The organism is Thalassovita mediterranea (genome assembly GCF_001458435.1).
Taxonomy (GTDB): Bacteria; Pseudomonadota; Alphaproteobacteria; order Rhodobacterales; family Rhodobacteraceae; genus Thalassobius; species Thalassobius mediterraneus.
The window spans coordinates 1-113,695 of record NZ_CYSF01000009.1; the positions used below are offsets into that span (position 1 = coordinate 1).

106 protein-coding genes, 1 tRNA gene and 2 pseudogenes (1 of these 109 cut by a window edge) are annotated in these 113,695 nt (G+C 59.2%); 42 read left to right on the plus strand and 67 right to left on the minus strand.

What is annotated here, in order from left to right; translation table 11 throughout:
- Positions 1-468: 468 nt before the first annotated feature.
- The 6 genes from rpiB to TM5383_RS09940 all read right to left on the minus strand — a co-directional run bounded on the left by rpiB (position 469) and on the right by TM5383_RS09940 (position 5,031).
- A complete protein-coding gene (gene rpiB, locus TM5383_RS09915; RefSeq protein ID WP_058318893.1) occupies positions 469-909 on the minus strand; it encodes a ribose 5-phosphate isomerase B in 441 nt (146 codons plus the stop codon).
- Between the two features lie 90 nt (positions 910-999).
- Positions 1,000-1,584 (minus strand): HNH endonuclease, encoded by a 585-nt coding sequence (locus TM5383_RS09920; RefSeq protein ID WP_058318894.1) that lies wholly within the window; start codon positions 1,582-1,584, stop codon positions 1,000-1,002.
- Positions 1,585-1,879: 295 nt separating this feature from the next.
- A complete protein-coding gene (locus TM5383_RS09925) occupies positions 1,880-2,545 on the minus strand; it encodes an alpha/beta hydrolase (protein WP_058318895.1) in 666 nt (221 codons plus the stop codon).
- Positions 2,542-3,174, minus strand: a complete 633-nt coding sequence (locus TM5383_RS09930; RefSeq protein ID WP_058318896.1) for a DNA-3-methyladenine glycosylase family protein — start codon at positions 3,172-3,174, stop codon at positions 2,542-2,544. The genes TM5383_RS09925 and TM5383_RS09930 overlap by 4 nt, the downstream gene beginning before the upstream one ends.
- Before the next feature lie 49 nt (positions 3,175-3,223).
- Positions 3,224-3,964, minus strand: coding sequence for a cobalt-precorrin-6A reductase (locus tag TM5383_RS09935; protein ID WP_058318897.1), 741 nt, complete (start codon positions 3,962-3,964; stop codon positions 3,224-3,226).
- Positions 3,961-5,031 (minus strand): cobalt-precorrin-5B (C(1))-methyltransferase, encoded by a 1,071-nt coding sequence (locus TM5383_RS09940; protein WP_058318898.1) that lies wholly within the window; start codon positions 5,029-5,031, stop codon positions 3,961-3,963. The genes TM5383_RS09935 and TM5383_RS09940 overlap by 4 nt, the downstream gene beginning before the upstream one ends.
- Positions 5,032-5,131: 100 nt before the next feature.
- On the opposite strand from TM5383_RS09940, the gene cobA reads away from it, so the two are divergent.
- The 3 genes from cobA (at position 5,132) to TM5383_RS09955 (ending at position 8,645) form a co-directional block, all read left to right on the plus strand.
- Positions 5,132-5,983, plus strand: coding sequence for a uroporphyrinogen-III C-methyltransferase (gene cobA / locus TM5383_RS09945; protein WP_058318899.1), 852 nt, complete (start codon positions 5,132-5,134; stop codon positions 5,981-5,983).
- Complete coding sequence (locus TM5383_RS09950) at positions 5,980-7,284, plus strand: cobyrinic acid a,c-diamide synthase CobB (RefSeq protein ID WP_231725122.1); 1,305 nt, start codon at positions 5,980-5,982, stop codon at positions 7,282-7,284. The genes cobA and TM5383_RS09950 overlap by 4 nt, the downstream gene beginning before the upstream one ends.
- A 119-nt stretch (positions 7,285-7,403) precedes the next feature.
- Entirely contained in the window at positions 7,404-8,645 is a 1,242-nt protein-coding gene (locus tag TM5383_RS09955) for an MFS transporter (RefSeq protein WP_058318900.1), read from the plus strand.
- A gap of 269 nt (positions 8,646-8,914) precedes the next feature.
- On the opposite strand, the gene TM5383_RS09960 is transcribed toward TM5383_RS09955, so the two are convergent.
- The 6 genes from TM5383_RS09960 to TM5383_RS09985 form a co-directional block, all read right to left on the minus strand.
- Positions 8,915-9,688, minus strand: coding sequence for a squalene/phytoene synthase family protein (locus TM5383_RS09960; RefSeq protein WP_058318901.1), 774 nt, complete (start codon positions 9,686-9,688; stop codon positions 8,915-8,917).
- A gap of 3 nt (positions 9,689-9,691) precedes the next feature.
- Positions 9,692-11,308 (minus strand): citramalate synthase, encoded by a 1,617-nt coding sequence (gene cimA / locus TM5383_RS09965; protein WP_058318902.1) that lies wholly within the window; start codon positions 11,306-11,308, stop codon positions 9,692-9,694.
- Between the two features lie 84 nt (positions 11,309-11,392).
- Positions 11,393-12,847: a cysteine--tRNA ligase gene (gene cysS / locus TM5383_RS09970; RefSeq protein ID WP_197407394.1), complete on the minus strand. Its 1,455-nt coding sequence runs from the start codon at positions 12,845-12,847 to the stop codon at positions 11,393-11,395.
- A 239-nt stretch (positions 12,848-13,086) separates the two neighbouring features.
- On the minus strand, positions 13,087-14,052 hold the full coding sequence (locus tag TM5383_RS09975) for a DUF3179 domain-containing protein (protein ID WP_058318903.1): 966 nt from the start codon (positions 14,050-14,052) through the stop codon (positions 13,087-13,089).
- Between the two features lie 236 nt (positions 14,053-14,288).
- Positions 14,289-14,837, minus strand: a complete 549-nt coding sequence (locus TM5383_RS09980; protein WP_058318904.1) for a peptidylprolyl isomerase — start codon at positions 14,835-14,837, stop codon at positions 14,289-14,291.
- A complete protein-coding gene (locus TM5383_RS09985; RefSeq protein WP_058318905.1) occupies positions 14,830-15,336 on the minus strand; it encodes a peptidylprolyl isomerase in 507 nt (168 codons plus the stop codon). Before TM5383_RS09985 ends, TM5383_RS09980 begins: the two co-directional genes overlap by 8 nt.
- Before the next feature lie 142 nt (positions 15,337-15,478).
- Between TM5383_RS09985 and TM5383_RS09990 the strand changes: the two genes are divergently transcribed.
- Together TM5383_RS09990 and TM5383_RS09995 are read left to right on the plus strand one after the other, a co-directional pair.
- Positions 15,479-16,663: a phosphoglycerate kinase gene (locus tag TM5383_RS09990; RefSeq protein ID WP_058318906.1), complete on the plus strand. Its 1,185-nt coding sequence runs from the start codon at positions 15,479-15,481 to the stop codon at positions 16,661-16,663.
- Positions 16,664-16,909: 246 nt separating this feature from the next.
- The gene (locus TM5383_RS09995) at positions 16,910-17,803 is read left to right on the plus strand and encodes a fructose bisphosphate aldolase (RefSeq protein ID WP_058318907.1); all 894 of its coding nucleotides are present in this window, start codon (positions 16,910-16,912) and stop codon (positions 17,801-17,803) included.
- Between the two features lie 119 nt (positions 17,804-17,922).
- Here the strand turns inward: TM5383_RS09995 and TM5383_RS10000 are convergent, their stop codons facing one another.
- Complete coding sequence (locus TM5383_RS10000) at positions 17,923-18,459, minus strand: hypothetical protein (RefSeq protein WP_058318908.1); 537 nt, start codon at positions 18,457-18,459, stop codon at positions 17,923-17,925.
- Positions 18,460-18,789: 330 nt separating this feature from the next.
- On the opposite strand from TM5383_RS10000, the gene TM5383_RS10005 reads away from it, so the two are divergent.
- The 6 genes from TM5383_RS10005 to TM5383_RS10030 all read left to right on the plus strand — a co-directional run bounded on the left by TM5383_RS10005 (position 18,790) and on the right by TM5383_RS10030 (position 23,961).
- Positions 18,790-19,296: a GNAT family N-acetyltransferase gene (locus TM5383_RS10005; protein WP_058318909.1), complete on the plus strand. Its 507-nt coding sequence runs from the start codon at positions 18,790-18,792 to the stop codon at positions 19,294-19,296.
- A gap of 196 nt (positions 19,297-19,492) precedes the next feature.
- Positions 19,493-19,792, plus strand: a complete 300-nt coding sequence (locus tag TM5383_RS10010; RefSeq protein ID WP_058318910.1) for an FtsB family cell division protein — start codon at positions 19,493-19,495, stop codon at positions 19,790-19,792.
- A gap of 162 nt (positions 19,793-19,954) precedes the next feature.
- A complete protein-coding gene (pdhA, locus tag TM5383_RS10015; RefSeq protein WP_058318911.1) occupies positions 19,955-20,944 on the plus strand; it encodes a pyruvate dehydrogenase (acetyl-transferring) E1 component subunit alpha in 990 nt (329 codons plus the stop codon).
- Positions 20,945-20,965: 21 nt separating this feature from the next.
- The gene (locus tag TM5383_RS10020) at positions 20,966-22,336 is read left to right on the plus strand and encodes a pyruvate dehydrogenase complex E1 component subunit beta (protein ID WP_058318912.1); all 1,371 of its coding nucleotides are present in this window, start codon (positions 20,966-20,968) and stop codon (positions 22,334-22,336) included.
- A gap of 10 nt (positions 22,337-22,346) precedes the next feature.
- Positions 22,347-22,637 carry a DUF5076 domain-containing protein gene (locus TM5383_RS10025; RefSeq protein WP_058318913.1) on the plus strand — a complete coding sequence of 97 codons (291 nt, stop codon included), beginning with the start codon at positions 22,347-22,349 and terminating at the stop codon, positions 22,635-22,637.
- Positions 22,638-22,650: 13 nt separating this feature from the next.
- Positions 22,651-23,961: a pyruvate dehydrogenase complex dihydrolipoamide acetyltransferase gene (locus TM5383_RS10030; protein WP_058318914.1), complete on the plus strand. Its 1,311-nt coding sequence runs from the start codon at positions 22,651-22,653 to the stop codon at positions 23,959-23,961.
- A gap of 273 nt (positions 23,962-24,234) precedes the next feature.
- Here the strand turns inward: TM5383_RS10030 and cysE are convergent, their stop codons facing one another.
- The 4 genes and pseudogenes from cysE to TM5383_RS16965 form a co-directional block, all read right to left on the minus strand.
- Positions 24,235-25,038: a serine O-acetyltransferase gene (cysE, locus tag TM5383_RS10035; protein WP_058319062.1), complete on the minus strand. Its 804-nt coding sequence runs from the start codon at positions 25,036-25,038 to the stop codon at positions 24,235-24,237.
- A 121-nt stretch (positions 25,039-25,159) separates the two neighbouring features.
- A complete protein-coding gene (locus tag TM5383_RS10040) occupies positions 25,160-25,876 on the minus strand; it encodes a GTA baseplate fiber-binding domain-containing protein (RefSeq protein ID WP_442478180.1) in 717 nt (238 codons plus the stop codon).
- Positions 25,877-25,936: 60 nt separating this feature from the next.
- Positions 25,937-26,701, minus strand: a pseudogene (locus TM5383_RS10045) (terminase large subunit domain-containing protein); the annotation flags it as partial.
- Positions 26,640-26,990 (minus strand): hypothetical protein, encoded by a 351-nt coding sequence (locus TM5383_RS16965; RefSeq protein WP_058318916.1) that lies wholly within the window; start codon positions 26,988-26,990, stop codon positions 26,640-26,642. The gene TM5383_RS16965 and the pseudogene TM5383_RS10045, both read right to left, overlap by 62 nt.
- A 259-nt stretch (positions 26,991-27,249) precedes the next feature.
- On the opposite strand from TM5383_RS16965, the gene TM5383_RS10055 reads away from it, so the two are divergent.
- Positions 27,250-27,636 (plus strand): nuclear transport factor 2 family protein, encoded by a 387-nt coding sequence (locus TM5383_RS10055; protein ID WP_058318917.1) that lies wholly within the window; start codon positions 27,250-27,252, stop codon positions 27,634-27,636.
- 72 nt (positions 27,637-27,708) lie between these two features.
- On the opposite strand, the gene mltG is transcribed toward TM5383_RS10055, so the two are convergent.
- The 6 genes from mltG to fabD all read right to left on the minus strand — a co-directional run bounded on the left by mltG (position 27,709) and on the right by fabD (position 33,357).
- Positions 27,709-28,863, minus strand: coding sequence for an endolytic transglycosylase MltG (mltG, locus tag TM5383_RS10060; RefSeq protein ID WP_058318918.1), 1,155 nt, complete (start codon positions 28,861-28,863; stop codon positions 27,709-27,711).
- A 1-nt stretch (position 28,864) separates the two neighbouring features.
- Entirely contained in the window at positions 28,865-30,124 is a 1,260-nt protein-coding gene (gene fabF, locus TM5383_RS10065; RefSeq protein WP_058318919.1) for a beta-ketoacyl-ACP synthase II, read from the minus strand.
- Positions 30,125-30,493: 369 nt separating this feature from the next.
- Entirely contained in the window at positions 30,494-30,727 is a 234-nt protein-coding gene (locus tag TM5383_RS10075; RefSeq protein ID WP_058318921.1) for an acyl carrier protein, read from the minus strand.
- 335 nt (positions 30,728-31,062) lie between these two features.
- A complete protein-coding gene (fabG, locus tag TM5383_RS10080) occupies positions 31,063-31,800 on the minus strand; it encodes a 3-oxoacyl-[acyl-carrier-protein] reductase (protein WP_058318922.1) in 738 nt (245 codons plus the stop codon).
- A 13-nt stretch (positions 31,801-31,813) separates the two neighbouring features.
- Positions 31,814-32,419 (minus strand): COG3904 family protein, encoded by a 606-nt coding sequence (locus tag TM5383_RS10085; protein ID WP_058318923.1) that lies wholly within the window; start codon positions 32,417-32,419, stop codon positions 31,814-31,816.
- The gene (gene fabD / locus TM5383_RS10090; protein WP_058318924.1) at positions 32,419-33,357 is read right to left on the minus strand and encodes an ACP S-malonyltransferase; all 939 of its coding nucleotides are present in this window, start codon (positions 33,355-33,357) and stop codon (positions 32,419-32,421) included. Before fabD ends, TM5383_RS10085 begins: the two co-directional genes overlap by 1 nt.
- Before the next feature lie 262 nt (positions 33,358-33,619).
- Here fabD and TM5383_RS10095 point away from each other — a divergent pair, with 262 nt between their 5' ends.
- Positions 33,620-34,894, plus strand: a complete 1,275-nt coding sequence (locus TM5383_RS10095) for a cytochrome b/b6 domain-containing protein (protein ID WP_058318925.1) — start codon at positions 33,620-33,622, stop codon at positions 34,892-34,894.
- Positions 34,895-35,211: 317 nt separating this feature from the next.
- Here the strand turns inward: TM5383_RS10095 and TM5383_RS10100 are convergent, their stop codons facing one another.
- Positions 35,212-35,739 (minus strand): YceI family protein, encoded by a 528-nt coding sequence (locus TM5383_RS10100; protein ID WP_370695970.1) that lies wholly within the window; start codon positions 35,737-35,739, stop codon positions 35,212-35,214.
- Between the two features lie 297 nt (positions 35,740-36,036).
- On the minus strand, positions 36,037-36,576 hold the full coding sequence (locus TM5383_RS10105) for a hypothetical protein (protein WP_058318927.1): 540 nt from the start codon (positions 36,574-36,576) through the stop codon (positions 36,037-36,039).
- Positions 36,577-36,958: 382 nt separating this feature from the next.
- Between TM5383_RS10105 and rpsF the strand changes: the two genes are divergently transcribed.
- Genes rpsF through rplI form a run of 3 tightly spaced genes read left to right on the plus strand, consistent with a single transcriptional unit; the run spans position 36,959 to position 38,192 of the window.
- The gene (gene rpsF / locus TM5383_RS10115; RefSeq protein ID WP_058318929.1) at positions 36,959-37,315 is read left to right on the plus strand and encodes a 30S ribosomal protein S6; all 357 of its coding nucleotides are present in this window, start codon (positions 36,959-36,961) and stop codon (positions 37,313-37,315) included.
- 26 nt (positions 37,316-37,341) lie between these two features.
- Complete coding sequence (rpsR, locus tag TM5383_RS10120) at positions 37,342-37,569, plus strand: 30S ribosomal protein S18 (RefSeq protein WP_009805008.1); 228 nt, start codon at positions 37,342-37,344, stop codon at positions 37,567-37,569.
- Between the two features lie 11 nt (positions 37,570-37,580).
- The gene (gene rplI, locus TM5383_RS10125; protein ID WP_058318930.1) at positions 37,581-38,192 is read left to right on the plus strand and encodes a 50S ribosomal protein L9; all 612 of its coding nucleotides are present in this window, start codon (positions 37,581-37,583) and stop codon (positions 38,190-38,192) included.
- A 59-nt stretch (positions 38,193-38,251) separates the two neighbouring features.
- On the opposite strand, the gene TM5383_RS10130 is transcribed toward rplI, so the two are convergent.
- The 3 genes from TM5383_RS10130 to TM5383_RS10140 all read right to left on the minus strand — a co-directional run bounded on the left by TM5383_RS10130 (position 38,252) and on the right by TM5383_RS10140 (position 41,123).
- On the minus strand, positions 38,252-38,665 hold the full coding sequence (locus tag TM5383_RS10130) for a DUF1330 domain-containing protein (protein WP_058318931.1): 414 nt from the start codon (positions 38,663-38,665) through the stop codon (positions 38,252-38,254).
- A 319-nt stretch (positions 38,666-38,984) separates the two neighbouring features.
- Positions 38,985-40,319 (minus strand): trigger factor, encoded by a 1,335-nt coding sequence (gene tig / locus TM5383_RS10135; protein WP_058318932.1) that lies wholly within the window; start codon positions 40,317-40,319, stop codon positions 38,985-38,987.
- Between the two features lie 165 nt (positions 40,320-40,484).
- Entirely contained in the window at positions 40,485-41,123 is a 639-nt protein-coding gene (locus TM5383_RS10140) for a TetR/AcrR family transcriptional regulator (RefSeq protein WP_058318933.1), read from the minus strand.
- A gap of 151 nt (positions 41,124-41,274) precedes the next feature.
- Between TM5383_RS10140 and TM5383_RS10145 the strand changes: the two genes are divergently transcribed.
- Entirely contained in the window at positions 41,275-42,822 is a 1,548-nt protein-coding gene (locus TM5383_RS10145) for a trimethylamine methyltransferase family protein (protein WP_058318934.1), read from the plus strand.
- An 86-nt stretch (positions 42,823-42,908) separates the two neighbouring features.
- A complete protein-coding gene (locus TM5383_RS10150) occupies positions 42,909-44,954 on the plus strand; it encodes an NADH:flavin oxidoreductase (RefSeq protein WP_058318935.1) in 2,046 nt (681 codons plus the stop codon).
- Positions 44,955-45,595: 641 nt separating this feature from the next.
- Here TM5383_RS10150 and TM5383_RS10155 read toward each other — a convergent pair.
- From TM5383_RS10155 to TM5383_RS10165, 3 genes are read right to left on the minus strand one after another with little or no spacing between them, the layout of a single operon-like run.
- Complete coding sequence (locus TM5383_RS10155) at positions 45,596-46,867, minus strand: aspartate aminotransferase family protein (protein ID WP_058318936.1); 1,272 nt, start codon at positions 46,865-46,867, stop codon at positions 45,596-45,598.
- 3 nt (positions 46,868-46,870) lie between these two features.
- Entirely contained in the window at positions 46,871-47,974 is a 1,104-nt protein-coding gene (locus TM5383_RS10160; RefSeq protein ID WP_058318937.1) for a mandelate racemase/muconate lactonizing enzyme family protein, read from the minus strand.
- Positions 47,971-50,418, minus strand: a complete 2,448-nt coding sequence (locus tag TM5383_RS10165; RefSeq protein ID WP_268807756.1) for an FAD-dependent oxidoreductase — start codon at positions 50,416-50,418, stop codon at positions 47,971-47,973. Before TM5383_RS10165 ends, TM5383_RS10160 begins: the two co-directional genes overlap by 4 nt.
- A 65-nt stretch (positions 50,419-50,483) precedes the next feature.
- On the opposite strand from TM5383_RS10165, the gene TM5383_RS10170 reads away from it, so the two are divergent.
- The 4 genes from TM5383_RS10170 to TM5383_RS10185 are packed head-to-tail and all read left to right on the plus strand — an operon-like array spanning position 50,484 to position 54,290.
- The gene (locus TM5383_RS10170) at positions 50,484-51,368 is read left to right on the plus strand and encodes a MurR/RpiR family transcriptional regulator (RefSeq protein WP_058318938.1); all 885 of its coding nucleotides are present in this window, start codon (positions 50,484-50,486) and stop codon (positions 51,366-51,368) included.
- Positions 51,368-52,453: an aromatic ring-hydroxylating oxygenase subunit alpha gene (locus tag TM5383_RS10175; protein WP_058318939.1), complete on the plus strand. Its 1,086-nt coding sequence runs from the start codon at positions 51,368-51,370 to the stop codon at positions 52,451-52,453. The genes TM5383_RS10170 and TM5383_RS10175 overlap by 1 nt, the downstream gene beginning before the upstream one ends.
- Positions 52,440-53,894, plus strand: a complete 1,455-nt coding sequence (locus TM5383_RS10180; protein ID WP_058318940.1) for an aldehyde dehydrogenase family protein — start codon at positions 52,440-52,442, stop codon at positions 53,892-53,894. Before TM5383_RS10175 ends, TM5383_RS10180 begins: the two co-directional genes overlap by 14 nt.
- Before the next feature lie 3 nt (positions 53,895-53,897).
- On the plus strand, positions 53,898-54,290 hold the full coding sequence (locus TM5383_RS10185; RefSeq protein WP_058318941.1) for a carboxymuconolactone decarboxylase family protein: 393 nt from the start codon (positions 53,898-53,900) through the stop codon (positions 54,288-54,290).
- 371 nt (positions 54,291-54,661) lie between these two features.
- Here TM5383_RS10185 and TM5383_RS10190 read toward each other — a convergent pair.
- Positions 54,662-54,746, minus strand: a tRNA-Leu gene (locus TM5383_RS10190).
- Positions 54,747-54,915: 169 nt separating this feature from the next.
- Between TM5383_RS10190 and TM5383_RS10195 the strand changes: the two genes are divergently transcribed.
- On the plus strand, positions 54,916-55,410 hold the full coding sequence (locus TM5383_RS10195) for a Hint domain-containing protein (RefSeq protein ID WP_076399967.1): 495 nt from the start codon (positions 54,916-54,918) through the stop codon (positions 55,408-55,410).
- 56 nt (positions 55,411-55,466) lie between these two features.
- On the opposite strand, the gene TM5383_RS10200 is transcribed toward TM5383_RS10195, so the two are convergent.
- On the minus strand, positions 55,467-57,038 hold the full coding sequence (locus TM5383_RS10200) for a bifunctional ADP-dependent NAD(P)H-hydrate dehydratase/NAD(P)H-hydrate epimerase (protein ID WP_058318942.1): 1,572 nt from the start codon (positions 57,036-57,038) through the stop codon (positions 55,467-55,469).
- 320 nt (positions 57,039-57,358) lie between these two features.
- Here TM5383_RS10200 and TM5383_RS10205 point away from each other — a divergent pair, with 320 nt between their 5' ends.
- The 3 genes from TM5383_RS10205 to TM5383_RS10215 all read left to right on the plus strand — a co-directional run bounded on the left by TM5383_RS10205 (position 57,359) and on the right by TM5383_RS10215 (position 60,155).
- Positions 57,359-57,697 (plus strand): P-II family nitrogen regulator, encoded by a 339-nt coding sequence (locus TM5383_RS10205; RefSeq protein WP_058318943.1) that lies wholly within the window; start codon positions 57,359-57,361, stop codon positions 57,695-57,697.
- A 33-nt stretch (positions 57,698-57,730) separates the two neighbouring features.
- Positions 57,731-59,137 carry a type I glutamate--ammonia ligase gene (gene glnA / locus TM5383_RS10210; protein ID WP_058318944.1) on the plus strand — a complete coding sequence of 469 codons (1,407 nt, stop codon included), beginning with the start codon at positions 57,731-57,733 and terminating at the stop codon, positions 59,135-59,137.
- Positions 59,138-59,303: 166 nt separating this feature from the next.
- A complete protein-coding gene (locus TM5383_RS10215; RefSeq protein WP_058318945.1) occupies positions 59,304-60,155 on the plus strand; it encodes a tetratricopeptide repeat protein in 852 nt (283 codons plus the stop codon).
- Here the strand turns inward: TM5383_RS10215 and TM5383_RS10220 are convergent.
- Complete coding sequence (locus tag TM5383_RS10220) at positions 60,152-60,907, minus strand: heme-dependent oxidative N-demethylase family protein (protein ID WP_058318946.1); 756 nt, start codon at positions 60,905-60,907, stop codon at positions 60,152-60,154. The two genes, TM5383_RS10215 and TM5383_RS10220, sit on opposite strands and share 4 nt — an antisense overlap.
- 550 nt (positions 60,908-61,457) lie before the next feature.
- Between TM5383_RS10220 and TM5383_RS10225 the strand changes: the two genes are divergently transcribed.
- Complete coding sequence (locus TM5383_RS10225; protein WP_058318947.1) at positions 61,458-63,206, plus strand: hypothetical protein; 1,749 nt, start codon at positions 61,458-61,460, stop codon at positions 63,204-63,206.
- Positions 63,207-63,654: 448 nt separating this feature from the next.
- On the opposite strand, the gene TM5383_RS10230 is transcribed toward TM5383_RS10225, so the two are convergent.
- Complete coding sequence (locus TM5383_RS10230; RefSeq protein WP_058318948.1) at positions 63,655-64,080, minus strand: DUF6314 family protein; 426 nt, start codon at positions 64,078-64,080, stop codon at positions 63,655-63,657.
- 81 nt (positions 64,081-64,161) lie between these two features.
- Here TM5383_RS10230 and purB point away from each other — a divergent pair, with 81 nt between their 5' ends.
- The gene (gene purB / locus TM5383_RS10235; protein ID WP_058319065.1) at positions 64,162-65,469 is read left to right on the plus strand and encodes an adenylosuccinate lyase; all 1,308 of its coding nucleotides are present in this window, start codon (positions 64,162-64,164) and stop codon (positions 65,467-65,469) included.
- 127 nt (positions 65,470-65,596) lie between these two features.
- Here purB and TM5383_RS10240 read toward each other — a convergent pair whose 3' ends face one another.
- Positions 65,597-66,007 carry an ACT domain-containing protein gene (locus TM5383_RS10240; protein ID WP_058318949.1) on the minus strand — a complete coding sequence of 137 codons (411 nt, stop codon included), beginning with the start codon at positions 66,005-66,007 and terminating at the stop codon, positions 65,597-65,599.
- 247 nt (positions 66,008-66,254) lie between these two features.
- Between TM5383_RS10240 and TM5383_RS10245 the strand changes: the two genes are divergently transcribed.
- Complete coding sequence (locus TM5383_RS10245) at positions 66,255-67,148, plus strand: DMT family transporter (RefSeq protein WP_058318950.1); 894 nt, start codon at positions 66,255-66,257, stop codon at positions 67,146-67,148.
- An 8-nt stretch (positions 67,149-67,156) separates the two neighbouring features.
- The gene (locus TM5383_RS10250; protein ID WP_058318951.1) at positions 67,157-68,050 is read left to right on the plus strand and encodes a lysophospholipid acyltransferase family protein; all 894 of its coding nucleotides are present in this window, start codon (positions 67,157-67,159) and stop codon (positions 68,048-68,050) included.
- An 85-nt stretch (positions 68,051-68,135) separates the two neighbouring features.
- Here TM5383_RS10250 and TM5383_RS10255 read toward each other — a convergent pair whose 3' ends face one another.
- From TM5383_RS10255 to yajC, 11 genes are all read right to left on the minus strand, one after another.
- Positions 68,136-68,837: a DUF1223 domain-containing protein gene (locus TM5383_RS10255; protein WP_058319066.1), complete on the minus strand. Its 702-nt coding sequence runs from the start codon at positions 68,835-68,837 to the stop codon at positions 68,136-68,138.
- Between the two features lie 419 nt (positions 68,838-69,256).
- Positions 69,257-69,787: a DsbE family thiol:disulfide interchange protein gene (locus TM5383_RS10260; RefSeq protein ID WP_058319067.1), complete on the minus strand. Its 531-nt coding sequence runs from the start codon at positions 69,785-69,787 to the stop codon at positions 69,257-69,259.
- Between the two features lie 13 nt (positions 69,788-69,800).
- Positions 69,801-69,959, minus strand: coding sequence for a heme exporter protein CcmD (gene ccmD / locus TM5383_RS10265; RefSeq protein WP_197407396.1), 159 nt, complete (start codon positions 69,957-69,959; stop codon positions 69,801-69,803).
- The gene (locus TM5383_RS10270) at positions 69,956-70,705 is read right to left on the minus strand and encodes a heme ABC transporter permease (protein WP_058318953.1); all 750 of its coding nucleotides are present in this window, start codon (positions 70,703-70,705) and stop codon (positions 69,956-69,958) included. The genes ccmD and TM5383_RS10270 overlap by 4 nt, the downstream gene beginning before the upstream one ends.
- An 82-nt stretch (positions 70,706-70,787) precedes the next feature.
- Complete coding sequence (gene ccmB, locus TM5383_RS10275) at positions 70,788-71,444, minus strand: heme exporter protein CcmB (protein ID WP_058318954.1); 657 nt, start codon at positions 71,442-71,444, stop codon at positions 70,788-70,790.
- Positions 71,441-72,058, minus strand: coding sequence for a heme ABC exporter ATP-binding protein CcmA (ccmA, locus tag TM5383_RS10280; RefSeq protein ID WP_058318955.1), 618 nt, complete (start codon positions 72,056-72,058; stop codon positions 71,441-71,443). Before ccmA ends, ccmB begins: the two co-directional genes overlap by 4 nt.
- A gap of 120 nt (positions 72,059-72,178) precedes the next feature.
- Positions 72,179-72,532 carry an Mth938-like domain-containing protein gene (locus tag TM5383_RS10285; RefSeq protein WP_058318956.1) on the minus strand — a complete coding sequence of 118 codons (354 nt, stop codon included), beginning with the start codon at positions 72,530-72,532 and terminating at the stop codon, positions 72,179-72,181.
- Between the two features lie 26 nt (positions 72,533-72,558).
- A complete protein-coding gene (locus tag TM5383_RS10290; RefSeq protein WP_159438559.1) occupies positions 72,559-73,299 on the minus strand; it encodes a sulfite exporter TauE/SafE family protein in 741 nt (246 codons plus the stop codon).
- A 4-nt stretch (positions 73,300-73,303) separates the two neighbouring features.
- Positions 73,304-74,272 (minus strand): protein translocase subunit SecF, encoded by a 969-nt coding sequence (secF, locus tag TM5383_RS10295; RefSeq protein WP_058318958.1) that lies wholly within the window; start codon positions 74,270-74,272, stop codon positions 73,304-73,306.
- A gap of 5 nt (positions 74,273-74,277) precedes the next feature.
- Entirely contained in the window at positions 74,278-75,942 is a 1,665-nt protein-coding gene (gene secD, locus TM5383_RS10300) for a protein translocase subunit SecD (protein WP_058318959.1), read from the minus strand.
- Between the two features lie 70 nt (positions 75,943-76,012).
- A complete protein-coding gene (gene yajC / locus TM5383_RS10305; RefSeq protein WP_058318960.1) occupies positions 76,013-76,297 on the minus strand; it encodes a preprotein translocase subunit YajC in 285 nt (94 codons plus the stop codon).
- Positions 76,298-76,483: 186 nt separating this feature from the next.
- Between yajC and TM5383_RS10310 the strand changes: the two genes are divergently transcribed.
- Both TM5383_RS10310 and serS read left to right on the plus strand, forming a co-directional pair.
- Positions 76,484-78,061 carry a pentapeptide repeat-containing protein gene (locus tag TM5383_RS10310; protein ID WP_058318961.1) on the plus strand — a complete coding sequence of 526 codons (1,578 nt, stop codon included), beginning with the start codon at positions 76,484-76,486 and terminating at the stop codon, positions 78,059-78,061.
- A 41-nt stretch (positions 78,062-78,102) separates the two neighbouring features.
- On the plus strand, positions 78,103-79,395 hold the full coding sequence (gene serS, locus TM5383_RS10315) for a serine--tRNA ligase (RefSeq protein ID WP_058318962.1): 1,293 nt from the start codon (positions 78,103-78,105) through the stop codon (positions 79,393-79,395).
- A gap of 166 nt (positions 79,396-79,561) precedes the next feature.
- Here serS and der read toward each other — a convergent pair whose 3' ends face one another.
- The 3 genes from der to TM5383_RS10330 form a co-directional block, all read right to left on the minus strand.
- Positions 79,562-81,067: a ribosome biogenesis GTPase Der gene (der, locus tag TM5383_RS10320; protein WP_058318963.1), complete on the minus strand. Its 1,506-nt coding sequence runs from the start codon at positions 81,065-81,067 to the stop codon at positions 79,562-79,564.
- Between the two features lie 96 nt (positions 81,068-81,163).
- The gene (locus TM5383_RS10325; protein WP_231725124.1) at positions 81,164-82,492 is read right to left on the minus strand and encodes an outer membrane protein assembly factor BamB family protein; all 1,329 of its coding nucleotides are present in this window, start codon (positions 82,490-82,492) and stop codon (positions 81,164-81,166) included.
- A gap of 96 nt (positions 82,493-82,588) precedes the next feature.
- On the minus strand, positions 82,589-83,245 hold the full coding sequence (locus TM5383_RS10330) for a tetratricopeptide repeat protein (protein WP_058318964.1): 657 nt from the start codon (positions 83,243-83,245) through the stop codon (positions 82,589-82,591).
- A 391-nt stretch (positions 83,246-83,636) separates the two neighbouring features.
- Here TM5383_RS10330 and TM5383_RS10335 point away from each other — a divergent pair, with 391 nt between their 5' ends.
- Both TM5383_RS10335 and TM5383_RS10340 read left to right on the plus strand, forming a co-directional pair.
- Positions 83,637-84,896: an efflux RND transporter periplasmic adaptor subunit gene (locus TM5383_RS10335; RefSeq protein WP_058318965.1), complete on the plus strand. Its 1,260-nt coding sequence runs from the start codon at positions 83,637-83,639 to the stop codon at positions 84,894-84,896.
- A pseudogene (locus TM5383_RS10340) lies at positions 84,893-88,598 on the plus strand (efflux RND transporter permease subunit). The gene TM5383_RS10335 and the pseudogene TM5383_RS10340 overlap by 4 nt, the downstream one beginning before the upstream one ends.
- Before the next feature lie 47 nt (positions 88,599-88,645).
- Here TM5383_RS10340 and TM5383_RS10345 read toward each other — a convergent pair.
- From TM5383_RS10345 to TM5383_RS10355, 3 genes are all read right to left on the minus strand, one after another.
- The gene (locus tag TM5383_RS10345; RefSeq protein ID WP_058318966.1) at positions 88,646-88,906 is read right to left on the minus strand and encodes a hypothetical protein; all 261 of its coding nucleotides are present in this window, start codon (positions 88,904-88,906) and stop codon (positions 88,646-88,648) included.
- A gap of 52 nt (positions 88,907-88,958) precedes the next feature.
- Positions 88,959-90,806 (minus strand): ABCB family ABC transporter ATP-binding protein/permease, encoded by a 1,848-nt coding sequence (locus TM5383_RS10350; RefSeq protein ID WP_058318967.1) that lies wholly within the window; start codon positions 90,804-90,806, stop codon positions 88,959-88,961.
- A 203-nt stretch (positions 90,807-91,009) separates the two neighbouring features.
- The gene (locus tag TM5383_RS10355) at positions 91,010-92,614 is read right to left on the minus strand and encodes a LysM peptidoglycan-binding domain-containing protein (protein ID WP_058318968.1); all 1,605 of its coding nucleotides are present in this window, start codon (positions 92,612-92,614) and stop codon (positions 91,010-91,012) included.
- Positions 92,615-92,755: 141 nt separating this feature from the next.
- On the opposite strand from TM5383_RS10355, the gene TM5383_RS10360 reads away from it, so the two are divergent.
- A complete protein-coding gene (locus tag TM5383_RS10360; RefSeq protein ID WP_058318969.1) occupies positions 92,756-93,316 on the plus strand; it encodes an LOG family protein in 561 nt (186 codons plus the stop codon).
- A gap of 38 nt (positions 93,317-93,354) precedes the next feature.
- On the opposite strand, the gene rarD is transcribed toward TM5383_RS10360, so the two are convergent.
- The 9 genes from rarD to TM5383_RS10405 all read right to left on the minus strand — a co-directional run bounded on the left by rarD (position 93,355) and on the right by TM5383_RS10405 (position 102,446).
- On the minus strand, positions 93,355-94,245 hold the full coding sequence (rarD, locus tag TM5383_RS10365; protein WP_058319069.1) for an EamA family transporter RarD: 891 nt from the start codon (positions 94,243-94,245) through the stop codon (positions 93,355-93,357).
- A gap of 116 nt (positions 94,246-94,361) precedes the next feature.
- On the minus strand, positions 94,362-95,165 hold the full coding sequence (locus TM5383_RS10370; RefSeq protein ID WP_058318970.1) for a siderophore-interacting protein: 804 nt from the start codon (positions 95,163-95,165) through the stop codon (positions 94,362-94,364).
- 160 nt (positions 95,166-95,325) lie between these two features.
- Positions 95,326-95,928 (minus strand): superoxide dismutase, encoded by a 603-nt coding sequence (locus TM5383_RS10375; RefSeq protein WP_058318971.1) that lies wholly within the window; start codon positions 95,926-95,928, stop codon positions 95,326-95,328.
- A 141-nt stretch (positions 95,929-96,069) separates the two neighbouring features.
- A complete protein-coding gene (locus tag TM5383_RS10380; protein WP_143570212.1) occupies positions 96,070-96,501 on the minus strand; it encodes a hypothetical protein in 432 nt (143 codons plus the stop codon).
- Positions 96,502-96,643: 142 nt separating this feature from the next.
- Positions 96,644-96,997: a hypothetical protein gene (locus TM5383_RS10385; RefSeq protein WP_143570211.1), complete on the minus strand. Its 354-nt coding sequence runs from the start codon at positions 96,995-96,997 to the stop codon at positions 96,644-96,646.
- A gap of 196 nt (positions 96,998-97,193) precedes the next feature.
- Positions 97,194-97,775: a sarcosine oxidase subunit gamma gene (locus TM5383_RS10390; protein WP_058318974.1), complete on the minus strand. Its 582-nt coding sequence runs from the start codon at positions 97,773-97,775 to the stop codon at positions 97,194-97,196.
- Positions 97,768-100,782 carry a sarcosine oxidase subunit alpha family protein gene (locus tag TM5383_RS10395; RefSeq protein WP_058318975.1) on the minus strand — a complete coding sequence of 1,005 codons (3,015 nt, stop codon included), beginning with the start codon at positions 100,780-100,782 and terminating at the stop codon, positions 97,768-97,770. Before TM5383_RS10395 ends, TM5383_RS10390 begins: the two co-directional genes overlap by 8 nt.
- A gap of 66 nt (positions 100,783-100,848) precedes the next feature.
- The gene (locus TM5383_RS10400) at positions 100,849-101,187 is read right to left on the minus strand and encodes a sarcosine oxidase subunit delta (protein WP_058318976.1); all 339 of its coding nucleotides are present in this window, start codon (positions 101,185-101,187) and stop codon (positions 100,849-100,851) included.
- A gap of 14 nt (positions 101,188-101,201) precedes the next feature.
- A complete protein-coding gene (locus TM5383_RS10405; RefSeq protein WP_058318977.1) occupies positions 101,202-102,446 on the minus strand; it encodes a sarcosine oxidase subunit beta family protein in 1,245 nt (414 codons plus the stop codon).
- Between the two features lie 275 nt (positions 102,447-102,721).
- Between TM5383_RS10405 and ccmI the strand changes: the two genes are divergently transcribed.
- From ccmI to TM5383_RS10420, 3 genes are all read left to right on the plus strand, one after another.
- Complete coding sequence (gene ccmI / locus TM5383_RS10410; RefSeq protein ID WP_058318978.1) at positions 102,722-103,948, plus strand: c-type cytochrome biogenesis protein CcmI; 1,227 nt, start codon at positions 102,722-102,724, stop codon at positions 103,946-103,948.
- Positions 103,945-104,409, plus strand: coding sequence for a Holliday junction resolvase RuvX (gene ruvX, locus TM5383_RS10415; RefSeq protein WP_058318979.1), 465 nt, complete (start codon positions 103,945-103,947; stop codon positions 104,407-104,409). The genes ccmI and ruvX overlap by 4 nt, the downstream gene beginning before the upstream one ends.
- A gap of 68 nt (positions 104,410-104,477) precedes the next feature.
- On the plus strand, positions 104,478-104,711 hold the full coding sequence (locus TM5383_RS10420) for a DUF1289 domain-containing protein (protein WP_058318980.1): 234 nt from the start codon (positions 104,478-104,480) through the stop codon (positions 104,709-104,711).
- 102 nt (positions 104,712-104,813) lie between these two features.
- Here the strand turns inward: TM5383_RS10420 and TM5383_RS17085 are convergent, their stop codons facing one another.
- From TM5383_RS17085 to dusA, 3 genes are all read right to left on the minus strand, one after another.
- The gene (locus TM5383_RS17085; RefSeq protein ID WP_058318981.1) at positions 104,814-106,094 is read right to left on the minus strand and encodes a calcium-binding protein; all 1,281 of its coding nucleotides are present in this window, start codon (positions 106,092-106,094) and stop codon (positions 104,814-104,816) included.
- Positions 106,095-106,304: 210 nt separating this feature from the next.
- On the minus strand, positions 106,305-107,129 hold the full coding sequence (locus TM5383_RS10430) for a sulfite exporter TauE/SafE family protein (protein ID WP_058318982.1): 825 nt from the start codon (positions 107,127-107,129) through the stop codon (positions 106,305-106,307).
- Between the two features lie 117 nt (positions 107,130-107,246).
- The gene (gene dusA, locus TM5383_RS10435; protein WP_076400025.1) at positions 107,247-108,260 is read right to left on the minus strand and encodes a tRNA dihydrouridine(20/20a) synthase DusA; all 1,014 of its coding nucleotides are present in this window, start codon (positions 108,258-108,260) and stop codon (positions 107,247-107,249) included.
- Positions 108,261-108,582: 322 nt separating this feature from the next.
- Between dusA and TM5383_RS10440 the strand changes: the two genes are divergently transcribed.
- The 4 genes from TM5383_RS10440 to TM5383_RS10455 all read left to right on the plus strand — a co-directional run bounded on the left by TM5383_RS10440 (position 108,583) and on the right by TM5383_RS10455 (position 112,249).
- Complete coding sequence (locus tag TM5383_RS10440; protein ID WP_058318983.1) at positions 108,583-109,296, plus strand: SAM-dependent methyltransferase; 714 nt, start codon at positions 108,583-108,585, stop codon at positions 109,294-109,296.
- A gap of 306 nt (positions 109,297-109,602) precedes the next feature.
- A complete protein-coding gene (locus TM5383_RS10445; RefSeq protein ID WP_058318984.1) occupies positions 109,603-110,697 on the plus strand; it encodes an HlyD family secretion protein in 1,095 nt (364 codons plus the stop codon).
- Between the two features lie 9 nt (positions 110,698-110,706).
- Positions 110,707-111,744, plus strand: a complete 1,038-nt coding sequence (locus TM5383_RS10450; RefSeq protein WP_058318985.1) for an FUSC family protein — start codon at positions 110,707-110,709, stop codon at positions 111,742-111,744.
- A gap of 16 nt (positions 111,745-111,760) precedes the next feature.
- On the plus strand, positions 111,761-112,249 hold the full coding sequence (locus TM5383_RS10455) for an acyl-CoA thioesterase (protein ID WP_082645461.1): 489 nt from the start codon (positions 111,761-111,763) through the stop codon (positions 112,247-112,249).
- 39 nt (positions 112,250-112,288) lie between these two features.
- Here the strand turns inward: TM5383_RS10455 and TM5383_RS10460 are convergent, their stop codons facing one another.
- Together TM5383_RS10460 and metH are read right to left on the minus strand one after the other, a co-directional pair.
- Positions 112,289-112,762, minus strand: a complete 474-nt coding sequence (locus TM5383_RS10460; protein ID WP_058318986.1) for a GFA family protein — start codon at positions 112,760-112,762, stop codon at positions 112,289-112,291.
- Positions 112,763-113,032: 270 nt separating this feature from the next.
- Positions 113,033-113,695, minus strand: the final stretch of a protein-coding gene (gene metH / locus TM5383_RS10465; RefSeq protein WP_058318987.1) for a methionine synthase. The gene runs 3,096 nt beyond the window's last position; only the last 663 of its 3,759 coding nucleotides appear in the window; its start codon lies off the right edge, out of view — the gene reads right to left on this strand; the stop codon is at positions 113,033-113,035.

Here is a 113,695-nt window from a genome sequence, read left to right on the forward strand (position 1 = left end):
GTCGATGGCGGCTGCGCGCAGCTGATGACCCAGAACGTAATGTGCAACGATGCTGTTGTTGATGATTTCAGCGGTGTTCAGAACGGTCATCTGGGTCATGGTGTGTCTCTTTCTCGTTTGTCGCTTATGCGATTGTTCGCTCGTGCTCTCTACAAACGAATATAGATATCCGCCTTTATCGCCTCAATTGAGATAAAGTATGGCGCGCCCTCTCGATGGTCCTAAGGGGCATAGGCTGTTCCGGCGGGGTTAGGTACGCATCCTGCCAGATGGGGGTAAAAACCGCGCTCTCGAACCGCTGGCGCGGGTCCAGAAAGGATATATCCGCGATATATCCTTCGGGAGGTATCAGGCAGGGAAAATGGGGGATTCGGGCGGGGAACGCGTATCTGCGAAGACCTGTACGCCCTTCCAACACCAAAAAGGCGCCCCAAACGGGACGCCTTCAGACAATCATCAAAGGAGGGATCAGTCCTCGATCATATCCACGCGGGTGGCGTGACGACCGCCTTCGAATTCCGCCGCAAGGAAGGCATCAACAATTTCCAGTGCCAAACCTTCGCCAACGACGCGCGCGCCCAGCGACAGCATTTGTGCGTTGTTATGGGCGCGGATCATCTTGGCGGAAAACACGTCCGAGCATACACCGCAGCGAATGCCAGGAACCTTGTTCGCGGCAATCATGATGCCTTGACCGGTGCCACACACGATGATGCCCAGATCCGCCTCACCGGCAGCAATCTTTTCTGCTGCCGCCTTGCCGTGCAGCGGGTAGTGCGTGCTTTCAGATGTCATCGGACCGATGTCATCGACCGCATAGCCTTTGGCGGCGACGTGCTTGGCGATGTTTTTGCGCAGTTCGATGTCAGCGTGATCGCTGGAGATGACGATGCGTGTGGTGGCAGTCATGGCGTTGGGTTCCCGATGTCCAAGTTATGCTGGACGCCTTGGAACAGGTTCGTGATGATTTGTCAATTTGGCGAACAGCGCCCAGACCGATCATGCCTCCAGTTCTGCATCCCAGTATAGGTAATCCATCCAGCTGTCGTGCAGCATGTTTGGCGGGAATTTGCGGCCGATGTTGTTCAACTCGGACGCTGTCGGCTGGCGCGGCACCTTGCGCAGCGACATGCCAGATCGACGCAGGCTTTTCGATCCTTTGCGCAGATTGCAGGGCGAACAGGCCGCCACCACGTTTTCCCAGGACGTAATCCCACCCGCCGCGCGCGGTACCACATGATCAAAGGTCAAATCGCCACGGCTGCCACAGTACTGACAGGAAAATTCGTCCCTTAAAAACAAATTAAAGCGCGTGAAGGCCACGCGCTTTCTAGGTTTTACATAGTCTTTCAACACCACAACAGACGGGATGCGTATGCGGGTACTGGGGCTGGCGACATGGACATCGTATTCCGCCACGATATCCACCCGATCCAGCCAGACCGCTTTCACCGCCTCCTGCCAAGGCCACAGCGACAACGGATAGTAGGACAAGGGCCGATAATCCGCGTTTAAAACCAAGGCGGGGTGCTGTTTCAACGCGCCCCGTTCGCGCACAAAGTCATGCCTGAAATCGCCATCCATGAGGTCGCCCCCTCCTGCGCTACAATATAGTGCAGATCACATGGGGCGCCAAAGGACCCCAGATCCTTGCCTTATCAACCACTATATATCCTGCGGATCAGCAAACAACCCCCATGATATAGAGTGAACGCCCCTAGCATTGGCGCAGACAGATGACAGCGGTATGACGCCCAGAAAAACGGCAAACGCCGCCCGACCAAGCGGTGGTCGAGCGGCGCTTTCAATGTTCCTGAAATACTCCGGGGGAATGCGGCGCAGCCGCAGGGAGCAGCGCCCCCATCCCCCAGCCGGACCGTTACAGCCCCAATTTGTCGCGCATAAACGCCAGCGCAACCGACAGTCCGTCGGGCGCGATCCCGTGGGCGGTGCCCTTCATGATGTGGGCGTAAACCTCTTTGAAACCGGCTTCATCCAATGCCTCTGCCGCTTCGGGCAGGGATTGCGGCGGCACCACGTCGTCCTGATCCCCGTGGACCAAGAGGATCGACGGCTTGCTCACCGCCTCATCCTTCAGCAGCTCCGGCGCCAACAGACGACCCGAAAACGCCACGATGCCGGCAATCTCATCCTCACGGCGCGGCGCGACCTGCAGCGACATCATGGTGCCCTGCGAAAACCCGAACAGCACCATCTGTTCCGGCAGCAGATCCTCATCCACCAGCACCGCATCAAGGAAGGCATTCAGATCCTCGGACGCCTGCATCAGCCCGCGCTCTGCCTCTTCCTCGGACGAACCGTCGATCCACGGGATCGGGAACCACTGGTATCCCATCGGCGCACCGGCGCAATTTTCCGGCGCGTCGGGGGCAATGAACAGCGTGTCGGGCAGATGATCGGCCAGTGGATCGGCCAGACCCAGCAGGTCCGCGCCATTGGCGCCATAGCCGTGCAGAAAGACAACGACCGACCGTGTCACCCCTGATTTGGCCTCTTTGCGGCCTGCCTGCAATACACGTGTCATCTGATACCTTCCCGTTGTTTGACATGCCTGTAATAGGCAAAGAGCTGGCGCGCTGCAACGGCGCGCCATGGTGCCCAATTTTCACTAAGCGCGCGCAGTTCCCGCTCCTTAGGACGCGCCTCCATCCCGTATAGATGCTGCGCCGCCACCTGCAGCGCCAGATCACCGGGGGCAAAAACATCTGCCCGCCCGAGAGAGAACATCGCATAAATCTCTGCCGTCCAGACGCCGATCCCCTTCACGGCCGTCAGCGTCTGGATCACCTCTGCATCCGGCGCGCTGCGCAGGGCGTCATAATCAATCCCCGCCTCTGCCAGCGCCAGCGCATAACGCGCCTTTTGCTGTGACAGGCCAAGGGCGCGCAGATCGTCAAAGCTGTAGGCCAACACACCTTCGGGGCTGGTGCATCCTGCCTCCTGCAAGCGTTTCCAGATCGCATTGGCCGATGCCACGCTGACCTGCTGGCTGACAATCGCGGACAAGAGTTCGCCAAACCCATCCGGTTTGCACCGCAGCGGCAAGGGCCCCGTCGCCTGATAGGCCACCGCCATGCGCGGGTCATGCTGGCACAGCCATGCGACCCCTTCGGCCACGCAATCGTCTGTCTCAATAATCCGACCGACACTCATCAAGATCCCCCCCGCATATCTCTACCAGCACATCCCTAAAGACACCCGTTCAAGGCATCAGTTTCTGCTGCAACGCCCAGTCAAGCGCCGCCTCGACACTGTCCACTGTCAAACCTGCGGGTTGAACGGGTCGCTCTATCATAATCACCCGAATGCCCAGATCCCGCGCCGCTTGCAATTTGGCGCGACCGACAGCGCCGCCCGCGTTTTTGACCACCAGCGTGTCAATGCCGAGGCCCTCAAAGGTCGCGCGTTCATCGGCCAGTGAAAATGGCGGGCGCGCCACCAGATAGCGCCCGTGTGGCAGGGGAAAGTCACCGTCGACCGGATCGACCACCCGCAGGGTCACATCGGAATGCGCCAAATCCATAAAGTCTGGCAGGCTTTTGCGCCCCGTGGCCAGAAACACCCGCGCCCCCGCCGCAATCCGCGCCACGGCTTCCGTTGGCGACGCAACTGTGGTCCAGAAATCCCCCACCTCTGGCAGCCAAGCAGGGCGCAGCAACTGACAATAGGGCAGGTCCAGTTCCGCTGCGACCTTGGCCGCGCGCAGGGAGATCGCATTGGCAAATGGATGGGTCGCATCCAGCACCGCCTTGATATCCTTGCCCTTTAGATACTCACGAAAGGCCTCTTCGCCGCCAAATCCCCCCACACGGGTCGGCACGGGCAAGGGTTTTGGCGCCTCTGTCACCCCAGCCAGCGACGCGATCACCGGCACGCAGGCGCGATCCAACCCTTCGGCCAGTTTGCGTCCCTCACCCGTGCCTGCCAGCAACAACAGCGTCATGGGGCACCTGTCGGCGCAGCGGTACGCGACAACAGATTGCCCGCGCGGTCAATGATCACGATGTCCGCGCCCACCTCGTCCGGCAGCATAGCGCGCACCTGTTCCAGCGCCTTGGCGGCGATCAGATCGGCCATTGGTTTCCCCATGATTTCATAAGCTTGCAGCGCGGTATTACAGCGCGCCAGCTCAGGGTTTTCCAGCCAATTGGCCAGCATTTGGAAATCGACCTGAGAGCGTCCAGAATGCAGATCCCGCGCCCCTTGGGCCAGTTTGGTGATCTTGCCGATGCCGCCACCGATGGTGATATGCGGCACCGGATGTTTTGCCACGTATTTCAGCAAGCCGCCCGAGAAATCGCCCATATCCAACATCGCGTGATCCGGCAGGCGATAGAGCCCCTGCACCACCTTTTCAGACGTCGCACCAGTACAGCCCGCCACATGGTGCAACCCCTCGGCCCGCGCCACATCCACACCGCGATGGATTGAGGCAATCCAGGCCGCGCAGCTAAAGGGGCGCACAATCCCCGTGGTGCCAAGGATGGACAAGCCGCCGACGATACCCAGACGCGGGTTCCATGTTTTCTTTGCCAGTTCTTCACCTGCTGGCACAGAAATGGTGATCTGAACATCAGGCGCACGGCCCAATCGCGCAGCAACTTCTTCGACCGTTTGGGTCATCATCTGACGCGGCACCGGGTTGATTGCGGGTTCGCCCGGGGGGATCGGCAGGCCGGGTTTTGTCACCTGCCCCACGCCCTGACCGCCAACAAAAACCACACCACCGGCTGACGCCTCCACCCGCGCCAGAATCAGCGTGCCGTGGGTCACGTCAGGATCATCGCCCGCATCCTTGATAATCCCCGCCTCGGCCCAGCCGTCACCCTGACGGGCGTTCACCACCTCAAACTCGGGCCGTTCGCCACGTGGCAAGGTAATGCGCACACGGGCGGGCACCGCTTCGCCCCACAGCATTTTCAATGCTGCGCGGGTGGCCGCAGTGGCACAGGCACCGGTGGTCCAGCCACGGCGCAACTCCTTGGGATCTTTCTGGGGTTTCCTGCTCATCCGCTCTCTCCTGAGGCCGGACTATAAGACGCGGCGCAACTGCCGCCAATATGTCGTTTACAGACTTCACCCCGCGACCGCTTGCGGGCATATAGGGCACATGACAGATTCACTCACCCTCCCGCAGTATGATTGGCCCACCATGGAACCCGGCTGGGTTTGGCTATGTGGTGCAGGTCCCGGCGATCCGGGCCTGTTGACCCTGCACGCGGTGAATGCGCTGCAACAGGCGGATGTGGTGATCTATGACGCACTGGTGCAAGAGGCGATCCTGCAATGGGCGCCGCAGGCGGAACATGTCTACGCCGGCAAACGCGGCGGCAAACCGTCTGCGAAACAGCGCGACATCTCGCTGCGACTGGTCGATCTGGCGCGCGAAGGTAAACGGGTGCTGCGCCTCAAAGGCGGTGATCCCTTTGTCTTTGGGCGCGGTGGCGAAGAGGCGCAGACGCTGATCCAACACGGCATCAACGTGCGCATCATCCCCGGCATCAGCGCAGGCATCGGCGGTCTAGCCTATGCGGGCATTCCGGTGACCCACCGCGATGTGAACCAATCCGTGACCTTCGTGACCGGCCACGATCAAACCGGCGACACCCCGTCGTCGCTGAACTGGAAAGCGATTGCCGAAGGCGCGCAGGTGCTGGTCATCTACATGGGCATGAAACATGTGGACCGCATCGCTGGTGAATTGCTGACCGCGGGCCGCCCCGCCGATGAACCCTGCGCCGTTGTCTGTTCCGCCACCACCGAGGATCAGCAGGTGCTGGAAACCACGCTGGGCCAGATGGCTGCGGATATTGAGGCATCGGGCCTGAAACCGCCTGCAATCCTGTGCATCGGCCGGTCTGTCCTGATGCGGCAGGTGCTGGATTGGCAAGGTCTGATCGCTGGGGAAACCCCGCGCAATCTGGACCCGCTGGGCCGTGGGCGCCCCGCCGAACAGGCGTGAGCGCCGCACTGGAGATATCGGGTAAAGGCCTGATCATCGCCGCGCCTTCATCGGGCGCGGGCAAAACCACATTGACGCTGGCCCTGCTGCGCCTGTTGGCGCGGCAAGGCATCAACGTCCGTGGCGCCAAATCCGGCCCTGACTATATCGACCCCAAATTCCATGAGGCCGCATCCGGCGCCCCCTGCCTGAACCTGGACGCATGGGCAATGACACCGGGCCGCTTGCGCAGCCTTGCCGCGGATGAGGACAGCGCCCTGATCGTTGAGGGCGCGATGGGCCTGTTTGACGGTGCCCCGCCGCAGGGCAAGGGCGCGGTGGCCGATCTGGCGCGTTTGTTTTCGCTGCCCGTGGTGCTGGTGGTGGATGCAGGCCGCATGGCCGGATCGGTGGCCCCGCTGGTGGCTGGCTTTGCCCGCTTTGACAGCGCCGTGCGCGTTGGCGCGGTGATCTTGAACAATGTAGGATCTGATCGGCATGAGGCGATGCTGCGCCGCGCCCTTGCGCCACTTGGCCTGCCAGTGCTCGCCGCAATGCGTCGACACAAAGCGCTGAGCATGCCGTCACGCCACCTTGGCCTTGTGCAGGCGGGGGAACGGGCGGATCTGGACAGTTTCCTAGAGGCGGCAGCGGATGCGCTGGCGGACAGTCTGGATCAGGACGCGCTGCTGGCGCTTATGGCGCCGACACCGCAGGCCGCGTCGCTGCCGCAAACACCGCCACGCATGGCCCCACCTGCGCAACGCATCGTAGTGGCGCGCGATCAGGCCTATGCGTTCTCCTATCCGCATCTGCTGGCCGACTGGCACGCTGCGGGGGCAGAAATTACCTTTTTCTCCCCCCTCGCGGATGACGCGGTGCCGGAGTGTGATTTCCTCTACCTACCCGGCGGCTATCCAGAGCTGCACGCAGGCCGTTTGGCGGCCAACGCGACCTTCCTAGACAGCCTAAGAAACGCCGCACAAGACACTGTTATTTATGGAGAATGCGGCGGCTACATGACGCTGGGCGACGGGCTGATTGATGCCGACGGCACCCGCCACCAGATGGCCGGTCTGTTGCGGCTGGAAACCTCCTTTGCCAAGCGCAAACTGCATCTTGGCTACCGCGATCTAACGGCAAGCGACGGCCCGCTGAAGGGCGCGTGGAAAGCGCATGAGTTCCACTATGCCACCACGCTAAAGGCCGAAGGCACGACCCTGTTCACAGCCCAAGACGCCGAAGGCAACGCCCTGCCCGACATGGGCCTGCTCGAGGGCAATGTTTACGGATCCTTCGGCCACCTGATTGATCGCGCATAAAAGCGCGGCCTCAAATATTCCAAAATGTGCATTTCTGCACAGGTCAGTCGCAGCACCGTAGGGACCACAGCGACGTCACGACGCTTGCGGCGTTGCTATCGAAGGGTTAGCAAACCTGCATGAGTACCGCGACCACATCACCCGACCAATCTGCCCCCGAAGACAACCGCAAGGCCAAGCGCAATGTGGTAATCCTTGTGCTGGCGCAGGCGATCCTTGGCGCGCAGATGCCGATGCTGTTCACCATCGGTGGTCTGGCGGGTCAAAGTCTGGCGTCAAACATCTGTTTCGCCACCCTGCCGATCACCATGATTGTGCTGTCGTCGATGCTGTCGGCCACGCCGGTGGCGGCGGTGATGCAACGGTTTGGTCGCCGCGTTGGCTTCATGATGGGCACCGGATTTGGCGCGGCGGGTGCAGCGGTGGGCGCCTATGCGCTGTCAATTTCGTCTTTCCCGCTGTTTCTGGTCGGTAGCTTCCTGACCGGCACCTATATGTCGGCGCATGGATTCTACCGCTTTGCAGCCGCAGACACGGCATCGGACGCCTACCGGCCCAAGGCGATTTCCTACGTGATGGCAGGCGGTCTGGCCGCCGCAATCATCGGCCCACAGCTGGTGAAGCTAACCTCTGACGCTTATGTCGTGCCCTTCCTTGGTGCCTATGTGGCGATCATCGCGATCAACCTGATCGGATCACTGCTATTCCTGTTTTTGGACATCCCCACCCCGCCAAAACCCAGCGCCGATGCGCCCCAGGGCCGCACGCGCTGGCAGCTGATCACCACGCCGGTGATTGCCGTGGCGGTGATCTGTGGCATGGTGTCCTATGCGCTGATGAACCTGGTGATGACATCGACGCCGCTGGCGGTTGTCGGCTGTGGCTTTGAACAGGACAACGCCGCCGATATCGTCACTGCACACGTGTTGGCGATGTATATTCCCAGCTTCTTCACCGGTCACCTGATCGCCCGTTTCGGCACGCAGAAGATCATTGCCGCCGGCCTTGTCATCCTTGCCGGTGCCGGTGTTGTCGCCCTGCAGGGCGTGGAGCTGGAAAACTTCTTCATCGCGCTGGTGCTGTTGGGCATCGGCTGGAACTTCGGCTTTATCGGCGCGACCTCGCTGCTGGCGGCATCGCATACGGTAGAGGAACGTGGCCGCATGCAAGGCCTCAACGACCTGCTGGTGTTTGGCGGTGTGACGCTGGCATCGCTTGCCTCGGGCGGGTTGATGAACTGTTCCGGTGGCGAGGCAGCCGTGGGCTGGGCCGCGGTGAACATCGCCATGGCGCCCTTCCTGATGCTGGCCGGTGGCGCGCTGATCTGGCTGATGTTCCAGCCCAAGGATGAGCTGGCTTAAAGCGAAGCCGACGTAAGGAGGCGAGGCCCCGGATCAAGTCCGGGGCAGGTGATCTCGAATGTGCGGCATGTGCGCAACGCGCCCCGGACGTGTTCCGGGGCCTCATGATGCGGAGCTATGCAACCCCGAACCTACCGCCAGACAGCCCCCCATATCGCGCGGGCGTCAGCCCGTGCTGCGTCCGCCCCGTCAAACCACAGGTTTGCCTACGGCAAAACGGGGGCGGTTCGGGCGCTGCCAAATCTTCGATTTGGCATTAGCCTAGCGCCTCACCAACGCCCGCTGACACTGCGCCACATCAGGCCAAACCGTTTTGCCGCCTCGGACGGCAGCAGTGCCTCATCCAGCACCGCCATCGGGTTGTCGACCGCGCGTTTCAGCACTGGCCCCGCCAGCCAACCGGCCAACAGCACAGGCGCCGCGTCACGGTGAATATCGCTGCGCCGCCGCCGTGCCCGCGCCAGCCGTTCCAGACCACCGGCGGCCAAGGCCTGCACCGCCTCTGGCCGACCGTCCAGCAATGGCACACGCCCCGACTGTTCCAGCGCCGGAATGGCGCGCAGGAAATTGGCCAACCCCTGCGCATAGCCCAGATCACGCACCACATCTGCATCGCCACCGCCAAGGACATTCACCGCCACCTGCAACAGGTTGGAGGAGGTATCTTGCAAATACCCTTCAAAATCCGCCGCATCCTCGAACGGATCCTTGTAAATATCCCACCGCCGCGCAGCACAAAGCTGATCCATCAACCCCGCCTGATCTGCTGGCAACACCTCAGCCAGCGCGGCTGTCACCTCTGACCCGCGCGGTTCACGGCCCTGCCCCAGCGCCTCAAACGCATCGCGCCACCATTGCAGGCGCATTTCAGCAATCATCTCTTCCTGCGTGACCCAAGGCGCGCGGGCGATTTCGACATTTGCGGCATAAAGCGCAAACAGCAGATCGCGTGCCGCCACGGGTGCGGCCATGACCGCCATAAACCGATCAGGATCGCCGCGCTGCACCAGATCGGCGCAGGCGATAAAATCCGCCTCTGCCATCGATCAAGCCGCCCCGCAGTGCAGGATTTTCCAGTTGATCGCATCCAAGAGCGCATCGAACGACGCATCAACTATGTTGGCCGAGACGCCAACGGTGGACCACCGCCGCCCCTCGCCATCCTCACTGTCGATGATCACGCGCGTGACCGCTTCGGTGCCGCCTTGGGTGATGCGCACCTTGAAATCCACCAGACGCATATCGGCCAGCACCTCAGAATAGCGCCCCAAATCCTTCGCCAGCGCCTTGGCCAGCGCGTTCACCGGACCACGATCGCTGCCGGTTTCATCGAGGGATTCAGAGACCGAGAGCTTCTTTTCCCCGTCCACCTTCACCACAACCACGGCCTCGGACAGCGAGACCATCTTGTTGTACTTGTTCTTGCGCCGTTCAACGGTCACCTTGTAGCGCTTCACCTCAAAAAACGCGGGCAGTTCGCCCAGTTCCCGCCGCGCCAGCAACTCAAAACTCGCCTGTGCGCTGTCGTAGGTATACCCTTCGGCCTCACGCGCTTTGATCACCTCTAGGATACGGGCCAAGGCGGGGTTGCCCGCCTCTACCGCGATGCCCGCATCCGCCAGACGGCGGCGCAGGTTCGATTGGCCCGCCTGATTGGACATCGGAATGATCCGCGCATTGCCCACGCTGGCGGGATCAATGTGTTCGTAGGTCGACGGATCCTTGAGGATCGCGCTGGCATGCAGCCCCGATTTATGCGCAAAGGCCGAGGCGCCCACATAAGCGGCCTGCCGATGCGGCACACGGTTCAGGATATCGTCCAACAGGCGCGATGCCTTCACCAGACCTGTCAGCGCCTCACGGGTGATGCCAATGTCAAACTGGCTGGCGTAGGGTTCCTTCAACAACAGCGTCGCGATCAGCGTTGTCAGGTTGGCGTTGCCACAGCGCTCGCCCAGACCGTTCAGCGTGCCTTGGATCTGACGCGCACCTGCATCAACGGCGGCCAGCGAGCCTGCAACGGCGTTTTCGGTGTCATTGTGGGTGTGGATCGCCACGTGATCGCCCGGGATGCCCGATGCAATCACCGCGCGGACGATATCGCCCACCTCTTGCGGCAGAGTGCCACCATTGGTGTCACACAGAACAACCCAACGCGCGCCTGCGTTGTAGGCGGCATGGATCGCCTCCAGCGCATAGTCCGGATTGGCCTTGTAGCCGTCAAAGAAGTGTTCGGCGTCAAACAGCGCCTCGCGCCCGGCCTTCACGATATGCTCAATAGACCGGGCGACGTTCTCGGTGTTCTCCGCCAGCGTGATCCCCAGCGCGGTTTCCACGTGGAAATCATGGGCTTTGCCCACCAAACAGACCGAGGATGTGCCCGCGTTCATCACGCCCGCCAGAACCTCATCGTTTTCGGCAGAACGGCCCGCGCGTTTGGTCATGCCAAAGGCAGTGAAGCGTGCCTTCAGCTTCGGCTTATCCTCAAAAAACTCGCTATCGGTGGGGTTCGCACCGGGCCAGCCGCCTTCGATGTAATCCACCCCCAGCTCATCCAGCGCCTGCGCGATCTGGTGCTTTTCAGCGGTGGAAAACTGCACCCCCTGCGTCTGCTGCCCATCGCGCAATGTGGTGTCGTAGATATATAGCCGCTCGCGTGACATGCTGGCTCCCCTCTTCAATGTTCCCCAAATACTCTGGGGGTTTGGGGGCGACGCCCCCAAGTCGTTCCAACAAGCCCTATGGGCTTACAGCCCTTCCAGCTTCGCCGCGTCAAATCCGGCACCGGGCAGCAGTTCCACCCCAGCCTTGCTCATCCGCACCTCAACACCGGCATCCATCAACGCGGTTTTCAGTGCATCCACAGGGGCGAAGTCTTTGGTTTCCATCGCAGTCGCGCGTAGGCTTACCAGTTTCTCAGCCAGTTCATTCAAATGCTGGTTCACGAGCAACTGATCCACGGCACCACCAAACACCCACTTGCCCATCTCTGCGTCATCAAGCAACAAGCCCAACAGACGCGCTGAGGCCGCGAAATCGTCAATTTCAGTTTGTTCGACTTCGCTTCGTTGGCGTTGCAACATGGATTTGGCCATATGTCCCAGCTCTGTCAAAGCGAGAGACGTGTTCAGATCGTCGGCAAGCGCATCGACGACTACCTGTGCAGGGGTTCCATTTTTGCTCGCTGCATTGGACAACCCTCGCCACTTCCGCAGCGTCGCCTCCGCCTCTTTCGCCTTCTTCTCGGTCCAGTCCATCGGCTTGCCGTAATGTGTGGAGAGGAAGACAAAGCGGATCACCTCACCCGGCACGCCCTGATCCAACAGATCGCGCACGGTGAAGAAGTTGCCAAGCGACTTGGACATCTTCTTGCCCTCAACCTGCAGCATCTCATTATGCATCCAGAACCGGGCAAACTCGCCCTGCGGATGGGCACAGCAGCTTTGCGCAATCTCGTTTTCGTGGTGCGGGAACTGCAAATCGTTGCCGCCGCCGTGAATGTCAAAAGACGCGCCCAAGAGCTCATAGGACATGGCCGAACACTCAATATGCCAGCCCGGACGCCCACGCCCCCACGGGCTGTCCCAACCGGGCAGATCATCGGTGGAGGGTTTCCACAACACGAAATCCATCGCGTTCTTCTTGTAGGGCGCCACCTCTACCCGTGCGCCAGCGATCATGTCATCGACCGACCGGCCCGACAGGGCGCCGTAATCGCTATAGCTTTCGACCGAAAACAGCACGTGACCTTCGGCAGCATAGGCATGGCCCTTGGCGATCAGATCCTCGATCATCGCGATCATCTGCGCGATATACTCGGTCGCACGCGGCATGTAGTTGGGCTTAACCGCGCCAAGTGCGCCCATGTCCTTCAGATACCAGTCGATCGTCTCATTCGAGCGTTCGGTGACCAACTCCTCCAGCGTGCCTGCCGCACCTGCCTCTTTGCGGGCCAGCGCGGTTGCGTTGATCTTGTCATCCACATCGGTGAAGTTACGCGCGTAGGTAACATGCGCCTCGCCATAAACATGGCGCAACAAACGGTAGAGCGTGTCAAAGACGATCACAGGCCGCGCATTGCCCAGATGGGCGCGGTCATAGACCGTGGGACCACAGACATACATCCGCACGTTTTTGTCGTCGATCGGGGTAAAGACCTCTTTCGACCGGGTCTTGGAATTGTGCAGTTTAATCTCAGTCATAGCGTCCTCACAGGCACCCATCTTCGCTGTCAGCGGGCTTAGCAAGATCAACCGATGTTTGGAAGATAAAGAACACCCCGCCTGAGCAACCTCAGCAGGTAATAATGCCGCAGATAATGGTGCAGGTCATTGTGTTCATGTGGGTGTGATAGCGGCGCGTGCGCAGAGGCGCAACGGAAATGTCGTGACGCGCAAGATGTTGGGCCCTGCACGCCCCCTTTTCAACGTTCCTCAAATACTCATTTCACCATCCACCTGCCATCTGGCCAAAACGCATGAAAGGCAAAGGCGAACATCACATCATGCGCCACATCCCGGCCCTGCCCGTCCCGCACGCGGATCGCACCCACCGCGCGGCCCTGCCCAATAGCGGCGGTGTCGAGGGCGGAGGCCTGTTCATCCTCCCAACTGATCGTGACGCCGTTTTCTGTTACCTGCCCTTCTTCGCGCAAGCGGTCAAAGGTCCAGGCCGCATCGCCAACCCGCACCACGCGCATCAGGGGCGCAATGCCGTGAGGTGGGTTTTCTCCGCTATAAAGGAAGGGCCGATGCGAAGTGTCGTAACTGCGATACGGGTTCTGCCCATAGGCGCGGGGAAAATTCGGTTCCGCCATCACCACACCGTCAGGATGCGCGGCGCGAAAGGCGGACCAGCTTTCCATCCAGACCGGCAGTTGCGTCAACTCCCGCCCCGTCAGATCACCGACAATGGCGGTGCCAAGCGCCTGTTGCCACCAGCTCTCAGTCTCGCGGTCATACATCACCATATCGGAATGGCGCAGCTTACCCGAGACACCAAATGACAGCTCCCCCTCAGCAATGCGGCGGTCAAACACGATGGCCGAATTGCACAGGGGACAATAGGTCACCGCCACAGGCGTATCGCCGATACGGTCATTCACGATCTCATGCCACATCAGGTAGCGCAGCGGATAGGCGCGCGCGGGCTGACCGTCCAGCGCCACGGTGATCACGCTTTCCCGCGGTTCCAACGCTGTATCCTCACCCTGCGGCATAAACTGCGGATCATCAATTGCTGGAATGCCATCCTTAGGCGGCCCGCCCGACAGGATCTGCGCCCAGTTTTCCACCGTGGTTTTGTCGAAATTGGTTTTGGGCCATTCATAGCCCCAAAAACTAGGATCCGCAGCCGCAGGCAGCGTCAGGCCGAGGGTGACGGTCAAGGCAGTTAACAGGCGTTTCATGGGCGATCCTCCTGCCCGCAAGTGTGGCGAAGAGAGGCGGATCAGGGAAGAGACCCCACGGGGATGTGAAGTTTGCGAAGAGAGGCCCCGGATCAAGTCCGGGGCGCGTAGGTGGATGAGCCCGCCCCGGACGTGATCCGGGGCCTCGCACCACTCCCAGCCCTTAAAACAAAACCCCGACGCGGGCGCATCGGGGTTTCGTCTTTTCTGAAATGCGAACCAATGACTCGGTCACATTACTCCGTCACAGTGACCTTTTTCATCACATCGGGCTGGCCCAGAACGGCGCCGCCGCGGCCTTTGCCGCGTTTGATGGCGTCGACCACATCCATGCCAGAGGTCACCTCACCCACAACGGTGTATTGGCCGTTCAGGTGCGGTGCCGGGGCAAACATGATGAAGAACTGCGAGTTGGCGGAATTCGGGCTCTGGCTGCGGGCCATGCCGACAACGCCGCGTTCAAAGGCGCGTTCGGAAAATTCGGCCTTCAGATCGGGGCGGCTGGATCCGCCACGGCCTGCCATGCGCATGTCGCTGCCCACAACACCGAATTCCACATCACCTGTCTGCGCCATGAACCCTTCGATCACGCGGTGGAATACCACGTTGTCGTAGGCGCCTTCAGCGGCCAGTTCGGTGATCTGCGCGACGTGACCGGGGGCCACATCCTCGTAGAGGTCGATGGCGATGGTGCCGTTGGCTTCGCCCTCTACCTCGATGGAGATACCGGCAGCGGCGACGGGGCCTGCTGCCAGAACCAGTGCTGCTGCCAGTGCCTTATACATCGGCGGCAACCTTCACGCTGATCATGCGGTCGGGGTTCGCTGGCGGCTCACCACGAACGATCGCGTCAACATGTTCCATGCCCGAGGTCACCTGACCGTAAACGGTGTACTGACCGTTAAGGAAGCTGTTGTCTTTGAAGTTGATGAAGAACTGCGAGTTGGCGGAGTTCGGGTTCATCGAACGTGCTGCACCCAGGCTGCCACGGGCGTGCGGGATTTTGGAAAACTCTGCGGGCAGATCAGGCAGATCGGAACCACCGGTGCCAGCGCGGCCGGGGTTATAGTCTACTTCCATGTTGGCGTGCTGAACGTCGCCAGTTTGGGCCATGAAGCCGTCGATCACGCGGTGAAAGGCGACGTTGTCGTATTTGCCAGCGCGTGCCAGCTCTTTCATGCGTTCAACGTGCTTGGGCGCAACGTCGGGCAGCAGTTCGATGACAACGGTGCCACCCTTCAGTTCCATCAGGATGGTGTTTTCGGGATCTTTGTATTCGGCCATCTGGGCCTCCTATTGGTCAAAACTTGACAGATATCTATGCTGCCTGCCGCCAATTGCCAAGCATGAGGTTGACCTGCAGGCGATACCGCGCCATGAACCGCGCCGACAGCTTAGCGTATTTTCGGCATTTGGAGCATGGGACATGGCCTGGAAAACCCTCGACGATATGGATCTTAACGGCAAACGCGTGCTGGTGCGCGTGGATATCAACGTGCCGGTGGCCGATGGTATCGTGACCGACGCGACCCGCATCGAACGGATCGTGCCCACCGTGAATGACATTCTGGCAAAGGGCGGCAAGCCGCTGCTGATCGCCCACTTTGGCCGTCCCAAGGGCAAGGTTGTGCTGGACATGTCGCTGCGTGTGCCCCTGCCTGCGCTTGAGGCTGCGCTTGGCCGTTCGGTTGCCTTCATCGAAACGCTGGAAGGCGCTGAAAACCCGACTGCCGAAGTTGAGGCCGCCGAAGTGGCGCTCTTGGAAAACATCCGCTTCCACCCGGGCGAAGAGAAAAACGATGCCGAGTTTGCCGCCCGTCTGGCGAAACTGGGCGATGTGTTCTGCTCGGACGCGTTTTCCGCCGCCCACCGTGCGCACGCCTCGACCGAAGGTCTGGCGCATCACATGCCCGCCTGCGCAGGCCGCCTGATGCAAGCCGAACTGGAAGCACTGGAAGGCGCGCTGGGCCAGCCCGTGCGCCCCGTTGTGGCCGTTGTTGGCGGCGCCAAAGTGTCGACCAAGCTGGAGCTGCTGGGCAATCTGGTGGAAAAGGTCGACCATCTGGTGATCGGTGGCGGTATGGCCAACACCTTCCTTGCCGCGCAAGGCATCGACGTGGGCAAATCCCTGTGCGAACACGACATGACCGACACCGCGTCCGAAATCCTGACCAAAGCGTCCGCCGCGGGCTGTGACATCGTGCTGCCCGCCGATGTGGTTGTCGCCGCTGAGTTCAAAGCGAACGCAGAAAACGCCGTTGTCGCCAATGACGCCTGCCCTGCCGATCAGATGATCCTGGATGCTGGCCCCGCAGCGGTTGAAAAAATCAGCACCATTCTGGATGGCGCGAAAACCCTGATCTGGAACGGCCCGCTGGGCGCGTTTGAGATTGAACCCTTCGACACCGCCACCAACTCCGCCGCCCAGAAAGCGGCCCAACTGTCCAAAGCGGGCAGCCTGACCTCGGTTGCAGGTGGTGGTGACACGGTTGCCGCGCTGAACCAGGCAGGCGCAGCGGCGGATTTCACCTACATCTCCACCGCAGGCGGTGCCTTCCTTGAATGGATGGAGGGCAAAACCCTGCCCGGCGTTGCCGCACTGCAGGGCTAAATCGACACGGATCAGCGGCTGGGCCGGATACGCTAACGGCCCACCGCGATCCTACCCGAAATCCCCGATAAACCCCGCGACATTTTCAGGACGATATGCTAGGAACCGCGCTGTTTAACGTATTGACCTGAAACTTTTCCCATCGTTAGCGCCACCAAGATTGCCAGTCAGTAACCTCTCGCTTATTGCAGCGCTGAACTTGGACGCTTTCCCAACTGAACACGTATTCACACGCAGGACGACATCATGACCAACCAGACCCAAAGTGAACTGATCGGCACCGGCAACGGCTTTATCGCGGCTCTGGACCAATCCGGCGGTTCGACCCCGAAGGCGCTGCGCCTCTACGGCGTGACCGAAGACGCCTATTCTTCCGAAGAAGAAATGTTCGGCATCATCCACGACATGCGCGCCCGCATCATCAAATCCGCGGCCTTCAACGGCGACCGCGTTCTGGGCGCGATCCTGTTTGAACGCACCATGGACGGTGATATCGACGGCAAACCCACCGCCACCTACCTGTGGGAAGACTGCAAGGTTGTGCCCTTCCTCAAGGTCGACAAAGGTCTGGCCGACGAAGAAGACGGCGTACAAATCCTGAAGCCGATGCCCGAACTGCACGCGCTGCTGGCCAAAGCAGTGTCCAAAGGCATCTACGGCACCAAAATGCGTTCGGTCATCAACGCCGCGTCGGCTTCCGGCATCAAGGCCGTTGTTGCCCAGCAGTTTGAGATCGGCAAACAGATCCTCGCCGCCGGCCTGATGCCGATCATCGAACCCGAAGTGACCATCACCATCGCCGACAAAGCCGAAGCCGAAGAAATCCTGCTGGCCGAGATCAAGGCACAGCTGGACGCACTGGCCGACGATCAGCAAGTGATGCTGAAACTGACCCTGCCCGAAGCGGCCAACACCTACAAACCGCTGGCCGACCACCCCCGCGTTCTGCGCATGGTCGCCCTGTCCGGCGGCTATGAGCGTGACGAAGCCAACAGCCGTCTGGCCGCCAACACCGGCATGATCGCCTCGTTCTCGCGCGCGCTGACCGAAAGCCTGTCGGCCCAGCAAAGCGACGAAGAGTTCGACGCCGCGCTCGACGCCTCGGTCCAGTCGATCTACGACGCTTCTGTTGCGGGCTAAGGTCTGAACGATATGAATTGAGAAAGGCGCCTCCGATTGGGGGCGCCTTTTTTATTAAGATCTTCAACATGTTCAAGCCGATCCTGACGGAGCAGAACACCAAGCAGTTATTGAGTGCGTCACTCTTTCTCGGCTTCCTTCATCTCTTGCATCAGCTTTTTCGCTTCTTCTCGGATTTCCTCTTTACGCGCGACCTCAGCCGCTTCAGCTGCTGCTTGGCGCTCAAGTTCTTCGTGTTGCGCCATCATTTCTTGGGCTTCCATTTGTCCAAGCGCAAACATGTTTTCGTTTCGGACGTAGATCAAACCAATGGGTGCCAATATCGGTAAGAAGAAACCAGCTAGTGCATACTTCACCAACTTAAGAAGAATAAAAATATGCCCCTCAAAGACCAACATATTTCCCCCCATCAGGAATCCGAGCGACTTTTCAATCGCGTAGACCGCATAAGGTATCAAAAGAAAGGCTAGTACAGCGTAACCAATCAACACAACAAATGTCAGCGTATCGGACGAGGTCAGCCAATAGTCTTGGACGGATAGCAGAGCCATCAAAGCACCAAAACCGCCGAGTATGATCCCAAACAGACGATACCTCCAAACAATCGATGCGCGCATCGAAAATGTACCAAACGGATTCATAGGATCGAATGCCATCTTCTATTCCCCTTTTGAATTAATAATTTTCAAGGAATTCACCCTATGCGATTCCGGTCAAGTGTTTGTTCTTTTTCGGAGGACTTGGGAAAATTAAGATCAAACATATAATTATTAAAATAGTCTTTTTCTGACAGACTAGCTCGAAACCAAAGGGACACACCAAAGCCCTGGGACACAAAACTGACAGAAATCAAGCTTTCCTAACCCCACAAAGCCCGCGCTAAAACGTAACGCCACATTCCGCCGCCCACCGCAATCGTCCCGCGTTGACTTCTGCCGCTGGCAGCGCACACTCGCCGTGACAGACCATCAACGCCGAGAGCCGCCATGATAATCCGCCCCGCCCTGCCCGCTGACGCCGCCGCATTGGCCGAGATTTACAATCATGCGGTCCTCAATACCGTCGCGCTCTTGATGAATGACACCGTGGATGCGGCCAATCGTGCTGCCTGGATGGAGGCACGGCAGGCGGACGGTCTGCCGGTTCTGGTGGCCGAAGAGGACGAGCAGGTCATCGGCTATACCTCTTACGGACCATGGCGGCCTTTTCACGGGTTTTGCGATACGGTGGAACATTCCGTCTACGTGCGCCACGATCTACGTGGCCGTGGCACGGGTCATCAGTTGCTGGCAGCGCTGATTGACCATGCCCGTGCGGCAGGCCTTCACGTGATGATCGCGGCGGTGACAGCGGGCAATGATGCGTCGATCAAACTGCACGAACGGCACGGCTTTGAAATCACGGCCCGGATGCCGCAGGTCGGGCAAAAGTTCGGCCAGTGGCTGGACTTGATTTTCCTGCAACTCAGGCTCGACGCCCGCGACGCGCCCTAAGTCGCCGGAACTGGGCAGCATGATCTGCGCGGCAACGGGTCAGAACGTCGCTTTTCAACAACAAAACCGCAGTTTTCCACAGAAAACCGCCCTCTCTTTTGGCTAGGGGGATTCCCAAAACGAATCACCTATGGCATGCTGTTTCCACCATCCGGCAGAGGTGGACACCGCGGCAGCGGGTATGAGAGGCAGACACATGCAGCGCAGCAAGCGACGCACACTTGGGATTTGGGCATATTTTGCCATCGCGTTCCTGCTTGGGACCTATTTCACTTTTGCAGCCGTGCAGGGTGACTATGGTGTTGTGCGCCGTGCCGAAATCATCTCCGAAAGCAAAATGCTGCAGCGTGAACTCGCCATGGTCGAGGCCGAAGTGGCGCGGATGGAAAACCTGACCCGCCGTCTGTCTGATGACTATCTGGACCTAGACCTGCTGGATGAGCAGGCACGCGATGTGCTGGGCCTGCTGCGCAGCGACGAAATCGTCATTCGCTAAACACCTCCCTTCCCCTAAAAACACAGCTATTTTTACCGTTGTCAGAGAGCATCTTTCTGCCAAAGTTCCGTTGCGACACATTAGTTCTCGCCACAGGGCACAAAATGCTTTATGAAGTAGTTTAACACTAAACTATTTAGCTATTAGGGGGAGCCCGCCACGATGGCTGCTAGAAAAAGCACAAAGAAACCAAACGTTTCTGCCGAAGAGCTTAAAGGCTACTACCGCGACATGCTGCTGATCCGTCGATTCGAGGAAAAAGCAGGTCAGCTGTACGGCATGGGTCTGATCGGCGGTTTCTGCCACCTCTACATCGGTCAAGAAGCGGTTGTTGTCGGCCTTGAGGCCGCGACCAAAGAAGGCGACAAGCGCATCACCTCTTACCGAGATCACGGCCACATGCTGGCCTGTGGCATGGACCCCAACGGCGTGATGGCCGAACTGACCGGTCGCGAAGGCGGCTATTCCAAGGGCAAAGGCGGCTCCATGCACATGTTCTCGAAAGAGAAACATTTCTATGGCGGCCATGGCATCGTTGGCGCGCAGGTGCCGCTGGGTGCTGGTCTGGCGTTTTCGGACAAATACCGTGGCAACGACAATGTGACCTTCGCCTACTTCGGTGATGGCGCGGCGAACCAGGGTCAGGTTTACGAAACCTTCAACATGGCTGCGCTCTGGGATCTGCCGGTGATTTTCGTCATCGAAAACAACCAGTACGCCATGGGCACCGCACAGGCGCGTTCCACATCGACCGCCGACATCTACACCCGCGGCGAACCCTTTGGCATCCCCGGCGAAATCGTCGACGGTATGGACGTTCTGGCCGTGAAAGCCGCCAGCGAAAAAGCTGTCGCCCACTGCCGCGCCGGCAAAGGCCCCTACATCCTAGAGGTCAAAACCTACCGCTACCGCGGCCACTCTATGTCGGATCCGGCGAAATACCGTACCCGCGAAGAAGTACAGAAAATGCGCGACGAACGTGACCCGATTGAACAGGTCCGCGACATGCTGCTGACCGGCAAACACGCGACCGAGGATGACCTGAAGGCGATCGACAAGGAAATCAAAGCGATCGTCAACGAATCCGCAGAATTCGCCAAGACCAGCCCGGAACCCGCGCTCGAAGAGCTGTGGACCGACATCTACGCCTAACTCGTTGAGGAGACACAGATAATGGCAACCGAAATCCTGATGCCCGCCCTGTCCCCCACGATGGAGGAAGGCACGCTGGCCAAATGGCTGGTCAAAGAAGGCGACACCGTCAACTCCGGCGACATCCTGGCCGAAATTGAAACCGACAAGGCCACCATGGAATTTGAAGCGGTGGACGAAGGTGTGATCGGCAAGATCCTGATCGCAGAAGGCAGCGAAGGTGTGAAGGTCAACACCCCCATCGCCGTACTGATCGAAGAAGGTGAAAGCGCGGACGACATCGCCGCCCCCGCTGCCGCGCCCGTGGCAGAGGCTGCACCGGCCCCCGCCGCAGCGCCTGCACCCGCAGCCGCCGCAGCCCCCGTTGCAAAACCCGCCGACCTGACGCCTGATTGGCCCGAAGGCACCCCGATGAAGCAACAGACCGTGCGCGAAGCAATCCGCGACGCCATGGCCGAAGAGATGCGCCGCGACGGTGACGTTTTCCTGATGGGCGAAGAGGTCGCTGAATATCAGGGCGCCTATAAGGTATCTCAGGGCCTACTGGATGAATTTGGCGCCAAGCGCATCATCGACACCCCAATCACCGAACACGGTTTCGCCGGTATCGCTACTGGCGCAGCCTTCGGCGGTCTGCGCCCGATTGTCGAGTTCATGACCTTCAACTTCGCCATGCAGGCGATTGACCAGATCATCAACTCGGCGGCCAAGACGCTCTATATGTCTGGCGGCCAGATGGGTGCGCCGATGGTCTTCCGTGGCCCGAACGGCGCCGCCGCCCGCGTGGGCGCGCAGCACAGCCAGGACTACGCCGCATGGTACGCGCAGATTCCCGGCCTGAAGGTCGCGATGCCCTATTCGGCAGCCGACGCCAAGGGCCTGATGAAAACCGCGATCCGTGACAACAACCCGGTGATCTTCCTGGAAAACGAAATCCTCTACGGTCGCTCGTTCGACGTGCCCGCGATGGATGATTTCACCGTCCCGTTCGGCAAGGCCCGCATCTGGCGCGAAGGCTCTGACGTAACGCTGGTGTCCTTCGGCATCGGCATGCAATACGCGCTGGAAGCGGCGGACAAACTGGCCGAGGAAGGCATCAGCGCCGAGGTGATCGACCTGCGCACCCTGCGCCCGATCGACTATGACACCGTGCTGAATTCGGTCATGAAAACAAACCGTTGCGTCACGATCGAGGAAGGCTTCCCCGTCGCCTCCATCGGCAACCACCTGTCGGCCACCATCATGGAACGCGCTTTCGATTATCTGGACGCACCCGTGATCAACTGCACCGGCAAGGACGTTCCGATGCCCTACGCCGCCAACCTTGAACGTCACGCGCTGATCACCACCGACGAGGTGATCGCCGCCGTGAAACAAGTGACCTACCGGTAACGGAAACAAAATGTTTGGTTTCGGAAGAAAGAAGAAGGTTCGGATAGAACAACCGCTGTTGATCGCAATGCGCGATCAGGATCCAAACGGTCCAATGGTGGTCCACATCGATCCAAGCCAGCTTGCAAGCGCCCAAGAGACCGGATTGGTGCTGGCTGATTTTGCCAAGCACTTTTCCAACGCGCTTGCGGAGTATGATCTGGCGGAAAGCCCTGAAAAGGCAATGGAACAAATCCGTCTTCTTTTTGACGCTGAACTGGATAATCCCACGCAAGACGCCGAAGGCGGCCTTGTACAATAGTGAGGAAATTGAGATGCCAATTGAAATTCTGATGCCGGCCCTGTCCCCCACGATGGAGGAAGGCACGCTGGCCAAATGGCTGGTCAAAGAAGGTGACACCGTCTCCTCCGGCGATCTGATCGCCGAGATCGAGACTGACAAAGCCACCATGGAGTTCGAAGCCGTGGACGAAGGCGTTGTTGGCAAGATCGTGGTGGCCGAAGGCTCCGAAGGGGTGGCGGTGAACACCGTGATCGCAGTGCTGCTGGAAGACGGTGAAAGCGCGGATGACATCGGTTCTAGCGCCCCCGCGGCCCCAGCCGCAGCTGCGGCTGAGGCGGCTCCTGCAGCCGTCGAAGCGGCAGCTCCTGCCGTTGCAGCACCTGCCCCTGCGGCCCCCGCCGCAACGGATGGCACCCGCATCTTTGCCTCGCCTCTGGCGCGTCGCATCGCAGCGGACAAGGGCCTCGATCTGGCAACCCTCACCGGTTCCGGCCCCCGTGGTCGCATCGTGAAGGCCGACGTCGAAGGTGCCACCGCCGCACCAGCGCCTGCGCCCGCCGCCGCCGCGCCTGCCCCGGCCAAAGCGGCAGCACCTGCCGCCGCGCCCACAGGCCCGTCGACCGAGGCTGTGGTCAAAATGTACGAAGGTCGCACCTTCGAAGAGGTCACGCTGGACGGCATGCGCAAAACCATCGCCGCCCGCCTGTCCGAGGCCAAGCAGACCATCCCGCATTTCTACCTGCGTCGTGACATCAAACTGGACGCGCTGCTGAAATTCCGCAGCCAGTTGAACAAACAGCTGGAAGCGCGCGGTGTGAAACTGTCGGTCAACGATTTCATCATCAAAGCTGTGGCAAACGCGCTGCAACAGGTGCCCGAGGCAAACGCCGTCTGGGCCGGTGACCGCGTGTTGCAGATGAAAGCATCCGATGTGGCCGTTGCGGTTGCAATCGAAGGTGGCTTGTTCACCCCCGTGCTGCAAGACGCTGATATGAAATCGCTTTCTGCCCTGTCGGGTGAGATGAAAGATCTGGCGTCCCGCGCCCGTGAGCGCAAGCTGGCACCGCATGAATATCAGGGCGGCAGCTTCGCGATCTCGAACCTCGGGATGTTTGGCATCGACAATTTCGACGCCATCGTGAACCCGCCCCACGCCGGAATTCTGGCCGTTGGCGCGGGCGTCAAGAAACCCGTTGTGGGTGATGACGGCGAGTTGACCGTGGCGACCGTGATGTCGGTCACCATGTCGGTGGATCACCGCGTCATCGACGGCGCAGTGGGCGCCAACCTGCTGGCGGCAATCGTCGAAAACCTGGAAAATCCGGTGGCGATGCTGGCGTAAGCTGACCCGACCCTGCGATTTAGAAAGCCCCGGCGAAAGCTGGGGCTTTTGTTTGCGCCGGATCGCGCGCGACCCCGAGGGCGGCTTGAAGCACGCGAAGTCGATCAATCACACATCGACGTTTCAGCATGTCCAAAAGACGTAAATCGCGCCCGCCCTTGGGGGCGGGGTCGGGCGCGATCCGGTTCGCTGTGCGAACCGGAAGGGTCTGCCAAAAACAAACCCCGCAGCCTTTCGGCCACGGGGGTCCAAATCTCATCTAACGGCCAGCGCTTACTGCCCCAGCAATTGATCCATACTGACAGAGGGCTGCGAACAGCCCGCTTCGCCCACCACTTTGGCCGGCACGCCAGCCACGGTGGTTTTGCACGGCACCTCATGCAGCACAACAGACCCAGCGGCGATGCGCGAGCAGTCGCCAACCTTGATGTTGCCCAGCACCTTGGCACCCGCGCCGATCAGAACACCGTTGCCAATTTTCGGGTGGCGGTCCTCTTCTTCTTTGCCGGTGCCGCCCAGCGTGACCGAATGCAGCATCGACACGTTGTCGCCCACGACCGCGGTTTCCCCGATAACAATGGAATGCGCGTGGTCGATCATGATCCCCTTGCCGATGCGTGCGGCAGGGTGAATATCAATCCCGAACATTTCCGACACCCGCATCTGGAAGAAATAGGCCATATCCTTGCGCCCCTCATTCCACAGCCAATGGCCAATGCGATAGGCCTGAAGCGCCTGAAATCCCTTGAAGAACATCATCGGCTGCAAATAGCGATGACAGGCCGGATCGCGTTCACGCACCGCCACCAGATCAGCGCGCGCTGCCATCGCCAACGACGGATCGGCGGCATAAGCGGCATCCGCGATTTCACGGATCAACTGCTCTGACATCTCGGCAGAGGCGAGCTTCACCGCCACACGATAGGCCAGCGCTGCTTCGACGCTGTGGTGGTGCAGAATGCTGGAGTGGATCAGACCGCCAAACAGCGGTTCCTCGGCGATGGCGACCTCGGCTTCCTGTCGGATCTGCGACCAGACGGGATCAACCTGGGTCAGGATTTTGCGGGTTTCGGCCATGTGTTCTGCCATCCTTCTGCTCATCAGAATGCGCTGACTATAACAGATAGCGCGGATTGGCAAAACGCAAATCCGTGACGGGGGGTATCACAGCAACTCGGTTTGTCGCCTCGCAATCGACCTAGCCCAAGGTTAACCGTGCCGCCGCCCCCGCGCCATAGCTGGCCGAAATTTGCCTCACCTCTACCACACGGTCTGTGACGCCGCCGTTCAAAGCCTGTTCTGCCGCTGTGTAGGCCCATTCGGTCTGATCGATGACCACCTCGCGAACAACCGTGCTGCCATCCAGAACCCGCAGAAGATACTGCTCACGCTCTTCGCCCAGTGGTACGTCGAGGCCATCCCAACTGTCGCCATCAATCCGCGTGCGACGGATCCAGCGGATCATCAGATCACCGTTCGCTGCTGCGGCCCGCAGATGCACAGGCGCATAGGGTCGTAACCCGCGCCCAGCAAAGGCGTGGACCTCATGCACAAAACTCGGGTCATCATAGCCCCGCCGCGCCGGTCCAATGCGAAAATGCTGTGCCAACCCACGGGTGTTCGCCGCCAGCCCCAATTGCTGCGCCGTGCCGTCCAACAGCACGACATAGCTGCCAACAGGCCACAGATCGGCCATCTCAACCTCGCTGCCCTGTTGACCGCGTAGCAGGCCGCGCAGGTGATAACGCGGGCCATAATCCCCCAGCGCCACCAAATCAGCGCTGGTAAACTGCGCCACCTCCCAGCCGTCCGGCGTGCCATTGCCAATGGCAATCACATTCGCACCCGCCAATACCTCGTCAGGCGTCCGGCTCTCCAGATGCCCGCTTAAAAGGCCGAGGCTAACCAGCTCAATGCGACCACAGGCCTCACGCTACTACTCGGTATGAGTGCGGTCCAGACCGTTTTGGGTCTAAAGGGCACCCTCTGCCTCGTTCAGCAGTTCACCGGCCAATTCCTGACGCCCCAAGCGAGTACCTGCGTAGCGCGCCTCGACCTCCTCAAGGAAACTGTCGGCCAGATCGGCGCGGTTGGCTGAGGTTGCGGCATGGGTGACAGCGGTGCTGTCGCGCCCCAGAAGATCTTTGAGTGCTTTTACATTTCGCGGCGTGGTGGTGACGCAAACCTGCGGCTGTTCGCCCAGACGCAGGCCAAATTGCAGCATGTCCCATGTGTCCTGTGCCTTGGGCCATTTGGCCAGCTCATCCACCCAGGCGCCGTCAAACTGCGGACCGCGCAAGCTCTCTGGATCATGGGCGGAGAATATCTGCGCCTCGGCCCCATTGGGCCATCGCAACAGGCGGCGGCTGGCGATCCAGTCAGGACGGCGATCGGGGGGCGAACAGGCCAGAATGCCGCTTTCGCCAAACACCATCACCTCACGCGCCTGATCCAGCGTTTCCCCCACGATGGCGAGGCGCTGACAACGCCCCTTGTCCAGTGGTCGCGCCCCTTCGACCTGCGCGCGCACCCATTCGGCACCGGCGCGCGTCTTGCCCGCGCCGCGCCCGCCAAGGATCACCCAAGACCGCCAATCGCCCGCAGGGGGCAGTTGATGATCCAGCGCCCAGAACTCAAACAGATAGGGTAGCGCAAGGATCTCTTCCTCGCTCAGCTCATCAAGGAAGGCATTTTGCAGGGCCACATCGGCGCAACCGATCCAACCGGCAGCGGATCTGATCCCGAGCGTGGTCGAAATCGACGGTGTAGGCAGCGGCCTGTCCGGCGCGCGCTTGCTCTCGGTCATTGAATTTTGCCTCCAGCTCAAAGGCGATTTTCAACCAGTTGCGCAGATCACTGATCAGGCGCAGGTTGTCGCGCACCGCCCCGTCGTCATCCAGACGGATGCGGTATTGCATCGCTTGCATGTCATGTTTGAGGTCCGCCAATGTGGCGGCCACCTCGGTGAGTTGCGCGTCCAGCGGATCATCAATCCGCGGCGCGTCTGTGGTGTGATTGGCTTGGTTCATCTGATGCCTGTCCCCTTACCGTTCGTGGAAGGTGGCATGAGCGGCATGAACAGGGTGCTAAGGCTGCGTGCGGTGGGGGAGGACGTTGACATCAACGCGCAGATGTCGCTAATGCAGGCGCATGATCAAAACACGTGCCACTTCGACGACTTATTACCGCTCCTGAGGGGCGGTTTTGGTGTGTGATCAAAAACCGCTGCTGGCTGGCGGTTTTTTTGGTTGAAATCTCTGGTCGCAGCTTGTCAAGAAAGAGAAGCCTATGACGACTAAAGACCTGTGCAATTCCTACCTTGCAGCGTTGAACTCTGCCGATCTGGCGGCGGTGCAAGCGATGTTTCCGCCAGACGGCATCGTGGTGTCCCCCCTTTACGGTGAGCAGAATGCGCATGCGTTCTACGCTGCCCTATTTGCGGACACCAACCAGTCTGAAACTACGTTGCTAAATGTTTTCGATACCTCGGACGATGGGGCAAAGGTTGCGCTGCATTTCCAGTATGTCTGGACCTTAAATGGGGGAAAGGTTGTGCGTTTTGAATGCGTCGATGTTTTTGAACTGACCGAAGATCGCCAGCAATTCAAGAAGCTGACGATTATCTACGACACCGCCCACCTACGGGCTGATTTCGATCAGGTGCGGACACAGTAAGCGTTTGAATCCAAAACGCAAAACCCCCGCCACAGTGGGCGGGGGTTTCTATTTTCTCAGACCAGAAACGGATCAGTTGTTGTTCCGCTCTGCCTCGATCTGGCGCCATTTGGCGACGTTGCGGTTATGCTCTGCCAGTGTTTCGGCGAAGGCGTGGCCGCCGGTGCCGTCCGCGACGAAGAACACGTAGTTGGTGCTGGCGGGATCAAGGGCTGCCTCGATGCTGGCCTTGCCGGGGTTGGCGATGGGCGTCGGTGGCAGCGCGTCGATCACGTAGGTATTCCAAGGCGTTTCGCGGCGCAGCTCGCTTTGACGCAGGCCACGGCCCAACACGCCCTGCCCTTTGGTGATGCCATAGATCACCGTGGGGTCTGTTTGCAGGCGCATGCCGCGGTTCAGACGGTTGATGAAAACCGAGCCAACCGTGCGGCGTTCTTCGGCCACGCCGGTCTCTTTCTCGATGATCGAGGCAAGGATCAGTGCTTCTTCAGGGGATTTCAGCGGCAGGCCGTCGACGCGGTTTGCCCATGCCTCGGCCAGAATGGCGTCCTGCGCGGCAACCATGCGGTCGATGACCGACTGGCGGCTGTCGCCCTGTTTGACCTCATAGCTGTCAGGGGCCAACGTGCCCTCGGCAGGCAGGTTTGCCACCTCACCTGTCAGGATGCCCACCGATTTCAGGCTGTCCACCACCTGCCAAGAGGTCACACCCTCCGCCAGCGCAACGCGGTGGCGGGTGTCGCCCTGTTCTGCGGCGGCAATGAAGGGCGCGGGCGCTTCATCCTCAGCCGGATTGAAGCTGGCGGTTTCCACGAAACGGCTGGTGGCCGGATCCAGCTCACGCACCAGAATGCGGCTGCGGGTGACGCCGATGCGATAGACCACTTCGGTGCCGCAGGTGCTGGCGCCGCCACGGGTCAGGATATCAACGATCTCTGCCATCGAGGCGCCTTCGGGCACCAGAAAGGCACCGGCCTTCAGCTGGTCCGCCTTGCCGGAGTAATCCGCGCCGATGCGAAACAGCGGGCCGCTGGAGATGGCACCGTCGCGTTCCAGGCGGGCGCTCATCCGGGACATGTTCGCGCCGCTTTCAACGCGCACACAAATCGGGGCCTCAAGAGGCCCCGCATTTTGGTAGCTTTGCTGCCCCCACAGGACGACACCGCCCGCAAGGAACAGCAAAACAACTAGAAACGTCAATGCGTTAGAGGCTAGTGCCTTCCACATATCAGTCGACTTTCCCGAACATCACAGAGGCGTTGGTGCCGCCAAAGCCGAAGCTGTTGGACAGGGCCACTTTGATTTCGCGTTCAACCTTTTTGTTCGGCGCCAGATCCAGTTTCGGCTCTACCGCAGGGTTGTCGAGGTTGATGGTCGGCGGGGCCACCTGATCGCGGATCGCAAGGATGGAGAAGATCGCCTCAATCGCCCCAGCTGCGCCCAAGAGGTGACCGGTGGCGGATTTGGTCGAGGACATGGTCGCCTTCGCCGCCGCATCGCCCAGCAGGCGTTCAACCGCGCCCAGTTCGATGGTGTCGGCCATGGTCGAGGTGCCGTGTGCGTTGATGTAGTCGATCTGCGAGGGCTCAACACCCGCGTCACGGATCGCCGCCTTCATCGCGCGTTCGCCACCTTCGCCGTCCTCAGAGGGGGCGGTGATGTGGTAGGCATCGCCGGACAGGCCGTAACCCAAAACCTCGGCATAGATCTTGGCGCCGCGCGCTTTGGCGTGTTCGTAGTCTTCCAGAACCACGATGCCCGATCCTTCGCCCATGACGAAGCCATCACGGTCCTCATCATAGGGGCGGCTGGCCGCCTGCGGATCGTCGGAGCGCTTGGTCGACAGCGCCTTACAGGCGTTGAAACCTGCGATGCCAATTTCACAAATCGCTGCTTCGGCACCGCCGGCAACCATCACGTCTGCATCACCGTATTTGATCATACGGGCCGCGTCGCCAATGGCGTGGGCACCGGTGGAACAGGCGGTCACGACCGAGTGGTTCGGGCCTTTGAAGCCGTATTTGATCGACACCTGACCAGAAATCAGGTTGATCAGCGCACCGGGGATAAAGAAGGGCGACACGCGGCGCGGGCCTTTTTCCTTCAGCAGCAGGGTGGTTTCGGCGATGGATTGCAGACCACCGATGCCAGACCCGATCATTACGCCGGTGCGTTCTTTCTGTTCGTCGGTTTCCGCAACCCAGCCGGAATCCTCAACCGCCTGCTGTGCAGCGGCGATACCGTAGAGGATGAAGTCATCCACCTTGCGGCGTTCTTTGACCGACATCCAGTCGTCAGGGTTGAAAGTGCCATCGCTGCCATCGCCGTGGGGCACTTCGCAAGCGTAATCGGTTGCCAGATGGCTGGCATCAAAACGGGTGATCTTGCCCGCACCGGACTGACCGTCCAGCAGGCGTGACCAGCTCTCTTCCACACCACATGCCAGCGGGGTCACCAGACCCAGACCTGTCACAACAACTCGGCGCATATCTGCTCTCCTTTGCCTCGGCAGTTTGCGCCTTCAATAGCTGAGATTGAGCAACAGGCGCAAGTAGATCGGCGGCAGTATTGGGGTACAGGCGTGCTGTTGCCAATGGAAAAACGGCTGTGAGTGGTGGGAATAGCGGCTGTAGGTGCCGAGAATGGCAGGATTAATGAGATCGTTTGAGCAAAAGCGCCGAACCGAGGGGTGGCGCAATCGCGCCGCCCCGTGGGGGCGGTTCGGCGCGGCCCAACAGTGCCTGTTGGGCGGGACATTACTCATAAGCCAAAAAGCCTATGCCCCCAAAGTCACCAAACAACAAAAAACCCCCACCCAGATGGGCGGGGGTTTCTTTAGGTCATTCGACAGGGAGGCTTAGGAAGCTTCGCTGATGAATTTAACCGCGTCACCGAACGACTGGATGGTCTCGGCGGCGTCATCGGGGATCTCGATGCCGAACTCTTCTTCGAAGGCCATAACCAGCTCAACGGTGTCCAGGCTGTCTGCGCCCAGATCGTCGATGAAGGAAGCGTTTTCGACAACTTTGTCTTCTTCAACGCCCAGGTGTTCTACAACGATTTTTTTGACGCGGTCTGCGATATCGCTCATTTTCTGTCCTCATTCGTTTGGGCGCTTTGGCCCAGTTGATCGCCCTGCCCGAAAGTAGGTCGGTAAAGTGCCCCTCCGGGCGGATCTGGTCCCGCGCGCCACTTCTGACATGCGGAACATTCTCAAGGCCGGAACCCCCCGCCCTTAAAAAAATCTGCGTGGCCTATAGCATATGGTGAAGCCAAGGCAAACGATTTCGCGCGTTTCGCTACCAGCGTTTTTGCATTGCGCAAACGATCTGACAGCGAATTCCGCGCTTCACATAAGCATTCCTGACGATGACACAAGAGAAAAGTGACCCTAGGGCACCTTTCTGCTTACATCAAAGACCGGAATTACAGCATCGCCATGCCACCGTTCACATGCACGGTTGTGCCGGTGACATAGCCTGCCTCGGGGCTGGCCAGATAGAGAACCGCTGCGGCGATTTCTTCGGGGGTGCCCATACGGCCTGCGGGGATTTTGGTGTTGATCGCCGCTTTCTGGTCGTCGTTCAGCTTATCGGTCATTGCGGTGGCGATGAAACCCGGCGCAACGGCGTTGGCGGTGATGCCACGGCTGGCGACCTCATAGGCGATGGATTTGGTCATGCCGACCATACCTGCCTTGGCGGCGGCGTAGTTCACCTGACCGGGGTTGCCTGTGGCGCCCACGATGGACGAAATGTTGATGATGCGGCCCCAGCGTGCCTTCATCATCGGGCGCATAACACCACGGCACAGGCGCATCGACGAAGTCAGGTTCACATCCAGAACCGACTGCCATTCCTCATCCGACATCCGCATGAAGATCTGATCGCGGGTGATACCGGCGTTGTTGACCAGAATGTCCAGACCGCCCATGGCGGCAATCGCGTCTTTGGGCAGCGCATCAACGGCGGCTGCATCGCTGAGGTTGCAGGGCAGAACATGCGCGTTATCGCCCAGCTCAGCGGCCAGTGCCTCCAGCGGTTCAACGCGGGTGCCCGACAGGCCCACAGTGGCGCCCGCACCATGCAGCGCTTTGGCAATGGCACCACCGATGCCACCAGATGCGCCGGTTACCAGCGCTTTTTTACCAGTCAAATCAAACATCTGTCTGCCTCTCTTACTTGACTATCACAGGCTCTGTCAGGAGCCGATATTTCGTAATCTCTGCTGCGGTCATATTGTGCATGCCGTCAGCCGGTGCTGCATCCAGCGTGAACCAGTAGAAGTCCGCCGATCCCAGCATCCGTTCTGTATAGTCGACATAGACCTGATGCACGGGATGGTCCGCTGGGTAATCCTTGGCGGTTTCTGATCCAACGCCCCAGCTATGCACGCCGATGATCGCGCCCTGTTCCATGCTGCGGTTGACCCCCGCCAGAAACAGATCGGACCCACCGGAATAGACCTCGCTGGTGGCGGTCAGGTAGGTATCAAACCCCAGATCGCGCACGCGGTGCCCCAGCATCAGGTTGGTGTCATCGTCCACTGACCCCGGCACCTCCAGCAAGACCAGTCGGGTCAGGCCGGGGTTTTCGGCAACCACCTCTTCAAAGGCGGCAAGGGTGTTCTGGTTCAGCGTGCCGCTGACCTGCAGATCCTGCCCATCAACCACGAAAGACGTGGTCTGCCCCATGTTAAGGTAGACAGTTTCCAACGTGCCGCAGCTGCTGATCGCAACCGCGGCAAGACCTGCCGCGCCAAGGGCCAGAAAACGATACTTCATTACAGGCTGGCCACCGCTTTGGTCACATCCTCAGGGGTGCCAACGGCGGTGCAGGCAATCGAACGCTCGATGCGGCGCACCATGCCCGACAGCGCCTTGCCCGCGCCCACTTCCCAGATGGCGTCCACGCCTTGGGCCGCCATAAAGCCAACGCTTTCGCGCCAGCGCACCGAACCAGTGACCTGATCAACCAGCAGCGACCGGATGGTGGCGGGGTCAGATACCGCCTCTGCCACCACGTTGGCGACCACGGGCACGACGGGGCGGTTGATGTCCACCTCTGCCAGCGCTTGTGCCATCACCTCGGCCGCGGGGGCCATCAGTTCGCAATGAAACGGTGCGCTCACGGGCAGGATCACCGCGCGTTTGGCGCCCTTTTCCTTGGCCAGTTCTACGGCGCGTTCCACCGCGTCTTTGTGGCCAGACACCACAACCTGACCCGGATCATTGTCGTTTGCGGCCTGACAAACCTCACCCTTCGCGGCCTCTTCGGCCACGGCTTTGGCGCCTTCGAAATCCAGGCCCAGCAGGGCTGCCATGGCGCCAACGCCAACCGGAACAGCCTGTTGCATCGCCTGACCGCGGGTGCGCAGCAGACGCGCCGCGTCCGAGATCGACAGCGCGCCAGCGGCGGCCAGTGCCGAATATTCACCCAGCGAGTGACCGGCGACAAACGCCGCCTGATCCGCCAGCACAACGCCCTCAGCCTCCAGCGCCTTCATCGCGGCGAGCGAGGTCGCCATCAGCGCGGGCTGGGCGTTTTGGGTCAGGGTCAGCGTGTCCTGTTCGCCTTCCCAGATCAGGGTGGACAGTTTTTCGCCCAGTGCCTCATCCACCTCATCAAACACCGCTTTGGCGGCCGGATAGGCCTCTGCCAGTGCTTTGCCCATTCCGATGGTCTGAGCCCCCTGCCCGGGGAAAACAAATGCTTTGGTCATGTTTTGGCCTCGTCCCGAATTTCATGTCCCTGTTATCTCTGGTGACGTGGTGTAAACCCACAGAGGCCGCACCACAAGGGAAAGCCACAAAACCACCCCTGAGTGACCAAAAGGGCAAAGAGACCCCGCCCCCTGCCCAAGGTCCGCGTTAGGTCCGCACAAGGGCAGATCACCTGTGCGTGTGCAGCGGTTTATGGCACAGACCAATCGCGCTAGGCTGGCAGCAAGCTGAATTTACATGACTTTTAATCGGAGAGAGCACATGTCCCTCACCAATACCCAGGCGCGCTATGGCAGCGTCGCCAAGGCGCTGCACTGGTCGGTCGCGCTATTGATCCTTGCAATGCTGCCCGTCGGTTTCATCGCCGCCAAACTGGCCGAGGCCACTCAGGCCGGCAGCCCCATTGTGCCCATCGGGGTGCTGACCACTATGTTTTCCGCGCATAAAACCTTTGGGGTGCTGGTGCTGATCCTTGCAGTTTTGCGCATCCTCTGGGCGTTTAGTCAGCCGCGCCCTGCACCTTTGCACCCCGAACGCCGGTTGGAAACACTGGCGGCAGAAGCGGTGCATTGGATGCTTTATGCCTTTATCCTCTTGGTGCCGCTGACCGGTTGGATCCACCACGCCGCCAGCAGCGGTTTCGCGCCGATCTGGGGACCGTTTGGGCAGAATCTGCCACTGGTGCCAAAGGATGAGGCGCTATCACATTTGTTTGCGCAGCTGCACTTTGCTGCCGTTCTGGGCATGTTGGGCACGCTGGGCCTGCATATTGCGGGGGCGTTGAAACATCAGGTGATTGACCGCGACGTGACATTGGCGCGGATGCTGCCCGGTCGCCGCGTGCCAGACGCCGCGCTGTCCGGTGTCGGGGCTGAGGCGCATGGCAAACTGCCCAGTCTGCTGGTGGCCGTTCTGGCGCTGGCTGTCGGCGCTGGCATCACCGCGCAGGTGATTGGCGGCGATCATGAGGCGACGCATGTGGAAATCGCAGAGGTTGAGGCGGCGCGTGATACTGAAGTCGCGGCGATGGCGGAGGCCCCAGCCACCAGCGATCTGCCGCTGTGGCAGGTGCAATCGGGCACCTTGGCCCTGAAGATCACCCAATTGGGCAACATGGTCGCAGGACAGTTTGACAGCTGGCAGGCCGATATTCGCTATGACCCAGAGGCGACAGGTGCGGACAAGGGGTCGGTTGTGGTCACAATCGACATCGCCAGCCTCAGCCTTGGCACCGTGGCGGGGCAAGCGATGGGCGCGGATTATTTCGACAGCGCGCAATTCCCCACCGCCCGTTATGAGGCCGCGTTGATCGAACAGGACGGCGCGCTAGTGTCCAAGGGCACACTGACCATCAAGGGGATCGCGGTACCGCTGGAGTTTCCCGTCGCGCTGACGATTGACGGCGACGTGGCGCAGGCCTCTGGCGCCTTTGCCCTAGACCGTCGCGCCTTTGGCATCGGGGACACGGTGCCGGATGAGGGCACGCTGGGCTTTGGTGTGGACCTGACGTTTGAGTTGGAGGCTGCGCGTCAGTAACGGCAGATGCAGGGAAGATTAGGACCGCTCGGCAGCAATGCCGAGCGGTTTTTTTGTAATGTGACGCGCACCAGTAAAGCCTTTTCCACCGGATCGCGCAGCGGTCCGGTTCGCGCCCGACCCCGCCCCCAAGGGCGGGCGCGATTTCAACGAAATACAAGAAACTCAGCGTTTGGGACACTGCTCATTCATCGGCCAAACGGAGAGCCGCCCTCGGTGTCGGGCGCGAACCTTCTGTTCCTCTGCCCCCCAAACAAAAAACCGCCCGACACTTCTGCCGGACGGTTCCTAAACTATCGCTACAAATAAACGGTAGCTTATTCGGCTTTCATCGCCTCGATCGAGATCTGCAGTTCAACCTCGTCGCTGACGAAGGGCGCGAACTGGCCCAGACCAAACTCGCTGCGGATCACGGTGGCGGTGGCGTCAAAGCCTGCCCATTCCTTGCCCGCCATCGGGTGGGTGCCGGTCTGGTTCAGTTTAGCGTCCAGGACAACGGGTTTGGTCATGCCGTTCAGGGTCAGATCGCCGGTGATCTTGGCGGTGTTCTCGCCGGTCACTTCGATGCCGGTGGAGGTGAAGCTGACAATCTCATCGCCCTTGGCATTGAAGAAGTCGGGGCCCATGAAGTGGGCAAAACGCGCTTCCCAACCGGTCATCATCGACGACAGCGGCATGGAGACGGACACGGAAGAGGCCGCAGGGTTTTCCTGATCAAACGCGATCTCACCTTCAAAGCCCGAGAACAGGCCATAGGTGGTCGAATAGCCCAGGTGGTTGTAGCTGAACACGATCTGGCTGTGGCTGGCATCCAGCACATAGTTTTGCGGTGCGGCTTCGACCATGGTGGCCAGCGACAAGGCAGCGGCGGCGCCGATCAGGCTGTGTTTCAGGCCGGATTTCAGGGTGGTTTTCATGACGGTGTCCTCTCGGATGTGGAACTGTTGGAATTGCCGCTAAAGTGCCGAAACCAAATCACAACGCAATCCCCGCCGCCCCACACGACCTGCGCGCAAATGCACAAGAGCAGCCGAAAACCTCGTTTTCAGCCTGCGAACATGCACATGATAAAAAACCAAAACGGCCACCAGTCCGGCAGCCGCAAGGAAAGAAGCATCTATAAATAAGGGCAATTGCCGTTGTCAGGCGTCGCTGAGCGGGTGATCGAACAGCGCCTCAGCCTGTTGCGCGGCCAAGCGCATATCGCGGGTGCCCTTGGCGTCACGGATCAACACATCTCCGTTATCCAATGCCTCGCGCGTGGCACCATGCAACGACAGGCGCGCAATGGTGCGTTCGGTCCCATCGGCATTGATCAGCAGTTGGCGCAATTCCCCGCGTGCCTGATCGAGCGCATACCCGATCACCGGCGCAGTATCGCGCCCCTTGCGAAACAGGGTAAAGCCCGCGCCGATGAACACACAGGTCAGACCCGCGCGGATCAACTGCTGTTCCGCACTTTCCATTGCTTCGGGCACCAGCCACAGGCCAAAGGCGGCAAGGCATAGCACCACCCCAAGAAAGACCATTGCGCTGCGCAGCAGAACCTCATTGTCATTGGCAGAGGCGACGGTTTTCAGGGTCTGACAATGGCGCAAGGACGGCAACGCCTTGCCCGCGCGTAGCTGAGCGGCAACATGCGGGCGAGTGGCTGCAAAATTCACATTGGTTGTCATATCCATTTCGGCGCGTCCTTGTCCCTAAAACGTGTCCTGAAGAGTGCGGTATCTGCCGGATAAGGAGGCCGCATTCTGATTTCCCCTGTGGGCATAGTCTTGGTAAAGGTTGGGGCGAAAATGGGGCACGAACGTGGAGTTACCGCGACGCCCTGCCCCGTGCAGTACGGCGCCCACCTCTGCCCCCTGCTCTACCGCCTGCCCGAGCGGCATCTGCGCCCTGCAAAATAAAGCCGCTGCACAGGTGCGCAAAGGCTTGCCAGATCGCCCAATCCGTCGTAAAGGGGCGGACCTTTCGCAGTTAGTTAAACCGCGCAGTCTCTCGTGGATGGGTCGCGGAAGGTGAGGCCCTCCTATGAAATGCGCTTGCAAATGAACTGGAGTTCACATGCCGTTTTATGAGCATGTCTTCATCTCGCGCCAGGACCTGTCCAACGCGCAAGCTGAAAGTCTCGTCGAACATTTTGGCACCGTCCTGGCGGACAACGGCGGTAAAGTCGTTGAAAGCGAGTACTGGGGCGTCAAAACGATGGCCTACAAGATCAACAAAAACCGCAAGGGCCACTACGCTCTGCTGAAAACCGACGCACCTGCTTCGGCTGTTCAGGAGATGGAACGCCTGATGCGCCTGCATGACGACGTAATGCGCGTTCTGACCATCAAGGTTGACGAGCACGCCGAGGGTCCTTCGATCCAGATGCAGAAACGTGACGAACGTGGCGAACGCCGCGAACGTCGTTCGTGATCTCAGCTAGGAAAGGACGCTAAACCATGGCAGCCAAACCGTTTTTCCGCCGTCGCAAAGTTTGCCCGTTCTCGGGTGAAAACGCGCCGAAAATCGACTACAAAGACACCAAACTGCTGCAGCGCTACATCAGTGAGCGTGGCAAAATCGTGCCTTCGCGTATCACCGCCGTATCGGCCAAGAAGCAGCGTGAACTGGCCCGTGCCATCAAACGCGCCCGCTTCCTCGCCCTGCTGCCCTACGCTGTTAAGTAAGGAGAAAGCACATGCAAGTTATCCTTCTTGAACGTGTGGCCAAACTGGGCCAGATGGGCGACATCGTAGACGTCAAAGCCGGCTACGCACGCAACTTCCTGCTGCCGCAAGGCAAAGCACTGACCGCATCGAACGCCAACAAGGCACAGTTCGACGCGCAGAAAGCACAGCTGGAAGCACGCAACCTGGAAACCAAAAAAGAAGCCGAAGCACTGGGTGAAAAGCTGGACGGCCAGCAGTTCATCGTGATTCGTCAGGCTTCTGACGGTGGTAACCTCTACGGTTCCGTCACCCCGCGTGACGCCGCAGATGTTGCGACTGAGGCTGGCTTCTCGGTTGACCGTAAGCAGGTTGTTGTTCTGGACCCGATCAAATCGCTGGGCCTGCACAAAGTTGCAGTCGTTCTGCACCCCGAAGTGACCGTACACATCGACCTGAACGTAGCCCGTTCGGACGAAGAAGCGGAACTGCAAGCCTCGGGTAAATCGATCCAGGAACTGGCAGCAGAAGCAGAAGCAGAAGCAGAGTTCGAAATCGCCAACCTGTTTGACGACATCGGCGCTGCTGCATCGGACGACGACGACGCCCCCGTGGCATCGGAAGAAGCCGAAGCCGAAGAGTAATCTTCGCCGCTTGAGCATAAGAGGGCCGTCAGAGATATCTGGCGGCCCTTTTCTTTTGCCTACTCCCCGAAGGTCGCACCCACCCCGAGCGGCGCGGTGCGGATCAGACGGCTGTCGCTGACGGCGGCCTGCCGATGTTTCATCGCCGCGCGGTAGATGGGATCGCCCAGCATATCGACGAAAGCCTGCGGCGACGGGTATTCAGCGATGAAACACAGATCCCACTGTTCATCACCCGGCCCGATCAGCATCTGTTCCATCGCGCCGCGCCAGACGATACGCCCACCCAGCCGCTGAAACACCGGTGCGCTTTCGCGGCCATAGGCGGCGTAGGCCTCTGCCCCTGTGGCTTCGCGCCCGTCGTCATATTGCGCCTGATTGTGCAGTCGCACGAGGTTCAGCATATGGATCGGCCCGGCGCGGTTGTTGGCCTTGAAGGTGTTGAAATCATCTTTGTCGAATGCGGTGTGCATGCCCTACCCTCCCAAGTGATGAGCACAGGATGCACGCATTTCAAAGGCAATGACTAGGGGCATGTTCTGAAAACAAGAGGGGTGGCCCCGGATCACGTCCGGGGCGGGTTGTCTACGTGTCATCGCGCCCCCGGATCAAACACGGCATGACATCGCGCCCTGGGCGTGATCCGGGGCCTCTGCCGTCGCGAGGCACACATAAGGCAAGAACATAAGCCTAGAACACAAGGCGACACAGAGGATTAGAAGAGGTGTCCCCCCCCAACGAAAAAGACCGCCCCGAGGGGCGGCCTTTCTTTGATCGGAGCAGGCGGGCGACTTATTCGTCGTCCAGTGCCTCAACGGCCTTTTGCAGGTCGTCTTTGCTGATCTCTTTATCGGTGACTTTGGCACCTTCAACGATGTGATCAACAACTTTGTCTTCGAACAGCGGCGCGCGCAGCTGCTGCTGCATCTGCTGGTTTTGCTGAACAAATTCAAAGAACTGACGCTCTTGACCCGGGTACTGACGTGCCTGGTTCATGATCGCTTGGGTCATTTCGGCGTCGGTCACTTCGACCTCTGCCTTTTGGCCCAGTTCTGCCAGCAGCAGGCCCAGACGCACGCGGCGTTCGGCCAGTTTGTTGTGCTCTTCGGTCGGCTCGATCTTGTCGTGGTCGTGGCCTTCAACCTCAGGGTTTTCCTCGTGCCACAGCTGGTGTGCAATCTGGCTTGCTTCTGCTTCAACCAGCGACGGCGGCAGGTCGAAGGAGACCAGACCGTCCAGCTGATCCAGCAGGCCGCGCTTCAGCACGGCGCGCGATGCACCGGCGTATTCCGCTTCCAGACGCTCGGATACTTGGGCTTTCAGACCTTCCAGATCTTCGGCGCCGAATTTCTTGGCCAGCTCATCGTCGATCTCAGCCGCTTTCGGGGCTTTGACTTCTTTGATCTTACACTCGAACACGGCCGCTTTGCCGGCCAGGTTTTCTGCGCCGTACTCTTCGGGGAAGGTGACGTTTACGTCTTTTTCTTCACCCGCTTTGGAGCCAACCAGCTGCTCTTCGAAGCCGGGGATGAAGGAGCCGGAGCCCAGGACCAGCGGGTAATCTTCGGCGGCACCACCGTCGAAGGCTTCGCCGTCTACTTTGCCCAGGAAGTCAAACACAACCTGATCGCCATCTTCGGCCGCTTCGCCTTCGGCGCGGGCCTCAAAATCTTGTGCGGTTTCGGCCAGCGATGCCAGCGCTTCGTCAACGGCTTCAGCTTCGGCTTTCACAACCAGACGCTCCAGCTCAATACCGCCGAAGTCTACTTCGGGGATCTCAGGCAGGGCTTCGTAGGACATGGTGACTTTGACGTCGTCGCCCTCTTTCCAGTTTTCGCCGTCAACCATTTCAACAGCCGGCTGCATCGCAGGGCGGTCACCGCTGTCTTCGAAGTGCTTGTTCATCGCACCGTCGATGGTTTCCTGCATGGCTTCACCCAGCAGACGCTGACCGAACTGCTTTTTCAGCAGCGCCATGGGCACCTTGCCCTTGCGGAAGCCTTTCATTTCGACTTCGGGCTGGGCCTCTGCCAGCTTCTCGTTGACCTTAGCGTCCAGCTCAGCAGCCGGAACAACGATTTCGTAACCGCGCTTCAGGCCTTCGTTCAGGGTTTCGGTAACTTGCATTTGTTTCCTCACAAGGGTGACAGGCCACCCGAACGGTCGCCTGATGAAATTTGCGTCTTACTACGGCTCAGAACGCGCGGTTTCAAGCCTCAATTGACCTCAATTCACCAATGCGTGCTGGAATGGCAGGGGAAGAGCGGGCAAATGCCGTTGCGCGCGGTCCCTTCAGAGGTGGCGGGCGCGAAACCGCTGCCATTCGCGGCTGGTCGGGCGTTGGCCTGTGTAGACCTCGATATAGTCGGGCATACGGTTGATGCGGCCTTCGCGGTCCTCTTCGATCTGCATCGAGATATAGCCGACCTGCGTATAGAGCATGGTCAGCGCCCGCACCTCTGCCTGCGTCTGATCAAAGCCAAAGCGCACAAACATATCCGCCATTGCCTGTTTGCGCCGCGCATCCGCCTGATCGACACGCTGGCCCAGATCCGCGTCATTGCGCGCCCAGTTGCGGATCGCCAGATCCAGTGGCGCGTCGAACAGATCGTCATCAATCCAGCAGTCAAACAGGTTGAACACCGCCTCGGCAATGCTTTCTGCGTAGGCCTCTGTGCGGGCGATCAGGTTGCCGGTGTTCTTCTGTTCCCAGCGGTTGACCATTGCCTCCAGCAGGGCATCGCGATCCTTGAAATGCCAGTAGAACGAAGTGCGCGATACGCCGAGGCGTTTGGCCAGTGGCATGATCTTTACCGCATCAACGCCCGCCTCTGTCAGCAGCTCATAAGCGGCCTGTAGCCAGTCCGCCTCTGACTGGCGGTCGGGACGGTCGGATGATTGGGGCGCGCGGGCCTGCGTTTGAGGTTCCATACCCCGTGGCTAACAAAATCACCTGCGTGACACAAGCAACTTGACACATGTGTCGATTCAGTGGACGCTTATGTCAGGACTTGAGCTGAAATCACATGTTTCATCCGAGGACCACCACCCACATTCGCGCCATCAAGAAGGAGGATGCTTGATGACCATAGCCCAACGCCGCCGCAAAAAATCAAACCGTGACACCATTGCCCCCGGCGCCAATCCGCATCTGCGCGTGCCTTACATCACGCGGGGCATTCCCACCTATGACCTGTTGAACGATGACGCGCTGGAGCGGATTGAGGACACCGCCGAACGCATTCTGGCCGAGATCGGGATTGAACTGCGCGAAGATGCAGAAGCCATGCGCCTGTTCAAAGAGGCTGGTGCAGAGGTGCGCGAAGACAGCGCAGAGGTCTGGCGCGTACGTTTTCCGCGCGGGATGGTGCGTGAAATTTTGCAAACCGCGCCCGAGACATTCATTCAACACGCCCGCAATCCTGCAAACAATGTGCAGATCGGCGGCGATGCAATGGTGCTGGCGCCCGCCTATGGCAGCCCCTTTGTGATGGATCTGGATCAGGGGCGGCGTTATGGCACCATCAAGGATTTCCAGAACTTCATCAAACTAGCGCAATCCTCGCCCTGGCTGCACCATTCTGGCGGCACCATTTGCGAACCCACCGATATTGCAGTGAACAAGCGACATCTTGACATGGTGCAATCGCATATTCGCTATTCTGACCGTCCCTTCCTCGGCTCGATCACCGCGCCGGAGCGGGCTGAGGACAGTATTGAGATGTGTCGCATTCTGTTTGGCGCCGATTTTGTCGATCAGAATTGCGTCATCATGGGCAATTTCAACACCACATCGCCGCTGGTGCTGGATGGCGTGACCTCCGCCGGGATCCGCGCCTATGCGGCGGCGAACCAGGGATCAATCCACCTGCCCTTCCTGCTGGGTGGCGCGGTGTCGCCGCTGACCATGGCGGGGTCGATCGCGCAGTGTCTGGCGGAAACGCTATCGTCTTGTGCGCTTGCCCAGTTGACCCGCCCCGGCGCGCCGGTGGTGATGGCGGGGTTCCTGTCGTCGATGGCGCTGCGCACCGGATCGCCCACCTTTGGCACACCGGAACCTGCGCTGGGGTCGCTGGTGATGGGGCAGTTGTCACGGCGGTATAAGCTACCTCTGCGCTGTGCTGGCAACTTCTCCACCTCCAAGATGCCCGACGGGCAGGCAATGCAGCAGGCAATGATGTCGATGATGTCAGCGGTTCAGGGCGGTGCGAATTACATCCTGCATTCGGCGGGCTTCCTCGATGGGTTGCTGTCGATGTCTTATGAGAAGTTTATGATGGACCTCGATATGTGCGGCGCGCTGCATTCCTATATGCGCGGGCTTGAGGTGACAGACGACACGCTGGGCTTTGACGCGCTGGCGCAGTTTGGACCGGGCGAGCACCTGTTTGGCACCGATCACACGCTGCGGCACTATAAAACCGCCTATTGGGACAGCGGGTTTAACGATGATCAGCCGTTTGAAACATGGGATGAGGCAGGCCGCATTGACGCCAGCGCCCGTGCGAATACCCAATGGAAACAGGTGCTGCGTGATTACGAAGCGCCGCCGCTGGATATCACCAAGGATCAAGAGATCATGGCCTTTATCGAACAGAAGAAAGCGTCAATGCCGGATGCCTGGCACTAGCGCACCATACGCATCCGTATTCACACAAGACACCAGCGTATTAACCTGACCTAAACCAGCCACCCGCCAGAGCAGAGACGCCAAAAATGACCCAAGACCCGCTGCTGCAGCCCTATCAGCTGAAACACCTGACCCTGCGCAATCGCATCATGACCACCGCCCATGAGCCCGCCTACCCCGAAGATGGCATGCCGAAAGAGCGCTACGCCGCCTATCACGCGGAACGGGCCAAGGCAGGCGTGGCACTGGCGATGACCGCAGGGTCCGCCGCCGTTAGCCGTGACAGCCCGCCGGTGTTTAACAACATCCTCGCCTACCGCGATGATGTGGTGCCCCATATCCAGCGCCTGACTGATGCCTGTCACGAACACGGCTGCGCGGTGATGATCCAGCTGACCCATCTGGGACGGCGCACGGGCTGGAACAAGGGGGATTGGCTGCCCTCTGTCTCTTCCTCGAAACACCGCGAACCAGCGCACCGGGCGTTCCCAAAACTGGCCGAGGATTGGGATATCGACCGTATCATCAGCGATTTCGCCGACGCTGCGGAACGGATGAAGGCCGGCGGTATGGACGGGATCGAGGTGCAGATTTACGGCCACCTCCTTGATCAGTTCTGGTCGCCGTTAACCAATGATCTGGATGGACCATACGGCGGCGCGACATTGGACAGTCGGATGGCGATGCCCCTGGCGGTGATTGATGCGATGCGAAAACGGGTGGGTGATGATTTCATCATCGGCGCCCGCTACACCGCAGATGAGGCAGAGGCAGGCGGGATCACCGCCAGCGAAGGGATCGAGATTTCCAAGCGGTTGGCGGACAGCGGGCAGATCGACTTCCTCAACGTGATCCGTGGCCGCATCCATACGGATCCGGCGATGACCGATGTGATCCCCGTGCAGGGGATGAAAAACGCACCGCACCTAGATTTCGCGGGCGAGGTGAAGAAGGCGACCGGCCTACCCACCTTCCACGCGGCGAAGATCCCCGATGTGGCCACTGCGCGGCATGCCATTTCGGCTGGGCTGTTGGATATGGTCGGCATGACGCGCGCCCATATGGCCGATCCCCATATCGTGAAAAAGATCGTTGAGGGGCGCGAGGAGGATATTCGCCCCTGCGTCGGCGCCACCTATTGTCTGGACCGCATCTATCAGGCGGGCGAAGCACTGTGCATCCACAACCCCGCCACAGGCCGCGAACTGACCATGCCGCATGAGATCACGCCCGCTGAGACACGCAAAAAGGTGGTCATTGTCGGCGCTGGCCCTGCTGGACTAGAGGCGGCGCGCGTTGCGGCGGAGCGTGGTCATGATGTGACGGTGTTTGAGGCCCAGCCTGATCCCGGCGGGCAGGTCCGCCTGACCGCGCAATCCCCGCGTCGGCGCGAAATGATCTCCATCATCGACTGGCGCATGGTGCAATGTGCGGCGCGGGATGTGGAGTTTCGCTTTAACACTTGGGCGGAGGCGGAGGACATCACCGCATTGTCCCCCGATGTGGTGATTGTCGCGACAGGCGGCATGCCCAACACGGAACTGTTTGAAAGCGGCAAGGAACAGGATCTGGTCGTCACCGCATGGGATCTGATCGCGGGCGATGTGAAACCTGCACAAAACATCCTGATCTATGACGAAAGCGGCGACCACCCTGCCCTGATGGCTGCCGAGGTGGCCGCTGAAGCGGGTGCCAAGGTCGAGGTGATGACGCCAGACCGCACCTTTGCGCCTGATATCATGGGGATGAATCTGGTGCCTTACATGCGTGCGCTACAGGATAAGGACGTCACCTTCACCGTCACCCGCCGCCTGCTGGGGGTCGCGCGCGATGGCAACCAGCTGCGCGCCAGCATTGGCACCGATTACAGCGATCACCAACAAGATCAGACCTATGATCAGGTGGTGGTGAATTATGGCACCCTGCCCTTGGCCGACCTCTATTTCGATCTGAAACCGCTGTCGCGCAACCTGGGCGCGGTGGACTATGACGCGCTGATCAACGGGCAGCCGCAACAGGTGATGCGAAACACAGAGGGCACCTTCCAGCTGTTCCGCATCGGCGATGCGGTCAGTGCGCGCAACACCCATGCGGCAATCTATGATGCGCTGCGGCTGGTGAAGGATATCTGATTAGAACAGGGGGCATACCTGCCCCCTGTTAACCACGCCCAATTTCATCCATCCGCCCAATCGTCGAAATGCGCAAGTGGTGGCAAAACCCCAACGCCACGGGTGAGGAAACAGCGCCGCTGATCGCACCGGTGGCTGCACTGTGGATCAATCCCTGGGCGTTCACAAAGGTGTCTACGCTATTCGGGTCTGCCAGATTCGGCTCGGCCTCGCCGGTACTGACCGAGAGCCCCTCAGCGATCAGACCCGGATCCTGCCTACCATCGAAACGACCCGCTAAGGAGCTGGTCGTGGAAGTGTCAAAATCACCGGTATTACGGACCGCGTAGGTATTGGAGTAGAGGGCATCTTTGCTGACGGTTTGCCCCTACGCGTCATCAGTCACAACAAAGGACGAAGGCGCAGAAGAACGGCCTATTTTGGCAACACAGCCATGCGGTAACAGGCACGCAGTTGCCATAAAAGTAGGGGCGCCAGCGAAGCGATCCGCGGACGCCCCGTTCATAGCCGCAGCATCTGGTGGTGGGCAATTCACCACCTCCCTGGTTCAGACAGTGGCTGACGATCACGGACCAATTTCCGCTGAACTGATGCTGCGCATTACATACACGGGCGTAGGGTAACGCATGCGGCGCAGTGCATTAATCCAGCGCGGACACCGCCGCCTGCACGGCCGCCTCGGTCAGGGCCAGATCAGCTTGTGTCAGGGACAGGCTGGGATACATTTTCGACGGGCTTTTGAATACGCCGCCACGCCGCAATGCGGTGCTCCAACGCGCTGCACGTTCGGGATATTTGTGATGGGCAGTGCGATAATCGACGCAGGGCGCATCTGTGAAATAGAGATCAAACAGTGTTTCATCACCGCACACCTGATGGGCGATGCCCGCCGCCGACAGCGCCTCCGATTGCATCTTTTGCAACTGTGCCCCCAACGATCTGAGACGGTCATAGCTGCCCTCACGCTTTAGGACCTGCATTGTTTTCAATCCCGCCGCCGCCGCAACCGGATTGCCAGACAGTGTACCCAGTTGCATCAACCAACCTTCGGCACCAACCTGTGATTTGTCGAAATGACGCATGATGTCACTACTGGCCGCAAGCGCCGCCAAGGGAAAGCCGCCACCGATGATTTTACCCAAGGTGCAGATGTCAGGCACCACCCCATAGCGTTCCTGCGCCCCGCCATAGGCCAGCCGGAAGCCCGTGACGATTTCGTCAAAGATCAGCAAAACTGCGAACCTGTCACACAGGTCGCGCAGTCCCTGCAAAAACCCCGGCGCTGGCGGGATAATGCGTTGGAGAGGTTCCACCATGATCGCCGCAATGTCGTGGTGTTCGCTCAACAACGCCTCAACCGCCTGCAGGTCATTGTAGGGGGCGACCAACATATGCTCGGCCACGCTTTGGGGGATGCCCGCACTGTCCGGCACCGCTTGGGGGAAGTTCACCCGTTTTGTCGGCGCAAGGCTCATCTGTGCCTCGGCGCTCATGCCGTGATACCCGCCTTCGAATTTCAGGATCTTATCGCGGCCCGTATAGGCCCGCGCCAGCCGCATCGCGTACATGTCTGCCTCACCGCCTGAGGCCACAAAGCGCACCTGTTGCGCACAAGGAACCGCGTCCACAATCGCCTCGGCCAGCTCAACGCCTTTGGCGTTGTTGGCAAAGAAGGTCATGCCATTTGGCAACTGGTCCAGCACCGCCTCCATCACCTCGGGGTGGCCATGCCCCAGCAGCATTGGGCCGGACCCGATCAGGTAATCCACATACTCTGTGCCGTTTTCATCCCACACCCGGCTGCCCTGACCCCGCGCGATGAAGATACCGGGATCGAAATTCCCAAAGCCCCCCGCAGGCAACACCTCTTGAGCGCGGGCGATCCATTCGTCTTGGGTCAACAGTTTTTGCATGGGTTACCTCATTTCCATTACTGGTGTGCCTAGAATGTCCAGATCCGGCGACACCCCCAGCCCGGCGCCCGTGGGCGGCGCGATACGTCCATTGTTGCGTTGGGGCGCAGTCTGGCACACGCGCGGTGCCACGTAAGAGGACAGATCACAGGTATTCATCAGCGCGCCGTTCGGCACGGTCGCGGCGAAATGCAGGGCCGCAGCAGTGACCACATCCGATCCCCATGTGCATTCCGCACAAATCTCAGCCCCCAGATGTACCGTCAGGTCGCGCGCACGGCGCATTGCCGAAAGGCCGCCGAATTTCGATAGTTTTAGGGCCACAGCATCCAAAACACCCAATTGGTGCGCTCGGAGCAAGCTGTCGAGGTCATGGGCGCCTTCGTCTATCTTCATCGCCAGCCCCGTGGCCTGGCGCACAGCAGCGCAGTCCTCCAGGGTTTTGCAGGGCTGTTCCAGCATCACATCCAGATGCGCCACCGCACGGCCGGTGCGGGTCGCTTGCAGTTTACTGGCACCGCAGTTCCAATCCCCATAAACCAGCGGCCCATCACCGACCGCTTCGCGCACTTTGATCAAGCGTTCCGCGTCGCGCTGCCAATCACGATCAGCCCCTAATTTCACCTGAAACTGCCGGATCCCGCTGGCATAGGCGTCCTTGGCGATGCGGGCCATATCATCCGGTGCGATGCAGGTAATGGAATGATAGAGTGGCATGTCCTGCCGCACGCGCCCACCCAACAACGCAAAGAGTGGTTGATCCGTGGCTTTGCCAAACAAATCCCAAAGCGCGATATCGATCATCGACTTGGCGTAGCGATGTCCCAAAAGATGGGCGTCTAGGTCCAGCATCACAGCATCAACCCCCAATGGTGATGCCCCGATAAGTTTTGGTGCCAGTTCCTGCACTGCACTGGCAACGCCACCGGCATAGGCTGGCAGGTAATGCGGGATAGGACACACCTCTCCCCAGCCCTGATGGCCGCTATCCGTCTCAAGCCGCAGGATATGAGAGGTCACTGTGGCACAGGTTTTACCTTCGGCCATGTAGTAGGTTTCATGGCTGGTCAGATCGACCGCCCAAAGGGTGAGGCCAGTGATCTTCATGCGGTCACCAACACATCCTGGCGGGGTTTCAGACTGTCGGGGTCATAGGCCGGTTGCCCAAGCACCCGCGCGGCCCGTGGCACGCCGTGGATCAACACCGTCAACTCGGTCCCAACTTGGGCTGCCTCTGGCTTCAGATAGGCAAAGGCCAGCACCTTGCCCACCGTTGGTCCAAAAACCACAGAGGCGGTGGAACCAACAACCTGATCACCCAGATATACCGCTTCGCCACCGTGGCCGTCGGCGCGTCCGTCAGGTTCTATTTCCAGATAGGCACAAATCCACGGCAGGTTGGCATTGAGGGTGTGCTCCTTGCCCAGATAAGGCTTGTCGTTGCGCGCAAAGCGCAGAACATCCGCTTCGGCCAGAGTGACTTCGTTTGTGAGCTCCCCTGCCCCTTTGAACGCCTTTTCCATGCGCATCGCATTCATGGCAAAGCTGCCATAGTTGGTGATCCTATGATCCATACCAGCGGACCACAGCGCATCATAGACATCCAGACAGGCATCATTAGGCATGTGGAATTCCCAGCCTAATTCACCTGCATAGGACATGCGGAGCGCCCAGATTTGATGACCTGCCACTATGATCTGTTGCGCCGACAACCAACGAAATCCCGCGTTCGATAGATCAGACGCAGTGCAGGCCGCCAGAACATCACGCGCCTTTGGCCCGTTCAACGCCAGCGCCGACCAGCTGTCCGATAGCGCGGTGATCGTCACGGTTTCATTCACACGCTGGTGGTTCAGGTGATCCAGCAAGCGTTGTTCAAAAAAGGCCGCACAAACGAGGTAGAACCGATCTTCATCCATGCGCACGATTGTGGTTTCCAGTTCGATCCGCCCCCGCCGGTTCAGCATGTGGGTCAGAATGATCGCGCCCACCTTTTGCGGCATCCGGTTGGCGGTCAAACGATCCAGCAGCGCATAGGCATCAGGCCCTTCGACCAGCACCTTGCTAAAGGCGGTCACATCCATGATGCCGACATCTTCGCGGACGGCTTTGACCTCGGCTGCGATTAGATCATCCACGACGGTACGATTAAAGGAGTAGTGATCTTCCTGTGCCACGCCGTCACGCGCAAACCAGCGGGGGCGCTCAAAGCCATAGACCTCTTCGTAAACTGCACCTTCGTCTTTCAAGCGCTGATAAAGGGGCGATGGTTTAATCGGGCGCCCTGCCAGACGGTTGAAATGCGGAAAAGGGATTTCGTGGCGCAGGCAGTAGTCCTCTTCGGCCTTGATCACCTGCCAGTCCTTGGTGGCATAGGCGCCGAACCGCCTCGGATCATAGTCACGCATGGAAATATCCGCTGCGCCATGCACCATCCAACGGGCCAGTTCACGGGTTAGCCCCGGCCCCCAGCCGATACCGATCTGCGTGCCGCAACAACACCAGTAGTTGCGCACACCCGGTGCAGGTCCAATCAAAGGATTACCATCCGGCGGGTGGCTAATTGCCCCGTGAACATCCCGTTGCAGCCCCAGTTCGGCAAAAATCGGCATGCGGTTCAGGCTTTCTTCTAGCCAGGGCATGACGCGATCGTAATCCGCGTCAAACAGCCAGTTTTCATATTCCCAAGGACAGTGATCATGCCAAACGGAATTCGGGTTGGTTTTTTCATAGATCCCGATCAGACCACGGTTTTGTTCCATGCGAATGTAGCCAGACACCTTTTTATCGTCGCGGATCACCGGCAACTCTTGGTCCAGCCCCTGAAATTCGGGCACGGGTTCGGTGACGAAATAGTGGTGGGTCATCGACGTCATCGGCAACTGCAGGCCAGACCATTCGCCCATTTGCCGCGCATAGGTGCCGCCCGCGTTGACCACATGCTCACAGGTGATTGTGCCCTGATTGGTTTCGACCACCCATTCCCCATTGCCGTTTTGAGTAATGTTGGTGGCCTGACATCTGCGGATGATGCGAACGCCTTTTTGCCGCGCCCCTGTGGCCATCGCCATCGTGACATTCGTGGGGTCTACATGCCCGTCATCAGGGGTGTGAAGCGCCCCCAACACCCCGTCGAGATTGTAGAACGGGTGCAATTCCGCAACCCGTTCAGGTGTCACAAGCTCAATATTAAATCCCAGCGACCGACCCACCGACAACGTATGGCGCAGCCAGTCCATCTCATCCTCAGTGTAGGCCAACCGGAACGAGCCGCAGCCATGCCAGGTGACCGGCTGACCGGTCTCTTTTTCCAACGCGCCAGAGTAGAGGCCGATGTTGTAGTCAACGCATTTGCCCAACCCGAAACTGGATGTGGAATGGGTGATCTGCCCCGCCGCGTGCCATGTAGACCCGGACGTCAACTCAGCCTTTTCCAACAAGACGGTGTCAGCGCCCCAGCCTTCGTGGGCCAGGTGATAGGCCAGCCCTACCCCCATGACACCGCCGCCAACGATTACCACACGCGCTGAAGTCGGAAAATCAGGTCCCACAGCATGTCCTTTCGAGTCGCTTTTCCTATCGACAGCGTAAGCAATCATTTGTACCATCGTCAATTATGAATGGTACAAACATATCAAATACGATTCTGGACCGCCTTGCCGCAGACCTGTCCGATCTCACCCCAGAGGCACGCAAGGTTGCGACCTATGTGTTGGAAAACCCTTTGGATGTAGGGGTATCCACCGTGCGCGAAATCGCTGAGGCGGCGCAGGTCAAACCCAACACCGTGGTGCGCATGGCGCGGCAGTTCGGATTTGAGGGCTACGAGGATTTCCGTGCCCCATTTCGCGACGCTATCCGAAATGGCGCTGCGGATTTTCCCGACCGCGCCCGCTGGCTGCAGAACATCCGCAAATCAGATGATCTAGGCGGTCTTTATGCCGATATGGTGCAGGATATGCTGCGCAACATCGAAGAGACATTTGCCGGCATTTCTGCCGAGCAGCTGAAGGCCGCAGCAACCGCGATCTGGAATTCGCGCAACGTTTTTGTTTTGGGCGTTGGGGTCCACAATTCCAATGCACGCAATTTCACCTATCTGGCGTCTACCGGCATGGTGCAGATCCAAGCGATCCCGAAACCCGGATCAACGCCTGTTGACGATCTGGCCTGGGCCGACGAACGGGATGTGCTGATTGCCATCACCTGCAAACCCTACCGCAGCGAGGTGGTCGAGGCCGTCAACATCGCCAAAGAGCAAAACATGCAGCTGGTTTGTCTGTCAGACAGTCCCGCCAGCCCGATCCTGCGGCAGGCAGACCACGGGTTCGTGGTGTCGGTTGAGACGCCACAATTCTTCCCTTCCTCCACCAGCATTATCGCGGTTTTGGAAACCCTGCTGTCATTTGTCATCGCCGAGTCGACCGAAGAAATCGTCGACCGTGTCGAAACATTTCACAACCGCCGCCACCGTCTTGGAATGTACTACGAGGAGCCTTGATGACTGAACCGCTACGCTCTTTGGCCGCCCGCTACTACACGGATCCGCAGGTGTTTCGACTGGAAACTCAGGGCCTGCTGGCGCGCACATGGCAATTCGGCTGTCATGTGTCGGATCTGGAAAACACAGGTGACTATGCGACCTTTGACATCGCGGGCGAGAGCCTTTTTGCCATACGCGGACATGACGGGCAGATCCGGGTCTTTTACAACGTCTGTCAACATCGGGCGCATCAGTTGGTATCCGGCAAGGGATCGACCCGTGTGGTGGTCTGCCCCTATCACGCCTGGAGCTATGAACTGACCGGCGCCCTGCGTGCAGGGCCCAACCTCAAAGCGGTGGAGAACTTTGATCGCAGCAAAGTCTGCCTGACCGAAGTGCGCGCCGAAGAGTTCCTTGGTTTTGTTTTTGTAAACCTCGATCCTAGCGCCGCCCCGATGGAGGACTGGTTTCCCAATGCGCGCGCCGAGCTGGAGGAATGGGTTCCCAACTGGCGTGACCTGAAACCGCTGGAATGGGTCGAGATACCCGAAAACTGCAATTGGAAAGTTTCGGTCGAAAACTATTCGGAATGCTACCACTGCGCCCTGAACCATCCGACCTTTGCCAATGGCGTCATCAAGCCGGAAACCTACGATATCCAGCCACAGGGCAAATGTCTGCGCCACACCACAGAATGTCAAAGTCTTGAGGCGATGACCTATGACATAAATTCGGGCTTTGCCCATCAGCACGAATATTCCAGTTGGTTCCTGTGGCCAATGTTCTCCTTTCAGGTCTATCCGGGCAACGTGCTGAACACCTATCATTGGCGTGCGATTGACCCCGATCACGTTGTGGTCTGGCGCGGGTGGTATTCCATCGGCGGCGCAGAAGACGCCAAGGTGCGCCAACTGGCCCGTCAGGACCGCGAAACCACCGTCGAAGAGGACATTCATCTGGTTGAATCGGTTCAACGCGGATTGCACTCTCGTGGGTATGTTCCCGGACCACTGGTGGTCGACCCGAATGGGGGCGTCAATTCCGAGCACCCCGTCATGCACCTACAGAAATGGATGAAAGACGCAATTGATGGCCCAAATTAAAGAGCATTGGCAAAACTACATCAACGGCACATGGGTCGATGGCGGCGCGGGCCGTATAGATGTGGTGAACCCCGCGACAGGTGAGGTTCTGGCCCAGCAGGCCTTGGCGGACGCTGCGGATGTAGACCGCGCCGTGCGCGCGGCGCGCGACACACATCTGTCGGGCGCCCTGTCTGGCCTGCGCCCCGTAGAACGGGGCCGCATGGTGCAAGCGATGGGGCGGTTCCTGTTGGAGCATATAAACGACATCGCTCCCGTTCTCACACTGGAACAAGGCAAACCCCTCTGGGAAGCGCGTACCGAAATCGAAGGCGCGGCGCGCTATTTTGAATACTATGGCAATCAGGCAGAAACCGTCGAAGGTCGTTCTATTCCGCTAGGGGCGCAGTATCTGGATTTCACCGTACACGAGCCGTATGGCGTCTCGGCACAGATTATCCCGTGGAACTATCCGCTGGAAATGACTGCACGTTCATTGTCGGCTGCATTGGCGACTGGCAACACCTGCGTCATCAAAACGCCAGAACTGACGCCGCTAACCAACGCATGGTTCGCCCATGCCGCCGAACATGTGGGCCTACCCACAGGCGCGGTCAATATCCTCTGCGGGTTGGGGCAAGATGCGGGCGCGGCGCTGGCATCGCATCCCTTGGTCAATCAGATCGTTTTCACCGGATCCGTCGCCACAGGCATCGCCATCGCCACCGCTGCGGCTCGCAATGTGGTGCCTTGCGTCCTGGAACTGGGCGGCAAATCGGCGGCGATTGTTTATGATGACGCGGATCTTGATGCCTTTGAAAGCGACGCCCGCTGGGGCATCTTTTTCAATGCTGGGCAGGTCTGTTCCGCCATGTCGCGGGTCATCGTTCACGAAAGCAAACACGACGAACTGGTCGCGCGTCTGTCCAAAGTTGCCCAAGGCCTAAATGTCACCGACGGCATCAACCTGCCCGAATTTGGCGCCAACATGGGGGCGATGGTCTCCACCGCCCAACGCGACCGCGCCGAAGTAATGGTACAAACCGCCCTGTCCCAAGGCGCCCAGGTGGCTGCAGGCGGCCACACGCTTAACCGTGCGGGCGCATTTTTGCAGCCCACAGTCCTCAGCGCGGTGCGCCCCACAATGGACATCGCGCAACAAGAGGTCTTTGGTCCGGTTTTATCGGTCCTGCCCTTCAGCACCGATCAAGAAGCGATCGAAATATCCAACGGCACAGATTATGGACTGGTTGGGGGGGTATTCACCCGCGATCTGGATCGCGCCACAACAGCGGCAAACCAAATTCGCGCCGGTCAGGTCTTTGTGAACGAATGGTATGCGGGCGGGGTCGAAACCCCGTTTGGCGGGTATGGCAAATCCGGTTACGGCCGCGAAAAGGGCCGTGAAGCGCTGTGGAACTATGTGCAGACCAAAAACATCGCAATCAAAATGAGGGGCTGAACCATGGCCATTTTCGACGAAGATCTTTTTGCGCAAGGTCTGCAGCAACGCAAATCCACCTTAGGCGCTGCCTATGTCGAACAGAACCTCGCCGCAGCTGACGATTTCACCCGCCCCTTTCAGGAAGCGATGACAAGTTGGTGCTGGGGATTCGGCTGGGGTGACGATGCGATTGATGCCAAGACCCGCTCGATGATGAACTTATCGATGATCGGCGCATTGGGGAAAATGCACGAATGGGAGGTCCATCTGCGCGGCGCGCTGAACAACGGCGTCACACAGGATGAGATTCGCGCCATCATTCATGTGATCGGTATCTATTGCGGTGTCCCGCAGGCATTAGAATGTTTCCGCATCGCCCGAAAGGTGCTGGCGGATGATACCGGGCAAACCTGATGGGACACACTGCCTTTGATTCGTCATTCACCGCGATCGCTGCCATAGTGATGCAGTCTTGCGTCCCCGTGTGCAGATGGTTGGTGCGCCCGAGGTGATGCAAATCCCACACAGTTTGCGTCTGCTATGGGCGCACCGAACGTCCCCCAAGGGCACTGCCAAGGCGCTGCTCAAAAATCGCGCAATCAGCCGCGCCAGTAGCCCTGCCGGACATGCCTGGGAAGGACAAACTGATTCACCTGACTACCGCTACGGGCGCAGCGCTGATATCCGACCACCAAAGTACACTCGTCAAAGCTAAGTCACAGTACGATTGAAGCACAGACGATGGTCAGATCAGGTCTTATTTTCATGAGTATTTTCGAAAATTGTGGTGCGGGTGAAGGGACTTGAACCCCCACGCCTTGCGGCGCCAGAACCTAAATCTGGTGCGTCTACCAATTCCGCCACACCCGCATCCGGTTTGCGAAATCACCCCTCAGGCGCGCTTCGCAGAGCCGCTATCTAGCAAACCTTTCCACAAGATGCGAGAGGAAAATTTCACTAAAAAACAGAAGACAAGCGACGTTATCCACAGTAAGCTGCTTGTATAAAAAAATACAGGCAGAGCAGTAGGACATAGCCCATGAAACCGAAAACGGTCAGGGCGCGGCGTGGCGGTAACGTCACCAAAGCCCCAACGGAGGCGACCTTTGGCATTTTGCCAGGGACGCAAATCCTTACCTTGGACGGCGCATTGCCGGTCGAGGTCTTGTCGCCAGGCGACAAAATCATCACGCGCAGCAGTGGCGTTGCGATGCTGAAAGGCGTCGAATGCGGCTACAAGACCTGTGAGACAGTGCGCGTGCGCGCTGGATCATTGGGCCATGACCGCCCGGGCATGGATACCATCCTGCCCTCCAAGCAGAAGATCCTGATCCGCGACTGGCGCGCACAGGCGCTCTACAATGAGCCGCAGAAACTGATCGAAGCGCAGAACCTCATCGACGGTGAATATCTGCGCCTACAACCGGCCGCACAGCATATGGTGTTCCGCCTGTTCTTTGACGAACCGCAGGTGATCTACGCCGACGGTCTGGAACTAGATTGCGCCACCGCCAGCATCCGCATGATGGCCTAAGCCTCAGCGATAAAGACAATGAACGGGCCTGCATTTGCGGGCCCTTTTTCATTGGCTCATTGGTCGAAGAGCGATTTCAGCACCGCAGGCAGTTGTTCTGGCAAATCCTCGGCAATCAGGCCGGGGCCAAAATGGCGCGCACATTCAACATGTAGATAGGCGGCGGTTCCTGCGGCCTCATGCGGCGCAAATCCGCGTGCCAAAAGGCCCGTGATGAAGCCCGCCAGCACATCCCCTGCCCCTGCGGTGGCCAACCACGGCGCGGCGCGATCGTAGTGGGCCGCGTGGATGCTGGCGCGCCCGTCTGGGTCTGCGATCACGGTATCCGGCCCTTTGAACAACACGGTGCAGCCTGCACGTTTGGCCGCCGCGCGGGTGGCGTCTAGTTTGGAGTAGGCTGGGCCTTTGGTCGGTGGTTCCGCGAGTTTGGCGGCGATGTCTGGGAACAGGCGGGCAAATTCGCCACCATGTGGGGTCAGCACGCAGTTTGGGTGCAGCATTCCAAAAAGCGTCTGCGGATCCTCCGCATAGGCGCTGAGGGCATCGGCATCCAAAACGCAGGCGCGTTTTGAGGCCAGCGCAACAGGCACCAGATCTCGTACCCGATCGTGGCCGAGTGCTGGCCCAAGGCACAGCGCGTTGAGGCGCTTGTCCTCCAACACCTCTACCAACGCATCACCATCTTGTACCCGCGTCAGCATCAGCGCGGTGATTTGCGCCGCCACCTCCATTTGCGCTGAGGGCGGCACGCCAAGCGTTACCAACCCCGCCCCAATCCGCAAGGCCCCGCGCGCCGCCAACCGCGCCGCGCCGGTTTTGCCGGAGCCGCCGGAAAGGATGAGGGCGTGGCCGTGGGAGAATTTGTGTGCGCTGTGTTTGTCTAATTGTTCAGGCACCGCCTCTACCGCATGAACCAAACCGTCCGGCGCAGCCGGACAGCCCCCGACCGCCCCCATGGGCGGGGGCTTCACCCCCACCCGCGGTCTGGGGCTATCCGCCAGCCCGATGTCTTTGATAACCGTCTTGCCACATAATTCAGGGCCACTTTGTAGAACATGCCCTAGCTTCATTCGATGAAAGGTCACGCTGAGATTCGCCTGCAAGCAATGGGTTTCGCCCAGCGACCGCCCACTGTCCGCGCAAAGTCCTGAGGGCAGATCAACAGAAACAACAGACACTTGCCCTTCATTGAGCGCCTCGCGCACAGCGGGTAAATCCACAAACGGACGCGTCAACCCCGTCCCGAACAGCGCATCCACCACAACATCCGCCAGCAAGGAGGTCGCATCAGTCAGCGACTCAACCGCCCCACTCTCACACCAGCGCTCATAATTCACCCGCGCATCCGGCGGCAGTTTTTCGGCGTCCCCGTATAGAAACACCTCCATCGCCCAGCCCCGCGCGGCCAGCAGGCGGGCGACCACAAATCCGTCGCCGCCATTATTGCCCGGACCACACAGCACAATCGCGCGCCCCGACCCATCTGCCAGCGCGGGCCATTCTTCAAAAATCGCCTCAACCACGCCAGTGCCTGCACGCTCCATCAGCTCTAGCCCAGTGACCTCCCCTGACTGAATCGCCGCCTGTTCAATGGCGCGCATTTGGGCGGCGGTTAGCAATTCTGTCATCTCTGCCTCATGGTGATGTCGCATTTACGCGCTATTGTGACGTGATTTCCATCGGGTTTCGCGCCTTAAAAATCGGCGTTTGGATCGGTTTTTCGATATACGAGTTTTTATTTCGTCTATTTTTTGTGCAAGTCGCACAAATTTTAAACCGACCCCCAAAAAGCGCCCGAAATTTAAGCCCTACCTACTCTATCCGTTTGAGCCGCGCAGTGGAAAGTGTTCTGTCAATTTCCAACGCAATACGGTTGGCGGCGGGGAGGCCTGCCAAAGACCCCGGTTAAGCCCGGCCACACGGCCCGGTTGGTGAGGAGATACAGGCGATGAAAAAGATCGAAGCGATCATCAAGCCGTTCAAACTGGACGAGGTTAAGGAAGCACTGCAGGACGCAGGCATTCAGGGCCTGAGCGTGATCGAAGTCAAAGGTTTCGGTCGTCAGAAGGGCCACACTGAACTGTACCGCGGTGCAGAATATGTCGTCGACTTCCTGCCCAAGGTGAAAATCGAAGTGGTGCTGGACGACGATATGGTCGACGGCGCTGTAGAAGCGATCATCGACGCGGCCAAAACAGACAAAATCGGCGACGGCAAAATCTTTGTCAGCCCCGTCGAACAAGCCATCCGCATCCGTACCGGCGAAGCCGGCTCGGACGCACTGTAATTACCCAATTTTCTTAAACGAAGGGACAAGAGCATGAGCGCAGAATCCGTTCTCAAGCTGATCAAAGACGAAGATGCGGCCTACGTCGACATCCGTTTCACCGACACGCGCGGCAAGCTGCAGCACGTGACCGTGGATGTGGACCTGGTGGACGAAGACTTCCTGGAAGAAGGCTTCATGTTCGACGGCTCCTCCATCGCGGGCTGGAAGTCGATCGAAAACTCGGACATGAAACTGATGCCCGACACCCTGTCGGCCTACGTTGATCCGTTCTACGCAGAAAAAACCATCGCGATCCATTGCTCGATCGTTGAGCCCGACACCGGCGAAGCCTACGAGCGTGACCCGCGCGGCACCGCCCAGAAGGCCGAAGCGTACCTGAAATCCTCGGGCATCGGTGACGTTGCTTACATGGGTCCAGAAGCTGAATTCTTCCTGTTCGACAACGTGCGTTTCGCCAACACCATCAACAAAGTATCCTACGAAGTTGATGCGGTAGACGGTTCCTGGAACACCGACACCGAATACGAAATGGGCAACACCGGCCACCGTCCGGGCGTTAAAGGCGGCTACTTCCCCGTCAACCCGATCGACGATGCACAGGAAATCCGTTCCGAGATGCTGTCGACCATGAAGCGCACCGGCATGAAAGTGGACAAGCACCACCACGAGGTTGCGTCCTGTCAGCACGAGCTGGGTCTGATCTTTGACAGCCTGACCAAGCAGGCCGACGAGCTGCAGAAGTACAAGTACATCATCCACAACGTTGCCCACGCCTACGGCAAATCGGCCACCTTCATGCCGAAGCCGATCTACGGTGACAACGGCACCGGCATGCACGTGAACATGTCGATCTGGAAAGACGGCAAGCCGCTGTTCGCTGGCGACAAATACGCTGATCTGTCCCAGGAAGCGCTGTACTTCATCGGTGGTGTGCTGAAGCACGCGAAAACCCTGAACGCCTTCACCAACCCGTCGACCAACTCCTACAAGCGTCTGATCCCGGGCTTCGAAGCACCTGTTCTGCGCGCCTACTCGGCACGTAACCGTTCGGGTTGTGTACGTATCCCATGGACCGAATCGCCGAAAGCGAAACGTGTTGAAGCACGCTTCCCCGATCCTTCGGCCAACCCCTACCTGTGCTTCGCAGCACTGCTGATGGCTGGTCTGGACGGCATCAAGAACAAGATCGATCCGGGCGAAGCCATGGATAAGAACCTGTACGACCTGCCGGCCGAAGAACTGGCTGACATCCCGACCGTATGTGGTTCGCTGCGCGAAGCGCTGGACGCGCTGGCTGCAGACCATGACTTCCTGCTGGCCGGTGACGTGTTCACCAAAGACCAGATCGAAGGTTACATCGACCTGAAGATGGAAGAGGTTGAAACCTACGAACACACCCCGCACCCGGTTGAGTTCGGCATGTACTACAGCTGCTAATTCGGGCCTCCGAGTTAACAGTATGAATTGGAAGGGCGCTCCTTTGGGGCGCCCTTTCTGGTTTCTGGATCAGAACACATCCCCCTTGCCCAAACGTCACACAGCGGGCATTGTGCCTTTGCAAGCAATTGCCTAGCGTCACGGGCTGACAGAAAAGACCACCCTTATGAAGATTGATCCGCTCTGGGACTTTGACGATCTGACCGCCACCAAGGCGCGGTTTGAGGCTGCGCTTGCTGCCGCCTCTGCGCCGGAGGATCAGATCACCTGCCTCAGCCAATTGGCGCGCATCGCGGGGCTGGATCAGGACTTCACCCTTGGTGAAACCCTGCTGGATCAGGCGCGCGCGATTGGGCCGTCACCGGCAACACAGGCGCGCATCACTTTGGAAACGGCGCGCCTCGCCCATGCAGAAGGGCGCGCGGCAACGGCGGCGACGCTGTACCATCAGGCCGCCACGCAGGCGCGCAACGCTGGTGCGCTGGACGTGGCGCTTGAGGCGCTGAATGAACAGGCCAAGGGCGTGCCTACGGCCGTGGCCCTTGCAATCGTCGATCAGGGTGAAACCCTGACACGCAACACCCCTGCCCTGCGCCACCACCTAGGGCCGCTTTATCAGCAGACCGGGCGGTCGCTGTTTGAAGAGGGTGATTTGAGCGGCGCGCTAGAGATGTTTCAGCGCGACCATGCCCTGCGCCGATCCCTTGGCCAGGCGGCGGAGCGCCACGCGGCGGGGCTACACATCGCGCGCACATTGCGGATGCTGGGCAGATTTGCCGAAACATCGGATCAATTACAGAACCTAGTGGTCGAACTGGGCCCGCATGGTCGCGGGTTGGGTGAGGTGTTTGAGGAACGCGCCGAACTAGCCCATGCCACAGGCAAACCGGATGAGGCGCGCCAATACGCGCTAGACGCCCGCGCACGTTTTGAAAAGCGGGGGATGAGCGCGGACACGCATCCGTCGCGCTTCATGCGTTTGGCGATGCTGGCCGGTGAAGCGCCCAACGAGACCTAATCGGCTGTCAGCTCACGCCCCAGATCGCCGCTCAGCATATAAGTATGTATCGAAAACACCGCCGCGCCGGTTTCGGGCAAACGTAGGATCGCCTGTTTCTCTGACCGAAGGAAAGCCGCATCTTCGCGCCCGACATAGGCGCGAGTGTCATATTCGGGGCGGGGGAAGTGCAGCTCGCTGGTATCGTACCACAGGATATTGAACCGCCACAAAGGCCGCCCTGCCCGCACACCATCAAACAGCCGCTGCACCCGTTTGCCGATGTTGTCATCATAACTGTCCACCGGCACATGGATCGCCAGCAGCGGCTTGCCCAGTTTCTGCGCCAAGGTCCAGCTGGAGGGGAAGCACAGAACAGCCGCCGTCAGCACATGTTCATCACCCTGTTTTTGCAGGATACACAAATCTTCCTGCACCAACTGGCCGAGTGTTGCCAAAGGATCGCCCAGATCCAGCGCAACAGTTACCCCGTCGGGACGCAACACGCGGTCTTCGCCCACTTTATAGTCCGGATTGGCGCGCAACTGATCCAACACCAGCGCCAGAAGTTCCTGCAAAGGCGCCTCTGCCTCGGGCAGCGCACCAATGACAGCGTCGCGTTTTTCGGCAATCAGGGCCGTCCTATAGGCCATCTGGCCTAGAAAAGCGTCGTCCGCATGCAGCCAATTGGCCATATCCAGTGGCTGAATACCCGGCAGCGGACGCTGGGTCCGCAGGTCATAGGGCAGTTTTTGCTGTAAAATCTGTGTCATAGCAGCCATTTAACAAAATTCGAAAATATTTGAAAAGAGGCCTAACAGACAGATGGCCTAGGCCGTTAGATATACTAAGCCGCCACAGACAAAGAATGGCGGATGGTATGAGGCTTGCACACCCCTATCGCATGCAAGTGGTCAAAACGCCCCTGACGGGGGCGCGGGAACCTGCGCTTTTGGCGCCACCCTCTGGTGGGCGAATCCTTTGCCTAACCCGAGTCGCATTGGCATGCCCTTTGCACAGCACCCGGTGATTTCGGGGCGCAAAAAGTGACATGGGCACGACGGCACCCCGTCTGGTTTTAGGAAAATATTTTCGGCTCTTTCGGTGAATCGCCACCTCCTTTGGGGGGTACGCGACATCGAATAAGTCGGCATTTTTCACATCGCGTGGACTTGGCGCAGTGCGAGTCGCAGTCTCCTCTCAGCACTACATTTCAGGCAGCTTCCCCGCCTATCGAGCGCACTAAAAAACACTCTGGGGACGCGTCAGAAACATCGAGAACAAGACCGCAACCACCTTTTCGTCAGAAGAGAGGGAACGATAATGATCAGTCTGAACGCACACGCACTGGGCGCAAATGAGTACTCTGAAGAACTCTTTGGCGCGAACATCTTGGCCAGCCGCGACCAGCTGGGCGAAGACGGCACCTATGATGAAAAGGCTGCCGCCCTTGGCATTGATCACATCCGTTACCCTGGTGGTTCGCTGACCGAAGACTATTTCGATCTGACCAACCCGGACAAAAACAGCGCGATTGACCCCGACACTGGCCACGAAGTTGAACTGCTGCCCTATAGCGAGTTCATGGCCTATGCCGAAGAAAACAACATCGATGTCACCATCGTGCTGCCCACCCGCAATTATCTGAGCGCCGAAAACGATGCCAGCGGTCACCGCACCGCCAACATCGACGAAGATGCGCTGCGCACCTTTATTCGTGACACATTGGACGGTGAATACGGCGAACCCACAATTCGTGGCTTTGAGATCGGCAACGAATACTGGGGCAGCGGTGAAATGGACGCGCTGGAATACGGCCGTGTCTCGTCGCGCATGGCCGAAATCATCAACGAAGAACTGGACAACCACCCACAGGCGGATGTGTTTTCCGAAATCGACATTCTGGTCCAGAACGGTCAGAACTACGGTAGCTCGCGTCTGTCAGATGACTATGACCACATCGTAGAAGGCAGCGACCAGCTGAGCGCGGTCATGTCGGACTATGGCCTGACACTCGACCCCGATATTTTCATGTACAACAACGGCGAAGTGGCCTGGCCCAAGGTAATGAATGAAATCATCATCTCGGAGTTTGACACTGAATCCGAAATCAACGCTGTGGATGGCCTGGCCTTCCACATCTATTCCAAAGGTGCCGACCGCGTTAGCAGCCGCGACTTTGATCTGCGGTCTGCCGAACAGACCTGGGATGAACATTTCGATGGTCTGGAAAAACACGTAACCGAATGGAACCTGAAGGCGAGCCGCAGCTGGGACGTTGAAAACGAATATGGCCTGAAACAGGCCCATGAGATGCTCAACATGAGCGAAGAATTCACCGAACATGGTGTGGATTCCGCTTTCGTCTGGGCTGTGCAGCAAAATAACCTCAGCAACCTCGCCGGCAACGAAGGCGAAGATGGTCCGCTGAACGTGCCGGGCGAAATGTTCCGCATGATGAACGAAGTGCTGCCCAACACCACCGCGATCGACCTGTCGGCCGCAGACCGTAGCGAACACGAAGCTGCAACCGAAGATGCTTCGGTTCATGCTTTCTATAGCGAAGACACCTTTGTCAGCTTCATCGCGTCGACGACCGATGATCCGCAGCAGGCAAATGTCGACTATTCGCAGATCCTGGACCAAGGCGGCACGATCCGCATTGAGGTTCTGGGCGTTCAAGACGGCTACAACCCAACCGACAGCGGCAGCCCAGCCGAAATCACTCAGCTGGACCCTGCTGAGGTGTTCCAGAACGGCATTTTCAGTGCCGAATTGGACGCCCATGAAATTGTCCGCATTGTGGTGGAAAATCCGGACTACACGGATGAATTCGAACAAGTTGTCCTAGACAATCCGGCGCCAGACCCGGTCGAAGACGGTGGGTCAGATCCAGGCATACCTGTGATACCCGACACTGGCCCCGATGACGACTACGAAGACCCACCCGAAGACGACGACGATGACGACAGAGCTGCAGCCGGAGATAGCCCAGACGGCGGTGGCGCAATGGCAGGAATAGGCGGTTTACTTGGCTTCCTCCCGCTGCTGTCTCTTCTTGGTGGCTTCTAAGACAAAGACTTGACGACATAGGGTGCTGACCCTGACTTCGGTTAAACACAGAAACACATAGGATCTCTGGATCTCTTCGACGTACCATTCCGAAGATTGAGAACGACGATCCCAGCATATCGCGGCCACATCCCGGCACGCCTCAGCCAAGCTGAAGCAAGATGACCCGGAAGACCGCACAAAAAAATCCAAACATTCTAAATCTGCGCCGAAGTGTGTCTAATTGCGACCTATACTTTGGATAGGTTTTTACCCCCCTCCGCCTCTCCCTCTACCCCCCTCTGCAAGCCTGCTGGTGGACCAAGGATAGCCCCGGCGCTCGTTCTGATACGGCCATGCACATTGGGCGATATCGTGGGGTGCGAAGGGGCGCACCGCATCCGGAGGGTTGTAAGGGTTTAAGTAAGGGGGGCAGGCGTGGAATGCAGGGCTTGGGCGATGTCGCCCATCACGCGCGGCGATAATGTGACCGCATCACATAATCTTTGCGCGGGCCCTTCACTGTCCATGTGGCCCGCCATTCCGGCCAGTGGGTGAAATCCATCACCACATCATATTGATCGGGGCTGCACCAATGGGCCGCCGCGATCTCGCCGTCGGGGCGGAACCGAAAAAAATCGCGACCATCGGCGAAGAAGGTGGCGATCTGATCACCATCAGGACGCCAGATATAGCGCTGACTGCCCTGCATCGGCGGTTGGCCTGCGACCTCTAACGTGCCCTCTTCGACCAGCATCAACCCGTCCTCATGACGGCTAAAGGTCGCTGTTCCCGACAGCGTCATATTGGGGCCAACCGCATTTTCGACCACGCGGGTCAGCTGCCAGCGCCCTTCAAAGGACCAAAGATCAAGATTTACTGGGGTTGCAGCCATGTTATGCCCTCTCCTGCACTTGTCCAAGAGCTGTCACATCGCTAAGCAATGCGCAAGTTCCAGCAGATCAAGGAAAAGCCGATGATCCCTCGTTATGCCCGCCCCGAAATGACCGCCATCTGGTCGCCGGAAACCAAATTCCGCATCTGGTATGAGATCGAGGCGCACGCCTGCGACGCTCAGGCCAAACTGGGGGTGATCCCGCAGGAAAACGCCGACGCGGTGTGGAAAGCCAAAGACGTTGAATTTGACGTCGCCCGCATCGATGAGATCGAGGCCGTCACCAAACATGACGTCATCGCCTTCCTGACCCATCTGGCCGAACACGTTGGTTCGGAAGAAGCGCGTTTTGTGCATCAGGGCATGACCTCGTCTGATGTGCTGGACACCTGCCTGAACGTGCAGTTGGTGCGTGCCGCCGACATCCTGCTGGCCGATATGGATCGCCTGCTGGCCGCACTGAAAACCCGCGCGCTGGAACACAAGGACACCGTGCGCGTTGGCCGCAGCCACGGCATCCACGCCGAACCCACCACCATGGGTCTGACCTTTGCCCGTTTCTACGCTGAAATGGACCGCAACAAGGCCCGCCTGCAGCAAGCCCGTGAAGAGATCGCCACTGGCGCGATTTCCGGCGCGGTTGGCACCTTTGCCAACATCGATCCGGCGGTTGAAGAGCACGTCTGTGAACAGCTGGGCCTGAAACCCGAACCGATCAGCACGCAGGTGATCCCGCGCGACCGTCACGCGATGTTCTTTGCCGTGCTGGGTGTGATTGCATCCTCGATCGAAAACGTTGCGATCGAAATTCGCCACATGCAGCGGACCGAGGTGCTGGAAGGTGCCGAGTTTTTCTCGATGGGTCAAAAAGGCTCGTCCGCGATGCCGCACAAGAAGAACCCGGTTCTGACCGAAAACCTGACCGGTCTGGCCCGTCTGGTGCGTATGACCGTAATCCCTGCGATGGAAAACGTGGCCCTATGGCACGAGCGTGACATTTCGCATTCCTCCGTCGAGCGCGGCATTGGCCCGGATGCGACCGTGACACTGGACTTTGCCCTGAACCGTCTGGCCGGTGTGGTCGAGAAGATGCTGATCTTCCCCGACAACATGCTGGACAACATGAACAAATTCCCCGGTCTGGTAATGTCGCAGCGCGTTCTGCTGGCCCTGACCCAAGCGGGTGTGAGCCGTGAAGGCGCCTATTCCATGGTGCAGCGCAACGCGCTGAAAGTTTGGGAAGAGCGTCTGGACTTCCGTGAGCTGCTGCTGGCAGACGAAGAGGTTGTTGCCGCCCTGGGCGTTGATGGCATCAACGAAAAATTCGACATGGGCTATCACACCAAACATGTCGACACGATCTTCAAGCGCGTGTTTGGCGAAAGCTAAGCCTGCGTTGATCTAAGTTCAGAACCGCCCTCCGATCCGGGGGGCGGTTTTTCTATGTGTGGTGGTTGTTTAGCGCACCACGAAAGGGCGCATCTCTCTGAATTCTTGTGATGTGTAAACTGCGCCGTTACTGCGTTCCATCAGCAAGGTCGGGCAGCGGACAGTCATGCCCTGCGGCCTGCAAATAGCGCGCGGCAGCCCCTGCCTGTGCTGCTGGGATCAGCACATGTTCGCCGTCAAAGGTGCAGACGACAAAGACCCCGATCCCGTTGCCCGACAGCGGCGCGATCAGCGATTGTACAATGCCCGCCGCCTCAAACGGAAACGGGCCGACGGTGCGTAGGCAGGCCCAGCCGCCCTCGCTCTGCACCGTAGCTGGCACGCGGTCCTCTTGGCAGACCAGGGTGACCTCATCGTCAGAACAGACAACCGCCCTGAACCCCTGCCCCGCAAACCAATTTGGAACCGCAGCCCCCGCAGGCAAGCGGCTGACCGCATAGCGGCCCGGTACAAAACGAATAGTCAAATGGTGTGTCATCTACGTCCTCCACAAAATGCTGAAGAAGGACATTCCTGCGCCGACCTATGTCGAGGTCCACGGCGCAAGAGCTTCATCTTCCGATGATATGTTATGGGGTGAGGGTAATGGCGCCTATTCTCGTATTCAATAAATTACCTGCGCTGCACACGGGAAAAGGCCGCTCTACCGTAAAAGCCCCGCGTGACAGCGCCACAACCTTCCGCTAGGCCCTTTGACATCGTTTCAAAACCGCGCAGGTCCCCAGATGTCCCAGCACAACAAAGCAATCCTGCTGATGATCGCGGCAGTGTTCTGTTTCACCGTCATGGACGCCACCGCCAAAGAACTGAGCCGTCATCTGGGCATCATGCAGGCGATCTGGGCACGCTATGCGGGTCAGGCACTGATGGTGTTGGTGATTGTCCTGCCGCGCATTCAGACCGTGGCGCGGACCCGTTATCCCGGATGGCAGTTGGTGCGGTCGGTTATCCTATTGGGGGCGACGGGCAGCTTTTTCACCGGCATCAGCTATATTGATCTGGCCGAGGCGACGGCGATCATGAACGTAAATCCAGTGCTGATCACGCTGGGCGCAGCGTTGTTTCTGGGCGAAGGATTAGGACCGCGACGCGCCATTGGGATTGGCGTTGCATTGATTGGGGCGTTGATCATCATCCGTCCTGGCAGCGGCGTGTTCACCGCCTATGCGCTGTTCCCGCTGATGGCGGCCTGTTGCTACAGTTGCTACAATCTGGTGACCCGCTATGTGGGCGCGAATGAGGATGCGTGGACATCGCTCCTTTACACCGCCGCCTTTGGCGCGGTGATCCTGAGTGTGATTGTTCCCTTCCACTGGCAGCCTGTGGATGGGCACGCGATAGTGCTGATGGCAGTGTTGGCCGCGGTTGGAACATTGGCGCAATGGCTGCTGATCAAATCGCTGACAATGGGCGAGGCTGGAATGCTGGCGCCCTTTGCCTATGTCAGTCTGATCTTTGCAACGCTTTGGGGCGTGCTGTTCTTTGATGAATACCCCGATCAGTGGACGATTGTTGGCGCTCTTGTGATTGTGGCGGCGGGGATTTATGTCTGGCATCGTGAGACCGCGCAAAACCGCGCCTCTGAACGTGACAAAGCGCGTGCTTCGCAAGGATCCTAAGCCCCGCCATGGCCAAACACTCCTCCCTCCGTCTGCACAATCGTCTGCAGGACACTGGCGCCTATCTGGCCAACCTTGTGCTCAGCGCGCCGCTGAAGCTGGCACTGCGACTGCCCTATCGCACCCGTGTGCGCCTGATGGGCGGACTGATGGCACGGGTTCTGGCCCCTGTTCTGGGCTACCGGAAAAGGGTGATCAAAAACCTTGATCTGGTTTGGCCCGACCTGCCCGCCGCCGAAAAAAAACGCCTGGCCCGCGATGTCCCGGCGAACTTTGGCCGTACACTGGTCGAGATCTACTCTGGCGCTGGCTTCAAGACCCATTTGGCCGACACCCACCCCGAAGGCCCCGGCTTGGCTGCCTTGCAACAAGCGCAGGCCGACGGGCGCCCTGTTATTCTGGTCTCTGGCCACTTCGGCAACCACGATGCCGTGCGGGCCACGGTATCACGTGATTTTACGCCCGTCGGTGCCCTCTATCGTCCGCTGGACAACAGCTATTTCAATGCCCACTGGAAAGACGCAATCGAAGGCATTGCCGCCCCTGCCTTTGCCCGTGGGCGTCGCGGATTGGCGCAGATGGTCAAATACCTGCGTGATGGTGGCATCATCGCGTTACTGGTGGACCAACACGTCAGTGATGGCGCACCGCTGACCTTCTTTGGTCATCCCGCCAAAACCACACTTTCAGCGGCAGAGATGGCGATCAAATATAACGCGCTGGTCTTGCCAGTGTTTGGCCTGCGGCAGGCCGATGGATTTAGTTTTCGCGCCATTATTCAAGACGAAATCCCACACGACACGCCAGAGGTGATGGCGCAAGCCATGAACGATGCGCTGGAGGAAATGGTGCGTGAACACCCCGAACAGTGGTTCTGGGTGCATCGCCGCTGGAAAGATTAGCAACCGCCAACAAACGACTGATAAATAGTGAAAAGCCAGCGACAATGCGCTGGCTTTTGTTGTTCTAAAATTCGTGAGTTGTTGATCAGCGCAGGCGGGCGGCAGCAACGATGCGACCGGGACCGCGTTCCTGCAGGATCACGACGATGGGGTCGTCACCAGCAGCCTTGGCTTTCAACGACAGCGGCTTGCGCATATCCCAATCACCAACACGTTCCCAAGAGGTGACAATGTTGTGGTATTCGATACTGCGGCCTGCATTTTCACCCGAACGAATGTCGACCATTTCCTCTGGGGTGTAACGTACCAGCTGTACCATCAGACGGCTGCGATCTTGCCCCAGCGCCTCGGCCGAGATGGTGACCTGATTGCCGGAACGGGTCAGGTTCAGATCAACCTCTGCAGGTTTTTCACCGTGCTGGCTGATCAGCGCGTTGACGTTTTTGGGGTGGTTGCCAACGACATGTTCCTGCCCCTGCACGATCATCTGCGGGGTGTATACGGTGCGACGGCCCGCCTCTTGGGCGTAGCTGTGCTGACGTTTGGTATATTTGGGCGATGCAAACTGGTCTTTCCAGCCGATGTAGTCCCAATAATCCACATGCAGAGCCAGCGGAATCACATCAGACCGCATCGCCAACTGCCCCAGAAAAGCGTCGGCGGGCGGGCAGCTGGAACAGCCCTGAGAGGTGTAGAGTTCTACCACAACCGGGTGATCAACGCTTTGAGCGGTGGCGGCGTGTGCGCTGCCCCAGATCGTCACGGCAGCAGCAAGGAAGGTCAGCATTTTGCGCATCGGTGGCGGTATCCTTAACGTGGCTTCCTGTTATTAATAAGCGCTGCGGCGATCCATGACCAATCAAGGATCGCTCACAAGTGGGTGATAGATTGCTACATCACCGGGCGGCGCGTGTATGGCAGGCAGATGCAATCCTGTAAATCCGTAGTTTTGCTACTGTTTGCAGCGCCTTACGGAACCTATCCTTTTGAACCAACACGGGGGGTATGACGCCGTAACAGGACCACGCAGGCGCCGCCCCGAAAATACATGCCGAATTGTAGCGCCATTGCCCTGTGGCTTTGTGGTTTTTCCATGATCTAGTGCAGCACAGCAGCACGATCGCCCATAAACGAGGTCAAAGAAAAACGCAGCGCCTCACGGTGCGCTGCGTTTCCATAATTTGTACTCAACCGCCAATCAGCGGGTTAGCTTTGCGGTGTTTCGCCGCGCGCCTTGGCGATCGCAGGTGCGATCACACCCTCGATCACGCGCTGGGTAACAGGACCTGCGTGGCGGGTGACGATACGACCAGCGCCATCAATGACATAGGTTTCCGGCACCCCATAAACGCCCCAATCCAGCGCCATACGGCCCTGCGCATCCTGCCCGACCGCTTCGTAAGGATTGCCCAGTTCGGCAAGGAACCCCAGCGCATTGGCAGGGTTATCCTTGTAGTTCACGCCGTAAATCGGAACGCCCTGTTCTGCTAACTGCTCAAGGTTGGGGTGTTCAACGCGGCAGGGCGCACACCAGCTGGCCCAGTAGTTCACCAGCTTGACCTGCCCGTCTTGCATTGTCGCCAGATCAAATCCCGGCAGATCACCCAGCGGCGTGACACTGACGCTGGGAACCGCGCGGCCTGCCAGTGCGGTGGGCAGCGCATCGGGGTTGTCGCGTTGCATGCCGGTGTAAAACATCACCGCCAGGCCGCCGAACAGAACCGGCGGCAGCACCATCAGCCAATTGGTTTTAACCATCTTTTTTCACCCGTGCCTCAACCTCTTCTAGCGCGCTGCGCACCTTGCGGGCACGTAAGATCGACAGCACCACAAGTGCCACGATCAGTCCCAGCGACACCGCATAGGACGACAAAACAGCGTCCGCGTATTTCCCCAGATCAGGCATCATTGCATCCTTTCACGCGCCAAGAGCGCACGCATACGACGGGCGCGGATTTCGGTTTGGGTGCGCAGGAAGACCAGCGCGATAAACAACATCACAAAGCCCGCCATTGAAATGAACAGCGGCGTGGCAAAAACATTGCTGACCCGTTCTTCGGTATCGCCAACCAGCGCACCGGCGCGCAGAACAGACGCGCCCTGATGCAGGCCTTGGTTCCAGAAGTTCACCGCATAACGGCTAAGGATCGCAAAGACCGACCCCACCAGACACAGGATTGAGGTCAGGTCAGCGGCAGTATCGTCATCCTCAATCGCGGACCACAGGGCGATATAGCCAAGGTAGAACAGAAACAGGATCAGGAACGACGTCAGGCGCGGATCCCATTCCCACCACGTCCCCCACATCGGCTGCCCCCAGATCGCACCGGTGGCCAGCGCAATCACCGTCATCACTGCCCCGATGGGGGCAGCCGCGCGGGCGGCCAGTGCCGATACATGGTGGCGGCGGACGATCCACACCAGCGAGGTGACCAGCATCATCGCCCATGTGTTGATCGCCATCATCGCCGCAGGCACGTGGATATAGATGATCTTTACCGTGGATCCCTGACGGAAATCATCCGGCGTAAAGAAGAAGCCCCAGACCAAGCCAACGGTCATCAACACCACCGCCAGCCCCGTCACCCAAGGCAACAGGCGGCTGGTGGTTGCAATGAATTTTTTTGGGTTGGCATATTCCCAGATCGAGCTCATGACCCTCTCCTATCCGTCCTGACGCCCATTGCAGGGGCGTGGGTATTCATCTCTTCGTCTCTTGGCCGCATGTTGTCACCCCTTATCTAAGGTTCACCCGCAGCACAGCGGCTGAGGCAAATGGCAGCAGGGCGATAACGGCAGAGGTAATGCCCGCCAGCATCAACAGCGATGTCTGAGCTGACAGCCCCTCGATCGAACGGCGGGCCATTTCGGCGCCGAAGATCAGCGTCGGCACATATAGCGGCAGCACGAGGAGGCTGAGCAGCAATCCGCCCCGTTTCAGCCCCACCGTAAGCGCCGCGCCAAAGGTGCCAATCACGCTAAGTGCCGGTGTGCCGATCAGCAGTGACAGCACCAGCGGGCCATATCCAGCGGCAGGCAGGTTCAGCAGCACGCCAAACACCGGCGCGGCAATCACCAGCGGCAGGCCCGTGGTCAACCAATGAGCCAGTGCCTTCACACTCACAATCGCCTCTAGCGGCAGGGGTGCGGTGGCCAAGAGGTCCAGCGACCCATCCTCCCAATCAAGGGCAAAAATGCGATCGAGTGACAACAGACAAGCCAGCAGCGCGCCCAGCCACAAGATGCCCGGCGCAATCTTGCTCAGAAGGCTGGAGTTCGGCCCAACGCCAAAAGGCACCAGAACCACCACGATCAGAAAGAACGCCAGGCCGAGGCCAAAGCCACCGCCCGCACGGATTGCAAGGCGTAGGTCACGCAGCAGAAGGGCAATCACAGGAACGCTCCATCAAAGTCGTCGATCTTGGGCGGCTTGGCCTTGAATGGGCCGACATCCATCACCCGCGCCTCTGACAGGCCAAGGTCGATGTGGGTGGCCAGCAATGCCAGACCGCCGCCCGCCAGATGGGCGCGCACGGCTTCGGCGAACATCGCAACCGCGTCGGTGTCCAATGACACGGTGGGTTCATCCATCACCCACACAGGCCGTCCTGTGACAACCATCCGCGCCAATCCCAGCCGCCGTTTCTGCCCCGCAGACAACCCGCCCGCAGGACGCGCCGCCAGTGGGCCCAGCTGAAACGTGGCCAGCGCCGCGTCGATGCTACCTGTGCCAAAGACCGACGCCCAGAAGGTCAGGTTTTCGGCAACCGTCAACGGTGCCTTGATCCCGTCGGCGTGGCCCGAATAGGCCATCTGTTCACGGTCCAAGCTGACAGTGCCCGCGTGCGCCAGTTGCAGGCCCGCGATAGTGCGCAGCAGGGTGGTTTTGCCGATGCCATTAGGGCCGCGCAACACCAGCGCCTCCCCCGCCGAAACGGCGAGGTTGATCCCCTCCAGCACGGCGATGCCGCCACGGGTCACAGTCAGGTCTGAGACTTGCAATTCCATAAGGCGGTCCTACCGCATTGTTCACGCTTCGCAAAGTCGCTTAACGCAGATGTCAGCGGGACAGTTTGACCTGCATCATGAAGTTGGGGATTTCATACATCTTTTGCCCTCAACGCGCGATCAAAGCGGCAGAACCGCCAGCGCCACGCGCCGCCCTTCGGACAACAGCACATTGTAGGTGCGACAAGCAGACGGCGATGACATCACCTCAACCCCCACACCAGTTTCTTCCAGCGCTTCGCGCAAAGGTTTCGGCAGATGGGCAATTTCCGCCCCCATGCCGACGAAAATCACATCCGCCTGATCCGCCAATGCGATCAGCGCCGCCTCATCCGCCAGACCGCCCCAAGCACGCGCCTGCGCCTCTACCGCGATCATTGCGCCGTTGATCACCTCGCCGCCGATGCGGAAAAAGCCCGGCCCGTAGCTGTCCACCGGCACTGCGCCGTCAAAGTTCACTTCGTTCAACTGCATGTGCGGTGTCCTTTCGGTTCGCTGTGTTAATCCCAGATCGGCAGGCTGGTCAGCCCCACCACCATCATCACGCCCAGACCGAACATCCGATAGAGGCGCTGGCGTTCAGGGCGGAACATAGCGGCCCCAGCCAGATTGCCCAGCAAATTCGGCAGCGCCAGAATAAGCCCGAGAAGCAGTGGCACGGCCTCCATCCGGCCGGTGAGGCTGATGACCACAATCAGGGTCAGGTCCACCACTACAAGGTACAGCATGATATTGGCGCGCATCACCGCCGCCGCTGTGCTGGACGCCATATACAGCAGGATCACTGGCGGCCCCGGCAATCCAGCGATGCCGCCCACTAATCCAGACACCACCCCGGTGCCATATTGCAACCGCGGTGTGATCGGACCGGCAAGGCGCAGACCGCACAGCATCAGGATGGGCATGATCAGCACCAACGCACTGACCATATATCGGAACACCTCTGGCTGCACCGCCAGCAACACCGCAAGGCCAATGGGCAGCGCCACCGCACCGCCGACCGCGATCCGTGCGACCTGTGCGCGATCCGCCGCACGCCATGCGGCTGGCAGGTTTGGGATGGGGCCGAACACCTCCATGATCACCAATGTGATCAGCGCCCAAAGCGGTGGCAGAAACTGACCGGCAATGGGCATATAAACGAGGGCGGCGCCGAACCCCGAAAAGCCCCGCACCGCCCCTGCTAAAAATACCCCTGCGATCAGCCATCCCAGCCCCTCAAGGGCCAGGATGTCAGTCATGATCTCAGGCATCGATATTGCCGAACTGGTTGCCCTGATTGTTGTCAGGCTTCGACCAATCACGTTTGACGCCCAGCATCAGAACCACGTTTTTCGCCACATAAACAGACGAATAGGTCCCAACGATAACGCCCCAAGTGATCGCGAACACAAAGCCACGGATCACATCACCGCCCAAGAGCAACAGCGCAATCAGCGCCAACAGCGTGGTGCCAGAGGTCATGATCGTCCGGCTCAGCGTTTCGTTCACGGTGAGGTTCATCAGATCGGTCAGCGCGGTCTTCTTGTACTTGATCAGGTTTTCACGCAGGCGGTCAAAGATCACCACCGTGTCGTTGATTGAATAGCCGATGATCGTCAAGAGCGCCGCGATGGTGGCCAGTTCAAACCGGATCTGCAGCACCGAAAAGATGCCGATGGTCAGGATCACGTCATGCGCCAGTGCCGCCACCGCGCCTACTGAGAACTGCCATTCAAAGCGTAGCCAGATGTAGAACAGGATCGCCGCCAGCGATGCGGTCACCGCGATGATCGCGGTTTTGATCAGCTCACCCGATACTTTCGGACCAACGGATTCCACCAGCGGGAAGGTGATCGTCGGTTCCACCCCTTGCAGGGCGGCCTCAATGCTGGCGATGGTGGCTTCGTTCACGCTTTCCTGCCCGTCCTGGGCCTGAATGCGGATCATCGCCACATGCTCATCCTCAGCAAAGGAGGGATCGAACACCTCAGTGATCGACACATCGCCAAGGTTCAGCGGCGCCAGTGCGTCGCGGTAGGCGCCTACGTCCACAGCCGTTTCCGCTTGGGTCCGGATGGTGGTGCCGCCCCGGAAATCAATGCCGAAGTTCAGCCCCATCACCAGCCATGCCACCAGCGAGGCAACGACAGCCAGCATCGACAGGCCCATGGTCAGCTTGCGCAGGCGGAAGAAGTCGTAGTTGGGGACTTCGTTAAACAGTCTCAAACGCATGATGATCAGACCTCGATGGTTTTGGGGCGTTTACGTTCGAACCACATCACGATCAGAAGTCGCGTCACAAAGATCGCGGTAAAGACAGATGTGAGGATGCCGAGGCCCAGCGTAATGGCGAAACCCTTGACCGGACCGGAGCCCATGACGAAGAGGATCACAGCAATGATGAAGGTGGTGATGTTGGCGTCAATGATCGCCGACAGCGCGCGGTCATAGCCCAGCTCAATCGCGCGGGCCGGACCTTTGGCGGTGCGCAGCTCTTCGCGGATACGTTCAAACACCAGCACGTTGGCGTCCACCGCCATACCGATGGTCAAAACGATGCCCGCAATACCCGGCAGGGTCAGCGTGCCGCCAATGACGCTCAGCGCGCCAAAGATCAGCGCGACGTTGAACAGCAGCGCGATATTGGCGAACAGGCCAAACAGACCGTAGCTGAGAACCATGAAGACCAGCACAGCGGCAAAGGCCACAAGGCAGGCGATCCGTCCCGCCTCGATACTATCCGCGCCCAGTTCTGGGCCGATGGTGCGTTCTTCAAGGAACTCCAACCCCGCAGGCAGCGCACCGGCGCGCAGCAGGACGGCCAGGTTGGTGCTTTCCTCAACGGTGAAGTTACCGGTGATGATGCCGGAACCGCCGGGGATGTGCGATTGGATTACGGGGGCAGACACCACTTCGTCATCCAGAACGATGGCGAAGGGATTGCCAATGTTTTCAGCGGTATAATCGCCAAACTTGCGCGCGCCCGTGGTGTTGAAACGGAAGTTCACTGCCGGACGACCGTTCTGGTCAAAGGACGGCTGCGCGTCCACCAGATCCTCACCGGTCACAACAGGGGCCTGTTCCAGAACGTAAAACTCACCCTCAGTATCCAGCGACGGCAGCAATTCGTTGCCAGCACCTGCCGGCATATCGGCGCTGGTGGTGCGGGTGACAACAGGTTGGAAGGTCAGCTGTGCGGTGGTGCCGATGATCGCCTTCAGCTCAGACGCGGATCCGATGCCCGGCACCTGAATGAGGATACGGTCAGCACCCTGACGTTGAATGGTCGGTTCACGCGTGCCCACCTCATCAATCCGGCGACGGATGATTTCCAGCGATTGCGCCACGGTGCGTTCGTCGGTGGCAACACGCTCTGCCTCGGACAGGGTGACCACGATGTCGGCGCCATCGACGCTGACGTCAATGTCGGTGGACCCTGCGCCGGTCAGGCTGACCACAGGACGGGCCAGACCACGCACCAGCTGCGCCGCCTCTGCCGCTGCCTCGGGTTTCTGGTTCAGACGCACACGCAGCTCTGCCGCGTCAGACTGTTGCAACCGGATGGTGCCGATGGTGTCGCGTTCCTGACGCAGCAAATCGCGCACCTCAGGCCACATGGCCTGCAGACGGCTTTCGTACACATCGGCCACCTGCACCTCTGCCAGCAAATGCGCACCGCCGCGCAAATCCAGACCAAGGTTCACAAGGCTCGACGGCAGGAAAGACGGCCATTGCGCCGCCTGCTCTTCCAGCCCATTGCCAGAGGCACCCGCCTCCATCGCCTGAACCGCATCATTGCGGGCTTCAACCCGCGCATAAAACCCATTGGGCAGGGAAAACAGAATGCCAAGGGCGCACACCGCCCAAATCAGCACCCGTTTCCACATATCAATCTGAAGCATCTTGAACCGCTTTCAAAAACAAAAAGGCCCGAGGGAGGTGTCCCACGGGCCGACTTCTTAGGGGTGAGGATCAGCCCTCGGCAGGCTCGGTCTTGCTTTTGACCTGCGCGATGGTGGAACGCACAACGCGCACTTTCACGCCTTCGGCCAGTTCCACTTCCAGCTCACCTTCGGCGTCTTTCACCTTGGAAACCTTACCGATCAGACCACCTTGGGTGATCACTTGGTCACCCTTGCGCAGCGCCTCAACCATGTTCTGATGCTCTTTCATCTTGCGCTGCTGCGGACGGATCAGCAGGAAATACATGATCGCAAAGATGAGGATAAGGGGAATGAACTGCTGGATGGCTTCCATGTTGGTGTCCTTGGGTAGGTATATGTGAAGGGCGCGAGGCACCCATGATTTGGCAGGAACCTATGTGCGCCGAGGCCGTTTTGCAAGGCGGCTTGGGACGTTAGGTCGCGGGAGTGGCGGAAAGTGGTTTGACCTTTGGCAGGATCGCGGTGAAGTTGTGATCACTTTCGCCAAAAAGAGCTTTCGATGCCCAAAAACAACAAACCCGATTTCTGGACATGGATCGGCTGGAACACACAGCCGAATTTTGAGGAACAGCCGAAGTGGCTGGGTGGTTTGATTGGGTTTGCGCTTAAACTCGGCGCTGGTCTGCTCGCCCTTCTGGCAATTGGTGTCATCGCGCAAACCTTTGGCGCAGTCTTTTTCAACGGCTTCCCGAGCAATGGCGCGGAGGACATCCGCAACCTCGGCCTAGCAACCGCTGCCGTGATCGGCCTTCCCTTCCTCGTCTGGCGCTCCATCGTTGCACAACGCCAAGCAGACACTGCAGAGCAAGGTTTGATCACGGATCGGATCAACAAGGCGGTTGAGGGCTTGGGAGCTGTAAAAGTCACCAAACAACAACGCCGAGATAAGAAAGGAAATCTGACATATGCAAAGAAGAAAAATCCGGACGGAGAAGAAATAAACGACTACTCCCAACCGGCCATGATGGAAACGACAGAGCCAAACTTTGAGGTCCGCCTAGGTGCGCTATACTCGCTTCAACGTATCGCAGAAGACAGTCCTAGGGATCGCGGCCAAATTCTGGACATGCTGTGTGCTTACATCAGGGAAAACGCAAGAGCATCAGATGCTGAACCGTCGTTTTATGAGCAGTACACAAATCTAACGACCGGTTTATTTTACGGTCCACCAATGTCTGATCTCCAAGTAATGGAGACACTAAACCTACGAGATGATCCAGACAACCTGCTCAGCGAACCTGCTACAGCCGTTTGGATAGGCAAAACAGTGCCGCCACGGAATGACATTGCGACCAGCCTGACGATACTCCGCAACATTCTATCTCTCTGTCGTAGAGAAAACACTAACGTGGCGTTTAGCAGAGACCTGAGTGGAAGTAACCTGCGCAGAGCCAAGCTTGAAGGCTTTGATTTCACGGGCTGGGATCTGTCAAAGTCATATTTTGACGGCGCAGTCATCCACAAGTTTGTGTTTTCTGGTTGTAATATGTCTTGGACCCACTGGGTGGGCACGGAGATCCGGCAAACACGTCTACACAACAACAATCTGACTGGCACACATTTCTTCAGATCGAAATTCCATCTTCAAAATCAAATAGATCTTTCTAAAACCGCCCCCTTCCCCAAAACAGTCTTCAAAGCGTGTGAATTTGACCACTCAGCTTTTACCTCTGAGGGCACAGTAAGTGATGTGGACTTCTCGGCGAGCGTTTTTCTGTGGGCTCAATTTTCACTTCAGGAATTTTCTAGTTGCGACTTCAACGGAGCTCAATTTAGCGAACATGCCAAACCAAGTGGCGTCGTATTCAAACTCTGCAAGTTTGATAGTGAAACTGTATTTCCGGAAATGGAAGGCACTGGAAACGCCTTTCGTGGCTGCAATCTGGCCGACCTCCACATGCAATACTATGACGCCGAACATTGGTTTCTCGCGCACAATTCCCGATTGCCAACAACTCTAACCCCAGAAGAAGTCGCCCAACTCCGCCAAGAACAAAACAAAACCGACGACTTCCACCACGACTGGCGCCAATGGCAGCGCAGTATCGGTTTTCAACCGGATGAAAATCAGCAATAACGCCTTCATAAATGATTGATTCCGACCAAGGAGCACACCCCATGCATGACATCAAAGCGATCCGCGAAAACCCGGCAGCGTTTGACGCCGCTCTGGCCCGCCGTGGGGCCTCGCCGATGTCTTCTCAGGTGCTGGAACTGGATGAGGCGCGCCGGGCCAAGATCCTCGCGGCAGAAACCGCCCAGTCCGACCAGAAGAAAGCCGCCAAAGAGGTCGGTGCCGCCAAAGCCAGCGGCGATGAGGCCGAATTTGAACGCCTGCGCGCCCTTGTCGGTGACAAAAAGGCCGAAGTGGCGGCGATGCAGGCAGAGGCGAAAGAGCTGGACGTGCAGCTCAACGACCTGCTGATGGGTCTGCCCAACCGCCTGCACGACGATGTGCCCGATGGCGCCGATGAGGCCGACAACGTCGAAGTGCGCCACTGGGGCACCCCGCGCGAGTTCACCTTTGACCCCAAAGAGCATTACGATCTGGCAGGCGTGAAGCCGGGCATGGATTTTGAGACCGCTGCCAAACTCTCCGGCTCGCGCTTTGTGGTGCTGTCGCAGGGTGTTGCGCGCATTCACCGTGCGCTGGCCCAGATGATGCTGGACACCCACATCGAAGAGCACGGTCTGCGCGAAACATGGACCCCGGTTCTGGTGCGCGAAGAGATGATGTATGGCACCGGCCAGTTGCCGAAATTTGGCGAAGACAGCTATAAAACCGAAGACGGCTGGTGGCTGGTCCCCACGTCCGAGGTGACACTGACCAACATCGTGAACGGTGAAACCGTGGATGAGGCCGCCTTGCCCATGCGCATGTGCGCCCACACCCAATGCTTCCGCTCCGAGGCGGGAAGCGCGGGCCGCGACACATCGGGCATGCTGCGTCAGCACCAGTTTGAAAAGGTCGAAATGGTGTCAATCGTGCATCCCGAGAAATCGATGGAAGAGCACGACCGCATGACCCGCTGCGCCGAGGCGATCCTGGAAAAGCTGGGCCTGCCCTACCGCACCGTAGTGCTGTGTTCGGGCGATATGGGCTTTGGCATGATCAAGACCCACGATCTGGAGGTCTGGCTGCCCGGTCAGAACCAGTATCGCGAAATCTCCTCGGTGTCGGTTGCGGGTGATTTTCAGGCCCGCCGCATGAACGCGCGCTTCAAGCCCGCTGCCGGTGGCAAGCCGGAGTTTGTGCACACGTTGAACGGCTCCGGCCTTGCCGTAGGGCGTGCGCTGATCGCGGTTCTGGAAAACGGCCAGCAGGAAGACGGCTCCGTCACCCTGCCAGAGGCGCTGCATCCCTATCTGGGCGGCAAGACCAAGCTGACCGCCGAGGGATCGCTGGCCTAAGCTACACGAGAAAACAACAAAGATTAAGGGGCCTGCGGGCCCCTTTTTTGCGCGCTGTGCGCTTGAGTATTTAGCGAACATTGAAAGGCGTTTTCACTGTTCCCAAAATATCCCCGCCGAAGGCATAAAAGTAAAAGAGCGCCCCGAAGGGCGCCCCATTAACCGTTTAGTGCGAACCGCGTGGCAGGCCGCGCTTTTTGTTTAGGTGTTTGCCCAACGCGCCGGGTTTCTTATCGCGCTTGTTCTTGTAGGGGTTCTTGTCCCCCTGCCCGCGCATGGTCAGGCGGATCGGCGTTCCAGGCATGTCAAAGTCTTCGCGCAAGCCATTGACCAGATAGCGCGAATAGCTATCAGGCAGCTTTTCCGGCAACGAACACATGACCACAAACCCCGGCGGACGGGTTTTGGCCTGCGTCATGTAACGCAGCTTGATACGACGACCACCCGGTGCGGGCGGCGGGTGCTGTTCCGTCATCGCAGTCAGCCAGCGGTTCAGCTTCGCGGTCGACACACGGCGGTTCCAGGTTTCATAGGCACGCTCCACCGCCTCTTGCAGACGGTTAAGGCCACGGCCGGTTTTGGCGGACACAGTGATCAGCGGCGCGCCGCGCAGCTGGGGAAGCAGGCGGTTGAAGGCTTCTTTCAGCGCTTTCAGCTTTTCCTGCTTTTCATCCTCAACATCCCATTTGTTCACCGCGATGATCACCGCGCGACCTTCACGTTCGGCCAGATCGGCGATACGCAGGTCCTGTTGTTCAAAGGGAATGGCGGCGTCCAGCAGGACGATCACCACTTCGGCGAATTTCACCGCGCGCAGACCGTCGGAGACCGAGAGTTTTTCGACCTTATCCTGCACCTTGGCGCGTTTGCGCATACCGGCGGTGTCCCAGATACGCACCGGCAGACCGCCCCAGTCGATGGTCAGCGAAATGGCATCGCGGGTGATCCCGGCCTCTGGCCCTGTCAGCAGGCGATCCTCGCCGAGGATCTTGTTGATCAGGGTGGATTTACCGGCGTTCGGGCGACCGACAACGGCGATTTGCATCGGACGTTCAAAGGTCGGCAAACGATAGGTGATCGGGTTGCCGTGTTCGTCCAGCACCTCTTCTTCGCCGTCGTCATATTCTTCGATATCGACGTCGGTTTCCGGCGCGTGCAGTTTGGCCTGCTCTTCGAACTCATCCGCGATCGGCTGCAGGATGTGCATCAGCTCACCCATGCCCTCGCCATGTTCACCGGACAGGCGCAGCGGTTCGCCAAGGCCCAGGCTGTAGGCCTCGATCACGCCAGCGTCGGCGACTTTGCCCTCCGCCTTGTTGGCGGCCAGAATAACTTTGTCAGCGCGTTTGCGCAGGATTTCAGCGAACATTTCGTCAGTCGGCGTGATGCCGGTACGGGCGTCCACCATGAACAGGCAAACGTCGGCCATATCAACGGCGCGTTCGGTCAAACGACGCATCCGGCCCTGCAGGCTGTCGTCTGTCGCCTCTTCCAGACCGGCGGTGTCGATCACAGTGAATCGCAGGTGGCCCAGTTTGGCGTCACCTTCGCGCAGGTCACGTGTCACCCCCGGTTGGTCATCGACCAGAGCCAGCTTTTTGCCGACCAAGCGGTTGAAAAGAGTGGATTTCCCCACGTTGGGGCGGCCCACAATGGCAAGGGTAAAGCTCATGTCTCAGGCTCCGGGACGGAAGGCAGGTGCGCACGAAAACGCAGCCCTGCCAAGGGTAAAGGGCGGATCAAGACGCCCTGTTATACCAGTTTTGCGTCAACGGAAAGCGTGCAATTGCCCTTTGGTGCCCACAACATAGAGGGTACCCCCCGCAACAACCGGTGCAGTCGTGGCGCCGCCGGGCACCTCGACACTACGGGTCATCTCACCTGTGGTGGGATCAAAGAAGCGCAGCACGCCATCGTTGGAGGCAACAATCAGCTGCCCACCCGCCAGAATGGGGCCGTAGTGGGCGTAAACTTCGGACGCTTTACGCTGTTTCAGTTTCAGCAGATCCGGCAATTTCTTGGACCAGATTTTCACACCATCGCGTGCATCCAGACGGATCAGCTCATTCTCATCGCTGACTGCGAACACCGATCCACCGACAACCAGAACCGGGCTAATCGCCCCTTCGCGGGCGGTCCAGACGCGGTTACCGGTGTCCAGATCAAGGGCCAGCAAACGACCGGAATGGGAACCGACATAAACGCGGTCACCGCTGATCACCGGACCAGCGGTCACATCGTTGACTTTGGCCAATGCGCTGCTGCGACGTTGCCCAGCGACAAAAGCGGTCCACATACGCAGGCCGCCATTGCGGAAGGTGCCGTGCAGGGCGCCGTCACCAAAGGCAAAGATCGCAAAACGATCATTCACCGCGGGCGCGGGCGCACCAAGGACATTGTTTACATCACCGGACTGGCTGGTCTGCCAGCGGATACGACCGGTATCGCGTTCCAGCGCCCAGCCGGTGTCATCCCCGCCCAGCACATAAACCAGATCACCAAACACGGTCGGTGCGCCAGATCCGGTTGATCCCAGATCCTGCTGCCACACCTCTTCGCCCGTGGCGGCATCCAGTGCGGTCAACAGGCCAAAACCGGAGGTCACATAAAGCGTGCCGCCTGCAACAGCCAGACCACCGCCCGTCGCCTCACCGGATTTATCGCGGGACGGGGTCAGGTCACGTGACCAAATGGCCGCGCCATTGGTGCCCGTGGCGCTAACGCGCGCCTCGGAGTCGAGGGTAAAGATACGGCCATCCGCGACCACCGGGTCAGCGGTGATGCGGTTGCGACGTCCATCCCCTGCCCCAATGTCTGCGGACCAGACCAGCTGCGGCGCCGCCGAAAGGCTGGCGTGCAACACGCGGGTTTTGGGTGTGCCGCTGGATTGTGTCCAAGCGTTGTTTTGAACCGCTTTGGGCAAGCGCACGGTCGACGCTTCACGCGCGACGTCGGCAGCCAATGCGTCAGCTGGAACGCCGCCGCTGAGGATGGCGCGCGGATCTTCGCGGGTGCCGGGCAGGATTTCTTCGCGCTCTGTACAGCCGGCGATCACCGCTGCTGCGGTCATGCCCAGAATAATGGAACTGCGTTTCACCAAACCTGCCCTCTAGTCTTCTTTTTCAATGCACCGACGTGTCAAAGCGCCGGATCACGTTACCGGATACGCAGGATACCCTGCGCGGCCAGTTCCTCAGGCGCCGGAACGGTCGCCCCCCAACGCCACAATCAACTGAGACGCGCGCCGACGCAAGCCTGCAGACGCTTCTGCATCCGCGGCAATCCGCTCAAGCCGGGTAATAGCGGCACCCGCATCACCGGTTTCCACCTCGATAAGGGCCAGTTGCTCTTCGGCCAGCAGGCGCAATGGCGATCCCGTCAGCACCAAACCTTCCAATGCGGCACGACGATCGGCGGCAGGCGTTGTCGTGCCTTGCAACACGATCGACTTGAACGCAGCCAACTGACGATAGATCGGGGCAACCTCACCGGAAATCGCCAGATCCTGAAGTGCTGCAGCGGCGCCTTCAGCATCGCCTGCCGCCTGCAATTCCGCCGCACGCTGCAGCGTGATGACCGCTGCAGCCGCAGGTGTTGCAGCGCTTACATCGGTCAAAGCCGCAGCACGGGTTTCTGGGGCCTCTGCCTCAAGGGCGGCAAGCATACTGTCGCCCAATGCCTCTGCGGCGCCACGCGACTGTGCTTTCTGATATTCATTCCAGGATGCACCCCCCACGATGCCGACCACGGCCACAACAGCGATCCAGCCATAGCGACGGATGCCCTGATACAGCCGGTCGCGGCGTACTTCTTCGCTGACTTCTTCGATGAAACTGTCGGTATCGCTCACGGCCTTGCCCCTTAAACTTTGCCCATCTCATAACCTGTTGCGCCGCAACTGCCAAGGCCCGCATCACCTGCGATGCAACCCCGCATCGACGACAAAGCTCGTATAAGCAATTTCCTGCGCTAGTTATTCTGAAAACGGCTGATGCCCTGCCAAAAATGAACATGGATTGCGGTCATTCCCATAGGGCAAGGTAGAGCTTGCCGCCTGAACAGGCAGGGGTTAGCTTGCGGCCAAGGGTCGAAAAACGACCTAAAATACGACCAAAGGATTTGTGCAGGCTTGTTTTTCTGCGTTTGGCCGCCACTTATCGTTTGTACAGGCCAAATCGAACTGGCTGAATGAGATCTGGCCTAATTTATCGGCCAATGACACAGAATTAAGGATCATAACCATGCGCGTTGTGCCTGTGCTGACCGCCGTTGCGGTGACTGCAACCCTTTATATGCTGGTGATGGAGCGCGATACGCTGCTGGCCTTTGCCCGAGGCGAGGATGAAATTACCGACGCCAACACCACCGCAATCCCGGCAACCGACAGTCCCGAAATGCAGGCCATTGCCGAAAATCGGGTAAGTGTGGTGGTACAAAAGACAACAGCACGTGAGATTGACAGCGCAGTTCAGCTGCGCGGCGAAACCGAAGCCGCACGGCAGGTTCAGGTCATGGCAGAAACCAGCGCAACGGTCATTTCCGAACCGCTGCGGCGCGGATCCTTTGTGGAGGCGGGTCAGGAACTCTGCCGTCTGGCGCCCGGCACCCGCCCTGCAGTTCTGGCACAGGCCGAAGCCAACCTGATCAACGCCCGCGCCCAAGTGCCCCAGACAGAGGCCCGCCTGCGCGAAGCCGAAGCACGGCTGGAAGAAGCGCGCATCAACGACAATGTGGCAACCAAGCTTTCGGAAACCGGCTATGCCTCGGACACGCGGGTTGCGGCGACGCAGGCTGCTGTGACCTCTGCTCAGGCGGGGGTTGAGGCCGCGCGGTCCGGTCTGGAAACCACACAGGCCGGTATTCGCAGCGCAGAGGCCGCAGTGGCCAGCGCGCAGAAGGAAATCGATCGTCTAGCGATTACCGCACCGTTCGCAGGTCTGCTGGAAAGCGACACTGCCGAACTCGGCAGCTTGCTGGGTCCGGGCGCAATTTGCGCCACGATCCTACAGCTTAACCCGATTAAGGTCGTCGGCTATGTCCCTGAAACACAAGTCAATCGTGTGACACTCGGCGCGCTGGCAGGTGCCCGTCTGGCCGACGGGCGCGAAGTGCGTGGGCGCGTCACTTTCCTGTCGCGCTCTGCTGATCCGGAAACCCGCACCTTCCGCGTGGATATTGAGGTGGCCAACGATGATATGTCGATCCGCGACGGGCAGACGGCAGATATTTTGATCGCCTCTGCCGGTAAACAGGCGCATCTGGTGCCTGCATCTGCGCTGACACTGAACGACCATGGTGACCTCGGTGTGCGCACGGTGAATTCCGACAACGTCGTCGATTTTGTCCCCGTTAGCCTCCTGCGTGATACTGCCGATGGTGCGTGGATCACCGGCCTGCCGGATCAGGCGGACCTGATTGTTGTGGGCCAGGAATACGTTGTCGAAGGCGTGCAGGTAGACCCAACCTTCCGCGATGGTCCAACTCAGGAGGTCAGCCAATGACCGGCCTGATTGATTGGGCCGCAGAACGGGCCCGAATGGTTCTAGCTTTTGTGGTCTTATCCCTGATGGCAGGGGGATATGCCTATTCGAACCTCCCCAAAGAGGGTGAGCCGGACATTGAAATCCCTGCCCTTTTTGTATCTGTCTCCTTCCCGGGCATTTCCGCCGAGGACGCGGAAACCCTCCTTGTCAAACCGATGGAGACAGAGCTAGCCGATCTGGACAATCTGAAAAAACTCAGCAGCCTCGCTGCAGAAAGCTACGCCGGCGTCGCGTTGGAGTTTGAGTTTGGCTGGGACAAAACCACCGTCATGGCCGACGTGCGCGACGCCATGTCGAAGGCGGAAACCAAGTTTCCCAGCGGCTTTGAAAGCTATTCGATCAACGAGATCAACTTTTCTGAATTTCCGATCCTGATTGTGAACCTGACAGGCGACGTGCCCGAACGCACCATGTACCGCGTGGCCAAGGATCTGCAGGACCGGATTGAAAGCTTGGACTCGGTGTTGGAGGCAGGCATTGCAGGCAACCGTGATGAGATGGTCGAGGTGATCATCGATCCCCTGCGCCTAGAAAGCTACAACGTCACCGCGGCCGAGTTGATCAATGTGGTGACCAACAACAACCTCCTCGTCGCGGCTGGTGAGGTGGAGACCGAACAGGGCAGTTTTTCGGTCAAAATCCCGTCCAGTTTCGATGAACCGCAAGACGTCTATTCCCTGCCGGTCAAGATCAACGGCCAACGTGTTGTCACCCTAGGCGATCTGGCCGAATATTCGCCTGACCTTTGAGGATCGCCATGGCACCGCGCGCTTTAACGGCGTGTCAACCGTTGCTCTACAGGTGGTAAAGCGCAAGGGTTTCAACATCTTGCAGACCACTGCGGATGTGCGCAGCGTCATCGCCGCAGAAACCGCCAACTGGCCGCCAGAACTGCAAGCGGCAGTGAACGTCGGCACCTCCAACGATCAGGGCCGCATCGTTGGGTCGATGGTATCGCAGCTGGAAGGATCGGTTTTGACCGCGATTGCGCTGGTGATGATTGTGGTTCTGGCATCCCTCGGGTCGCGGGCGGCGCTGCTGGTGGGTTTTGCCATTCCGACGTCGTTCCTGTTGTGCTTCGTCCTCCTTGCGATCATGGGGGTGACGATTTCCAACATCGTAATGTTCGGCCTGATCTTGGCCGTGGGGATGTTGGTGGATGGCGCGATCGTAGTGGTGGAATACGCCGACAAACGCATCAAGGATGGCGTCGGCCCCATGCACGCCTATGTAGAGGCCGCAAAGCGTATGTTCTGGCCGGTGGTCAGTTCCACGGCAACGACGCTCTGTGCCTTCCTGCCGATGCTGTTCTGGCCGGGGGTTTCGGGTGAATTTATGGGCATGCTGCCGGTCACCCTGATCTTTGTCCTATCCGCATCACTGGTGGTGGCGCTGGTTTACCTGCCGGTGATGGGTGGCCTGTCGGGCCGGATGAGCCGCCTGTTTGAACGGGCCTCAACCTGGCTGCGTGGCGCGCTGCCTTCTTGGGTCGCGCGTGCGGCATTGGTGCCGCTGGCCCTGCTGATTATGTTCACCGGCGCGATGCAGCTGTTGAACCCAACCTATCTGCTGTCCTTTGCAGATGCGCCGACCAAAAACTTCCTCGCTGGTGGGGTGATCTTTATGCTCGGCGCTTTTGCTGCGTCGATCACCATGAGCGCGGCAGAGGTGCAGTGGCGCCGCCGCCCGGTCGAGGCAGGCGTAAAACGCACCCCCTTTGGTCACATGATCCATTTCATCGCAGGCAATCCGGTGATGCCGCTGGTCGCGATTGCGGCGGTGGTGTTCTTCGTCATGACCGTGGGCAAGTATTTCGGTGAAAACAACAATGGCGTTGAGTTCTTTGTGGAATCCGAACCGGAAATGGCCATCGCCTATGTGCGCGCACGGGGCAACCTGTCGTTGGAGGAAAAGGATGATCTGGTCAAACAGGCCGAAGAGCTGATCCTGTCCCACCCCGGTGTGCTGAACGCCTTTGCCTTTGCAGGTGAAGGGGGGCTCAACAACAACACCGGTGGCGCGCAACCGCCCAGTGACACGGTAGGTCAGGTCCAGTTTGAAACCATCCCGTGGGAAGATCGCGCCGACCGGCCTGACCTAGACGGTGATGTGGTTCTGGATGAGCTGACAGAACAGCTAAACCAGATCCCCGGCATCAAGATCGAAGTGCTTGCCGCCGCCCGCGGCCCAGCCTCGGCCAAGCCCGTGCATCTGCGCCTTAAGTCCGATAATTGGGATGATCTGATCGTAGCAACCGAGCTTGCCAGCGAACATTTCCGCACTACCCCCGGCCTGGAACTGGTGGAGGACACCCTGCCCCTGCCCGGCATCGACTGGGAGATTAACGTCGACGTGGAAAAGGCCGGCCGCTACAGCGCTGACGTGGCGACCGTGGGCGCGATGGTGCAGCTGGTCACACGCGGCATCCTGCTGGGCACCATGCGGGTTGATACCTCTGAAGAGGAAATTGAAATCCGCGTACGCCTACCTGAAGAAGACCGGGTTCTTTCGACCCTCGATTCACTCAAGGTACGCACGCCCGATGGCCTCGTGCCGCTGGCAAACTTCATCAGCCGCAAACCGGTGGCGAAACTGGCCACCATCAACCGTGTCGACCAGAAACGCTATTTCGACGTGAAGGCCGCCGTGACTGAAGGATTGGTTAAGGCCACCGTCGATGATGAAACGCTGGGTGTGCTGCGTGTGGTCGAGGATGGCAGCGGCGCGCTGACCGCCGCCAACGGTCAAAGCTACGATATCTTTGACAGCGCTGATCCAGCCGCGCTGAAGCAGGCCTTTGACGACGATACGGTGCAAACCACCTTCATCACTCCGGCTGAAAGAATCGAGGTGCTGACGGAATGGTTGGACAGCCGCCCCTTCGGCGCTGGCATCGAATGGGAATGGACCGGCGATCAAGAGGATGAGCAGGAATCACAGGCCTTCCTCTCCAGCGCGTTTACCGCTGCATTGGCCCTGATGTTCATCATCCTTCTGGCGCAGTTCAACAGCTTCTACAATTCGCTGCTGGTTCTGTTGGCGGTGGTGCTGTCGACCACAGGCGTGCTGATCGGCATGTTGGTGATGGATCAGACCTTTTCCATCATCATGACCGGCACCGGCATCGTGGCGCTGGCAGGCATCGTGGTGAACAACAACATCGTGCTGATCGACACCTATCAGGATTACAGCCGCTATATGCCACGGGTGGAGGCCATCGTGCGCACCGCCGAAAGCCGCATCCGCCCAGTGCTGCTGACCACGGTGACAACTATGGCCGGTCTGGCGCCGATGATGTTTGGCCTGTCGCTCGACTTCTCCGGTGGTGGCTACACCATCGACAGCCCCACTGCGCTGTGGTGGAAACAGCTGGCGACAGCGGTGGTGTTCGGTCTGGGCATTGCCACGGTGCTGACGCTGGTGTTTACGCCTGCGATGCTGGCGCTGCGGATCTGGTTCACGACTTACGCGCTGTGGCTCTTGCGCGCGCTACAGGCGTTGACCCGTGGCAAGGGCAGCAAGGTGGCGCAGGACTTGGCCCTTCGCAGCGCAGCGCGAAAGGTGACGGCCCCAACCCTGCGCTGGGACAGCCCCGTTGAAGAGGCCCCAAAGCCGGAAACGCCAGCAACACCAGAAAAACCCGCTGCTGCTACGGAGTGAACGTAAAAAGGCCGGAGATTGCTCCGGCCTGTTTTATTCCTAAACCCTCACGTGGATCTCAAACCGCCGCAAAGGCCTCTGCCGCGCGCAGGTATGGGTTGGACCGATTCACCAGCATGCTGCCAAAACTCAACAACAGAATACTGACGCCCTGCGTAGGGCCGCATCATGCGATGAATATGCGTCTCAACATCCATGCGACCCCAGATTGTCACGCGGCCCAGCACATTCAACAAAAGAGGCGCGATCTGCCAAACTGCAAACCGCGCCTTCTCTGTTCCATAAATATCCTGGGTGAATTCGGGCATCTGTGATGACCGAAGAGGGCAAAGCCCTCCCCGCCCACGTCACCCCAAGCGCTTAGCCAGCAGCCGCGCGACCAGCGCCCGTATCATCGCCTTGCTCATTCGCCTGACGGTGCCATAGCTGCGCGTAACGACCATCCTGCGCCAGCAGGTCGGCGTGACTGCCACGTTCGACAATCTCGCCCTTTTCCAGCACCACGATCTGATCCGCATCGGCAATGGTAGACAGACGGTGGGCAATGGTGATCACGGTGCGGCCATGACCGGCGCGCGCCAGCGCGTCCTGAATGCCCTGCTCGGTTTCCGTATCCAGCGCCGATGTCGCCTCATCCAGCAGCAGGATCGGTGGGTTTTTCAGCAGGGTGCGGGCAATGCCGACTCGCTGTTTTTCACCACCTGACAGTTTCAGGCCGCGTTCACCCACGGCGGTATCATACCCCTCTGGCAGCGCCATGATGAAATCGTGGATCTGTGCGGATTTCGCCGCCCCTACAATCTCATCCTCGGTCGCGCCATCGCGGCCATAGGCGATGTTGTAGCGGATGGTGTCGTTGAACAGCACCGTGTCCTGCGGCACGACGCCGATCTGGGCGTGCAGGCTCTCCTGCGTGATGTCACGCACATCTTGGCCGTCAATCAACAGGGCGCCGGATTGCACATCATAAAAGCGGAACAACAACCGCCCGATGGTGGATTTGCCAGAGCCGGAGGAGCCGACGATCGCCACAGTTTTCCCCGGCTCGATATCCATCGACACACCCTTCAGAATGGGGCGTTCGGCGTCATAGCCAAAGGCCACATCGCGCAGTTCTACATGACCGCCGGTCACTGCCAGATCGCCTGCGTTCGGTTTGTCCGACACCTCAGCCGGTTGTTCGAGGAGGTCAAACATTTCCCCCATATCAACAAGTGCCTGGCGGATTTCGCGATACACCGTCCCGAGGAAGTTGAGCGGCATGGTGATCTGGATCATGTAGGCGTTGACCATCACGAAATCGCCCACGGTCAAATCGCCACGTTCTACCCCAATGGCGGCCATCACCATGACAGCAACCAGCCCGCCGGTGATCAGGAACGCCTGACCAAAGTTCAGGAAGGCCAGCGAATAGGACGTCTTCAACGCGGCCTGTTCATAGCCCGCCATCGCCGCGTCATAACGCGCCGCCTCGCGCCGCTCAGCGCCAAAATACTTCACCGTTTCAAAGTTCAACAGGCTGTCGATCGCCTTTTGGTTCGCATCGGTGTCCTGATCATTCATCACCTTGCGCAGCTTCACCCGCCATTCGGTCACCGCAAAGGTAAACCAGACATACAGCGCGATGGTCAGCACCACGACCGCCAGATACCAAACATCAAACAGGAAGAACAAAACCCCTGCGATCATCACCAGTTCCAGAACCAATGGCCCGATGGAGAACAAGAGGAAGCGCAGGAGGAATTCGACGCCCTTCACACCGCGTTCGATGATCCGGCTCAACCCGCCGGTTTTGCGGGTGATGTGATAGCGCATCGACAGGCGATGGATGTGGGTAAATGTTTCTAGCGCCAGTTGCCGCAACGCGCGTTGGCCTACGGCGGCAAAGATCGCATCGCGCAGCTGTTGGAACCCGTTCGACATCAGGCGTGCGCCGCCATAGGCCAGCGTCAGGCCAACCGCGCCCATTGCCAGATCACTAACGCCTGCGCCCGCCAGAGCATCCACTGCGTTTTTGTAAAGAAGCGGTGTCCAAACCGCGACAACCTTCGCCGCCAAAAGCGCCAGCATGGCAAAGACCACGCGGTATTTCACCCAAACCAGCTTTGGATCGCTGGGCCACAGATAGGGCGCGACACGGCGGATGGTGCGCCAGCCTGAGATCTGTTCGTCGTTGAGGTTGTTGGCTGTGTGTTGCAGGCGTCGCATAGCTGGCTCTTTCTACTTTGGCCGCAGTGTATCAAGGCAGGGCTGCCGCGCGGCTAAGGAGATCACATAGTTGTGTGGCCGCGCTACGGCTAGGGGAAAGACGTAAAAAGCCGCGCACAGGGGGGTGCGCGGCTTTGAACATGTGTTGTTTCGGCCCAGTTTACTCAGGCCCAATTTACTCAGGCCCAATTACGCTGGCCCAATTACTCCGGAACGGTAAAGATCTGACCCGGGTAGATCAGATCCGGGTTGCGGATCAGGCTGCGGTTTGCCTCAAACACCCGCACATAAAGGATACCGTCACCGTAAGCGTCGCGCGCAATCGCCCAAAGGGTATTGCCCGGCTGTACGGTGACGACCCGCACTGGCGCTGTTTGTGGCGCACCCTCGGTGTCGGAATTGTCATTGCCACCCGCCGCTGCTGCGACTGCTTCGGGAGCTTCGCGTTTGAACGGGGTTTCAACACGCGCTGTCACCACGCCGTCCTCATCCAGCTGATCAATGCGCAGGGTATAGGTGCCGGGCGCGACATCGGCCAACATCAGAGACCAGCGCGCATCCTGTCCCACCGTCCCCTCTGCCACAACCGCGTTGTTGAGGTAGACGCGCAGGAAGGCACCGGCGGTGCCCCGTCCGGCCAGTTCAACCTCGCCAGCGGCACCATAGCTGATCGCATCCAGCATCAAGCCACCTTCCGGCGCTTCGGCAGCGGGTTGAATGACCTTCACACCATCTTGCCCCGCAATGATCACCGCAGGCGCGCTGGGGGTGGCATCGGCTGCCCCCTCTTCAGGTGCGTTTGCTGCCGTTTCCGAAGTAGCCTCTTCTACAGCAGTGGCCGTTTCCGTCGCGGATTGTTCCGCGGCGGTATCGTTCGCCGCATCAGCAACGCTCTGCTCTTCTGAGGCAGGCGCCGTAACGGTCGTGCCCTGCTGAGTATCTTCGCTGGTTGCTGCAGCGGATTCCGTCGTTGCCTCTGCGACAACAACTGGCGCCGCAATCGGCGCGATGATCACCTGCTCGGCAGAGCGCATGACCTTGTCACCATCACGCAGCTGCAGCGCCATTGCGCGGGGCTGGTCCGAAGGCGTCAAGGTAAGGAAGGCTGCGAACTTTCCATCATCGCCCACAATCAAGGACTCGATCACGGTGTCATCCAGCAGAACCTCCAGCGTGGCCCCACCGGGTGCTTCGCCAGCGATCTGCATGTTCCCATCCGCTTCGACACGCACCACGTCAAACGTGGGCGACAGGTCAGCAACTGTGGTTTCGACAGGCGCTGCGACCACTTCCGCCGGGGTTTCCACTGCCGCATCAGAGGTGTTCTCTAAAACGGTTGCGTTCGTGGCGGCGGCGTTGGCGTCCGACGCTGTTTCGCCCTCTGCCGCACCTTCTAGTGCAGTGGTCGCGGGAGAGGCTGCACCCTCGTCAGCTGCGGCAACCTCACCAGCGGGTGACACATCCGCCGCCTTTGGATCAGCTGCGGGTTCTTCGGCGGCCTCGGTGGGTTCAACAGCAGCGCCGTCGCCCTGCACATCCGCGGCATTTGCGACATCGCCCTGCGGCGCGTCGTTTGCTGCGGCCGCTTCATCTTGGACCGCTTCAGCAGTGGGTGCCTCAGGTTCGGTCGATGCGGGCTGCGCAGGTGCCGCTTCGGTGGCGACATCGGATTGCACCTCTGCCTCTTCGACGGCGGTATCATTCTGATCAAACACCCCCAGCCCGTAAAGCGCCAGCAACAGCGCGATCAACGCCCCGGCACCGTAGGCAAGCGTTTGGGTTGTGCTGGTCCCTGTTTCCTTGGTCATTGGTCTTCCTTCCCCCAGTGGCCCTTAACGAGGCCGGTCCGCGCATTACACCGTGGGACAAATTCCCCCATCCACGCGGTTGAGCTGCCCTTTTTTCAAGGCTATCAGGGTCACAAGCACGATTAGCCGAGGAAAATCAAGATGATTACCCCTTCTGTCTGCGTCTTTTGTGGCGCACGTTCCGGGAATGACACGGCCTATGCCGAGGCAGCACACAACGTGGGCACGGCGTTAGCGCACAACAACTGGCGGCTGGTTTATGGCGCTGGTGATGTGGGCCTAATGGGAACCGTTGCGCGCGCCGCGCAGGACGCAGGTGGTGATACCTTTGGGGTGATCCCAACCCATCTGCTACAGGCCGAGGTCGGCAAAACCGATCTGTCGCGCTTTGTTGTCACCGAAAACATGCACGAACGCAAAAAGGTGATGTTCATGAACTGCGACGCCATCGTGGTGTTGCCCGGTGGTGCTGGATCACTGGATGAGTTTTTCGAAGTTCTGACATGGCGTCAGCTGCAACTACACCAAAAGCCGATTTTCCTTTTGAACACCAACGGGTTCTGGGATCCGCTTCTGGCACTGATTGAACATGTGATCGATCATGGGTTTGCCGATCAAAGTTTGCGCGAACTAATCCGCGCGGTTGCCGATACTGACGAGCTGGTTGCCGGATTAAAGAGCGCCTTGCCCAAGGTGGAATGACCCGCACGCGCCCCGTGCTATGCGGCGCGGGGGCACACTCAGGGCGTAGATGGCGTTTTGCGGCGCGCCTGCCAAAGGCTTGCCCCGCTATAAAGCGCCAGTGCCGTCCAGATCAGCGGGAAGGCCACCGCATGCCAGAACCCAAACGGTTCGGCAAACACCACAGTCGCCACCAGAAACTGCAGGGTCGGGTTCAGGTATTGCACCAGTCCGACCGTGGCCAGTTGCACGCGCTTGGTCGCATAGGAAAACAGAATCAGCGGCGTCGCGGTCAACGGGCCTGATATGATCAGCAGCGCCAGATCCCCTGCCCCATTGCCCAATGGCGCCCCACCATCACGCCAGGCGAACAGCAACACAACGATGGCGATCGGGCTCAGCAATAGCACCTCGACCATTACCGATAGCACCGGACCAAGCGGTAAGCGTTTCTTGATCACCCCATAAAGCCCAAAGGTCAGCGCAATAATCAGCGAAACCCACGGCGCGACCCCCAATCCGATGGTCAACACAATCACCGCCAGCGCGGCCAGCGCGACCGCAATGCCTTGCACCCGCCCCAACCGTTCGCGGAAAAACACGACGCCCAGCAGAACCGACACCAGCGGAAAGATGTAATAGCCAAGCGATGCCTCTGTCGCCTTGCCAACCTGAACGGAAAAAATGAACAGGAACCAGTTCGCTGCAATCATCAGTGCCGCCACAGCCAGCACCAACACCTGCCTCGGTTGCCGCAGCACCGCAGGCAGATCCGCCAACCGCCCCTGAGCCGCCAACACCAACGCGAAGAAAACGCAGGACCAAAGCGTACGGTGCGCCAGAACCTCAAGCGGGGGAACATGGTCCAGCTGTTTGTAAAACAGCCCTGACAGCCCCCAGATCACACAGGCGGTGATCAGTGCCAGCACACCTGATTTCGTCTCTGACATCATCCCCCCTATCCATCTGGTTCACCGCGCCACAATCGGCGCGGTGCTGCCAAATCGCAAGAGGCATTGCCGCAGCCCCGTAGTCACCGCAAATAGGCGCACCGCAGGTTTGCGCGTCAGGCTGGAACGGCTGCTGGCTGATCCGACGCGCTGTCCTTCGCCTTGTCGGTTTTGTGCTGATCCTCGGTCCGGCCTGCGCGCCAGTAGCTGGACAAATAGAACTGATCGCGCGCTAGTCCGCGGTCAGTGCGGTAATAGCTGCGCAGGACGCGCATGCTGTCAAATTCGCACGCCGTCCACACAAAAGGACGCCCCTGCCGCCAAGGCAGTTCTTTGATCGCTGCGACCAAGGCGCCGTTCAGTTGATCTGGTTGCGGGTTCACGACCCAGTGCACGGTCATTCCAGCAGGCAGATCCATAGGCTGTTTGTCAGCCTCACTGGTGACCTCGACCACCACATCACCCTGCGCGGTTTCGGGCAGGCGTTCGATGTTGCACATCAGTGCTGGGATCGCGGTCATGTCGCCTACGATCAGGTACCAATCCGGGGCGGGATCAGCCGCTGGATCAATCATTTTGATGGTGCCCGGACCGCCGATGGCAATGGTATCACCCGGCGCCGCCTTGAGCGCCCAATCGGTGGCCAACCCGCCGTTGTCCCCATGCAGGGCGAAATCAACGGTAATCTCGCCCGCCGCCACATCATGGGCGCGGATCGAATAGGTGCGCATCACAGGTCGGTCGGGGTTGGCCCGTGGCGCATCAGGGAAGATCAGTTTGATATACCCCCCCTCACACCCGGCTGGAAAATCCGCCAGCCCTGCCCCACCAAAGGTGATGCGGTACATGTTGGGCGTCACATGCGACACTGCATGCACAACTGCCTGACGAGGGGCGTTTGATTTCGAAGAGGTGGCCATAGTCTAATCCTGTTTCACTGCGCGTTCTGCAGCCAATATGATTAACCTAGTTTTTTTATCAAGTATACTTCATGCACATTCCCTGCCTATCCAGCGCACATAAAAAAACCTGCGATCCAGATGGACCGCAGGTTCGTGTCTTGCCGAATTGAGAGAGGGCTTAGCCCAGACGCGAAGCGACGTTTTCCCAGTTCACCAGCTTGTTCAGGAAGTTATCCAGGTAAGCAGGACGTTTGTTGCGGAAGTCGATGTAGTAGGAGTGTTCCCAAACATCACAACCCAGCAGCGCGGTCTGGCCGAAGCACAGCGGGTTCACGCCGTTTTCGGTTTTGGTCACTTTCAGGCCACCATCGGTGTCCTTCACCAGCCAGCACCAGCCGGAACCGAACTGACCTGCGCCAGCGGCAGTAAATTCGGATTTGAAGGCGTCAACCGACCCAAAGCTTTCAACGATGGCTTTTTCCAGTTCGCCGGGCATGGCGTTGCCCTGCGGGCCCATCATTTCCCAGAACTGGTTGTGGTTCCACAGCTGCGAAATGTTGTTGAAGATACCGTTCTGTGCAACCGCGTTGGCGTCGTAGGTGCCGGTGATGATCTCTTCCATCGATTTGTCGGCCCATTCGGTGCCTTCGATCAGCTTGTTGCCGTTCACAACATAGGCGTTGTGGTGCAGGTCGTGGTGGTATTCCAGCGTCTCTGCAGACATGCCCAGATCGGCCAGCGCGTCGTGAGCGTAAGGAAGGTCGGGAAGTTCGAATGCCATGGGGATGCTCCCTGTTCTAGTGCGGTTTCCGTTGGCCCTAGATGTGACAACTCACGCCGAAAGGTCAAGGACAACGGATGATATTCCTACATAAATCCAAACAATCACGGTGTGTTTAGCGTCCGCGCCTAGGTGGCGCAGTTATTCGCTAACTTCGACGCAGGTACCGCGCCCACCGAAGGTGTTCAGAAAGTCATTCGGCCGCGCATTAAAAGTCGCCTTTTGGGTCCGTTTGTTGAACCTCAGATTGTAGGTGAAAACATCTACGGTAAACCCATCCGGTTCCCTGATGTTGCGCAACACCCAGTCAACCGACAGGATTTTCTTGTCATCACGGATCACCTTGGCATCAATCGGTTCACCGAAAAAATGATCGATGACCAGATCATAAACTTTCGCGTTATTGGAACCGGGGGTCCATTGCACCAGAATATCCGGGGAAATCCAATCACCAGGCTCGGCGCCTTTCACCTTGCAGTGCATTTCGATGGGCGCTTTGGTTTTGGCCGCCTGCGATACGGTCGGCAACGCCGCAACTGCGCCAACAACCAAACACTTCAAAAATGTATTCAATTTATTTTCCTCATTCGTACATTCACAATCCATGCGTGCAGAACCTTACGCTTCAAACAGCAAGGCTAGGCACGATCGAATAACTATCGCGGAGATAAGTTCATAAGTTCAGCGCCCTAAGGCGTGATCACTCGCATATAGATCAGCGACGTTCGCAGGTTCCAGACCGGCTGAAACTGTTTTTATAGTCACGCGGGCGGGCGACCACTTTGAACTTGTCATTCGTCTTTTTGTAGGTCGCTGAATAAACCATGCGGACGGTCTGGCCACTGCCAGAAACGGTATCCACCACCCAATCAAAGGTCGCGCGCCGGTCATTGTTTGCGACCAATTTGGCCTGGCTCGGCTCACCGTCGTTGACGTACGCGGTCAGTGGGTCAAGCACCAACGCATCGATTTTTCCGTCGGTATAGCGGAAATGGTACTCAGGGGTGATCCAGCCCTTTTCCTTGGTATTGGACACTTTGCAAACAAGGGTGGTGGTTTCAGCGGCCACAGGGGCAGCCACAGATGCCGCCAAAAGCAAAGAAGCTGAGAACAAATGAGGCGCTAGAAAGTTCTTGGACATATCACATTCAATCTAATGGCAATTTTAAGCGCCAAAAAACCCGAAAAAGATGCACAGCACAAGAAGAAACGCCCGCAACAGTTGTTGTTGCGGGCGCTCTCAATGTCTTTACGTTGCGTGCGGATCAGCCCAGATGGCCAACCTCGCCGCCGGTCTCAGAAGAGATACGCAGCAGATCAAAGGCATATTGCGCGACCGAGCGGAAGCAGATCACCTGCATCACACCGGGTTCAGGCGACCAGAAGGCGCCAGCCACCTGTGCCAGACGGGTACGGCGGATATCGCCGGGACCGAAGGCTTCGGGGCTGAAATCAACCGGTGCCACCTTGGCCATCACGTCACGCACCGCGCCATCATCGCCCGACAGGCGGAAGAAAGCACGCGCGTCGGACACGTTGGCCACCAGCGCATGTTCACCAGCCAGACCTTCGGTCAGGGCGGCAACAGTTGCGTCAACGCTCGCATAGTCCACCAGAACCAGCAGTTCGTCCGGCGACATCCATGCCACGGTGGCGTTTTCACCGATGGAGATCTTGCGCTGCGCAGGCAGTGCCAGACCGGTCACCTTTTCCACCGCAGCGGCAAAGCCCGCGCTGGCGAAGTCGCCGCGCAGGGTGATCATCCCCTGCACGCCCAGTTCCTCTACCCGGACAAACCCGTCAGAGTGTGCGCCGTTCAGCGCCGATTGCAGCAGAGCCTCAGACATTCTGCTTCTCCCCGTCCTTGTCGTAGAAGACCGGATCACAGATCCGCGCCTTGTAGGTTTTGCCATCAGTGCCGGGGATCTCCAGCACCTCGCCCATGCGATCCGGGCCGTTGTGAACCAGTGCCATCGCGATGCCTTTGCCCAGCGTCGGCGAATGGTAGGTGGATGTCACGCGACCTTGGGTGTTGCGCTGACCGTTGGCGTTGGTGCCACCAGCCGGCACATAGGCGCCATCGGGCAGAACCGAACCATCCAGCGTTTCCAGACCCACCAGTTTCCAGCGGTTCGGATCGGCCATGTGGGTCCGCATCTGCGCACGTTTGCCGAGGAAGTCCTCTTTCTTCTTCGAGATCGCCCACTGCATGTTCAGATCCTGCGGGATCACGGTGCCGTCGGTTTCATCACCAATCATGATGAAGCCTTTTTCAGCCCGCATCACGTGCAGTGCCTCGGTGCCGTAGGGCATGACGTTGAACTCAGCGCCCGCTTCCAGCAGCTTGTCCCACAGCGCACGACCCAGCGACGCCGGAACCGCGATTTCGTAGGACAACTCGCCCGAGAAGGAGATCCGGTAGGCCCGCACAGGGATACCCGCCAGTTCGCCATCCGCCCATTCCATGAACTTCAGGCCCTCTTTGGACACATCCATGCCGCCAAGCTTTTCAAGCACTTCGCGGGCTTTCGGGCCAACGACGGCGATCTGGGCGTACTCTTCGGTGACGTTTGCAGTGTAGACTTTCCAGTCCCACCACTCGCACTGCAGCCAGTCTTCCATGTGGCCGTGGATACGGTCCGCACCGCCGGTGGTGGTGTGGCACAGGAAGGTGTCTTCGTCGATGCGCGCAACAACACCGTCATCCACGAGGAAGCCGTTTTCGTTACACATCAGACCGTAGCGGCATTTGCCCGGTTTCAGCGTCGACATCATGTTGGTGTAGAGCATGTCGAGGAATTTGCCCGCATCGGGGCCCTTGACGATGATCTTACCCAGCGTGGAGGCATCGAGCAGACCCAGCGCTTCACGGGTCTGGTTGATCTCACGGCTAACCGCTTGAGCATGGGTTTCACCCTTGCGCGGGAAGCAGTAGGGACGACGCCAGTGGCCAACAGGTTCAAAGAAGGCACCCTGCTCTTCGTGCCAGTCGTGGATCGGCGTGCGACGCAGCGGCTGGAAGATTTCGTCGCGCGCTTCACCGGCGATCGCGCCCAGCGAGATCGGGGTGTAGGGCGGACGGAAGGTGGTGGTGCCGACCTGCGGGATGTCCACGTTCAACGAGTGTGCCAGCGTGGCCAGACCGTTGATGTTGGACAGTTTGCCCTGATCGGTTGCCATGCCCAGCGTGGTGTAACGCTTGGTATGTTCAACGCTTTCATAGCCTTCTTGCGCAGCCAGCATGACGTCAGAGACTTTTACGTCGTTCTGATAGTCAAGGAACGCTTTCATGCGCAGGGCCGGACCGGCGCCTTGCGGCATCAGCCAAACAGCGGCGGGGTTTGCCTCTGCTGCGCTTTCAGCGGCAGGTGCGGCCAGTTTGGTCGCGGCGGTGATGCCTGCGGCCTCGGCAGCGGCGATGCCAACAGCGGTTGCGTCTGCCATGATGGCGTTCAGGCCAAATTCGCCGTTGGCGGCACCGGCCACCTTGACGAAGCCCTGACCGTCAGCACCCAGCGGCGGGCGGCTGTTGTCGGGGCGGAAATGCGCCTGCGCATCGTCCCAGGTCAGTTTACCGCCACAGTGCGACCACAGGTGCACAACGGGGGACCAACCACCGGACATGGCAACAGCGTCTGCTGCGATCTCTTCCAGCACCGCGCCTTCGCCCGACTGGTTGCAGATCGCCACACCGGTGACGCGCTTGCCACCTTGCACTTTGGCGATGGCTTTGCCGTTTTCGACGCGGATGCCGGCGGCGCGGGCCTCATCAGCCAGTGCGCCTGCGCCTTCGGGGCGAGCGTCCAGCAGAACCGGAACCTCAAGACCGTGTTCCTTCAGCGCCAGAGCGGTGCGGTAGGCGTCGTCGTTGTTGGTTACAACAACCACACGGTCACCGGCGGACACGCCGTAGTTCACCACATAGTCGCGCAGCGCACCGGCCAGCATGACGCCGGGGATGTCGTTGCCAGCAAAGGACAGAGGACGTTCGATGGCGCCGGTTGCGGTCACGATCTGTTTCGCACGGATGCGCCACAGGCGGTGACGCGGGCCAGCCATGTCGGGGGTATGATCGGTCAGACGTTCATAACCCAGCATGTAGCCGTGATCGTAAACGCCCGAACCCATCATACGGGTGCGCAGGGTGACGTTTTCCATGCCCTTCAGTTCGGCCAGTGCGGCGGCGATGAAATCATCAACCGGTGCACCATCGATGGAGCCACCGTCAACCGGTGCGCGGCCACCCCAATGGGCGGTCTGTTCCATCAGCAGAACCTTGGCGCCTGCTTTGGCTGCGGCCAGCGCAGATTGCAGACCAGCAACACCGCCACCAATGACGACAACGTCAAAGAAGGCATAGTAGTGTTCATAGCGGTCGGCATCGCGATCCTTGGGCGCAGCGCCCAGACCGGCGGACTGACGCACGATCGGTTCGAACAGGTGTTTCCACGCCGCCCGAGGTGCCATGAAGGTTTTGTAGTAGAAACCTGCGGGCAGGAAACGCGCCATTTTATTGTTGATCGCGCCAATGTCGAACTCAAGGCTCGGCCAGTGGTTCTGCGAGGTGCAGTTCAGACCGTCAAACAGTTCGGTCGTGGTCGCGCGTTGGTTCGGCTCAAACTTGGAGCCCATCCCCAGACCAACCAGCGCGTTCGGCTCTTCGGCGCCAGAGGCGACGATGCCACGCGGACGGTGGTATTTGAACGAACGGCCAACCAGCATCTGGTCGTTTGCCAACAGGGCCGAGGCCAGCGTGTCGCCCTCAAACCCCTGAAACTGTTTGCCATTAAAGGCAAAGCTGATCTGCTTGCCCTTGTTCAGAAGGCGGCCGCCTGATGAAAGACGAGTGCTCATGTCAAAGCCTCCTTGGCCACGAGGTGGGCCGGGATTACGTAGTTGTCAGAAACGGTAAAGCGCATCTCAGCCTTCACCTTTCAGCTCGCGCCAGGTCCAACCGGGACGTTTGGCGCTGATTTTGTCTTGCAGGTCTTTCGGCGGTTCCAGCGTTTGGGCGCTGTAGGTGCCAAACACTTCCAGCGTCGCGGTGCAGCGGGCCGCGTGGAAATATTTGCCGCAGCCGTTTACGTGCCGCCAGCGTTCAAAGTGAACACCTTTGGGGTTTTCACGACGGAACAGATAGCCTTCGAACTCATCATCGGATGAGCCGGGACCAAATCGTTTCAGGTGCGCTTCACCGTCGGCATGCAGTTCGGTTTCTTCGCATTGCACGCCGCAGTAGGGGCATTCAAGAATAAGCATGATCCAGACCTTTCTTAGTGGGCCACGCCGGCCGCGACGCTTTCGTCGATGAAGCGGCCTTCGGTGAAACGGTTAAGGCCAAAATCTTCGGCCAGCGGCGAGTGGCCTTTGGCCATCAGTTCTGCCATTGCCCAGCCGGAGCCAGGGATCGCTTTAAAGCCGCCGGTGCCCCAGCCGCAGTTGACGAAAATGCCATCAATCGGCGCTTTCGACAGGATGGGCGAACGGTCGCCGGTCATATCCACGATACCGCCCCACTGGCGCAGCATCTTCAGGCGGCTGACCATCGGGAAGGTTTCCACGAGGGCGCGCACGGTTTCCTCAATGTGGTGGTAGGAGCCACGCTGGGTGTAGTTGTTGAACCCGTCGGTGCCGCCGCCGATGACCATTTCGCCCTTGTCGGACTGGCTCATGTAGCCGTGCACGGTGTTGGCCATCACAACTACATCCATACAGGGTTTGATCGGTTCAGACACCAGCGCCTGCAGCGCCAGAGATTCAATAGGCAGACGGAAGCCCGCTTTTTCAGCCAGCACACCGGCGTGACCAGCCACAACCATGCCCAGCTTGTCGCAATCGATGGGGCCTTGGTTGGTTTCAACACCAACAACCTTGCCACCTTCGTTGCGCACACCGGTCACTTCGCATTTCTGAATGATGTCCATGCCCATCTGCGAACAAGCACGGGCATAACCCCAAGCAACAGCGTCGTGACGCGCGGTGCCACCGCGTTCCTGCCACAGGCCACCAAGGACGGGGTAACGCGGACCATCCAGATTGATGATCGGCACCAGTTCCTTGACCTTCTGGGGGCTGATGAATTCAGTTTTTACACCTTGCAGGGCGTTAGCGTGGGCGGTCCGCTGGTAGCCACGCACCTCATGTTCGGTCTGCGCCAGCATGATCACACCACGGGGGCTGAACATGACGTTGTAGTTCAGGTCCTGAGACATGGTCTCATAGAGCGAGCGCGCTTTTTCATAGATCGCCGCCGACGGATCCTGCAGGTAGTTCGACCGGATGATCGTGGTGTTCCGGCCGGTGTTACCACCACCCAGCCAGCCTTTTTCAAGGACGGCGACATTGGTGATGCCGAAATTCTTACCCAGATAATACGCCGTGGCCAGGCCGTGCCCACCGGCACCGACGATGATCACATCGTATTTCTTCTTGGGCTTGGGCGAGGCCCAGGCGCGTTCCCAACCCGTATGGTAGCGGGCGGCTTCGCGGGCGATAGCAAAGGCGGAATATCGTTTCATGGGGCGTCTTTCGCGTCGATTCCGGGGATTAAACTCTGTCAGTATTCATGCCGACTCTGTTCCCTGCCCCCCCGTTTCCAAGCGTCATTTTTCCGTCCGGTTGCGACATGAGGGTCGCAAAGTGCATTTTTCCCTGCAAATCCGTCCTAGCCTTGGACGTTTTCCGTGCTTCACAGTTGCGACAACTCGGCGCTGTACGGCGATTTTGCGTGAATTAAGCCTTTTGCCTGCGGGGGCGCAGCGTTACATCACGGAGAACTGCAGCAGGAGGCCACATGACGTTCTGGATCATCACCGCAGCCCTGGCTCTGGGCGTGTCCCTATTGATGGCAATCGCCCTGTTGCGTGGCCGCACCGGCGCAGAACCCCCTGCCGCCTATGACCTGAAGGTCTACCGCGCCCAACTGGCTGAGGTCGACAAAGATATGGCGCGCGGCGTCATCAACGCAGAGGACGGCGAGCGTACCAAGGCCGAAATCTCGCGCCGCATCCTGTCTGCTGATGCCCAACTGCGAACCGGTGGCGAAACCGGCGGCCAGCCTGCGATGGCGGGCAAAGTTGTGGCTGTCGCAACAACGGTGTTTGTCGTTGGTGGCGCATTTGTCCTTTATAACGATCTGGGCGCACCGCACGTACCAGATCTGGCGCTGAAGGATCGTCTGGCGATGGCCGATGACATTCGCCGCAACCGCCCAAGCCAAGAAGAGGTCGAGGCCCGCACCACCCCCACCGCGCCAGAAACAGAGATCAGCGAAGAATATAAACTGCTGATGACCCAACTGCGCGCCGCTGTGGTTGAGCGCCCGAATGATCTGCAAGGCCTGCGCCTGCTGACCCGCAATGAAGCTGCTCTTGGGAATTTTGTGGCCGCACGCAAGGCACAAGAGCAGGTCGTCGCTGTCCTTGGCAACGATGCGCAGGTCGAGGATCTGATTGATCTGGCCGATTTGATGGTACTGGCAGCTGGCGGCTTTGTCTCCCCCGAGGCAGAGCGCGTACTGGGCCGCATCCTAAAGGCTGACGGCCAAAACCCGATTGCGCGCTACTACATGGGGCTGATGTTTGCACAGGTCGGACGTCCTGATGGCGCGTTTCGCATCTGGTCCACGCTGCTAAAGGAAGGCCCCGCAGACGCGCCTTGGATCGCCCCGATCCGCGGCCAGATCGAAACGGCCGCACAGCAGGCAGGCATCCGCTATGAACTGCCCCCGTTGAATGCAGCGCCAGGTCCAGACGCCGACCAAATCCGCGCTGCGCAGGACATGAGCGTCGAAGAACGCAATGAAATGATCCGTGGCATGGTGGCTGGCCTCGCTGATCGTCTGGCCACAGACGGCGGCACACCCGAGGAATGGGCGCGCCTGATCAGCGCCTATGGCGTTCTGGATGAGGTGGGACAGGCTCAGGCGATCTATACTGAGGCATTGCAGGTTTTTGCCGCCTCCCCCGAGGCGCTGCGCCTGATCGAGGCCGCCGCCGAAAACGCAGGATTGCGCCAATGATTTATGAAACTGAACAAGAAATGGCCGCCGCGCTGGCCCCAATGCAGCCACTGATGGGCCTTGATCTGGGGACCAAGACGATTGGCGTGGCGGTGTCTGATGTGTTGCGTTCCGTTGCGACGCCCGTTGAAACGGTCAAACGCAAAAAATTTGGTGTCGATGCCGCGCGCCTATTGGAGATTTGCAAGGACCGGCAGGTCGGCGGCATCCTCCTTGGTCTGCCACGCAATATGGACGGATCTGAAGGGCCGCGCGCCCAATCCACCCGCGCCTTTGCCCGCAATCTTAGCCAGCTGACCGATCTGCCAATTGGCTACTGGGACGAACGCCTGTCCACCGTGGCCGCCGAACGCGCCCTGATCGAGGCGGATACGTCGCGCGCCAAACGGGCCGAAAAAATCGACAATGTGGCGGCCTCTTTTATCCTTCAGGGCTTCCTTGATCGGTTGCGCAATCTATAACATCTGAAACTCTGGGCCGCCCAAAGGCGCCCTGCCCCATCCCTCCGCCGCCGCAAGAAGGATCCCAAATGAGCGACGACGTCTGGAAACGCAACGAGATCGAGAGCCCCTGCGTGAAGCTCTGCGCGATCCACCCCAAGGCCAAAATCTGCACTGGCTGCCACCGTAGCCTGGATGAGATCGGCAACTGGTCCCGGATGACGCCCGAAGCACGGCGTGAGGTGATGGCGGACCTACCCAATCGCGCCAGCCTGTTGAAACAGCGACGTGGCGGGCGTAGCGCACGGATGCGGGGTCAATAACCGCAACGGTGCCCCCCCCCTGGAACGCACTAAACTGGACCACAAAAACGAAAGCCGCCCTCATTTCTGACGGGCGGCTTTGTTGTGATATGCTCACAGTGTTTAGGTCGATGGCACCGGATCAGGATCTGGTGTGGGTGCCGGATCAGGATCGGGCGTGGGGGCCGGATCGGACTCTGGTGCATCCAACCAGCCATCAACAGCGGACACCACAACATCGCCCACCGTCAAGGTGCCAAACGCGCCCGACACTGTTGCCACAACATCCCCGTCAATCAGGATCTGTGCATCGCCAGCCGCATCCGGATCCTCTTGCAGTGTAACAACAGGTGGCGTGGTGTCAGCCGCGTTATAGTTCAACACGATCACATCCTGACCGCGAACATAGTCACGGATCTGCACCTCTTCGTTAATCCAGGTGCCCAGGGCAAACATATCGGCGCCTTCGCCACCGCGCAGTTCATCCCCACTACCCGCCAGCAGTGTATCGTTGCCTTCACCACCAAAGAGCTGGTCAGGGTCCAGAATATCGCTGTTACGGAAACCAGTATCAGCGGGGTTTGAGGACAGGTAGCCCTGAATGGCATCATTGCCTTCGTCGCCGGACAGCTGGTCAGAACCTGCGCCACCTTCGATCAGGTCATTGCCCAGACCGCCGGATACGGTGTCATTTCCTGCACCACCAACGAGCGAGTCATTGCCGGAACCACCAAGGATCCAGTCGACGTCATCGCCCCCATCAATCAGGTCGTTGCCATCGCCACCGTTCAGCGTGTCGTTGCCCGCCTCGCCCAGCAAGACGTCATTGCCACCTTCGCCAAACAGCTGATCAACGCCAGCGCCGCCGTTCAAGGCATCATTTTCAGCGCCACCATACAGCGTGTCATTGCCTGCTTCGCCCAACAGCGTGTCGGCACCGGCCTCACCAGTCAGGAAATCGTTGCTGTCGCCACCGCTCAGCTGGTCATCGCCGTCGCCACCCGCCAAGTCATCCGTTCCGGCGCCGCCGGACAGGGTGTCGTTTCCGTCATCGCCGACCAACCGGTCGTTGCCGGTATTCCCCATGATGCTATCATCGCCGGACCCGCCACGCAGGTCATCGTTGTCGGCGCCACCATCGATCAGATCACGACCGACGCCGCCGCGGATAAGGTCACCACCGGCACCACCGTTGATGGTATCGTCGCCAGCGCGACCCAGAATATCGTCGCCACTGGTGCTGCCCAGAAAGAGTTCGTCGCCCTCTGTTCCCTCAGCGGATCCAATGAAATCGGGATCGCCGCTGTGCGGCTCCTCTTCTTCATTGTTAGTGCCATCTTCTTCGAACAAGGTGTAGACGCTGTAAACGCTGGCAAGGCCCAGCAAAGTCATGATCGCTAACATTGTGATCGGTCCCCTAAAATGCACTCGCAGAGTACGAACTACCTCCTTTAGTTGCAACCGATACCAACTATAGTCGATATTTTAGAAACAGTTTCACCGCTAACGAATGACTGACGCATCATCTTGCGACAATCGCACACAAAAACGGGGGCCGAAGCCCCCGTATTTTCACCAGATATTTTATCACTCAAGCGCGAATCAAACTGGCGCTCAAAGACCAAATGCTTTGCGCAGCATGTTCAGCGCAACCAACGTAAGAAAAACCGCAAACACACGTTTTAGTGGTTTCGGATCCATGGCATGCGCCAGTTTCACGCCAAGTGGTGTGGTCATCAATGTCATCGCAATCGTGATCGCAAACGCCACCAGATTGACCGCCCCAAGGGTCATCGGCGGCCGTTGTGCCGGATCAATCGATACAAACAGGAACCCGATCACGGCAGGCACGGCAATAATCACACCAAAGCCCGCAGCCGTTGCCACCGCACGGTGAATTGGCGTAGCAAAGAGGGTCATCAACGGCACACCAAAACTGCCACCCCCGATCCCCATTAGCACAGACAGGAACCCGACCATGGGCGAAATCACCAGACGGGCAATCCCGCGTGGCATCTGTTGGCCCAACCGCCATTCACTGCGTCCCAACCCCATGTAGGCACCAATCACCAAGGCCAGCACACCAAAAATTCCCTGAAGCGTGGCAGAGCGCAACGATGCGGCCACCAGAACGCCAACAATCGCACCAACCACGATCCCCGGCCCCCAACCGCGCAGGATCGACCATTCCACCGCGCCCTTTTTGTTGTGGCTATGCACAGACCGCAAAGAGGTCACGATGATCGTCGCCAGTGAGGTCGCCAAACACATCTGCATGAGCTGAGGACCATCATAGCCAAGCGTCTGAAACGCATAGAAATAAGAAGGCACAAGTACGATGCCACCACCGACCCCTAACAGGCCGGCAAGCACGCCCGCGATTGCCCCAATGGCCATCAACAGGCCCAGCATCATCAGCAACAATTCAATTTCCGGCATCCCCGTCCCCTTGATCAGCCCGCCTCTATCCACGGCACAACGGGCGCCAAGATAGCGCCACTGTCGTCAATGACCAGTGCGAAACCAGCAGTTTGGGAAACAGGCGGGCGGGCGCGTTTACACTGCCTGACGTTCTGCCGCCTCAGCCGCGCCGGTCACAGCCGCGAGGGCCTCAACCACCAGATCGGGGCCTGCACCGGGTTTATGGGCGTTTTCCGACAGAATACGGCGCCATTGGCGCGCCCCGGGCTTCCCTGCGAAGAGCCCCAGCATATGCCGCGTCACCTGCCCCAGCTTGCCACCAGCCGACACGTGGTTCTCAATGTAGGGCAGCATCTGATGCACGACGGTGACGGGGTCTGTGACCTCACCCGTGCCATAGATTTGTGGGTCTGCAGCGCACAGGATATCGGCTGGCTGATGGTAGGCCGACCTGCCAATCATGACACCGTCCAGCCCCCGATCCAGATGCACCTGCGCCTCTGCCAGCGAGGTAACGCCGCCATTCAAGGACAAGTGCAACTCCGGGAACCGCGCCTTCATCGCGTGCACCAGATCGTAATCCAGCGGCGGAATATCGCGGTTTTCCTTCGGACTAAGCCCCTGAAGCCACGCCTTGCGCGCATGAATAGTGAAGCGATTACAGCCTGTTGCAGACACTTCTTCAAGAAACGCCGGCAGAACCTCATGCGGATCTTGGTCATCCACACCAATGCGACATTTCACCGTCACCTCAACAGACACCGCATCCTGCATCGCCTTCACACAGTCGGCCACCAACGTGGGCTGACGCATCAATACAGCACCGAATGTACCTGACTGCACCCGATCGCTGGGACAGCCACAGTTCAGGTTCACCTCATCATAGCCGCGTTCCTCGGACAGCTTTGCCGCCTGAGCGAGCTCTGCCGGATCAGATCCCCCCAATTGCAGGGCCACAGGATGTTCTTCTTCGTTGAAGTCCAACAAATGCACCGCCCCCCCCCGCACCAACGCAGGTGCAGTGACCATTTCGGTGTAAAGCAACGTCTCCCGCGACAACAACCGATGCAAATACCGGCAGTGGCGGTCCGTCCAATCCATCATCGGTGCCACGGACAGGCGTGCGGCTGTGTTCAGGTCTTTGGCCAAGGTGTTCACTCCATCTCAACTCAAACACTGGGGGCTGAGCAGTCAGTTCCTGCTTTCAGGCGCGGGTCTCTTCCCTCGATTCGAGTGCAGCACGGTTTAGCATATCTGGCGTGGGGGGACAGGGGGCAGCCCGATGTGCGGGCTGGTGGGCAGTCCGCGTGATCGACAGATAACAGTTCTGCCGCCTTGCGCCACACACGGATGAGTGCCACTGACGGACCCAACACCGCATCCGCCTGCAGATAGCTGAACAATTGTGTCCATCGTCCGTTATAAACGATGCAAGAGCCATTGCGCCGCCCCATAACCAAGGAAAACCCCTGTGGATTTTGAAGACTACAAAGCTGAACACCCCAACGCCAAATTTTCCGACTATTACGTTGAAAAGCTGGCCGAAGTCCTGCGCGACGGAGAAGCTCACGGGGCCCTGGGCAAGGATCTTTATCGCAAAGGGGAGCTTATCTCTTTCGAAGAAGCGGGCCAGGATGAATTCGACAAATATTGCAAATGGTTCGACCTCACACCTGATACCAAAGTCATTGATCTGGGCTGCGGCAGCCTGCGCGTCGGGCTGCACTTCATCCGCTGGCTGAACAGCGGGAACTACTTTGGCATGGATCTGACGATGGATTTCATCGACATGGGTCGCCCGCGCGTGAACGAAATCATCGGTACAGAGTGGCAGGCCGAATTGGGCACCATCGCCGACAAACTGGAACAAGCGGTCGATTTTGGCGCGGACTTCGTCTTTAGCAGCAACGTCGCCTATCACGTTCACCCCGATGAATGCGCCACCTATTTTGACCAGCTAGACCGCGCCGCCTCCAAACCCGGTGCAACTTTGTGTTTCGACACCCGAATTGCCAAAGAGCAAGTTCGATTTGGCGATCGCAACTGGGCCTTTCCGTTTGAATTTCAGGAAGAGGCCTTGCCGAATTTCAAACTTGTCCGCACCATCCCTGCGCGCGAAAAGATGGAAGAGCTGCTGGAAACCAACGAGGTGGTCCGCGTTATCTTTCATTTCGAACGCGCATAAGGGCCTCAAAACGCCTCAACCATGGATCTCATGCGGCAGATGAGTCGCATGAGAGCAGATGGGCCGCATGAGAACTGTCCGTCTGTGACGGGTATCTGTTCAGATACTGCGCCAGCAGCGGTGTCACGCATTTGTGAGCGGTTCTATCCCGGACCGATCGCCGTGTGCCGTAACGTAAGACATACCTCTTTGCCCGAAACGCGCGATAAGCCCGCTGAAATCGCCAAGCGTCACAGATTTGTGGCGATGTGGTGAAATGTAACGTCATTATTTCGTATGCAGTCATCAAAGACCCAAGGGGCAAACATGAGCGAAGAAATCAGCCAAGACCGCGAGAGCAGCGGTGTCATTGTCAAAATCACCTCTGGTGTGCTGGTATTGGCCGCCGTGGGTATCGTCGGTTGGAATACGCTGGCCGATCGTTATGCCCCCTCGACCAGCCGCAGCACGGTCACCGCGCAGGTGATCCAAATCGCCCCACGTGTGCCGGGACGAACGGATCAGGTCTTTGTACGGGACAATCAACTGGTGCAGCAGGGCGATGCGCTGTTCCATATCGACGATGAAACCTACCGCTTGGCGGCACAGTCAGCGCGGGTGCAGTTGCAAAACGCCCTGCAAGGGGTCGAGGCCAGCACATCGCGCATTGCCGCCGCACAGGCACAGGTAGCGCAGGCCCGCGTCAATCTGGAAAAAACAGAGGCCGACACGAAACGCGCCATGCGTCTGGTCGAACGTGGTGTTGTGTCCGAAGTACGTGGTCAGGATGCAGAACGTGCCCTGACCGCCGCCCGCGCAACACTAGAAGCGGCAGTCAGTCAGGCCGAAGCGGCCCAGCAACAGCTGGGCGATGCTGCCAACAACCCGCAGGTCAAAGCGGCACGTCTGGCGCTGGAAAAAGCGGAATATGATCTGGCCTCTACCGTGGTCACCGCCCCCTCTTTTGGGGCGATCAGCAACCTGAAACTGGCCCCCGGTCAGTTTGTCGGTGCGGGCACGCCGGTGATCACCTTTATCGACGCCGAAGACATCTGGATCACCGCCAACCTGCGGGAAAACCAGCTGGGCAACGTCACATCCGGCGATCGAGTGACCATTGCCTTTGATGCGATCCCCGGCAAGGTGTTTGAGGGCACGCTAGACAGCATCGGCTGGGGCATCAACGCCACCCCGCGTCAGGCCGGCGGCCTGCCCGTCAGCACCGCACCGACCGAATGGTTCGAACCGGCGCGTCGTATTCCAGTGCGCATTGATCTGGCGGCCCTGCCGCTGGTGATGGACTACCCGCTGCGTTTGGGCGGCAAGGCCGACGTTGTGATCCACACCGGCGAAAACGGCATAATCAGTGGCCTGGCCAGCATGTTCCAGCGCGTGCGCAGCACCCTCAGCTACCTGTACTGAGGCCGCAGCATGTATGTCGCCCCGCGCCCCCGCGCCGAAGATGACCCGCTGTTTCCGCTGCGCGTAGGTGCGCTGTGTGCAGCGATGTTTGCGGCTATTCAGGTATTGGACACCCAGATGCCTGCGCTGACGCTGGCGTTGCCCGCCGCCTTTGTTCTCGGGCTGCGGGGGGCGTTTAACATCGGCAAGATCATCGGCCTTGGCATAGCGGCGCCGATCCTGACGCTGGTGTTGTCGTGGATCTTTGCTGTGACGCGGGAAATTCCCTGGCTCATGATCCTGACCACCTTTGTCCTGTTGCTGGGCGGCATTCATCTGGCCCGTCAGCGCGGTAACAATCTGGGCTTCATCATCGCGATCATTACTGTCCTATTGTCAGTGATGTCGTTACAGAACCGCGCCTTTTTGCATGTCATTCGGGATGAATTGATCACCGACAGCATCGCCGCCGCGATCATTGTCACGCTGCTTTACCTGGTGCTGCCGCCAAAAACCAAGATCATTCATGACGACCGTCCCCAAACCGCCACTCAAAGCCTCTTTGCGGGATCGGTTCTGCGCGCGGGTGTGGCAACGGCCTACTGTTTCTGGCTGTATCTGGTGCTGCCGCCACAGGATCTGATTATTGCGCTGACGGCATTGTTCCCGTTGGTGTTTCCCGGCCGCAGTGCCATGATCAACGAAGCCAAGGATCGCCTGCATGGCACGGTTATCGGGTTGGCCTTGGTGATGCCTGCTTTGGTTATCTTCGCCACCGTTCCCAGTTTCGCTGTGATGGCCATCGTCGTGGCCCTTGTCGGGGTCGGCTTCGGTTGGGGCGTGATGCACGGGCGTATGCCGCCTATGGTTTATCAGTTCGCAACCACCACCATGTTGGCCACAACGGTGACGGCTATGGCCTCTGACATTGCGATGCAGGCGCTGATCTCTCGTTTTGCGCTGACGCTTACGGGCGCTGCGGGGGCTGTGCTGGCCGTGATGCTGATCGAAGAGACCTTCCCGCGCTTTTTCAAACGCGAACCGACGCTGGAACCCACCCCCGCCTGATGTGGAGATTGATGTGATGAGTGACACAACGACACCCGACCTAACCCATGCCGAGATTGAGGCACTGGCCGATCACCCCGGCAGTTTCTGGCAATTGGTCACCGCAACGCAGGCGGATCTGGATGGGTTTGATCATGTGAACAACGCCGTCTACCTGAAATGGCTGGATGCCTGCGTCTGGGCCCATACCCGCCTGCTGGGACTGGATGAAAAAACCTGCATGGACATGGAACGCGGCATGGCCGCCGTGCGCCATGAGATCGACTATATCGCCTCTGCACGGTTGGGCGATCAGGTGGCGGTGTTCAACTGGATTGTCAGCAATGACGGACGCCTGCGCTGCAGCCGTCGGTTCCAGATGGTGCGCCTGTCGGATCGCAAGACCATCCTGCGGGCCAAGACCGATTACGTCAGCACCAATCTGACCAATGGGCGGCCGGTGAAAATGCCCGAGGTGTTCAAAACCAAATACGCGGTGATGCTGCCAGAGGCGGCGGCGGATTAACCGCCTGCCCTGCGATGTCACCGCAGGATGACAACAGCCCTAGGCCGCGCTCTTGCCCTTACCGCTTAGCACTGCGGGCAGGAAGTGGCGGGCAAAGAGGATCTGACTTCCCAGATAACCATTGGCCTTGGGCAGATCATCCGCCGCATCCTGAACACGCAGGTCATAGAACATATGAAAGCTCGGCTCTGGCAGCTGATCCTGCTCCGTCAGCCAACGGGTTGGGATCAGCATCATCTTGGGCAAACCGGGCATGGTGAGCCGTTCCAGAATAGGCGCCGCGCAATTGTCACAGGTGCCACGTTTCAGCAGCGGCGGTTGTTTCTTCACCTCATAGGTCACACTGCCGGTGCTCTCTTCGCGAAAGGCAGAGGTGCGGAAGATGGTGAAATCGGCAAAGTCGCGACCATGATAGGCCTTGCAGATATTGCAATGGCACAGCGCCCGCATCACAGGCGCGCCGGTTACAAATCGAATGTCCCCGCAGGTACAGTGTCCGCTCAAATGTGCCATGTGGGCTCGCCTGTCTGTTCGTTCTGTTGCAGCCCCATCAAACCACCAAACCGGCCGTAGGTCACGCCCGCGGGTGTCCCTACGTTACGTCCTTCCAGCGCGTGACGAACGTAGCCGCGCCACAAAAGATGCATTCCGACAGCACCTTTGACTTGCCCCCGACTGATTTAACGCTAGGTTCCACCCTCTCCACCGAGGAGACTTAAGACCCCACTCAGACCTTCGGGTCTGGCACCACCCTGCGCAGGCAGGGTGGTAGTGGCGGACAGGTCATTCCGCCGCTGCTTTCGCATAGTCGACCGGCTGATAGTTCAACACCGGCGCCAACCAGCGTTCTGCCTCTGCCAGATCCATTCCCTTGCGTATGGCATAATCTTCGACCTGATCGCGCTCAACCTTCGCAACGCCGAAATAATAGCTGTCAGGATGCGCCAGATAGAGGCCCGAGACAGAGGCGCCCGGCCACATTGCATAGCTATCGGTCAGTGCCACACCTGTTGCTGCCTCTGCATCCAGCAGGTCAAACAGCGTCGCCTTTTCCGTATGGTCGGGTTGCGCCGGATAGCCCGGTGCGGGGCGGATGCCTGCATAGACTTCGCGGATCAGGTCGGCGTTGGTCAGATCCTCATCTGCGGCATAGCCCCACAGCTCGCGCCGGACCTTTTCGTGCAGACGTTCGGCAAACGCTTCGGCCAAACGATCGGCCAGCGCTTTGACCATGATCGACGAATAGTCATCACCCGCCTCCTCAAACGCTTTGGCGATCCGATCCTCTTCGGCCCCAGAGGTGACAACAAACCCACCCACATAATCCGGCACACCCGCTGGGCCGACGAAATCCGCCAGTGCGACGTTCGGCCGCCCAGCGCGTTTGGTGCTTTGCTGGCGCAGGGTGTGTAGGGTCGCCAAGGGGGTGGTGCGGGTATCGTCGGT

What these genes read in the sequence shown, in the direction of transcription:
- TM5383_RS10255 (WP_058319066.1), bottom strand. Translation starts at nt 68,837, where the DNA reads ATGCTGACCTTCCTTGCTGCTGCCGTGACGATCTGGGGCAGCGCACAC.
- TM5383_RS10105 (WP_058318927.1), bottom strand. Translation starts at nt 36,576, where the DNA reads ATGGATATGACAACCAATGTGAATTTTGCAGCCACTCGCCCGCATGTT.
- TM5383_RS10335 (WP_058318965.1), top strand. Translation starts at nt 83,637, where the DNA reads ATGCGCGTTGTGCCTGTGCTGACCGCCGTTGCGGTGACTGCAACCCTT.
- TM5383_RS10195 (WP_076399967.1), top strand. Translation starts at nt 54,916, where the DNA reads ATGAAACCGAAAACGGTCAGGGCGCGGCGTGGCGGTAACGTCACCAAA.
- TM5383_RS10200 (WP_058318942.1), bottom strand. Translation starts at nt 57,038, where the DNA reads ATGACAGAATTGCTAACCGCCGCCCAAATGCGCGCCATTGAACAGGCG.
- yajC (WP_058318960.1), bottom strand. Translation starts at nt 76,297, where the DNA reads ATGGAAGCCATCCAGCAGTTCATTCCCCTTATCCTCATCTTTGCGATC.
- ruvX (WP_058318979.1), top strand. Translation starts at nt 103,945, where the DNA reads ATGATTTATGAAACTGAACAAGAAATGGCCGCCGCGCTGGCCCCAATG.
- serS (WP_058318962.1), top strand. Translation starts at nt 78,103, where the DNA reads ATGCATGACATCAAAGCGATCCGCGAAAACCCGGCAGCGTTTGACGCC.
- TM5383_RS16965 (WP_058318916.1), bottom strand. Translation starts at nt 26,990, where the DNA reads ATGAACCAAGCCAATCACACCACAGACGCGCCGCGGATTGATGATCCG.
- TM5383_RS09920 (WP_058318894.1), bottom strand. Translation starts at nt 1,584, where the DNA reads ATGGATGGCGATTTCAGGCATGACTTTGTGCGCGAACGGGGCGCGTTG.
- TM5383_RS10420 (WP_058318980.1), top strand. Translation starts at nt 104,478, where the DNA reads ATGAGCGACGACGTCTGGAAACGCAACGAGATCGAGAGCCCCTGCGTG.
- fabF (WP_058318919.1), bottom strand. Translation starts at nt 30,124, where the DNA reads ATGCGCCGAGTTGTTGTGACAGGTCTGGGTCTGGTGACCCCGCTGGCA.
- TM5383_RS10005 (WP_058318909.1), top strand. Translation starts at nt 18,790, where the DNA reads ATGATAATCCGCCCCGCCCTGCCCGCTGACGCCGCCGCATTGGCCGAG.
- TM5383_RS09980 (WP_058318904.1), bottom strand. Translation starts at nt 14,837, where the DNA reads ATGTATAAGGCACTGGCAGCAGCACTGGTTCTGGCAGCAGGCCCCGTC.
- TM5383_RS10290 (WP_159438559.1), bottom strand. Translation starts at nt 73,299, where the DNA reads ATGACTGACATCCTGGCCCTTGAGGGGCTGGGATGGCTGATCGCAGGG.
- TM5383_RS10310 (WP_058318961.1), top strand. Translation starts at nt 76,484, where the DNA reads ATGCCCAAAAACAACAAACCCGATTTCTGGACATGGATCGGCTGGAAC.
- rpsR (WP_009805008.1), top strand. Translation starts at nt 37,342, where the DNA reads ATGGCAGCCAAACCGTTTTTCCGCCGTCGCAAAGTTTGCCCGTTCTCG.
- TM5383_RS10155 (WP_058318936.1), bottom strand. Translation starts at nt 46,867, where the DNA reads ATGCAAAAACTGTTGACCCAAGACGAATGGATCGCCCGCGCTCAAGAG.
- TM5383_RS10150 (WP_058318935.1), top strand. Translation starts at nt 42,909, where the DNA reads ATGACCCAAGACCCGCTGCTGCAGCCCTATCAGCTGAAACACCTGACC.
- TM5383_RS09985 (WP_058318905.1), bottom strand. Translation starts at nt 15,336, where the DNA reads ATGGCCGAATACAAAGATCCCGAAAACACCATCCTGATGGAACTGAAG.
- TM5383_RS10260 (WP_058319067.1), bottom strand. Translation starts at nt 69,787, where the DNA reads ATGGTGCTGCCGCCGGTTCTGTTCGGCGGCCTGGCGGTGATGTTTTAC.
- TM5383_RS10160 (WP_058318937.1), bottom strand. Translation starts at nt 47,974, where the DNA reads ATGAAGATCACTGGCCTCACCCTTTGGGCGGTCGATCTGACCAGCCAT.
- TM5383_RS10285 (WP_058318956.1), bottom strand. Translation starts at nt 72,532, where the DNA reads ATGCAGTTGAACGAAGTGAACTTTGACGGCGCAGTGCCGGTGGACAGC.
- der (WP_058318963.1), bottom strand. Translation starts at nt 81,067, where the DNA reads ATGAGCTTTACCCTTGCCATTGTGGGCCGCCCCAACGTGGGGAAATCC.
- TM5383_RS10225 (WP_058318947.1), top strand. Translation starts at nt 61,458, where the DNA reads ATGATCAGTCTGAACGCACACGCACTGGGCGCAAATGAGTACTCTGAA.
- tig (WP_058318932.1), bottom strand. Translation starts at nt 40,319, where the DNA reads ATGCAAGTTACCGAAACCCTGAACGAAGGCCTGAAGCGCGGTTACGAA.
- TM5383_RS09925 (WP_058318895.1), bottom strand. Translation starts at nt 2,545, where the DNA reads ATGACACGTGTATTGCAGGCAGGCCGCAAAGAGGCCAAATCAGGGGTG.
- TM5383_RS10025 (WP_058318913.1), top strand. Translation starts at nt 22,347, where the DNA reads ATGTTTGGTTTCGGAAGAAAGAAGAAGGTTCGGATAGAACAACCGCTG.
- TM5383_RS10460 (WP_058318986.1), bottom strand. Translation starts at nt 112,762, where the DNA reads ATGGCACATTTGAGCGGACACTGTACCTGCGGGGACATTCGATTTGTA.
- ccmA (WP_058318955.1), bottom strand. Translation starts at nt 72,058, where the DNA reads ATGGAATTGCAAGTCTCAGACCTGACTGTGACCCGTGGCGGCATCGCC.
- TM5383_RS10185 (WP_058318941.1), top strand. Translation starts at nt 53,898, where the DNA reads ATGGCCATTTTCGACGAAGATCTTTTTGCGCAAGGTCTGCAGCAACGC.
- TM5383_RS10270 (WP_058318953.1), bottom strand. Translation starts at nt 70,705, where the DNA reads ATGAGCTCGATCTGGGAATATGCCAACCCAAAAAAATTCATTGCAACC.
- TM5383_RS09930 (WP_058318896.1), bottom strand. Translation starts at nt 3,174, where the DNA reads ATGAGTGTCGGTCGGATTATTGAGACAGACGATTGCGTGGCCGAAGGG.
- TM5383_RS10140 (WP_058318933.1), bottom strand. Translation starts at nt 41,123, where the DNA reads ATGGAACCTCAAACGCAGGCCCGCGCGCCCCAATCATCCGACCGTCCC.
- rpsF (WP_058318929.1), top strand. Translation starts at nt 36,959, where the DNA reads ATGCCGTTTTATGAGCATGTCTTCATCTCGCGCCAGGACCTGTCCAAC.
- TM5383_RS10100 (WP_370695970.1), bottom strand. Translation starts at nt 35,739, where the DNA reads ATGGTCGAAGCCGCACCGCAAAACTATGTGCTGGATGCCAGCCACAGC.
- rarD (WP_058319069.1), bottom strand. Translation starts at nt 94,245, where the DNA reads ATGTCAGAGACGAAATCAGGTGTGCTGGCACTGATCACCGCCTGTGTG.
- TM5383_RS10220 (WP_058318946.1), bottom strand. Translation starts at nt 60,907, where the DNA reads ATGACACAGATTTTACAGCAAAAACTGCCCTATGACCTGCGGACCCAG.
- TM5383_RS10390 (WP_058318974.1), bottom strand. Translation starts at nt 97,775, where the DNA reads ATGTCTGAGGCTCTGCTGCAATCGGCGCTGAACGGCGCACACTCTGAC.
- TM5383_RS09995 (WP_058318907.1), top strand. Translation starts at nt 16,910, where the DNA reads ATGACCAACCAGACCCAAAGTGAACTGATCGGCACCGGCAACGGCTTT.
- TM5383_RS10355 (WP_058318968.1), bottom strand. Translation starts at nt 92,614, where the DNA reads ATGACCAAGGAAACAGGGACCAGCACAACCCAAACGCTTGCCTACGGT.
- ccmD (WP_197407396.1), bottom strand. Translation starts at nt 69,959, where the DNA reads ATGATGCCTGATCTGGGGAAATACGCGGACGCTGTTTTGTCGTCCTAT.
- TM5383_RS10455 (WP_082645461.1), top strand. Translation starts at nt 111,761, where the DNA reads ATGAGTGACACAACGACACCCGACCTAACCCATGCCGAGATTGAGGCA.
- purB (WP_058319065.1), top strand. Translation starts at nt 64,162, where the DNA reads ATGATCCCTCGTTATGCCCGCCCCGAAATGACCGCCATCTGGTCGCCG.
- TM5383_RS10145 (WP_058318934.1), top strand. Translation starts at nt 41,275, where the DNA reads ATGACCATAGCCCAACGCCGCCGCAAAAAATCAAACCGTGACACCATT.
- TM5383_RS09990 (WP_058318906.1), top strand. Translation starts at nt 15,479, where the DNA reads ATGGCCTGGAAAACCCTCGACGATATGGATCTTAACGGCAAACGCGTG.
- TM5383_RS10000 (WP_058318908.1), bottom strand. Translation starts at nt 18,459, where the DNA reads ATGGCATTCGATCCTATGAATCCGTTTGGTACATTTTCGATGCGCGCA.
- fabG (WP_058318922.1), bottom strand. Translation starts at nt 31,800, where the DNA reads ATGTTTGATTTGACTGGTAAAAAAGCGCTGGTAACCGGCGCATCTGGT.
- pdhA (WP_058318911.1), top strand. Translation starts at nt 19,955, where the DNA reads ATGGCTGCTAGAAAAAGCACAAAGAAACCAAACGTTTCTGCCGAAGAG.
- TM5383_RS09955 (WP_058318900.1), top strand. Translation starts at nt 7,404, where the DNA reads ATGAGTACCGCGACCACATCACCCGACCAATCTGCCCCCGAAGACAAC.
- TM5383_RS10205 (WP_058318943.1), top strand. Translation starts at nt 57,359, where the DNA reads ATGAAAAAGATCGAAGCGATCATCAAGCCGTTCAAACTGGACGAGGTT.
- TM5383_RS10180 (WP_058318940.1), top strand. Translation starts at nt 52,440, where the DNA reads ATGGCCCAAATTAAAGAGCATTGGCAAAACTACATCAACGGCACATGG.
- glnA (WP_058318944.1), top strand. Translation starts at nt 57,731, where the DNA reads ATGAGCGCAGAATCCGTTCTCAAGCTGATCAAAGACGAAGATGCGGCC.
- TM5383_RS10370 (WP_058318970.1), bottom strand. Translation starts at nt 95,165, where the DNA reads ATGGCCACCTCTTCGAAATCAAACGCCCCTCGTCAGGCAGTTGTGCAT.
- TM5383_RS10085 (WP_058318923.1), bottom strand. Translation starts at nt 32,419, where the DNA reads ATGAAGTATCGTTTTCTGGCCCTTGGCGCGGCAGGTCTTGCCGCGGTT.
- TM5383_RS10215 (WP_058318945.1), top strand. Translation starts at nt 59,304, where the DNA reads ATGAAGATTGATCCGCTCTGGGACTTTGACGATCTGACCGCCACCAAG.
- TM5383_RS10430 (WP_058318982.1), bottom strand. Translation starts at nt 107,129, where the DNA reads ATGCCGGAAATTGAATTGTTGCTGATGATGCTGGGCCTGTTGATGGCC.
- cobA (WP_058318899.1), top strand. Translation starts at nt 5,132, where the DNA reads ATGACAGATTCACTCACCCTCCCGCAGTATGATTGGCCCACCATGGAA.
- TM5383_RS10130 (WP_058318931.1), bottom strand. Translation starts at nt 38,665, where the DNA reads ATGCACACCGCATTCGACAAAGATGATTTCAACACCTTCAAGGCCAAC.
- ccmI (WP_058318978.1), top strand. Translation starts at nt 102,722, where the DNA reads ATGACGTTCTGGATCATCACCGCAGCCCTGGCTCTGGGCGTGTCCCTA.
- TM5383_RS09940 (WP_058318898.1), bottom strand. Translation starts at nt 5,031, where the DNA reads ATGAGCAGGAAACCCCAGAAAGATCCCAAGGAGTTGCGCCGTGGCTGG.
- cysS (WP_197407394.1), bottom strand. Translation starts at nt 12,847, where the DNA reads ATGACTGAGATTAAACTGCACAATTCCAAGACCCGGTCGAAAGAGGTC.
- TM5383_RS10375 (WP_058318971.1), bottom strand. Translation starts at nt 95,928, where the DNA reads ATGGCATTCGAACTTCCCGACCTTCCTTACGCTCACGACGCGCTGGCC.
- TM5383_RS10345 (WP_058318966.1), bottom strand. Translation starts at nt 88,906, where the DNA reads ATGCCCGAATTCACCCAGGATATTTATGGAACAGAGAAGGCGCGGTTT.
- cysE (WP_058319062.1), bottom strand. Translation starts at nt 25,038, where the DNA reads ATGGCCGAAACCCGCAAAATCCTGACCCAGGTTGATCCCGTCTGGTCG.
- TM5383_RS10030 (WP_058318914.1), top strand. Translation starts at nt 22,651, where the DNA reads ATGCCAATTGAAATTCTGATGCCGGCCCTGTCCCCCACGATGGAGGAA.
- TM5383_RS10230 (WP_058318948.1), bottom strand. Translation starts at nt 64,080, where the DNA reads ATGGCTGCAACCCCAGTAAATCTTGATCTTTGGTCCTTTGAAGGGCGC.
- TM5383_RS10095 (WP_058318925.1), top strand. Translation starts at nt 33,620, where the DNA reads ATGTCCCTCACCAATACCCAGGCGCGCTATGGCAGCGTCGCCAAGGCG.
- TM5383_RS10245 (WP_058318950.1), top strand. Translation starts at nt 66,255, where the DNA reads ATGTCCCAGCACAACAAAGCAATCCTGCTGATGATCGCGGCAGTGTTC.
- TM5383_RS10250 (WP_058318951.1), top strand. Translation starts at nt 67,157, where the DNA reads ATGGCCAAACACTCCTCCCTCCGTCTGCACAATCGTCTGCAGGACACT.
- TM5383_RS10175 (WP_058318939.1), top strand. Translation starts at nt 51,368, where the DNA reads ATGACTGAACCGCTACGCTCTTTGGCCGCCCGCTACTACACGGATCCG.
- TM5383_RS10395 (WP_058318975.1), bottom strand. Translation starts at nt 100,782, where the DNA reads ATGAGCACTCGTCTTTCATCAGGCGGCCGCCTTCTGAACAAGGGCAAG.
- TM5383_RS10400 (WP_058318976.1), bottom strand. Translation starts at nt 101,187, where the DNA reads ATGCTTATTCTTGAATGCCCCTACTGCGGCGTGCAATGCGAAGAAACC.
- rplI (WP_058318930.1), top strand. Translation starts at nt 37,581, where the DNA reads ATGCAAGTTATCCTTCTTGAACGTGTGGCCAAACTGGGCCAGATGGGC.
- rpiB (WP_058318893.1), bottom strand. Translation starts at nt 909, where the DNA reads ATGACTGCCACCACACGCATCGTCATCTCCAGCGATCACGCTGACATC.
- cimA (WP_058318902.1), bottom strand. Translation starts at nt 11,308, where the DNA reads ATGTCACGCGAGCGGCTATATATCTACGACACCACATTGCGCGATGGG.
- secF (WP_058318958.1), bottom strand. Translation starts at nt 74,272, where the DNA reads ATGCGTTTGAGACTGTTTAACGAAGTCCCCAACTACGACTTCTTCCGC.
- secD (WP_058318959.1), bottom strand. Translation starts at nt 75,942, where the DNA reads ATGCTTCAGATTGATATGTGGAAACGGGTGCTGATTTGGGCGGTGTGC.
- TM5383_RS17085 (WP_058318981.1), bottom strand. Translation starts at nt 106,094, where the DNA reads ATGTTAGCGATCATGACTTTGCTGGGCCTTGCCAGCGTTTACAGCGTC.
- TM5383_RS10360 (WP_058318969.1), top strand. Translation starts at nt 92,756, where the DNA reads ATGATTACCCCTTCTGTCTGCGTCTTTTGTGGCGCACGTTCCGGGAAT.
- TM5383_RS10405 (WP_058318977.1), bottom strand. Translation starts at nt 102,446, where the DNA reads ATGAAACGATATTCCGCCTTTGCTATCGCCCGCGAAGCCGCCCGCTAC.
- TM5383_RS09935 (WP_058318897.1), bottom strand. Translation starts at nt 3,964, where the DNA reads ATGACGCTGTTGTTGCTGGCAGGCACGGGTGAGGGACGCAAACTGGCC.
- fabD (WP_058318924.1), bottom strand. Translation starts at nt 33,357, where the DNA reads ATGACCAAAGCATTTGTTTTCCCCGGGCAGGGGGCTCAGACCATCGGA.
- TM5383_RS10010 (WP_058318910.1), top strand. Translation starts at nt 19,493, where the DNA reads ATGCAGCGCAGCAAGCGACGCACACTTGGGATTTGGGCATATTTTGCC.
- mltG (WP_058318918.1), bottom strand. Translation starts at nt 28,863, where the DNA reads ATGTGGAAGGCACTAGCCTCTAACGCATTGACGTTTCTAGTTGTTTTG.
- TM5383_RS10240 (WP_058318949.1), bottom strand. Translation starts at nt 66,007, where the DNA reads ATGACACACCATTTGACTATTCGTTTTGTACCGGGCCGCTATGCGGTC.
- TM5383_RS10055 (WP_058318917.1), top strand. Translation starts at nt 27,250, where the DNA reads ATGACGACTAAAGACCTGTGCAATTCCTACCTTGCAGCGTTGAACTCT.
- TM5383_RS10075 (WP_058318921.1), bottom strand. Translation starts at nt 30,727, where the DNA reads ATGAGCGATATCGCAGACCGCGTCAAAAAAATCGTTGTAGAACACCTG.
- TM5383_RS09960 (WP_058318901.1), bottom strand. Translation starts at nt 9,688, where the DNA reads ATGGCAGAGGCGGATTTTATCGCCTGCGCCGATCTGGTGCAGCGCGGC.
- TM5383_RS10170 (WP_058318938.1), top strand. Translation starts at nt 50,484, where the DNA reads ATGAATGGTACAAACATATCAAATACGATTCTGGACCGCCTTGCCGCA.
- TM5383_RS10350 (WP_058318967.1), bottom strand. Translation starts at nt 90,806, where the DNA reads ATGCGACGCCTGCAACACACAGCCAACAACCTCAACGACGAACAGATC.
- TM5383_RS10450 (WP_058318985.1), top strand. Translation starts at nt 110,707, where the DNA reads ATGTATGTCGCCCCGCGCCCCCGCGCCGAAGATGACCCGCTGTTTCCG.
- TM5383_RS10020 (WP_058318912.1), top strand. Translation starts at nt 20,966, where the DNA reads ATGGCAACCGAAATCCTGATGCCCGCCCTGTCCCCCACGATGGAGGAA.
- TM5383_RS09975 (WP_058318903.1), bottom strand. Translation starts at nt 14,052, where the DNA reads ATGAAACGCCTGTTAACTGCCTTGACCGTCACCCTCGGCCTGACGCTG.
- TM5383_RS10445 (WP_058318984.1), top strand. Translation starts at nt 109,603, where the DNA reads ATGAGCGAAGAAATCAGCCAAGACCGCGAGAGCAGCGGTGTCATTGTC.